The organism is Streptomyces sp. NPDC033178, from assembly GCF_055577685.1.
Map to the genome: position 1 here is coordinate 471063 of NZ_JBVIPT010000004.1, position 113278 is coordinate 584340.

Consider the following 113278-nt stretch of genomic DNA (forward strand, 5'->3'; position numbering starts at 1 on the left):
ACTGCGCGACCAGCCACAACGGACCCGCAGCCAGCATCCGACCCGGCGCCCCGCCAATACCGAGTCACGCTCGTGTGATCCCCGGCCACACCGAGCAGAACGGCGGCTTCCGCACCTGGGGCGAGCCCCGCCATGACAAGGGCTTCGGCGCCGCACTCGGCAAGAGAGTGGCGGAGAGCCCAGCCCTCAACCGCGTCGGGCCCATCACCCGCGGCCCCCGCCATCGCCGTACGGTAAGGCCCGGTATCGAACCGGGTCGTGACGGCGAACGAAGGAACCCCCGCGAAGACCCCCCGCCGCAAGGCGTCGGCCCCCGTACCGAACGCGGTCCGCACACCGAACCCGGTGACGGTCACCTCACCGCTCATGGCGACCACCCTCTTCAGGGCGGGCCGCCTGGTCGGCCTGGGCGGCACGCAGATAGTCGGTGAGCCGCCGCAGCGAGGTGAACCCGGCGATGTCCTCGTAGGTGGGCTCCACGACCAACCCGAACCGCTCCTCCACCACGTGCAGCAGCCACACCAACCCAAGGGAGTCCAGGATCAGTTCGGTGTCCTCACCGAGTTCGTCGGGCACGCCGGGGAAGATCTTGCGGTCCGCCAGCAGCTCGCGGACGGTGTCGGTGGTGAGGGGGGAGAGCGCGGGCTCCCCCTCGCGTGCGTCGCTCGCCGTGGCCCCCGTGCTCATGCCTTCGCACCGCGTCGGACGATCTCGGCGACGAGGGAGCCGAGGGTCAGGGAGGCCAGGGGTTCGATGTCGGTGTCCGGTATCTCCACACCGAACCGCGACTCCAGCCGCAACGTGAGCTCGATCAGACTCAACGAGTCCAGATCCAGCCCGCCGACGGTCACCGGACTTTCGTCCGTGATGCCGTCACGGCTCATCAGGATGTTCATCTCGTCGATGACGGTGCCCAGAACGAACTCACGGATCTCGTCTTCCAGGACAGACGTACTCATGATCAGAATCTCCAGTGAGGGGTAGAGCGCCCCAAAGGGGCGCGGGGAACTGCGCAACAAGCCACAACGGGGCCGTCAGCCGGCAAACGACCGCTCACACCCGCCTCACCCGACGGCGCGTTCACGCAGCAACGCGGGCTGGCGCACCAACTTTCCGTTGGACGTACGAGGCAACGCGTCCAACAGCCGGACCACCCGCGGCAACTTGTAGTCGGCGAGCCGCTCCCGGCACCACCGCAGCAACTCCTCGGAGGAAGCCACAGAACCCGTCACGACATACGCCTCGGTCACGTCCCCGTGAACCACGACCGCCTGCTCAACCGCAGGATGCCCCCGCAGCACGTTCTCGACCTCGGTGAGATCCACCTTGAGGCCGCCGATCACGACAAGGGAGTCGGCACGGCCGTGCACCCGCACCGCCCCGGTGCCGTCCACCGAGGCCCGGTCCCGCGTGCGCAGCCAGCCGTCCGCGTACTGCGTACCGCCGGAGTCGAAGAGGTACGGCGACTCGTCGAGGGCGACGTCCAGTTCGCCCCGCCGCACCCGTACGACCACGCCCGGTGCGGCCGGGCCGACCGACGGCCGCAGCGTGCCGCCGACGTCCATGGCGACCACACCGCTCTCGGTGGTGCCGTAGGACTCGCCGACCGGCACCCCGTAGCGCTCGGCGAACCGGGCGGCGACGTCCGGCGGCATCAGTTCGCCGCCCGACACCGCGACCCGCAGGTCGGGCAGTTCGGGTGGATCGACGGCGGCGGCGAGCAGTTCGTAGTGCATCGGCACCCCGAACAGGGCGGTGACCCGGTGGTCCACCGCGGTCCGCAGGAGGTCGCGGGCCGAGACGCGGGGCGCGAAGACGACGGAGACACCGGCCGCCAGGGAGTGCAGCAGCCCGGCGACGAGGCCGAAACTGTGCGCCGTCGAACTGAGCAGCAGTACCCGGTCGCCCTCGCCCGGCATCCCGGTGATCCCGGCGAAGCGGTCCACCTCGGCGGCGAGCGACGCGGCGGTCCTGCCGATCACCTTGGGCCGCCCGGTGGAGCCGGAGCTGAACTGGACCAGCCGGTGCCCGGTGTCGGCCGGCCGGCCCGTTCCGCGGCACTCGGTGACGACCTCGTACTCGGGCCGGAAGCCGAACGTCGCCTGGACGTTGGAGCCCGCCCGGACCATGAACTGTGGCCGGCAGGACGCGCAGAGCGCGGCCACCTCGGCCGGTTTGAGCCGGAAGTCGAAGAGCATCACCTGGGCGCCCAGCCGCCACAGCGCGAGCAGCACCTCGACCTGGGTGAAGCTGGGCGGAGTCCGCAGACCGACGGTGCTGCCCGGACCGATGCCGAATCCGGCGAACACGGCGGCCTGCTCGGCCACCCGTTCCCGTAACTCGCCCCGGGTGACCGTCTCCTGTTGATGTGTCAGATACGGCAGAGCGTCGTCCCGCGCGTCGAACAGCCGCCGGACGAGGGAACCCATCCCGTCGACGTCCACTGGGCCATCGGACAGGCCGTCTCTCAGCGGGTCCCTCAGTGGGTCTCTCAGGCCGCCGCCCATCAGACCTCCTTGCAGAACTCGCCGATGGGCAGGCCCACATGGCGCTTGTCCGTGGCCAGATAGCCGAGCAGTTCGTCGCCGGTCCGCAGTTCGGTGACGTTGAGGACCTTCCCGCCCGGTCCGAGCACCCGTACGTGCCAGTCGTCCTGCACGGTCAGACTGACCAGTCGGCCGTCCTCGGCCTGGGTACGGATCTCCAGGAGCGGCCGGGACTCCAGCTTGGCGCGGCCGACCACGACCCGCCGGGTGCGGCCGTCGGCGCCGACCCCCAGCAGGACGCTGCCGGAGCCCACCTCGCTGAGGTAGCTGGTGCGGTTGTCGGGCCCGAGCGTGTACGAGTGCAGGGCACCGGCGTTGACCCGGAACGGCCTGGTCGGCATGTACGGCAGCGGGTGGGTCTCGCTGCAGCAGAGCACGAACCCGGAGGAGTACGAGCCGACGAGGATGCCCTCGTCCTCCTCGAAGTGCGAGCAGGTGTCCACGCAGACCCGGTCGCCGAGCCCCACGTGCCGGATGCTCTCCACGGTCAGTGTGGACAGCTCCAGTTGGGGTGTCGTGGCCTCCAACAGCCGTGCCAGCGCGAACACTTCGTCGGCGCTGCGGGGCGTGAACAGGATGCCGTCCGAGCCGCGTTCGAGGACGTCGAAGACGATGGCCGCCTCCTCCAGGCCGTCGACGACGGTCACCAGCTTGCCCTCGGCGGACTCGGCCGCGGCGAGCACGATCTCCAGCGGGATCTTGGTCGGGTCGGCGAAGTGGATGACGGTGTACGGCAACGCCATGGCGCCCGCGCAGGACAGCGTCAGGGTGCGGTCGTCCCGTACGTCGACGAACCCGGCGGCGGGCGTGCCACCGGTGTCGCCGGTTCTGCCGGTGCCGCCCGCGCCACCGGCGGCACGGTTGTCCGCGGCGAGGGCGTCCAGCTCCTCCTGGGTGCCGAACTTCCGCAGCAGGAGGTCGATTCCGGCGGCGGTTCCCGTGGCGGTTCCGGTGGCGGTTCCGGTGCCGGCCGGGGAACTGCTCTTCCCGGAGGGGAGGTTGGCGTCCTTCGCGCCTCCGGCGCCCTTCACCTCCTTGTCGCCGGGCTTGGCTCCGGGCCTGTCCCCGGGCTTCTTCGCGGCGGCCGTGCCCGGCGCCCCGGTCATCAGCACCCGTGTGACCGTCGGCGGCAGCGTCCCGAGCAACTCGGCGTCGGTGGCCACGACTCCGGCCATCCGGCTGTGGACGGCGGCGTCCACCACTGCCTGGAGCTGCGGACGGGGGACCTCACGGAGATCGATCCATGCGAACCTCATGCGACTCCTGCCACGATCGTCGAGTAGTTAGACATGCCCATGTCATTCGAGAGGGTGGTGCCGCCGCCGTGCACGACCGCGGAGAGCCGGGACACCAGCGCGGCGGGCGAGGGGGACGAGAAGATCCGGCGGCCGATGGCAAGTCCCTGGCAGCCGGTGGCCATCACGGCGGCCCCGTACTCGACCAGGTCGGAGCCGTCCGGCGGACCGCCGGCCGCGAGCACCGGAATGGGGCTGTTGGCCACCACCTCCGCCATCCGGTCGATCGGCAGGGCGACGGAGGTCTTCACCATGTCCGCGCCCAGGTCGGCGGCGACGTTGGCCAGATGGGCGAGGAGGGCGGGGTCGCGCGGGTCCTCGATGCGGGGGCCGCGGGGGTAGACCATCGCGATCAGCGGCATGCCCCACGCGTCGCAGGAACGGGCCACCGCCCCCAGGTCGGCGAGCTGCTGGGACTCGGTGTCCGAGCCGATGTTCACGTGGACGCTGACCGCGTCCGCGCCGAGCCGCAGCGCCTCCTCGACATCGGCGACCAGCACCTTGGCGTGGACGTCGGCGGAGCGGGCGGTGCTGGCGCTCAGGTGCACCACCAGGGCGCAGCTCCTGAGGACGTCCGGGGCGAAGGCGCGGGCACGCCCCTTGTGGACGATGATCCCGTCGGCCCCGCCTGTCACCAGTGCGCGCAGCAGGTCGTCCCACTTGTCGGCGGGGACGATCGGGCCGTCCGAGACGCTGTGGTCGAGCGGTACGAGCAGGTGCCGGTCGTCACCCGCGAGCGAAAGTCTTCTCAAGCGTAATAGCTTGCCAGTTTTCAGCATGGGTAATGCGCCTTCCCAGCCCGGAGGCCGCATTTAAGAAAGCCGAACCGCGACATCCTGTTGCGGTCTCCATGTCCGAAAAACGATGGTCGTAGAACTTTCAAGTTCAGTCGGCATCAGCATTCACGCGTAATCGACCGTTGGCAAGGCGTGATCACCGGAAAATTTTTATGCGCGTTCGGGAATGAATATTGACAGTGATTTGACAGGTATGGCGGGGTTGACGCCGCGGGAGGGTGCTGTTCGTGGGGTGTTGGGCGGCAAATGCCGAGGTGGCGGGTGTGATGCGCTCTATGCGCATTGAGGAGGTCTGCCCCCGCGCATGGCCGCATCGGACGCTTTCCTACCGATGTCACGTGTAAATGCCAGGCAATTCCCGCGGGCAGCTTTTCTTTCGGGCTTCCTTGTCGAAATTGAATTTCCGGGCCTAGGGTGTCAGGCGCGCTCCGGAACGTGTTACATGCGAGGCCGTCCCCCCATCTGCACCCGGACCGTACGGACCGGGCGTACCGGAAGTGACTTCCCCATGCCTGATTTACCGTCCAAGACCGCTCCCGAGGCTGTTCCCGAGACCGCCGGCCCAAGACCGGCCGCGTCCCCACCGCCGACGGCGAAGACCACCGAGACGTCCGCCGGGAAGACCGAGGCCCCACGGGTCGCCGTCGCCAGCCTGGTCGGCACCACGATCGAGTACTACGACTTCGCGGTGTACGGCACCGCGAGCGCACTCGTCCTCGGCCCCGCCTTCTTCCCCTCGGGCAACGCCACCGTCTCCTCCCTGGCCGCGTTCCTCACGTTCGCCGCGGCCTTCCTCTCCCGCCCCCTGGGCGTCGTCCTGTTCGGCACGATCGGTGACCGGCTGGGCCGCCGAAGGGCCCTGGTCGCCTCGCTCCTGCTGATGGGCGTGGCCACGGTCGGCGTAGGGCTGCTGCCCACGTACGAGACCGCCGGACTCCTCGCCCCCGTACTGCTGGTGACGCTCCGTCTGCTGCAGGGCGTCAGCATGGGCGGTGAGTGGGGCGGGGCGGTGCTGCTCGCCGCGGAACACGCACCGCCCGGCCGCCGCGCGCTGTACGCGTCCATCCCGCAGGCCGGCCCCTCGCTCGGCTTCCTGCTGTCCACGGCGGTCATCCTGCCCACCCTGAACATCGTGGGCCGGGACGGCTTCGTCGACTGGGCCTGGCGGATCCCGTTCCTGCTCAGCACCGTCCTCGTCGTGGTCGGCCTGTGGGTACGTACGACGGTCTCCGAGTCGCCGGTGTTCGACGCGACGGCGAACCGCACACCCCCGACGCAACCCGCACCCGCGCTCACACCCCCGACGGCATCCCGCTTCCCGCTGGTCACGCTGCTCAAGCGGTACCCCGGCCGGGTGCTGCTCGGCACGGGTGCGGCGATCGGCGGCTCGGCCGTCTACTACCTGACGATCGTCTACAGCATCTCGTACGGGCCGAAGGAACTCGGCATCCCCCAGAACACGATGCTGACGGCGGCGAGCGTGGGCGCGGCGGCCGGAATCGCCATCACCCTCCCGGTCGCCAGGCTGTCCGACCGGATCGGCCGGCGCCCGGTGATGCTGACCGGAGCCGTCGGCTGCGTGGTGTGGGCGGTGCCCATGTACGCCTCGCTGAGTTCGCGCGACGGGCTGGTGATCACCGGCGCCTACACGGTCGGCCTGATATTCCTGGCGCTGATGTTCTCCCCGGTGGCGGCCTTCCTCCCGGAGCTGTTCCCCGCCCGGCTGCGCTACACCGGCGCCTCCGCGGCCTTCATCCTCGCCAACACCCTCGGCGGCGGCTTCGCCCCACTCGTCGCCACCTGGCTGAACAGCCACTGGGAGTCACCGCTGGTCCTCGGCTTCTACACCGGCACCCTCTGCCTGCTGAGCCTCCTGTGCCTGCTGGCACTCCCGGAGACCCGCGACCAGGAGTTCGACATCTGACGGGGCTCCGATCACGGGAACGGACCGGTGAGATCCAGGACGGCTCACCGGTCCGGCACGCTCACAAGTCCGGCATGTTCACCCGTCCCGGCGGCGCAGCAGCTCCCGTGCCTTCGTCAGTGCGCTGTCGCGGCCCTGCTCGAACTCCTCCTCGGTGAAGACCGGGGTGCGGTGGTGCGGTGGGATTCCGGGCCCGTCGAAGGTGGTGCCGTCGGCCGTACGGAACTCCTCGTTGGGCAGCGCGAAGCTCCAGCCGTTCGGCAGGGTGCGGTCCATGGTGTCGGAGAAGACGCCCTGGGTGTTCTGCCCGATCCGCACGGGCTCCGGGCTGCGGGCCATCAGCGCCTGGGTGAAGGTCTCGGCCGCGCTGACCGCCAGCGGGCCGGTGAGGACCGCGACCGGTCCGGCGAAGCGGGGCCCGTGGTGCGGCCGTACCGTGATCGGCTGCCCGGGCGTGAACCGGGTCGGGTCCCGGGGGTCGTTGCGGGCGTACTTGGTGTACGCGGTGTACGGACGGTCCGTCAGCCGGGAGACGACGCGCAGCGCCAGCGGGTCGGCTCCGCCGCCGTTCAGCCGCACGTCCAGGATCAGCCCGGGCAGCTTCTTCCACGGAATCCTGTCCAGGGCCGCGTCCAGTTCCGCCTCCCACTTCGCGTACGACTCCTCGTCGGTGTAGCCCACGAAACGGGTGATGCGCAGATAGCCGGGGCCCTCCGGGAGGCGGGCGAACGACAGTGCTCCGCCCGCGTACTGCCGCAGCGGCACTCCGACCGCCTTCGCCACCGCCGTGTCGATCCGGGCGAGGTCCTCGGTGCCGTGCGGCGGTGTGTCGGGGCGCAGGCCTCCGAACTCCCGGTCCTTCCCGTCCGACAGCGAGGTGTGCGCGTCGTGCAGGGGCTCGATCATCTCCCGCAGGACGGCGAAGAGTTCGTCGTCGGTCGTGTCCTTGTCCACGCGGGGCCGGTAGCGGTCGCGGACGGCCTGCCAGTCGATGTGCTTGGCGGCGAAGAACGGGTAGTTCTCGGCGTAGGTCCGCCAGAAGACGTCGAAGACCGCACGCGGATCGGCGGCGGGCTTCTTCGCGCACCGGTCGGGGAGCGCGGCGATCCGGTGCAGCGTACGGGTCCCCGCGCTGGAGGCGATCCGCAGCCGAGCGGTGTTGTCGCCCCGCGGCGTGACGGTGACGTCGACCGCCCCGCCGTACACGGGGAAGCGGCGACTGCCGTCCGGAGCCGCGTGCCCCTGTTGCTCGCCCTTCATGGTGCCCGGCAGACAGCTGACGGCGGTGGTGTCGTACGTCGTCAGACGGCGGCCGCTCACGGCGACCGCCGTGCCGTAGCCGTCCATCTGCCAGACACCCTCCAGCGACGGTGCGGCCCTCCCGGCGGTGGCGCTCGCGGGCGTGGCGACACCGGTCAGGGTGAGCACGGCGGAAGCCGCGAGTGTGACGGTCAGGATGCGTGAGTGCATGGTCGGTTCTACCCCCGGTTCGTACGAATCGACGCTGCGCGGCCACGACGGAGGCGCGGGGACAGCGCACACGGCCGCCCCGCCCCGCCTCGTCCTTGAGTCCCGCCGCTCTGCTGTTCCCAGGATGTCGGCGGGGCCCGGACCGCACGATGGGGCTGGCCTGCGGACCGGCGGTGGGGCTGGCCCCAGCACACGGCGGGCGGTGACAGGGTGCCGGGCATGACCGATGTGCGGGAAGTGATCTGCCGCCCCTTCGGAAGACGTGTCCCGACGGGAGGATTTACGGGAGCGACCGAGGGTCCGCCGCGATGAGGTCCGCCGCGAAGGGGACCGCGGAGGGCGGCGTGTTTCTGGCGGCCCGTTTCTGGAGCACACCGACTACAACCCGTACGGCTTCGGCACTGATGTCGTCCTCGGCGGCGGGCCGCTGGCGGTGACGCCCCACGCCGGCCCGGGCAGGTTCGTGGTGCAGCCGGTCCCGGTGGAGCGGCTTGCCGTCAAGGAGGTGCGGCGTGTCCGGGGCGGCGACGGCGACACCGTCCCCGGCGGGTGGCACATCGCCGAACTCGACGAGGCGGGCACCCCCGTGCGTCTCGCGGCGGCCCCGGCCGACCTGACCCGCATCCTCCGAGCGCCGGCCTCCGGGAGAACCCCGCGATCACCGCGCACCCCGACGCGTGACCATCTCCGACGCGTCAGGCGGGAGTCTCGGGCGTCTCGTTCGCGGCGCGGCGGTACTCGGCGTTGATGCGCTGCGCCTCCTCCAGCTGGTCCTCAAGGATGACGATGCGGCAGGCGGCCTCGACAGGGGTTCCCTGGTCGACGAGTTCGCGGGCGCGCGCGGCGATCCGTAGCTGGTAGCGGGAGTACCGCCGGTGTCCGCCTTCGGAGCGGAGCGGAGTGATCAGCCGTGCCTCGCCGATGGCCCGGAGGAAACCCGGGGTGGTGCCGAGCATCTCGGCTGCCCGGCCCATCGTGTACGCGGGGTAGTCGTCGTCGTCCAGACGACCGCTGAGCGGAGTATCTGCTGTCATGTCACCTCGTTGACCAACGCGTCGAGGGGCCCCGGCGCCGAACGGCACCAGGGCCCCGAAGGAAATTGAACACCATCTGTCGGCGCTACTGCTGCGCCGACCTTCTGTTTCCGCAGTCCGGCCCTGGAGGCGGGCGGGTGTGCGGGGATCGCGAATGCGTGACCGTGGACCACCTTCCAATCCGGGGTCTTGCGTCACCCGGCCGGACGATGTCCTGGCCGGGCGATCCTGATGGCGTCTGCTCCTTCTCTCTCGACCTTGTCTATGAGAGAAACCTTAATCACGGCGCAGGTCAATGTCTACTCCGGCGAGGATAGATTTTGGTTCGCTTGAGGCGTAGGTATCCTGTGGCCCAGGGTTACGGCCGGTAGCACCCGGTGACGTCGGATGCAGGCGGGCGGGGCCGGGCGGGTGAGGTCGGACGAGCCGCTGAATAGACTCGGCTTCCATGACGAACCCCGACCGGCTCCTCGTGGACATCTCCGCCCTCGTGGAGACCGGGCAGAGCAATCAGATGTCGCTGACCGTGGTGGTCGGCGGTGCCGTCATCACCGGCCGGCTCGCTCCCGAGGCCGTGTGGCGGGAGCGGGTGTCGGAGGTCCTGAACGACTCGGACCGCCTGGGCCCGTTCTCCGCGGTCTTCGGCGCCGAGCCGGCGGCGGGCGGCGGCCCCGAGGGCGGCGACCGCGGCGCCCACGACGAGCCACCCGCGTATCTGCACTTCCACCTCGCCCGGATCCTGCAGGGCAACATCGGGATTCCCGAGACGGGCGGGATGTACCGCGTCGCGATCGAGGACGTCAGCGCCTGGACCGTGGGCGACGTCAGCTACTCCGACCACTGAGCTCCCGTACCGGAGCGCTCCGGACAGAGCGATGAGGGCCCTGCCGACGCGCGTCGGCAGGGCCCTCATCGCTCTGTCCCGGCGTCAGCCGGGGAGTACGTCCTGGTGTCGTCGGCTCCCGCCGGTCGTCACAGGCCCAGCGGAGCCGGGGCCGGGGCCGGGGCGGGGCTGCCGAGCAGCGCCGACGCGGTCTGGAGCGGGGTGGCGGCGACCGGGGCGGGCTCGGGCGCGGGGCCGGCCTGGCAGGTGAAGCCGAGCCGGGTCATGGCCCGTACGACCTCTCCGCTGGTGAAGTCACGGCGGTCCTGCCGGGTGATGACCTCGCCCACCTGCTTGACGGGGTAGTGGCGGCGGCCGATGATCACGGACTCGCCCGTGATGGCCTCGGGCTTGACGCCCTTCATCGAGTCCAGGACCCCGCTCTTGTCGAGGTCGAACGGGAACCGGGCGATGACGCAGCGCATGATGCCTCACAGGGAAGGGAGGGGTGGGGAGGGGGAGAGGAGAGAAGAGGGGGACCGGGCCGCCCGGGGGTGGCCCGGCGGGAGAGCGCGAGAACGCCGGGCGACGCCCGGCACGCTCTCCGGACTGCCCGCCGGGAGTGCGTACCGGGCGTCGCCCGGCCGCTCTTCCGGCGAGCGACGGGAATGCTGTGCCAGGGCCTAGGCCGCCGCACCGGCGGCGGACGGTCGCTGCGGCGTGCGGCGGGCCTCGCCGATGGAGCGGCCCTTGCCGCCGGTACGGCCGCGGCGGCCCCGGGACGAGGTGGAGGCGCCGCGCCGCGGGCGGTCGGCGACCGGGGCGGTGATGACGACCGGCACGCCCGAGGGGGCCTGGGCGCCCGTGATGCGGTTCAACTCCGCCTCGCCCGAACGCACTTGAGTGGTCTGCGGAGTGATGCCCGCGGCGGCCATCAGCCGGCTCATCTCACGGCGCTGGTTGGGGGTCACCAGCGTGACGACGCTGCCGGACTCGCCCGCGCGGGCCGTACGGCCTCCGCGGTGCAGGTAGTCCTTGTGGTCGCTGGGCGGGTCTACGTTCACGACCAGGTCGAGGTTGTCGACGTGGATGCCGCGGGCCGCGACGTTGGTCGCCACCAGCACCGTGACGTGCCCGGTCTTGAACTGGGTCAGGGTCCGCGTGCGCTGCGGCTGGGACTTGCCGCCGTGCAGGGCCGCGGCCCGGACGCCGCTGTTCAGCAGGTGCTCGGTCAGCCGGTCCACCGCGTGCTTGGTGTCCAGGAACATGAGGACCCGGCCTTCGCGCGCCGCGATCTCCGTGGTCGTCCGGTGCTTGTCCGCGCCGTGCACGTGGAGGACGTGGTGCTCCATCGTGGTGACCGCGCCCTGGGACGGGTCGACGGAGTGGACCACCGGGTCGGAGAGGTAGCGGCGCACCAGCAGGTCGACGTTGCGGTCGAGCGTGGCCGAGAACAGCATCCGCTGGCCCTCGGGCCGCACCTGGTTGAGCAGTTCGGTGACCTGGGGCATGAAGCCCATGTCGGCCATCTGGTCGGCCTCGTCGAGGACGGTGATGGCGACCTGGCCCAGCCGGCAGTCCCCGCGCTCGATGAGGTCCTTGAGCCGGCCCGGCGTCGCGACGACGACCTCGGCACCGGCACGCAGCGCACCGGCCTGCCGGCCGATCGGCATCCCGCCGACCACGGTGGCGAGCCGCAGCGACACGGAGCGGGCGTACGGGGTGAGCGCGTCGGTGACCTGCTGGGCCAGCTCGCGGGTGGGTACGAGGACGAGGGCCAGCGGCTGCCTCGGCTCGGCGCGCAGACCCGCCGTACGGGCGAGAAGTGCGAGACCGAACGCGAGGGTCTTGCCGGAGCCGGTGCGGCCACGGCCCAGTACGTCACGGCCCGCGAGGGAGTTCGGCAGGGTCGCCGCCTGGATCGGGAACGGCACGGTCACGCCCTCCCGGCCGAGCGCGGCCAGCAGCTGCGCCGGCATGTCGAGTTCGGCGAACGCCTCGACGGCGGGCAGCGCGGGGGTGGTCGTCACCGGCAGCGCGAACTCGCCCTGCGGCGCGGACCGTTGACGGCTGTAGCCCTCGGAGCGGCGCGAGCCACCGGAGTAGCCGCCGCCCCTTCCGGAGCCCGAGCCGCCCGTGCGGGTGGATCCTCCCGAACGGGTGCGGGAGAAGCGGTCGTTCGTGCGTGTGCGGTTCATGCGGAACCTTCCTTGATGAGGCACGTATCAAGGAATTCCCGCAGCAAATGAGCAGCGCAGAGAATTGCAAGAACGAGCCGGAGAGAATGGGGGGCCGAATCGGATCGGCGGGGAATGCTCGCGGGATACGTCGCTGAAGTGCGAGGCGATATTCCGGCGGTGTGGCCGGGTATTCCGTGTGGGAGGGTCCGGCAGTATGTCAACCGGAGCGTCGGTCCGAGCATTCCCGAGGAGCGGGATGGAGCGGGTTTTCTGGAAAGCAGCGAGCTGGGGCCCGCACCCCAAGGTGCGGGCCCCAGCTGCGAAGTACGCGTCAGCGTCAGGCGGGAACGATGTTCTCGGCCGTCGGGCCCTTCTGGCCCTGGGCGATGTCGAAGGTGACCTTCTGGCCCTCCTGCAGCTCGCGGAAGCCCTGGGCGGCGATGTTCGAGTAGTGGGCGAAGACGTCGGCGCCGCCGCCGTCCTGCTCGATGAAGCCGAAGCCCTTTTCCGCGTTGAACCACTTCACGGTGCCTGCAGCCATGTCAAATCTCCTTCGGGGGTGCGTCGGAATCCACAACTTGTGAAATCCGAGTCGCTATGATGATCGCCCCGTCTTCAAGATTTCGGGAACCACAACTGCAACTGAGATCGAGAGTAGCACGCTGCGGTCGGGCGTGTGCGGAGGATAATTCTGCTCTGTCTGTCGAGGAAGGAATGTTCATCGCGCGTCGTGTTCATTTCTTACTTCGCGGGCACAGATATTGACGCGCGAGGGGCGCCGGGCCGTGAAGGGCCCGACGCCCCAGGTGTCGGTCGACGTCGGCCGATGTCGACCCGCGTCGGCCGGTCAGAGTACGTCCGCCGGGTGGATCAGCGCAGCGAGCCGAGCCGGTCGAGGCGCTCGTTGACGCCGTTGCGGAGCTCGCCGAGCGTCGTGCCGGGCGGCGCCACCTTGGGCGTGACGGTCGGCGGCTGGGTCTCGTCCGCGCAGGTCGTGCCCTTGGCCGGGACCTTCAGGTCCACCAGGTAGCCCGTGACCGCGTCCGTCGCGCAGGCGCTCCGTCCGAAAGCGGTGTGTCCCTCCGCCTTGAACGTGAGCAGCGAGGCGTTGTCGAGCTGCCGGGACAGCGCCACCGCGTCCTGGTAGGGGGTGTCCGGGTCGCCGGTGGTGCCGAGGACGAGGATCGGCTTGGATCCCTTGGCACGGTAGGAGCCGTCGTAGCGGCTGACGCGCTCGCCGGGCCACTGGGTGCAGGCCGTGGCGTGCTGGTGGTCGTAGGTCGGCGGGCCGAAGGCCATGGCCGGGCCGAGCAGCGGTGCCGCCTTGGCGTAGGCCGTGACGTTCCGCTTCAGCAGGGCCTGGTCACGCGGGTAGTCCCGGTCGACGCACTCGACGACCACGTTCGGAACCAGGAAGTCGAAGCTGCCCGGGGACGGCGGACGCAGCAGGAACGAGGTGTTGTCGCGCTGCTGGGCCTTGCGCAGGGCCTCGCCGAACGCGGGCCAGATGACCTTGCCCTCGTTGATGTTGAACATCAGCCGGTAGACGAGGGTGTAGCCGTTGGCCAGTCCGCCGCTCGCGGTCGGCACCGGGTTGGCGTCCAGGTCGCGCTTGAGCTTCTCGAACGCCGCCCGGGGGTCGCCGTCACCGAACCCGCAGGTGGCCTGGTCGGTCTTGCACCAGTCGAGGAAGCGGCTCATCGCGCCGTCCAGGGCCAGGTACTGGGGCTTGTCGTAGGAGTACGGCTGGTTGGCGTAGTGCACCGGGTCGTACGCCCCGTCGAGCGCCAGGGCGCGCACGCGCTTCGGGAACAGGGCGGCGTAGACCGTACCGATGTACGTGCCGAACGACCGCCCGTAGTAGGTGAGTTGCTCCTCGCCCAGGGCCTGGCGCAGCAGGTCGATGTCACGGGCGACGTACTCGGTGCCGACGAACGGCAGCAGGTCGGCCGACTTGTCCGTGCACGCCTGGTTGAACTCGGCGGCCTCGCGCAGGGCCGGGCCGAAGGCGTCGGGGCCCGGGGCGCCCTTCGCGTCGGTGACGGCCTTGGTGTACCGCGTGTCGTCCCAGCATTCGAGCGCCGAGCTGCGGGCGACACCCCGTACGTCGTATCCGAAGACGTCGAACGAGTCGCGCAGGGCGGCCGGCAGGTCGTCGTAGTTGCCGCGGACGAAGTCCACGCCGGAGTTGCCCGGTCCGCCGGGCTGCATGAAGAGCGTGCCCTTGCGCTTCGTCTGGTCGGCGGCTTTCTTGCGGATCACCGCCAGGGTGATCTTGCGGCCCTCGGGCGCCCGGTAGTCCAGCGGCACGGCGGCGTTCGCGCACTCGAAGCCGCCCTGGCAGTCGGTCCAGGAGAGGGACGGCACCGGCGGAGGAGGCAGCGGGACCGTCGAGGCGGTCGCCGTCGTCGGGTCCGTCTGGGCGGCCATCGCCTGGGCCCCCGACCCGGCGACGACGAGTGCGGTCACCGCGGCCGCGGCGATCCTCAGGCGCGTGAGCCCCTTCCGCGCCCCGGCGCCGGACTCGCGTCTCGGCCGACGCGTCGAGCGGCCGTCCCGGCCGGGCAAGACATGATCGTGCGTTGTCACTGCGTGGTTCCCCTCGGGCTGGTGTGACAGCAAGAACCCACTGGTCAATGTGAGTTCGGAGAATTTCTAGCTCACCCGCACAGGGAATGGCCAGAAAAGCCGACCATGTTGCCGCCGTTCAGCCGGATCTCCACAACCGGCGGTGGCTGCGCCGGTACGGGACGGCACCCGGGCGCCGGTCGCGTCGGGCGCACCGGCCCCGGACACGACAGCGGTACCGGCCCCGGATGCGGCAGGCTGAGGGGGTGAGCAGCTCCCTCTTCATCAAGATCTGTGGCCTCAAGACCGAGCGGGACGTCGACACGGCCGTCGAGGCGGGTGCCGACGCCATCGGCTTCGTCTTCTCGGCCAGCCCGCGCCGCATCGACGCGGCCACGGCGGCGCGGCTGTGCGCCCGTGTGCCGGAGAACGTCCTGACGGTCGGTGTCTTCCGCGACGAGCCCCTGCGGGACGTACGGTCCCTGGCCACCGACTCGGGCATCCGGGCCGTCCAACTGCACGGGCCCGAGGACCGCGGCTACTACGACGACCTCGCGGCGGGCGGTTGGACGCTGATCCGCGCCGCGGCCTTCGGCGAACCCGCCCCGCGCCTCGGGGACATGGGCGAGGACATCCTCCTCCTCGACGCCCCCGTGCCGGGCTCCGGCGTCGCCTGGGACTGGTCGAGGAAACCCCTCGCCGGGCCGGGTGAGAAGTGGCTCCTCGCCGGCGGTCTCACCCCGGACAACGTGCGCGCGGCCGTCGACACCACCTCACCCTGGGGCGTCGACGTCTCCAGCGGCGTGGAGCGAAGCCGAGGAGTCAAGGACTTCACCCTCATCACCGAGTTCGTCCGGGCCGCCCGCAACCGACCCTGACGCACACGCCCCGCAACCGGCCTTCACACGCGCGGCCCGCAACTGGTCCTGTGCCGCGCGGCCTGCAGCCGGTTCTGTGCTGCGTGGTCCGCAACTGGTTCTGTGCTGCGCGGTCCTCAACCGGCCATGAGCTGCGCGGCCTGTAGCCGGTCTTGAACCGCGCGGTCCTCAACTGGTTCTGAGCTGCGTGGCCCGCAGCCGGTCCTGAACCGCGTGGCCTGCAACTCGGCCTGTGCTGCGCGGTCCTCAACCGGCCATGAGCTGCGCGCCCCGCAGCCGGTCGTGTGCCGCGCGTTCCGCAACCGGCCCTGTGCCGCGCGGCCCGCAACAGGTCCCAAACCGCGCGGCTCGCAGCCGGTTCTGACTCGTGCCACCCGCGACCGGCCTTGAACCGCGCCGCGCGCGACCCGACCCGCGCCGCGCGCGACCGGTCCCGACCCGCGGCGCGCCCAACCGGTCCCGGCTCGCGCCGCCGTGCCCGCGTCAGCCCTGCTTGGGGGCGGCCTGCTGGACCACCTCGAAGGTCCACAGCGTCGAGTCCGTCGCGGCGGGCTTCGGACGCTCGCCGCCGGCGGCGGCCCCGTCGCGGTGTGCGGCCTGGCCGCGCCCGGACATCCAGTTCTGGAAGTCCTCCTCGGCGCGCCAGCGCGTGTAGACGAGGTAGGCGTCGGTGCCCTCCACCGGACGCAGCAGCTCGAACCACTCGAACCCGTCCGAGCTGTCCACCGTCCCGGCGCGAGAGGCGAACCGCTTCTCCAGCGTCTCGCGCTGGTCTTCGGGAACCGTGAGTACGTTGATCTTGACGATGCTCATGCTCCCATTCTCCAGCAGCCGGCACGGCGGCCGATGGCGGGCCGCGCCCAACCCGGCGCGCAACCCCAACACTGACGCATCGTCAGAAATAAATCGGATGTCTTGACAACCTGATGACAACCCGCCCCGTCTCTATGGCGAGTCGTTGGGCGTACGGGTGAGGCGCCGGGGTTTCCGGCGTCGCGGGACGACTCCTGTCCGATGGTCCAAGTGTCAGGAGTTCAGGTGGAGTTACGTGCGAGACCCTTACGTTCCGTCGTGGCGGCAGGGGCGGTTTCGACCGTCCTTCTGCTGGCCGGTGTCCCGGGCGGGACGGCTCAGGCCGCGCCCGCGGGTGACCCGGCCGACGGGCGTTCCGGGGCGGTGGCCGAGGGCGCGAGCGGCGCCGGCAAGGCCAAGAAGGTGAGGACGGTGACGCTGGTCACCGGCGACCGGGTCCGGGTGGACGGCGCCGGCCAGGTCACCGGGGTGGAGCGGGCCAAGGGCCGGGAGCGGGTTCCCTTCTCGGTCCGGGTGGTCGACGGACACACCCAAGTGGTGCCGGGCGACGCACAGTTGCTGCTCGCGCAGGGCAAGCTGGACACCCGGCTGTTCGACGTGACCCAGTTGCTGGCGGACGGCTACGACGACGCCGGCCGGTCCGACCTGCCGCTGATCGTCACGTTCCGGGGCAAGAAGGCGCCCTCGATGACCCCGTTCACCGGGGCCGGGGCGAAGATCGGCCGGGCGCTTCCGGTCGTCAACGGCAAGTCGATGCGTGCCGTGAAGAAGCGCGGCGCCGAGTTCTGGGACGCCGTGACCGCCACCGGCGGCAAGGGTGACGGAACGACGGAGTTCACCGAATCGACCGCCGTCGAGAAGGTGTGGCTGGACGGCAGGCGCAAGGCGAGCCTCGACAAGAGCGTCCCGCAGATCGGCGCGCCGACGGCCTGGGCCGCCGGTTACGACGGCACCGGCGTCAAGGTCGCCGTCCTGGACACCGGGATCGACACCACCCACGCCGACCTGGCGAGCCAGGTGATCGAGGAGCAGGACTTCTCCGGCTCCTCCGGCACCGGCGACAAGTTTGGCCACGGCACGCACGTGGCGTCCATCACGGCCGGTACGGGTGCTGGTTCTCCCGCGGGGTCCGGCGGCAAGTACAAGGGCGTCGCCCCGGGTGCGAAGCTCCTGAACGGCAAGGTCCTGGACGACACCGGCTTCGGCTCGGACTCCGGGATCATCGCGGGCATGGAGTGGGCGGTGGCGCAGGGCGCCGAGGTCGTCAACCTCAGCCTCGGCGGCACGGACACGCCCGGCATCGACCCGCTGGAGGAGACGGTCAACCGGCTCTCCGCCGAGAGCGACGCGCTCTTCGTCATCGCCGCCGGCAACGACGGGGAGTTCGGCGAGCGGACGGTCGGCTCGCCGGGCAGCGCCGAGGCGGCGCTCACCGTGGGCGCGGTCGACAAGGCCGACGGGCTCGCCGGCTTCTCCAGCCGTGGCCCGCTCGTCGGCGACGGCGGGGTCAAGCCCGACCTGACCGCACCCGGTGCCGCCATCACGGCGGCCGCTGCCGCCGGCAGCTTCCTGGAGGAGCAGTACCCCTCCGACGTACCCGGGTATCTCACCCTCGACGGCACCTCCATGGCGACCCCGCACGTCGCGGGCGCCGCCGCCATCCTGGCCCAGCAGCACCCGGACTGGACCGGCGAGCGCCTCAAGGCGGTCCTCACCGGCTCCGCGAAGCCGGGTGCGTACAGCTCCTTCCAGCAGGGCACCGGCCGTACCGACCTGGTCCGGGCGCTGGAGCAGAGCGTCGTCAGTGAGCAGCAGTCGATCGGCTTCGGCACCCAGCAGTGGCCGCACGGCGACGACACCCCGGTGACCAAGCAGGTGACGTACCGCAACCTCGGTACGGAGCCGGTCACCCTGGATCTGTCCGTCGACGCCTACTCGGTGGACGGCAAGCCCGCCGCCGAAGGCATGTTCGCCGTGTCGCCGGGGCAGCTGACCGTTCCGGCGGGCGGCGAGGCGAGCGCCTCCGTCACCGCCGACACCCGCGCCGGCAGCGCCGACGGCTCCTTCGGCGGCTCGGTGGCCGCCGTCTCGGCCGACGGCAAGCTCCAGGTGCGTACCGCTGTCGGGGTGGAGCGCGAGGTCGAGTCGTACGACCTGACGGTCAGGCACCTCGACGAGAACGGCGAGCCGGTCGGCGACGCCGCCACCCAACTCAGCGCCATCCACAGCGATTTCTACGCCGACCTCGCCGACGAGCAGGACGGCGAGCTCACCGTACGGGTGCCCAAGGGCGTCTACACCCTGAGCGGCGTGATCCATCCCTCGTACGACGCCGCCACGCACGCCGTGCTGGTGCAGCCGATGCTGAACGTGGACAAGGACACCACCGTCGCCGTCGACGCCCGGCAGGCGCGGCCGGTGGACATCACCGTGCCCGACGCGGCGGCGAAGAACACCGAGGCCACGGTCGTCTACACCTACGACCGGGGCGGTGAACTGAGCCCGGGCAACTTCCAGTTCCTGGTACCGACCTTCCAGGGCACGCGGTTCGGGCAGCTCGGACCCGACGAGTCCGCGGGCGACATGTCCGCCGTGTTCGCCGGCGACTGGACCCGCACGGACGACGCGGGCCGGCCGGTCGCCTACCACCTGGCCTGGAACCGCGCCGGCCGGCTGGACGGCTTCACCGCCGACATCCGGCAGGATCAGCTGGCCAAGGTCGACGTCCAGGTGGGCGTGCCCGTCGAGGGCAGGGGCGTCCAGTTCGAGGCGTCCGCGCACACACCGGACGGGGACCTGGTCCTCAGCTACGACGACCTGCGCGCCGACCTGCCGCTGAGCACCACGGAGTACGTCCTCGACAACGAGGTCAAGTGGTCCTTCCGCTCGTGGCAGATGTTCGGCGAGGGCCGCGACAGGGTCTCGGAGAGCTTCCTGATGCGGATGCCGAGGACCTGGCAGGCCGGACGGAACTACACCGAGCGGTTCAACGTCGGCGTCTTCGGCCCGACCATGCCCGCCGCGGGTGACCTCGGACCGGAGCGGGGACTCCCCGGAGTCGTGCGGTACGGGAACGTCATCAGGGCCTTCACACCGCTGTTCGGCGACGGCTCCGGCCACTGGGGCCTCAGCGACTACACCTCGGTGACGAGCTCGCTCCAGGCGGACGGCAAGGAGATACCCGACGACTACGGCTACTCGCCGATCGACCTCACCGAGTACACCGTCCCCGCCAAGGACAGCGCGTACAAACTGACCGTGGACGCCTCACGTGATCCCGCGGTGTTCCCGGTCAGCACCCGTGTCCGGACGGAGTGGACCTTCCGCTCCGCCACCACCCCCGAGGACGGCACGACCGCGCTCCCGCTGTCGGTCGTCCGCTTCTCCCCCGAACTGAGCCTGTCCAGCACGGCGAAGGCGGGCAAGCGGTTCGACGTCCCCTTCACCGTCGAGGGCGCGGCCACCGGGCAGCGTCCCGCCAGGCTCGCCTTCGAGGTCTCGTACGACGAGGGCACCACCTGGCAGCCCACCAAGGCCGTCGGCGGCACCCACCTCTCCCTGAAGCACCCGGCGAAGGCGGCCTCGGTCTCCCTCCGGGCCAAACTGACGGACCGCGCCGGCAACACCCTCCTCCAGACGATCGAGCGCGCCTACAACACCACCCAGTAACCCCGCAACCGTCTGGATCCCGCACCCGGCCCCGCCCGGGGCGGTGCCACCACCGCCCCGGGCGAGACTGTTCCGGCACATACATCTATCTGGTACATGGACTACGCTTGGTACATGTCCATGAAGCGCACCAATGTCTATGCCGACCCCGAGGACCTGGCCATCATCAAGGAGGCCGCCAGGCGTCGGGGGATAAGCGAGGCCGAGATCATCCGTCACGGGATTCACCTCGCGGCGATGGCGAACCGGGTCTGGGACGAGCCGCTGTTCTCGCGCACCTTCGAGGGATCGGGTCGTACGCCGTCCAAGGACGAGGTCCGTGACGCGGTCGCCGACGCGGTCCGACGCGAGACCGAGCCCGGAACCGCCGCGTGATCATCGTCATCGCCGACACGTCCGGCCTGATGGCGGCGCTGGACTCGGCCCACCCGGAACACGGCGCGGCCAATGAGGCGATCACGGCGGCCGGTCTCCTGGTCATGTCGCCGCTCCTGCTGGCGGAACTCGATCACGTGGCCACGCGTGAGCTCGGCAGGGAGGCCGCCCTCGGCGCGGTCGACGACCTGCGGCGCTGGATGAGCCGAGGCCGTGTCGTCATGCCTGAGATCACGGAGCACCATCTGGCAGCCGCCCAGTCGGTCCGCGCTCGCTACAACGCCCTGGACCTCGACCTGGCCGACGCCGTGAACGTGGCGTTGGCCGTCGACTACGACACCGACGCGATCCTCACCCTCGACCGGCGTGACTTCCGGGCCGTACGCCCTTTGAGCCGGCACAAGGCATTCCGGGTGCTCCCCGACGACCTGCCACTTTGACGGGAGCGGCCGGGCCGGGCCCATGCCGCCGGAGTGCCTGGGGCCGGTGAAGTGCTTGAGGCTGCGGCGACTGCGTCACGGAGGAACAGGACCAGCACTTCACGGCCCCCGTCTGGATCAGCGAGTTCGGCGTCGGCGGCCGTGAGGAGACGCGCGCCGAGCCGCGTGCCTGGTTCGAGAGCTTCGTGGACCAACTGATCCGTACCGACGCCGACTTCGCGTACTGGCCGCTCGTCGGCCGGCACGAGAACCGCCGGGGCAACGGCTGGGCCCTGCTGCACTGGGACTCGGCGGGCCATCGCATGGGCGTGAACGACGCCTGGCGGCTGCGCGCGAACTCCTCGAAGTCGAGCCCGACCTCGACCGCGCCGCCGGTGTCGGAGACGTCCTGTTCGTCCGGCGTCCGGATCACAGGCCCCCTCCGCCCGGCACCGCAGCGGCGCGCGGTGAGAAGACGGCCCGTTACGACACGACCCTGGTGGGCAGCCCCATCCGGAGCGCGACTACACCGCCTCCTGCCGGGGAGCCGTCCGCGCGGCACTTACCGCGTCCGTCGTGAATGCCGGTTCGTCCGTCGACGCAGGGTGAAGGCGCAGGCAAGCATCCCGAGGCCCCAGGCGATCAAGAGGGCACCCCACAGCGGCATGGTCACCTCGGGGATGAGAAGGCGGATCTCGACCCTCGAACGGTTCTCGAAGATGAAGACCAGAGCGATCGCGCTGATCAGCACGAACGGCGCGAGACGCCGGACACCGGGCCGTGAGAAGAACGGTGTATGCGCCTTGTGGTCTGTACCGGTCTCACCCATGGGGCCGCCTCTCCATCACGCACCCCTGCATCCAGCCTCCTCCCCCACGACGCACCCCGCCACCGAAGGGCCGTGCGGGGCGCCAACTCCTCGTGCCGAGCCGGATGCGGTACGTGTCGGCTGCGCTCGCGGCGCACCGCAGCACTCAGCACAGGCGTTCGGCCTGGTCGTACTCGGCGGCCTTGAAAGTGGGCCAGTACGTGATCTGAGGCCGGCTTCGCTCGATCATTGCCAGCAGCGACTCTCCGTGGAGGATGCGCACTCCGATCTCCGCCCCATCAAGGCCCGCAAGGTTGTCGACCACGTAGACGTAATAGTGCTCGGGGTTCGCCTTGGCGGCCGTCACCTGCCGATGCTCCAGCGGCAGCGGTTCACTACGCGCCGACCGGCTGAATGCCTTGACCTCGATCATGCGAGGCGAACTGTCGACGTCGTACGGGAGCCCCGAGGCACGGACATCCTTCGGGTCACGGCCGGCGGCCCGCTCCAGGGCCATCACATGCGCGATCGCAGCCAGCTCCGTCTCCTTGTTTCCCATGACACCGCCTGGTCGGTCGCCCCCATCGTGTCGGGAGGACGCTCCGCCTGGGAAGCTGCGGATATTGGCTGCTGGTTGCGGCACTGATCTGGTCTGGGCGAACGGCCGGGCGTCGACCGCGTCGGGCTCTGTTGCTTTCACCGTGGTTCCCCGCTGTTCCCGCTCGATCTGGTGCGGTTGTGGTGCGGGGTTGGCGGGCTAGATTTGACGGTCCCTTACCGCCTTGAGTGCCGGGTGCTGCGCGTGGTCAGGGCCTGACCGCGAACACCATGCCGATGTCGCCGGCCCGCTGCACCGAGTCCTGCTCGGTGCTGACTTTGAAGCCGTGTGTGAGGAGGACCTCGCAGACCGTGTCGCGGTTCCGCTGCCAGCCCTCCACCTCGACGACGGCCTGGCGGACCAGCGGCCAATGCCGTTCCTCGATACCTCTGAGCACCTCGAGCTCGGCGCCTTCCACATCGACCTTGAGCAGGTCGATGTGGTCGATGCCCTGCTCGTCGAGCACCGATGACAGGGGCCTGACCCTCACCCGGTGCGTCTCAAGCCGCCGCAGCACCCGCAGCTTGCGGCTGATGAGAAGAGTGAGGACGGGGGCGGGTACGCGGCGCAGGACCGGTCCCAGACCGCCCTGGCGGATCATTTCGACAACGCTGGCGGTGACCCGGCGCCGCTCATCCTCGATGTTCCCCTGATCCCGCGAGGAGGACGAGAAGATCGTGGCGGCCGGAATGTAGCTGAAATCGAGCTCGTCGTCACGGGACGCCAGGCCGTAAGGGAGCGCGGTCAGACGTCCGTTGAAGAACTCGCGAGCATTGCGTTCGAGTGTCGCGTGGAGTGGCGGCATCGGCTCGAAGGCGTAGATTCGCACGTCCCCGTCCAGCCGCTCATAGACGGCGGCCGAGAACACACCGATGTTGGCACCCACGTCGAGTACCGTCGCGCCCGGCGTGCACTCGATACCGTGGGTGAAGTAGCCGTCCACCTCCTCGCGGAGGAAGGACGCCTCCCAACGATTTATGCTGTGCAGTTCAATCGCCCTCATGGTCATGACAAGGTGATGTATCAGGGTTGGAGCCAACAATCCAGCCCGCACCCTGCGCCTCGGGCGTTCGTCAGGATCAGCGGGATCCGGACGACACACCGCCACGCGGCGCCCCCTGTGTTCTCGCGAGCGACCGCGCAACCGCGCAACCGTCCAGCCGGCCGGACAGTCCCCCGTGCCATCCGACCGGCCATCGGTTGTACGAGCGGGACGCTATCGGCCGGTGATCGGGCGGGTCTTGGACGAATTTGACCTCGTGGAGAGAGCGAGGGCGCCTTCCACCCGGCGGGCGGCCACCATCTGTCCGGGGGTGGTGCCGGCGATGGCGCGGAACTCGCGGTTGAGGTGGGCCTGGTCGTAGAAGCCGCAGGCCGTCGAGATCTCGGTGAGGCTCGCGGCTCCGCGGTTGAGCATCGCGACGGCGTGGCGGAAGCGCAGCACCCGGGCGGACGCCTTCGGTGCCAGCCCGATCTGCTGGGTGAACCGCCGGATCAAGTACCCCTGGCTCCACCCCACTTCCGCGGCGATCCGGGAGATGGGGATCGCCCCCGCGCTGCCGGAGAGGAGCTGCCAGGCATGGCGGACCTCGGGCGAGGGGTCCGGGCCGTCGCCGAGCCGCGTCAGCAACGCCGCGTCCAGCAGGTCGAACCTGGCCGCCCAGTCCGGGGTGGACGCCAGCCGCTCCACCAGCACCCGGGCCTCGGGCCCCAGAACGTCCCGGATCTCGATGGCCAGGTTCGTCAACTCGCTCATCGGCATGCCGAACAGCCGGTAGGCGCCCAGCGGTGTGAACTCGACCCGGATCGCCTCCTGGCCGCCGGGATGCACACAGATGGCGGGCCGGTCCTCCAGCCCCACCACCAGCGACCCGATGCTCCCGCTGTCCCCGTCCGGTACGCCCAACCGCCGGAGCTGGGAAAACGGCTCCGCGAGGCTGATCAACAGGGTCGCACGACCGCTCGGCACCAACCGTGCCTCGTACGGCGAGGTCATCGCTTCCCAGTAGCCAACGTAACTGCGCAGGAAGGGCCGCAACCCCGGATGCCAGGGCCGCGTGACCCGCCACAGACCACCGATCCGCGCGACATCGACCGCACCCGTACGCAGCGTGCCGCTCCGTGCACCTTGAAGCACCGAAGGCTCCCCTCACCCCGAGGGACCGCCCTGAGCAAACCCGCCTGGCAGCTCCGCAGTACCTCGTCCGCTGTCCGGTGTAGCAGCCGATCGTTCCGCGTGTTTCACAGTACCCATGTCGCCGCACCGAACTCACGCGCTACAAAGTGAAGCTGAGGTGTTGAGGTGTTGAGATGTCGGGACGTCGAGATGTTGGGACGTTGGGACGTCTGGATGCTGAGATATCGGACGGTGGCACGCGCTAGGCGTCGGGCAGCGACGCCGCCAGGTGTTCCCACGCCGCGTGCACGTCCTCCCCGACCATCCCGAACTGCGTGACGACCGCGACGCAGCGCCCGGCCTCGTCGTCGAGTTCGAGCGCCGAGGTCGGGCCGTGCGCCGCCGTGGAGCGGACGAGGTGGCAGGCCCGGACGCCCGTGAGGTCGATCTCCACCGAGCTGTCCCCGACCGCCGCGAACACCCGCCCGCCGACGGTCCGGTCGGTGACGTGCACACGGCCGCCGCACGCCTGCATGGCCGCCGGGGCGAACACCGCGACGCCGATCGGCAGTCCGACGGAGCAGACGTGGTCGAGGACGGCAGGTACGACGCCGACCTCGATCTCCCGGTGCTCGCCGCCGTAGCGGTGGAACGCCCCGCGCCGGGCGATCCCGCCGTCCGCGAGAACCGCGTCGAGCTGCGCGAGCTGGTCGCCGTTCTCCCACTCCGGTACGTATTCCGGTACGCGCTTCGGCACGTACTCCGGTACGTCGGGGGCCGCGGACGGTCCGGCGACCCGCGCTCTGGCGTGGACCGTGGGCGTGAGCCCGACCAGCAGCCGGTCCCCCTCGGAGAGCAGCCGGCCCTGGTGGACGGTCCGGCCCGCCGCGTCGAGCAGACGCAGGGCGACCGAGCCGGTGCCCTCGTCCCGCGCGACCACCGCCGCATCGACCCCGTCGGCGTCGATGCGCAACGCGATCGACTCCGGCCGCACGGCGAACGCCTCGCCTCGCAGGCTCGGGACCGCGTAGCTGCCGGCCTGGTCGATCCGGGCGACCGGCCCGCCGGTGACCGCCTGCACGTACTGGAAGAGCGTCAGGCACCGCGCCAGCTCCGGCATCCGCGCGTCGATCAGCCGTGCGGTGCCGTTCCGCCTGCCGCAGCAGCCCTCGAACGCGCACCCACTGTCGTGGTTCGCCATGCTCAGTACACGTCCCGTACGTAGCGCTTCGCCCGGCGCAGATCCGCGAGGTACTCCGCCGCGTCGTCGTCCCCGCGTCCGCGCTGCTCGGCGATGACGCCCAGCAGTGCCGCCTCGACGTCCTTCGCCATCCTGGAGGCGTCGCCGCAGACGTAGACGTGCGCGCCCTCCTCCAGCCACCCGTACAGCTCGCGCGACCGCTCCCGCATCCGTGTCTGCACGTACACCTTCTCGGCCTGGTCGCGCGAGAACGCGAGGTCCAGTTCGGTGAGCACGCCGTCCTTCCGCAGCCGGGTCAGCTCGTCCTCGTACACGAAGTCCGTCTCGCGGTGCCTGTCGCCGAAGAACAGCCAGTTGCGGCCGGTGGCGCCCCGCGCGGCGCGCTCGTGCAGGAAGCCGCGGAAGGGCGCGACGCCCGTGCCGGGGCCGATCATGACCATCGGGGCGTCGTCGTCCACCGGCACACCGAACGAGGCGTTCGGCTGCACGAACACCCTGACGGCCGCGTCCTCGCCGACCCGGTCCGCGAGGTACGTCGACGCGACGCCCTCGTACGCCCGGTTCCCGGTGCCGTACCGGACGGACGCGACGGTCAGGTGGATACGGTCCGCGTGGGCGAGCGGGCTCGACGAGATCGAGTACTGCCGTGCCTGCAACGGGCGCAGTAGTGGCAGGAGTTCGGCCAGGGCCGGTACGGCGGTCGGCCCGGCGTCCCGGACCAGGTCCAGGACGTCCCGGCCCCGGAGCCAGGAGTCGAGGTCGGAGCGGTCGCCGTGCGCGACGACCGCGGCCAGTTCGCCGGAGGGCGCGCGCTCCACGAGGTCGGCGATCAACTCCTTCGACGGCGTACGGATTTCGAGATCGGTGCGCAGCGACTCGGCCGCCTCCTCGTCGCCGCTCGCACCGAGGTGCTCCAGGAGCGCGCCGACCAGCGCGTCGTCATTGACCGGTACGACGGCGAGCGCGTCCCCGGCCTCGTATGTGATGCCGCTGTCCCCGAGGTCGAACTCGTAGTGGCGGATCTCCTTCGCGCTGCGCGGGGAGGACAGCAACCTGTTCACCACGAGCCGGGAACGGTACGGGGTGCGCCTGTTCCAGGGTGAGCGGGTGCGGGGGGCCACCGGGGATTCGCCGACCGACGCGGTGGCCATCGATGTCGCGCCCGTCTCCGCCACGAGCCTTTCCAGAACCGCCGCCGTCCACTCCGCCGCCGGCTCCTCGAAGTCGACGTCGCAGTCGACGCGTTCGTGCAGCCGCCCGGCCCCGAGCTGCTCCAGGCGGGTGTCGATGAGCTTCGCCGCCTGGCAGAAGTCGTCGTAGCCGCGGTCGCCGAGCCCGAGGACCGCGTACCGCAGACCTTCCAGCCTCGGGGCCGTGTCGGACTGGAGCGCCTCCCAGAACAGCCCCGCGTTGTCGGGCAGTTCGCCCTCGCCGTACGTCGAGATGACGACCAGCACATGGGACATCGCGGCGAGTCGCTCGGGTGTGACGGCGTCGAGCGCGGTGGCGGTGGAGCCGAGGCCGCGGGCGCGGGCCCCGGCGACCAGTTCGTCGGCGAGGAACTCCGCGTTGCCGGTCTGCGTGCCGAACAGCACGTCGACCGTGGCCGTGGGGGTGTCGCCCGCCCGGCCGTCCTCGCGGCGTCCGGCGGCCGCGACACCGGCGATGAACCCGGCGAGCCAGGCCTCCTGTTCGGCGGAGAACGGCGCGTCGGCCGGGATCAGGGACCCGGTCGGGGGCATCAGCGTCACGTGGTCACCGTCTCGGTCGGGGCCTGCGGGGCGCGGCGCGTGGCGATGTCGTCGAGGGCCGCCGTCGCGAGCAACTCGTCGAAGCGGGCGGCACGCACCCGGCCGGCGTTCTTCGTGGTCTGGTGGACGATCCAGCCGTACGTGCCGGGTGCGTCCACGCTGAGGTTGTTGCGCTGCTTCAGCGCGCGCTTGTAGTCGTCGAGGCGCTTGCTCGCGATGAGCGTGGCCAGCTCGTCGTCGTCGAACCGCTCCAGCGTGCCGCGCAGGTACTTCACCACCCGCTGCTTCACGAAGAAGTCCTCGGTGAGGACGAGGTTGCGGACGGCTTCGGCGACCCGGGGGTCGTCGGCGCCGGTCGCGCCCGGCACCCGTTGCAGCGCGAGGTCCTGTGCGACACCGAGCACCGTGTACGACGACAGCAGCGAGAACATGTCGTCGCTGCCCTGGTCGCCGAACGCCGGGGCACGGCCGCCCAGTACGGTACGGCGGTCGCGGTAGTCGACCTTGAACGCCCGCAGCTTGTCGGTGGCGATCGAGGTCGCCAGCTCGTCGAGCAACTCGCCGCGGGTCGCCGCGGCGAGGATCTCGCCGGCGTCCTGGTACAGCAGCAGCGCGCGGGGCATCCCGCAGTACACGTACTGCCGTTCGGCCTCCCAGTTCTCCAACAGCCGTTCCGCGAGCGGGGAGCCGGTGGCCTCCACATGCCAGGCCAGCAGCAGTCGTACGGCCTCCTCGTGGAAGGCGCCGTGGCCGGTGTCGGTCACCGGGAGCACGAGCAGCGAGTCGGCGCTCACCCGGCCGCCGAGCTCGCCCGACGGGTCGTACTGGTAGAGGAAACCGCCGCTCATGCCGTTGCCGAGGCCCTTGCCGAAGCCGCCGAGGTTGAGGACCGTACCGCCGGTCATGTACTCGCAGCCGAAGTCGCCGAGGCCCTCGACGACGGCCGTCGCGCCCGAGTTGCGCACGGCGAACCGGTCACCGGCCTCCCCCTGCACGAACGTCCGCCCGCCGGTCGCGCCGAACAGCGCGAAGTTCCCGACGAGCACGTTCCCGCCGCGCTCGGTGCTCCCGCCGCCCGGGGCGCGGACGACGATCCGGCCGCCGCTCTGGCTCTTGCCGACGCCGTCGTTGGCGGTGCCGGTGTGTTCGAGGGTGATGCCGTCGTTGCAGAACACGCCGTACGACTGACCGGCGGACCCGGCGGTACGGATCCGTACGGCGTCGTCGACGAGGCGGCGACGGCCGCGGTCGTCGGTGGTGACCGCGGGCCCGTCAACGGCGAGTTGGTGATTCTCGTGGTTGAGCAGCCGCTCCACGTCGATGGAGAGCTGCCCGCCGACCGACTTGTCGCTGTTGCCGAGGCGGATGCCGTCCACGAGCAGGGACGGCTCGCGCCGCTCGACGAGCGCCGCACGCACCCGATCGATGAGGGAGTCGTCCGTGCTGAAGTCCTTCTCCAGGTACTCCGGGTCCTCGACGGCCTTCTCGGGTACGCCCGCGAGCAGGCGCCGGACGTCGAGGCGCCCCACGCTCGCCGGGTGGTCGAGGAGTTGCAGCAGATCCGTACGCCCCCGGGCCTCGCGCAGCGACCGCAGGCCGAGCCGGGCGAGGATCTGCCGGACGTCGTGCGCGATGTTGAGGAGGTACTGGGCGAGTGCGCGCGGATCGCCCTCGAAGGCCTCGGAGTTGGTGGTGAGCCCGGCGGGACACTTCACGTTGCAGTTCTTCGCCATGACGCAGCCGAGCATCATGAGCGCGGTCGTACCGAACTCGAAGCTGTCGCCGCCGAGCAGCGCCGACGTGACGACATCGCCGCCCGTCTGGTGCGCGCCGGAACAGCGCAGGACGACCTTCTGCCGCAGCCCGTTCGCGACGAGCGCCTGGTGCACCTCGGCGACGCCGATCTCCGCCGAACGCCCTGCGTACTTGAGGCTGGTGACGGCCGCGGCGCCCGTACCGCCGGTGTTCCCGGCGACGTTGATGACATCCGCGCCCGCCTTGGCGACACCGACCGCGATGGTGCCGATGCCCTCCGAGGACACCAGCTTCACTATCACTCGTACCCGCGCGGCCTTGCAGTCGTGGATGAGCTGCGCGAGGTCCTCGATGGAGTACGTGTCGTGGTGCGGGGGAGGGGAGATGAGCTCGATGCCGGGGGTGCCGCCGCGCGCCGCCGCGATGTCGACCGTGACCTTCGGCGCGGGCAACTGACCGCCCTCGCCCGGCTTCGCGCCCTGCCCGATCTTGATCTCCAGCTCCTCCAGCATCGGGTCGGCGAGGTAGCCCGCCCAGATGCCGAAACGGCCGGACGCGAACTGCTTGATCCGGGAGCCGCGGATGGTGCCGTACCGGGTGTGGTGCTCGCCGCCCTCGCCGCTGTTCGACATCGCGCCGACCATGTTCGTACCGTGCGCGACGGCCTCGTGCGCGGTCGCCACGAGCGCGCCGTGGCTCATCGCGCCGGAGGCGAGCGCGCGGGTGATCTCGTGCGCGGGCTGTACGTCGGCGAGCCGGACGCTGTCGGGGGCGCCGCGGAGGAGGGCGAGGAGGCGGGCGGCGGTGCCGGTGGCGGTGACGAGGACGCCGTCCGCAGCCGCCTGGAGCGTCTCGACCTCGCCCGGGTGCGCGAGGGCGAGGCCGTCGGCGAGAGCGGTGTGGCGCTCGGCGTCACCGTCCAGGCTCAGCCGGACAGTCACTGTTCCAGGGGACCGGTCCACGACGGTCGTGACCACGCCCCGAACCGTGACGCTCGCGTTGCCGGTCGTGGAGAACCGGCCCAGCTCACGGGCGAAGTCCTCCGGGGTGCGCAGCCCGGTGACGTCCGCGGGCAGCGCGAGCACGTCACGCAGCGCGGCCGGTCGGCGCGACCGCTCCTCGTGCGTGGTCCGCAGGAAGGCGCGGTACCCGGGGGTGATCCGGAACGCGTCGATCTTGGCTTCGCTGAGGGCGTCGTACCCGGTGTTGCGGTACGCGGCGTCGGTGATGCCGAACGCGTCGTCGAGCTGGCCGAGCGTGAGCAGGCGCAGGGCATCCGAGTCACCTTGCCTGTCCTGCCGGCTTGGCCCGTCCTGCCCGTCTGTCCCGTTCTGCCGGCCTTGCCCGCCCTGTTCGTCTCGCTCTCCCCGCCCGCCCTGTCGGCCGAACTCCGGCCGCTCCTCGGTCATGTCGCCGAAGCCGCGTACGGCAGTGACGCCGAAGGAGTGCCCGGCCCCGTCCGACCGCTCCTTGAACAGTCCGAGCAGCGGAATCTGCTGCTCGGTCTCCACGGCTCGGGCCCGCTCGTGCCACTCGGTCGCGGCCTGAGCGATCCGCGCGAACCCGACCCCGCCGACCGGCGCATCCATGTGCGGGAAGGCCCGCGCGAACACGTCGTCGCGGGTGTCGAGGTAGTTCGGTTCGAAGAACGCGCCGCCGATGTAGCTCTCGGCGGTGCACAGCCCGACGCGGCCCATGGTCTTGGCGAGTGCCTTCTCGGCCGCCTTGCGGAACCTCGCCAACGCCCGGTCGGTCTCGGTGACTTCGCCCGCGGGGGCCGGAGCGCTCGGGTGCTTCTCCTCCGCCCGCAGCCGCGCGCTGAGGCTGTAGACGGCCGCGGCGCCGAAGCCGAGCGCGGTGGCGACATGATGCGACGACGGCAGCTGCCCGCTCTCCGCGACGATCGAGACGCGCAGCCGCAGCCCGGTCTCGATGAGCCGCTGGTTCACGGCCGCGACGGCGAGGATCACCGGCAGCGGCGCGCGCGTGGAGGAGATCCCCCGGTCGGTGAGGACCGCGATGCCGCCCCCTTCCGCGGCGAACCGTTCGACGTCGCCGCAGAGCCGCTCCAGCGCCGCCCGGAGCGCGTCGGCGTTCGCGGTCTCGTCCCCGCCCACCGGCTCGTAGAGCATGTCGAACCGTTCGAGCGGAACGATCCGCTGATCCCGCAGCCGCACCATGTCGAGGTGCCCGAGCACGGGCGAGGACACGACGAGCTGCCGACCGCCGACGCTCCCCGTGCCATCGGGCCTGGGCCCGAGCGCGACCCGCATGCTCATGCCGTCGGCCTCGCGGATGCTGTCCAGCGGCGGGTTCGTGACCTGGGCGAACCGCTGCGAGAAGTACTTCGCCATGCCGCCCTCGGTGTCGCTGAGCGCGTTGATGGCGTTGCCGTACCCCATCGCGGAGATCCGCTCCGACCCGTTGGCGAGCATCGGGTCGAGCATGAACCGGAAGCTCTCCTGGTTCAGCGCGTAGGCCACGTACCGGCCGGCGAGGGTCAGGTCGCCGTCGTAGCCGAGGGTGGTCGTGCCGCGGTAGTAGTCGGGGGCGGGCAGGTCGTCGAGGTTCACCCGGGCCGCATCGAGGAGTTCGGAGTACGGCCGACGCGCGGCGAGTGCGTCGAGCACCTCGCGCGTACGCATCCGCCGCCCGGTGCGGTGATCGACGACGAGCATGCCACCGGCCTCGATACGCCCCCGGTGCACGACCTCCTCATCGGGGAAGGCGACCTGCCCGGCCTCCGACGCCACCATGAGGTACTCGGCGGTCTCGACGGTACGGAGCGGACGCAGGCCGAGCCGGTCGAGGCGGGCGCCGATGACGTCCCCGTCGCTGAAGATGACGGCGGCGGGCCCGTCGTTCTTCTCCTCGTAGAGGGAGAAGTACTCCAGCATGTCCCGGACGCCGACGGGCAGGGTGCGGTCGTTCTCCCAGGCGGGCGGCATGAGCGACACGACGGCCTCGACGAGGTCGAGCCCGTCGTCGAACACCCGGCTCTGCAGGGTCTGGTCGAGCCGGCTGGAGTCGGACTGCCCTGGCGGCCGCACGATGCTCCGGGTCCGGGCACGCGCGAGGGCCTCGTCGCTGAGCCGGTTCTTCCGGTCGGTGTTCAGCTCGCCGTTGTGCGCCATGAGGCGGAACGGCTGCGCCATGGTCGGATGCGGCTCGGTGTTGGTGGAGAACCGGGTGTGGAAGTACAGCGACCGCACGGAGTGCCGCGGATCGACGAGGTCCCTGAAGTACCCGATGACCTCACCGGAGTTGAGCCGCCCCTTGAGCACCTGGGTCCGCGCGCTCAGCGACAGCGGGTACAGCCCGGCGTAGGTGTCGTCGGCGTAGGCGACGGCTTCGACGGCGAGCAGGGCGCGGTGGGCGGCGGTGTCGACGTCGGCACGCGCCCAGTGGCCGGGCGCCCGGAACACCCACTGCACGATGGGGAGTTGGTGCCGCTCGGCGGCGGGCCGGGCGACGCCGTGGTCCACGGGTACGTCCCGTACCAGCAGTACGTCGAAGCCCTGCTCGGCGATGCTGCGGCCGACGAGTTCGACGGCGGCGGCGCGGCGCCCGGCGTCGGTCGGCACGAAGCAGTTGGCGACGCCGAAGTGCCCGGCACTCAGCTCCTCGCCGGTGATCGCGCCGAAGAACTCCACCGACAGGTCGACGCTCACGCCCCCGCCGTCGCCGACACCCTCGGCGGATGTGCCGCCACGGTGCGGGATGGCGCGGAGCGCTTCGTCGCCCTTGCGGATGACGTCGTGGCTCGGCACCCCGTCGAGGCGGGTGATGAAGCCGACGCCGCAGGCGCTGTGTTCGCGGGCAGGGTCGTACAGACCGAAGGTGGGGCGCTTCAAGTGCGGGTCCTCTGAGCGGGTTCCGGCTGGGGGTGCCTCCCAGGCCCTTGATGCACTGGGGGAGGACGGCCAGGCTGCGTCGGTGAAGCGCTCGCCGCGGGCGGACCGGTGTGACGGCCGGTGCCCTGAGTGGTGCGAATGGGTACGGTAAGGCTTACCTAACTTCCACCGCAAGTGGGTGCCCTGCTCGGCCGCGGAGCGAGTCTCACCTGGGAGGCCGCGACACGCAGTGGTTTCGCGGTCGCGGGGTTCCACAGCACGACCTGGCCGTCGGCGACACCGAAGGCGACATACGGCTTCTCGGCCTTCAGGATCCCGCCCTTCTCGGTCAGTTTCTCCGCCGGCACGGTGGGGACGACGCACGTCCATTCGGGGCTGACGCCGAAGTACGGAGGAGGTTCGGTTCCCCGGACGACCGCCTGTTTCAGCCCTTCGGCGGCTGCCTTCGGTGAGTCCAGGGCTGCGGAGGCGGTCGTGGCCAGGGCCAGGACGACACCGAAGGCCGCCGTGGCCCCGGCGGTGATGCTGCGAGGGCGGATGAAGTGGAAGTAGCGCGTGATGCCCCAGCCGGCCGCGATGAACAGGACGGCTCCGAGGGACGGCCAGAGGAGTTTCACGGCGGCGGCCAGTTGCCAGATGCCGCTGACGCTCGTCTCCGCGGGAGCCAAGGAGAGCTCGTCCGCGTAGATGTCGTGCAGGAACCGGCTGGTGAGGGGAAGCGCCGCCACTGCCAGGGTGGCGATCAACGGCAGTACGCCGGCGATCAGCGCCTGCCACTTCCACCGGCGGCCGAGCAGCATCAGACCGGCCGAGTAGTAGACGACACCGGTCATCGCCACGGCCTGCGCGGTTGTGACTCCGGACTTCACTCCCGGTATGTCCAGGGTGAAGACCAGGGCCGGCGCGGTCATCGCGAGAACGGCCGACGCGGAGCGCAGCCGGGTGCGCGCCAGGGGCAGCGTGAGCGCTGTCCATCCGGCGACACCCGCGCAGGAGAGGGCCAGCGACCAACAGACCGCGACTCCCACCGGAGCCGCGTTCCGGGCCAGCACGAGGAAGAAGGCCGCGGCGAACAGCGGTCCCAGGATGAAGACCAAGGCCCGGTTGAGAGCGTCTTCTCCGTGCTGCACAGTGTCCGGGCGCCCGCGGCCGTCGAGCGGCCGCAGATCGACATCGTCACGCACTGTCGTCCCGCGAACCAGATGAACCAGATCAAGGACGGCGGCGGACCGGTCGCCGTGGACCCTCAGCCCGACGTCGAACAGTCCCGTCCGCACCGCCGAGCGGTAGAGGGCCCTGCGCAGCCACCAGACGGGCTTCGACCAACCGGGCGTGTGCGGCGGCGCGGTGGCCCATACCCGGGCCTCCGTCGAATGCGACTGCCACTCGGGCTGTATCGCGCGGTCGGATTCCTCGCGCAGGAGCATACGGTCGTAGACGATGGCCTGCGTCGCCCGGCGTACGGCGGCCAGCTGCCAGGAAGCCTCTCGGTCCGCACGCCAGGGTGAACCGGTGACGGGCACGTCGACCCAGAGAAAGCGGGAGTTCGCCGAATCGGAGCGGAAGGCCCGCCGGGCCGCTCGCCGTTCCTTCGGTGAGGGTGTCCGGCAGGGCCACGCCACCTCGCGGAAGTGCTGCTCGACCCGCTCCCATTTGGCCGGACCTCCCTGAATCTCGACCAAGGTGACCACGATGCAGTCGGGACTCCTCGGAGCCATCAACAACCTTTCTACTGGGCGACGTTGAGGGAAGCCCCGTTCGTGCCGTCCAAGGTCTCCCGGGAGGGCGCGAGGTCGGGTTCGGGAATACGCCAGACGATGCGGACCTGCTCGTCGAGGGGGAGTGAGGGGCCGCCGACGTGGACACGGTCGATCAGATAGAGGATGGCCAGCCGGAATGCCTCCGGGGTGATGTCGTCCACCGTCTTCACCGTCGCCCGGCTCAGTGCGTTCACCTGGCGGACGACGCGGTGGTCGATTTCGAGAGGGCCGAGTTCGGCGACGATCTCCGGTTCGAGCCCGCCGTCCTCACGCATGGCGAGGATCGAGCGCTGCATCAGGTCGGGCTCGGCTTCCGTCCGGTCGAGGATGCGGGCGAGTACGTATCCATGGAGTAGGTCCGCTTCGATGCTGGCGTGCTCCTCGGGCTCCTCGCCCGTGCAACTCGGGCATCCCGCGCACTCGGTGGGGTCGATGAGATCGTCCTCCGGCCCTGCGTCGGCCTCACGGGTGGAGAGGAAGCACGAGGTCACCCACATGATCTCGGCCGGGCTCAGCTCCAGGTCCTCGGCAGTGGCCAGGTCCGGGTCGAGACCGTCCTGCAGGCTCTCCGGGATCTGAACCTCGGAGCTCATGAAGGACCCCAGACTGACGTGGAAGGGATCCCAGCCGTGGGCGCTGAGCAGCAGGGTCGCCATCGCGTCTCCTGGGCGCTTCCAGAAGATGAGGTCCTCGTCGTAGCCGTTGACGAAGTGCAGCACGTGGTCCGCCGGATCGAAGTCGACTCCGGATATCTCGCCCAGGTGAGTGAGGACTGCCTGTCGGCCTCGGTAGCGTCCGACATAGCGGCGGGCATGGGCGACGAAGGGCGCCATGGTCGCGTCGTTCAGCACCGCGTTGGGGCTGACGCCGATGTGGCGGGGCGGATTCAGGGGGCCGGACCGGCGGAGTTGTCGGGTGGCGTTCGCCCAATGCAGTCTCCTGGTGTCCGGATCGAAGACCACGCAGTAGACGGGGATGTTCCCGTCCGCCCAGGTGTCGCCGTGCTGGTCGACAGGCACCGCGTAGCCGTTGCCGCGACGGAACGAGACTCCACCTTTGACCTGGACCTTGATGATATCGCTCGTCACGTAGCCGTTGTCCGTGAAGGTGACGAAGAAATCCTCACCGAAGTCGTTCTGCCCGGATATCTCTTCGACGATGTGGTCGTGCTCTTCGAGCAGGGTGCGCACCGCGTTCACGGCGGCCTGTCCCACGCGCCGCCCCTTCGGGATCTTCGGCATGCCGCCCTCTCAGGATGCTCTTCGCCCGCCCCGGGCCGATTCCGGGACGATGTGGTGCTCCATCACCCTGCACCACGCCACTGACATCGGCCCTTGGAGGCGGTCATCGTGCGGGAGTTGAGACAGCGGCGCCGGACGCGGCGGTCGTCAGGGCCGTACCGGCTCGCCCGGCGTCGCGCGCAGGTGTGCCATGCCGGTGTCGAGCGCTGCCTTGAGGTGGGTCGAGTCGCCTGTGGACATCATGATGGTCACGCCTCCCTGGATGCCGGCCAGCAGGGCCGCGGCCGTGCGGTCCGCGTCGAGGGCCGGTGAGACCAGGCCCTTCGTCTGGAGGGCGCGGATGCCGCGGGCGAGCTGCTGCTGCCACTGGCGCATGAGCTCGGTCACGATCGCCCGTGCTCCGGGGCGGGATCGTCCGACCTGCAGGAACAGTGCTCCCAAGGGGCAGTGGTCGCCCTGGAGTTCATAGCGTTCCACCACCAACTCCCGCCACTGCTGCCAGGACTCCCACGAGTCTAGGCGTCCCAGGTGTGGCTGCTGGTCCTCCAGTACGCGGTCCGCCTCGAACCGGGCCACCGCCAGCAGCAGTTCGTCCTTGCCGTCGGGGAAGTAGTGGAACAGCTGGCTCTTGCTCGTGCCGGTGCGGCCGCGGATGTCGTCGAGCGTGGCGAAGGCGACACCTTGCTCACGCAGCACCTCGGCCGCCCCCTCGACGATGCGGGCCCGTGTGGCGCGGCCCTTCGCGGTCGGCGCGGCGGCGTCGGCACGCCGGACGCCGTCGCGCACGCCGCGGTCTGGCTGGCCGGCGACGAAGCGGCCTTCGTGCACGGAACCGTGGTCGACGTCGACGGAGGCAGGACGGGCGTCGCCGTCATCGCGGCGTAGGAGAGCGCGCGGCCGGAGCCTCCCCGCGCCCGCCGGTGCGCCACCGTGAGACGTCAGCGCACCGGGAAGCCGAAGGAGTGGCCCTGCTCCTTGAGCCGGGGGAGGATCCGGCGCAGGGCCTCGACGGTCTGGGAGCGGTCGCCTCCCGCGTCGTGGAAGAGGAGCGTCGGCCCGTTCGGCACCTCCCGCTCGACGGTGGCGACGATGGCGTCCGTGCCCGGCCGCTCGAAGTCCTTGCTGTCCACGTTCCAGCCCAGGGGGCGCATGCCGCGGGAGGCGGCGAGCTTGCGGCTGTACGGGGTGAACGCCCCGCCGGGCGCCCGGTAGTACATCGGGCGTACGCCCCCGGAAGCCTCGGTGATCATGCGTTCGGCGTCGAGGATCTGCTTCGACTGGTAGGCCCGGGAGTTCTTGTCCATGGTGGTGTCGTGCGACACCGAGTGGTCGCACAGCCGGTGCCCGGCGGCGACCACCTTCTTCACGAGGTCCGGGTGGGCCTGCGCCTGCGTCCCCACCATGCAGAACGTGGCCTTCACCCCGTACTCCCGCAGTACGTCGAGCATTTGAGGGGTCCACACGGGGTCGGGCCCGTCGTCGATGGTGATGTTGACGCCGCGCGCCCCCTTGTCCGAGGCGTGCGCGATGGTCACCGCGACCGGCTTGACGGCACCGCCCGGCCCGGCCGACGCGGCCCCCTTCGGCGAGGAGCCGCCCACGGCACCGGCCTGCGCGGACCACGCCGAGGCACCCCCGGCGGCCAACGCCACCCCGAGCGCCGCGCCGAGCACCTTGCCGTACCACCCTCGCCCGCCGCCGTGCCGTGCCATGTCCGCCCCGCTTTCACGCAGTTCCTCGCCGGTTCCCTGGTCGACGTCGACGCGCGACCACCAGGGAGGACGGCGAACCGCGGCCACCGGATGCGCCCGTTACCGATCAAGGACAATCCCGGAGTGGTTCCCGGACAACCGAGCCACGGCGGGCGAGATTGAGCCGCTGGGGCCTGTCTGGCCCTGTCCCGCCGGCGGAACCGTTTCAGCGGGTGCCCGTGTCCTCCTCCGAGGGAGGTGGTTCCACGTCGCGGAGCCACCTGTGAAGGGGGCTGGTTATGTGGGAGGCACGTGAGGGGCCACGATTAGGCGTTCGGGCTGTCGCAGGGGTCATCGGCCTGGCGATGGTGTACGTGATCGGGGTGTTCGCCTTCGGCGGCGCGGGATGGATCACCGCCCCGTTCCGCGGTGAGGCGGACGAGCGCGACAACACTGTCCGCTCGGGCGAGTTCCGGCAGACCACGTACCAGGAGCTCTTCGATCTGTGCGAGGCCGTGCAGAACGCCGAAGGAACGATCCAGGTGCTCAAGCAGGAGCGGAAGGCCGCTTCGGAGACCCGCAGGACGCGGATCGACCAGTCGGTCACCGCGCTGAAGGCCACGCGGGTCGAGTCGGTCGACGACTACAACGCGAAGGCCGCCCAGGAGAACCGCGCGCCCTTCCGTGACAAGGACCTGCCGTACCAGCTGAATGTCGAAGCCGAGCGCACGACGTGCACCAACTGATCCCCGTCTCGTCCAAGGGAAGAGGGCAGCACCGCATGAAGAAGTTCGTACGCACGGCCCTGGCCCCCGTCGTCGCGCTCGTCGTGGGCCTCGCCCTGACGTCCTGCACCGACTCCAGCCAGGACAAGGAGAACAAGGCCAAGCAGAAGGGCTACGACCACCTGGTGGCCCAGCAGCCGGCGGGCCGCATGGAGTACTCGCCGACCCGCGAAGCGATCAACCAGTGGGTCAAGACGTGGGGGAAGCGCGGCAAGCTCTCGTACGTCTACATCCAGAACGCCAAAGGCGAGTACGGGTACTTCGTCATGAAGGGCCTGCCGGTGCCGCGCTGCAAGATGCTCACCCCGACGGAGAAGGTGGAGCACTCCGACAGCGGCGTCGCGGTTCTCGCGCAGCCCGGCATGGACGGTACGTACACGACGGGGTCCACCTGCAACGCGTACTACGGTTTCGACGCCACGACGGGCGCGTACATGGAGTTCACGGTCGGCACGAACCAGTCGTTCTTCCTGTTCGACAAGCCCATGACGATGCCGGAGTACGCCAGCGCCAAGCAGCTGGGGCCGACCTCGGTGAAGGACGTAAAGAAGTAACCCCGGGCGATCGGGGGCCGGTTGGAAGAACTCCGGCCCCCGTGTCCCGTCCAGCGGAAGCTGCTGCTCCTGCTGCCCGGACCACCGCTCAGCCGCAGCGCGCTCTTCTGCTGCCAATCGCTCCACGAGAGGTTCCACGCGCCGAAGCCGTTGCCGGGCGCGACCACGCCCTTGGTGTCCTTGCCGGTGATCTCGAACGGGTCGCCGGGCCGCACCTGCCCGTAGAACCAGGCCGCGTTCGCGTCGCTCATCCCTATGCATCCGGAACTCTGGTTGGAGTTGCCGAAGTGGCGGGCGTTCCACGGCGCGGCGTGCGCGTACATGCCCGACCAGGTCAGCCGCATCGAGTGCTCGACCATCTTGTCGTAGGCGTCGCCCAGACCCACCGGCTCGGAGTTCATGTTGATCGTGCCCTCCTTGGCCATGAGCACGGCCGTTCCGTGCCAGGAACGCTTGCCACCGCCGGGCGTGCCGCCGGACACCGGTATGCGCCGGACCGTCCTGCCGTCGCGCACGAGGACGAGTTGGTGGCGGTCGAGGTCGACCTTGGCGATCTGCCGGGCGCCGATGGTGAAGCTGGTCGTGTAGTCGCGTACGAACCAGCCGCCGGCCGCGCTGACCTACCCGAGGCCCGCAACTCGCTGCTGGAGACCGCCCAGGACACGGCGGTCACCTCGTTCCGTGACCACGTACAGCAGACGGGCTTCGCCCTGCCCGTGCAGAAGGAGGGACTGGAGGAGGTCCTGCGCGACATCGCCCGCAAGGGCAAGCCCCACCCCTGGGTGGTGTTCGCCGAGTACGGTTCGATCCGCGCCTCCTCGGGCGAGAACCCGGTGTCCACCGTCATCACCCCCGAACTGCGCCGCGCCGCGCGGGCCGACCCCCACGGCAGCTTCGAGCGGGTCGTCAAGGACGGCGTCCCCTAGCTGCACGGCGGAACGATCCACGCCGGGAACCGGCCGGGGGCGGTGCCGTCTTCGCCGTCGAGATACCGCTTCACGTGGAGGAGACCGGGGGATGAGGGGTGCGCGGAGGCGCCGACGCGTGCTGGCCTCCGCCGTTGCGGCCGCCGTACCGCTGCTCGGTGGCTGCGGCATCCAGGAGACCGACGTCATCGCGGCGGGCGGCCCCGCCAGCGTCCAGGCCTTCTTCGACCGCGAGTTGGAGATGCTGCTCTTCTTCCGTGCCCCCGACGGCGGGCTGAGCCCCGTGATCAGGAGTACCGGGCCCTCGGCCGGGTTCGGCGGCCAGTACGACGAGTCGGGCTCCGGGGGTCAGAACTCCAGTGACCAGAACTCCGGAGACGCGAACTCCGGAGACCGGAACTCCGGTGCCATGGCGGGACCGGTGTCGACGGAGAAGGTCGTCCTGGCGCTGCTCGCCGGGCCGCAGAAAGTGGACCGGGCCGCAGGCCTGGGCACCGACCTCCCCAGGACCCGCCCCGGCGGAACCGTGAAGGTCGGACCCGCCTCGGCGGGCAGGGTCACGACCCGTCTGCCCCTCGCCCTGAACGGCCTGAGCAGCACGGCTCTACGCCAGCTGACCTGCACGATCGCCTACAGCCAGGACGCCGACGGCCAGGTCGTCGTGGAGCTGACGGGTCAGGACGGGGCATCGAGATCCGGCACGTGCGGACTCGCCCCCGGCAGCACCGAGAACAACGGCGACACCGGGAACACGGGGAACGCCCCCGCGGAGACCGAAACCCGGGCGCGGCCCACGCCACCTGCCTCGCCCGGCACGACCGGCACCCCCGCCACGACCGGCTGAGACCGCGTCACAGGGGGGAGCCCGATCGGGGCCGGCCCGAGGCTCAGTGGTCGTCGGTGATGGTGGTCGCGATGCCGTTGCTGATCTCGACCTCGGCGGAGAAGCCCTTCTTGGCGGCCGCCTCCAGCTGGGCCTCGGTGCACTCGACGCCGCCCTCACCGCCCGGCCCGGTGTTCACGGCGTCGCAGATGTCGTCGTAGCCCATGATCTTGGTGTCGTCGGCGACGAGGAACTGCTGCTCGGTGCCCTTCATGTCGGAGACGGTGTACTTGCCCGGCGCCAGGTAGGAGACGTTGCCGAACCAGGTTCCGTTGACGCCCTTGCCCTTGTTGACGCCCTCGACGACCGACTCGTCGCGGCCGGAGGACGAGTCGGAGTCCGACCCGGAGGAGCCGGAGGAGTCCGAACCGGAACCGGCGTCCTGCTGGGCGGCGCGGCGCTCGGTCACCAGGGTCGCGGCGCCGTTCTTCATCTCCACGTCGGCGTTCACGGCACCCTTCTTGAGGGCCGCCTCCAGCTGGTCCAGGTCGCACGGCGCGTCCACCTTGGAGCCGGCCTCGCCGCATATGGTGCCGACGCCGTAGACCTCGGTGTCGTCGGCCACCCAGAACTGCTGGTCCTCCTTGCCCGGTACGGACACGATGTACTTGCCCGGGGCGAGATAGGTGACCTTGCCGTTATTGAACGAGCCGCTGACGCCCTTGGCGTTCTTGGAGTCGGACGCCTTGTCCGCGGCTGCCACCGGGCTTGCGGAGCCCGTCGGGCTCTTGCCGGACGAGCTGTCGTCCGTGCCGTTCTGGCATGCCGTCAGCAGCAGTCCGGCGGTGAGTGCGGCGGTGGCGACGATGGCCTGGCGCAGGCGGCGGTTCATCACGGGAGGTTCCTTCCGGGGGCGGGATGGCGGAGAGCCGGTGGCGTATCCGCCGTTTCCCGCTCTGTGATCACTATGAGGTCTCCCGGACCCCACAGGTCACGCCTGTCCTCGCTTCAGAACAGCGCGGTCACACAGCCGTGACACAGCAACACGTCTGCTGCGTATGCCAGTTGGCACTCCTGGTGGCGGCTGTCGGTGGGGGCCGTTGGCGGCGGGTGGGCAGCCGGGGTTTCCGCGTGGGGCGTCGAGTGGGCAGCCAGGTGGCGATGGCGGCCGCCAGTTCGTCGCGATCGGTGAAGACGTGTCCGTTCATGCCCATGGCCTGCGCGGCCCGTACGTTCTCCTCGCGGTCGTCGACGAAGAGGAAGTCGGCCGGGGCGGCCCGCATGGCAATGACGCAGTGATGGAAGGCGGCCGGGGACGGCTTCGCCGCCTTGATCTTCCCGGAGAAGGCCACGTGGTCCAGGGTGTGCAGCCAGGGCTGCGCGGTGAGGAAGGCGTCCGCGTGGTCCGAGGGGATGTTGGACAGCAGGGCGACCTCGGCGACGGCACGGAGGGACTGGGCGTAGGCGACCATCCGGTTGTCCACGCGTGACCAGCTGTCGATGTCGGAGAGGCGCAGTTCCTCGATCGTGTCGGCGGACAGGGACAGGGACAGGGACAGGGACAGGGACAGGGACAGGGACAGGGACGGGGAGAGGGGCGGGGACGAGGACCGGGACGGGGAGAGGGGCGGGGACGAGGACCGGGACGGCGGCGGGGACAGGGATCGCAGTACGGCGGTCCAGTACTCGGGCGCGGACTGCTGACCGGCGTCGTACGGCGGGCGGCAGGCCCAGTAGGCCGCGGTGAAGGCGGCGGTGGGTGTGTGACAGCGGGCGGCCATCTTTGCCAGGGCGCCCGGGCGTTGGTGGCGGGCTATGACCCCGAAGAGGTCGAACAGCACGATGCGTCGGTCGGTGGGCACGGTGAGGGTTCCTCCAGGTTCTGACGGCCGGGGCGGGAGGAGAAGCCTGTGCGGCACGGAGTGAGCCGTGCCGCACAGGCGGTCAGCGGCTGCCGTGTGCCATCTCGCGCGTGCGGCGCGTGCGTTCGGAATCGGTACGCAGGATCCCGGCGGCCACGGCGGTGATCGCACACAGCAGGATCAGCAGTACGAAGGTGTGGTTCAGGGCGGTGAAGTGGGTCAGCCAGCCGATGACGGCGGGGCCGGCGAGCATGCCGACGTAGCCGAGCCCGGCGACGCGGGAGACATTGGCCCCCGCGGCGGAGGGGTCGGTGTGACCGGCCGCGCTGAACAACTGCGGGACACAGCCCGACAGCCCCAGACCGAACAGCGCCCACCCCGCGAACGCGGCCCAGATCCACGGGGAGACGGTCACGATCGCGATGCCGAGGGCAGCCGTCGCCGCGCCGTATCGCAGGATCGCCATGGACCCGAACCGTGCGACGAGGCGGTCGGCGAGCAGCCGGCCGACGGTCATGGTCGCCGCGAACGTGCCGTACGCGAAGGCGGCGGTGCTCGCGGGTGCACCGAGGACGTCCTTCAGGTGCAGCGCGCTCCAGTCGTTGGCGGCTCCCTCGCACAGCATGACCATCAGGGCCAGGGTGGCGAGGATCCAGATGCGGCCGCTGGTGCCGCGGCGCGCGGCGGCCGATGCCTGCCCGGCCCGACCCGCAGAGTTGGCCTCCTTCGCATAGTCCGCCTCCCATACGACGTCGGTGTCGGCGGCGGAGCCGTCCTCCCGTGCAGGGCCGGTGCCGGCAGCGGCAGGTGCGGCCGGCAGCAGCGCACGTGCCGACACCAGGGCGATCACGATGCCCAGGGCTCCCACGGCGGCCATGCCCGCGGCCGGGCTCAGCCCGGCGCTCACCGCCGCCGCTCCGACGAGCGCGGCGACGACGCCCCCGACCGAGAACGTGGCGTGGAAGGCCGACATGACGGGCCGTCCGTACGCCTTCTCCACGTGCACGGCGTGGGCGTTCATGCTCACGTCCAGGCAGCCGTTGCAGAACCCGAAGACCAGCAGGGCACCTGCCAGCGTCCACGGCTCCCGGGGAAGGCCGGGCAGCACCAGGGCCGCGCTGCACAGCACGCCGGTGGCGGGGACGACGACGCGCGCCCCGAGAAAGTCGGTCAGACGCCCGGCCACCTGCATACCGATGAAGGCACCCAGCCCCAGCAGCACCAGCAGCCCCCCGAGCGTCGCGTGGCTGATACCCACGCGCTCCTCGACGGCGGGGATGTTCACCACCCAGATGCCCATCAGGGTGCCGCAGAGGCTGAAGTAGACGAAGGTCGCGACTCGGGCGGCCCGAAGCGGATGATTCATGAAAGCCACCGTAACGAACATCAGGTGTGATCGAATACTGTCACTTCGCACACATTGAATGTTCGTTTCGGGTGGTGTTCAATCGCGGCATGAGCAACGCAGACCGGCACGGGGTGATCGCGCAGGCCGTCAGGGAGTCGGGCAGGGTCGCGGTCCAGGAACTCGCCGAACTGACCGGCGCCTCCGAGATGACCATCCGGCGCGATCTCGACGTGCTTGCCGCGCAAGGCGTCCTGGAGCGCGTCCGTGGCGGCGCGCGCACCCTGCTGCTCAGGGGGCAGGAGCCGCCTTTCGCGCTGCGTGTCCACGAGGGCGTCGATGCCAAGCGCCGCATCGCGGCCGAGGTGTCCTCGCTCGTCGCCGACGGGGAGACCGTCCTCCTCGACAGCGGCACCACCTGCCTGGAGATCGCCCACCTGCTGCGCCGGCGGCCGGTCACGGTGATGCCCCTGTCCCTGCAGGCCATCCACGTACTGGGCGAGGGCCCGGGCCCGGCCACGCTCATGGTCCCCGGCGGGCAGCCGCGCGCGGCCGAGGGAGCCCTCACCGGCCCCCTCACCCTCGCGTCCCTGGCGGCACTGCGCTTCGACACCGCCGTCATGGGCTGCTGCGGTCTGAGCGCGGCCGACGGCCTGACCGCCTACGACCTCGACGACGCGGCGGTGAAGAAGGCCGCCATCGCCTCCGCGCGCCGCATCATCGTCGCCACCGACGGCAGCAAGCTCGGCCACACCGCCTACGCCCACGTCGGCCCCGCCACACTCCTGCACACCCTCGTCACCGACACCACGGCCCCCGCCGACGAGGTCACCGCGCTCGAAGGCGCAGGCGTCGTCGTCAAGGCCGTCTGACGGGACGTACGGCGAGTCCGCTCGCGAATCGCCGGGTCTGCGGTCGCAGAGTCACGTGGAGGTCGTCGTGGCCGACGGCCGCGAACAGATCGGCCATGTCGTCGTCGCGCTGAAAGCTGTTCCCTTGCTCGCTTCGGGTGGGTTCGTCCGGAGTGCGGGGACGGTCGGATCTTCCGGTCCTGGGTCTGGTGTGCGGTGCGGGTTCGGGGGTATTCGGGCCCAGTATCCGTGTTGCTCAGGACGAGGGTGGCGGTGTGGCTCAGTGGTGCACGAAGTGGAATATCAACCGCGGGTCAGCCGCCCGATCCTGGCTGCCCTGGCCCTGGACGGCAGCGAGCCGATCGCTGCGGCCCGGCATTCTGCCCGTCGTTTCATGACCGAGGTGCAGGCCGTTCACGGGCTCCCGGTGTCGGAGCGTGCGATGGGCATGGTCGAGCTGGTGGTCAGCGAGCTGGTGACCAACGCCTACAAATACGCGCCCGGGCCGTGTCTGCTGGACCTGGAGATTGTCGACGGTGCCGTGGAGATCAGCGTGTGGGACACCGATCCGACGCTGCCGGCGGCATGCCCGGCCGATCCGGGGCGGGTCGGGCAGCATGGCCTGGAGATCGCGATGGCGGTGTGCCGCAGTTACGAGGTGCGGCGCGAGCCGGTGGGCAAGCGCGTCAAGGCCGCGGTCGTGCTGGCCGACGATCCCGGCGGGAATCCGGTGGGCCGCCTGATGTGAAGGGCAGGGCAACCCCACCGGCCCAGGTCGGCAGTGCACCGCCGCGCTGTCGATTTCCCTACCGGGACGGGGAGTGCTTGTGACCGGGGTCCAACCGGAAGTCGGGACAGTCGTGGTTCTGACATGCGCCCGGGCCCCAGACGGGGACGAATACGCCGAGGGTCTTGTGGCGGTGGATTGCGGCCGGCACGGATTTCTTGCAGGCCGGACACACGTACGCTTCGGGCTTGCGCTTCATTTTGACCATATTTTTACGATATGCCCGTTCTGATCCGTCCGGAAGTGCCCTGCCTCCTCGCCGCCCTGAGCGCGGGCGGGATTCAGCGTCCCGATCCGGTGAACCGGTTGAGGGCTCAGGGTCATCCACCACAGGGGGTGAGCCGGACTGCTCAGTGGTCCCGGAGGCGCCTCCCTGTTCGTCGGCCTGTTCCACAGCGCTTGTCGGGGCGGGCCTTCTGAGGCTGAGCACCACGGAACCTGCCAGGACGATGACGATGACTGCGAGGCTGATCGGTGAGGGGATTTCCGGGATGCCGGGGCTGATCATCTTGTGGGACGCCTGGAGGATGAGCTTGACGCCGATGAAGGCGAGAATGATCGCGAGGCCCTTGTTCAGGTAGTGGAAGCGGTCCAGGAGGCCGGCGAGCATGAAGTAGAGGGCCCGCAGGCCGAGGATGGCGAACGCGTTGCTGGTGTAGACGATGAAGGCGTCATCGCTGACCGCGAGGACGGCCGGGACACTGTCGACGGCGAAGATCAGGTCGGCGGCCTCGATCGCGGCGACCACTGCGAGCAGCGGGGTCGCCATCCGTTTGCCGGCCTCTTTGACGAAGAACTTCGCCCCGGCGTACTCGTCCCGCACCGGGATGATCTTGCGGAGCATCCTTACGGCAAAGCTCTTGCCGGGGTCGAAGCTCTCCTGCTCGTCCTTGAGGAGTTTGTAGGTGCTGTAGAAGAGGACCGCCGCGAAGGCGAACAGCACCGCGGTGAAGCGGCTGACCACGGCCACGCCGAGGGAGAGGAAGATCCCGCGGAAGACGAGTGCGCCGATGACGCCGAAGAACAGCACGCGGTGCTGGTAGGCGCGGGGCACCTTGAAGTACGCGAAGATCACGGCGAAGACGAAGAGGTTGTCGACCGACAGGCTCTTCTCGAGCAGCCAGGCTGTCGTGTACTCGGTGCCGGCCGTGGTGCCGAGGACGAGGAAGACGACCGCGCCGAAGACCAGGGCGAGGCTCACCCACAGGCCGCTCCAGGCGGCGGCCTCCTTGAAGCGGATGACGTGCGCGGTGCGGTGGGCCAGCAGGTCCACCGCCAGCGACACGACCACCGTCGCGGCGAACGCCCCCCACAGCCAGAGCGGGACCTCAAGCACGCCGAACACCTTCACCATGGCCCGCGCGAAATACGCCGACCCCTATACAGGAGTGTCCGGCATTGCGCCCCCGGGGGCATGCGGAGCTGGTGAGGCGGGCCGGAAGCATGACGTGGTTGGAGGCGGTGGGTCCGCACTGTGTGATCGTCGCGAGGCGTACGCGCCGGAGAGCAGATTCCGTCTGCTCTCCGAACACAGGGGAATGGTCCTGCGCCGCATCGCTCACCTCGCCGACTCCTGCGCGCCCCCCCCCACGAGCCGCTGGCCGGCACCCTCGACGTGGTGCGGATGTTCAGGTGCGTCGGCAGGGCTTGGACGTGGGTCCTGTCACTGGCTGCTCTGTGGTCTGGAGGGCTGGAGGAGCTGGTCGACGGGTGCGTAGTCGTCGGTGAGCGGTCGGGCGTCGCCGATCCAGGAGGCGAGGTCGTCGCCGGTGGAGGTCTTCCAGCCGGTCTGCCGGGAGTTGAGCGCTTCCTGGGCCGCGCGCAGGTCGACCGGCCGGTCGGAGGCGAGCACCACCAGATTGCCGCCCTCGGGGGCGGCGGCCGGGGCGAGGCCGATATCGGCGGGTTCGCCGACGACGGCCACATGCTCGAAGGTCTCGCCGAGGGTGGCCACTTCGGCACGTGCGAAGTCCATGTCGCCGTGGTCGATGAGGTTGGCGACGTACAGGCCGTCCTCGTCGAGCACCCGCCGTACGTCCGTCATCGCCTCCACCGTGGTGAGGTGCCACGGCACGCTGACGCCCCCGAAGGCGTCACCGACGACGAGGTCACGACTGCCCGCGTCCAGCCGCCGCAGACCGAGCCTGCCGTCCTCGGCTCGTACGTCGATACCGGCTCCGGGTCCCAGACCGAGTTGCTCGCGGTTGATACGTACGACCCCGCTGTCGATCTCGGACACGAGGCTGCGCGTCCCGGGACGGGTGGCCGCGAGGTAACGGGGAAAGGTGAGCCCGCCGCCGCCCAGGTGGTGGGCGGCAAGTGGCTCATCCTCGGGAAAGGCGGCATCGACCACCGAAGCGATGGCGCGCACGTACGCGAACTCCAGGAACGTCGGGTCGTCGAGGTCGACGTAGGAGTGCCGCAGGCCGTCCAGAACGAGTGTGCGCCCGCTGCTGCGATCGGGGTCCGCGACGACCCGGGCGCAGTGGTACTTGGTCTCCGTGTCGCAAGCACCGGGCGCGGCCGTGGTGGCGAGGCCGCCGGCCACGACCACGAGGGTGAGGGCAGGGGTGCCGCTCCACCCGCGCGTGCGCCACTCGACCAGCGCCGCGCCGGCCACCAGCAGTGTTCCGAGGCCGATCAGAATGCCGCTGACCGACAACCGCGACACGAGGACGAAGCCGGTGAGGACGGTGCCGAAGATGGCGCCGACGGTACCGACGCCGGACAGCCGGCCGACCACCGTCCCGGTCTCGGCGAGGCTGGTGAGACGTAACTTCGTCACGATCGGCGTCACCGCGGAAAGCAGCGCCCCCGGCACGAGGATGGTCAGCGCCGCGATGAGCAGGAGCATCGCCGGTGCCCACTCCGCGGAGGTGCGCAGCACGGCGGGGGTGAGCGCCACGACCGCTCCCGACACCCCGAGCGAGGGGCCTATGAGCCGACGCGGATCGACCTGGTCGGCGACGAGCCCACCCAGCCACGACCCGAGGGCGATCGCCGTGAGGGCGATACCGATCACCATCGTGCTGGTCTCAAGGGTGAGCCCGAGATAGGGAGCCAACAGCCGCAGAGCGACGATCTCCACCACAAGAACCGCCGCCGAGGACCCGAACACAAGCGCGGCAGCGGCCCGGGGGCCCAGGCCCTGACTGCGAGGCGGCCCCTCGGCAACGGACGAGGACGACGATCCGGTCACGAACGACATCCTCGCACGCGCCTCATCGACCGAACGGCTTGGTGGAACGGCAGACAACAACTGGGCCGGTCGGACGGGCAGATCAGCGCAGTCCGGCGAAGAGGTCGTTCTCGGGGACGGTCGCGCCGGTGGCGTCCTGGACACGTACGAAGGTCTCCGTGCCCATCAGCTCGCCGAACCTCTCCTTGCCCATCCTGAGGAAGAAGATGTTCTCGCCCTGGCTGGCGTGCGCGGCCAGTGCGTCGAACTTCTGACCGCTGAAGGCGAGGGTGTCCACCCACGTGGTGATCTCATCGTCGGGGAGGCCGATCTCGGCCAGCGCGGCGGCCTCGGCGGGATCCGGCTCCGGCATGTCCGGATGGAACTCGCGCATGATCTCGCCGAACCGCCGCATGCCCGAGCGGGGCATCGTCGTCCAGTACACCTTCGGTGTCAGCGCGGTCATCTCCAGCGCCGCCATCGTGATGCGGTGGGCCTGGATGTGGTCGGGGTGGCCGTAGAAGCCGTTCTCGTCGTAGGTGACGACCACATCGGGTCGGTAGTGCCGCATGAGTTCCGCGAGCCGGGCGGCGCCTTCCTGCACGGGGGTCTGCCAGAAGGATCCGGGGGCGTCGTTGCTCGGCCAGCCCATCATCCCGGAGTCGGCGTAGTCCAGTGTCTCCAGGTCGCTGATCTTCAGGACGTCGCAGCTCTCCTGAAGTTCCTGACGACGCATCGAGGCGACGGCCGCCGGATCGTGGCCGGGATCGCCCGGCTTGACACCCCCCGGTCCGTCACCGCAACCGCCGTCGGTACACGTCACGAGAACCGTGCGGATACCTTCCGCGGCGTACCGCGCGAGGACCCCTCCGGTTCCCGTGGCCTCGTCGTCGGGGTGGGCGTGCACGGCCATGAGCGTCAAGGGTCGGTCAGTCATGAAGCAGTCCTCCTGCAGAAATACGCAACGGTCCAAGTAGCGCGGCGGGCGTCCCGCGATCCCGGGGGCCGGACCCTCGCGGGCGGACGACCTTGTGGTCTCCGTGCTCCCCGCCCGTGCGGCGCCGGTCCCTCGGTCGATGCAACCCGGCCGACCGGGCCGCCTGTTCCCGACGCGGCCGCTCGACCTCGACCCAGGGCACGCGGAGGGCAAGAGGGCACGGGCCTCTCGAATTGGTCTAGACCATACAGAAACCCCCAAGCCGCTGACCTGGGCGGCGAAATCTGGAGCGGGTGACGAGAATCGAACTCGCACTCTCGGCTTGGGGAGCTGCGGCTATTTGGGGCTGGTTCGGGCGTCGACCCGGGCGAAAGCCTGCGGTGTGGCCTCGTGGGGCTTGGCTGCTTTCTCCGCGGTTCCCGCCATATCTGGTGCGCTTGTGGTGCGTTCGTCGCCCTGGCGCTGGAGGCCTGCAGATCCACACGTGTCGTGGCGTCCCCCCGCCGGAGAAGGACCTGCGCCGGTCGGAACGGCAGACTGCGCAGAGTCGGCTCCAGGACCTTGAACAGAGCATCGGCATCAGGGCTGTAGGCGTACACGACGGCTTCGCCCTGTCTCCGTCAGACGGAGCTGCGCGGCACCGTCACCACGTGCTTGCCCACGACGCCGCCGCGCTCGAACGCCTGGTGCGCCGTGGCGATGTCCGCGAGCGGGTACACGCTGTCGACCACCGGGCGCAGCGAGCCCGACGTGACGAGGTCGGCCACGTCGCGCAGCACGGAGGTTTCGGGGTTGGCGCTGAAGGTGCGGATGCGGCGGGAGCCGTGCACGCTCGACGCGGCGATCGCGCCCAGGGCCGATGCGGACAGTCCGACGGTGACCATCCGGCCGCCCTTGGCCAACCGGCTCCGGTAGCAGTTCAGTTCCGAGCCGACAGTGTCCACGATGACATCGAAGGGGCCGATCTGGTCCGAGGTGGTGGAGCCGTAGTCCAGGACCTCGTCGGCACCGAGGTCGGTAAGGAGCCCGGCGTGCCGGTCGCGGGCCAGCGCGGTCACATGGCCGCCCATGGCGTGCGCCAGTTGGACGGCGGCCGTGCCGACTCCGCCGGCCGCGCCCCGCACGAGGACCCGTTCCCCGTCCGCGAGGCGCACGCTGTCGCGCAGCGCGATCAGCGCCGTGGCGCCCGCGACCACCAGGGAGGCCGCCTCGACCGACGAGAGGTCCGCCGGGGCGTGCGCGACACGGTTCGCGGAGACCACGACGTACTCGGCCGCCCCGGCGACGGAGTGCCGCTGCCGGGGATGCACCATGCCCCACACCCGGTCCCCGACCCGGTAGCTCTCGACACCGGCGCCGGTCGCGGCGACGGTGCCCGCGAAGTCCAGTCCCACACCGATCGGGAAGCGGCGTCCCGACATCATCTTCAACTCGCCCGAGCGGACGATCACGTCGTGTCCGTTCACGCTGGTCGCCCCGACCGACACCAGCACCTCACCCGCGCCGGGAGCGGGACGATCCACGTCATTGATCCGCAGTACGTCCGCAGTGCCGAAACTCATGATCTGAACGACCTTCATGTCGCTGTCCTTCCGTGACCGGCTGTGGTGTGTCCGATGCTGGACCCCGCACCCGGCATCACGGTCGTTCTCCTTTTCCTGGGTCCGGCAGACCCACCCTCGCGGGCCGCGCCGGCCGCATACTGGCGCCGTGACCGACTCCTCCCACGCCATGAGCGACGATCCCCGACGCGAACTCGCCGACTTCCTGCGTGCCCGCCGAACTCGGCTGCGCCCGCAGGACGTCGGCCTGGAGCCCGGCCCGCGGAGGCGCGTCGCCGGGCTGCGGCGGGAGGAACTGGCGCTACTGGCCGGGGTGAGTTCGGACTACTACCAGCGCATGGAGCAGGGACGCGACGTACGGCCCTCCGAACAGGTCCTCGACGCCGTCGCCCGCGCCCTCAACTTCTCCGCCGAGGAGACCCGCCACCTGCACAGCCTCGCGGTCGCCGCGCGTACCCCGGCCCACCTGCCGCGTTCGTACGAGCCGGAGGAGGTACCGGACACCACGCTACGACTGCTGCGTACGATGCCCTCGCCCGCTCTGGTCGTCGGCCGTTTCCTGGACGTGCTGGCCTGGAACCCGCTCGGCGGTGCCCTGCTGGGGGAGTTCACCCGGCAGCCGCAGAGGGAGCGGAACCTGCTGGCGCTGTTCCTGCACGCCGAGGCCGACCGGGCGTGCCCGAACCGGGCGGCCACCGTCGCGGAGCTGATCGGGATGCTGCGGACGCAGGTCGCCGCCGATCCCGGCCATCCGCGCGCGGTCGAGCTGGTGGGTGAACTCGCGGTCCGCAGCGACGAGTTCGCGGCGCTGTGGGCCCTCCACGACGTCGAGGAACCGACCCGCGGCCAGATGCGCCTCGACCACCCCCAGGTCGGCGAACTGAACCTGGACTGGGACGCCTACCCGATACCGGGCAACCCCGGCCCCGTGCTCATGGTCTGCACCGCCGCCGAGGACAGCCCCGACGCCGAAAGACTCCAACTGCTCGCCGACCGGCTGGGCGCCCCTTGACCCAGACCGGCCGCCCCAGGCGTGAGCGCTTCGTGGCACCGCTGTCGACCGTGATTGTCCGCTCTTACGGGCACGCTGTGGGCACGGTGTAACCAGCAGCCAGACCGTGCAGCGCGCAACGCCTGCACCGACCGGACCGCATCATCTCTGGTCCTGATCTGGAGGGTCCGTCGCGACTGCTCACACCGGAGCTGGCAGGTGGACCCGTAAATGTTGGTGGCATATTCTTCTATGTACATCACCAACATTGCGGGGAGGTGCGGTATGTCCGTGACCCAGATCGACATCGACGACGACGCCCTGGAGCGCGTCATGGCGCTGGCTCACGTTCGGACCAAGAAGGAGGCGGTCAATCTCGCCTTGAACTTCTACGCCGAGCAGCAGGAGCGTGCGGCGCGCATAAGCCGTCACTTCGAGCGTGCGCGTGAGTGGGGTGCCGTCGAGGATGCCGAGAGGCTGCACCGAGCGGAGAAGGGCAGCCGGTGATCTACCTGCTCGACACGTCCGGCCTGGTCCGGTTGCTCCGCGATCCGAAGCTGCAATCGGCCTGGTATGACGCGATCGATGCCGGGGCGGTCGCGTCCTGCTATGTGCAGCGCGCCGAGTTCCTGAACAGCGCCCGAGACCGTCACGAGTACGACGAGATCGCGGAGATGTTCTCCGACCTCTATCCCGACGTTGCGGTGCCGAAGAATGCAGGGCGTTGGATCAGCGCGGTGCAACACCGTATGGCACAGGCCGGGGAGCATCGCAGTGCCTCGGCAGTGGACCTCATCATTGCCGCTACCGCCGCCCACCACGGCTTGGCTGTCCTCCACGACGATGCCGACTACGGCACTATTGCCCGGCACGCATCCGACCTGACCGAGCACAACATCGACGACATCGTCTGAGAGATTTCCGCCGTGCCTGCGTCGGTCGAGGGTGGCGGGCCATGTTGTTGTGCCGGAGGACACAGAGCATCGCCTGAGTGCCGCCCGGTCCGTCGGTTTCCGTTGTGGCGTGCTCGTCGAAGTCCTGCCTGCTGGGCAGGAGTTGGGCAATCGGTGGTGCTGCGGCGTCCGTAAACGCCATCCGTCTCTCCGAGGGGACGGGCAAGCTGAGGGCTCACGGACGTGGCCGATGGGCTGACACAGCGAAACCGCAGGTCGGCGGCACCTTTGGGGTCGGAAACGGTGAGCCTGCCATGGCCACCGAGAACTCGTGCCCACCACGTGCCCGATCTTCGTGCATCTACAGACAGGTCTCCGCCGGTAAACCTCCGACAATAAACAAGCCCCAGGCCACTGACCTGGGGCTTTCGATAAGAGCGGGTGACGAGAATCGAACTCGCACTCTCAGCTTGGGAAGCTGATGTTCTACCACTAAACTACACCCGCGTAAGACGCCGGTTCGGACGGTTTGGACCGGGGTCGGAAACGCGGAATCACCATACCTCATGCCAGGCCCCCGGCGCTGAAGCCGTGGGGCCCGGTGCTGTTTCGGGGGGTGGACGGGGCTGCGGGGCGCGGGAGTTGGGGCGTACGGTGGAGGGGTTGAAGAGGGGCTGCGCGGGATCGGAGTGCCGCCTGGAGGGTCGTCCTCTTCGTCCCGTAATGTGGCGCTTCCTCGTCAGTCAGACGCCGCTCCTGGGGAAGGGACTCTGAGGACTTGATGGAACGCAGCACCGTCGTCCGTTGTGCCGAAGGGCACGTGTTCAGCACCGCCTCGCTTCCGATGCAGCAGGCCGATCGGCTCGGCCCCGGCCGGCTGATCCGTTGCCCACGCTGTGCCCGGCTCCGCAATGTCGTACCCGTGGAGTTCGAGAAGCGCTGAGTCCTGAGCGCTGAGCACACGAAAGCGAGCAGCGCGCGTACGCAGTGCCGGGTACCGCGCGTTCGCCCCGTTCCCGATCGCCCGGGTTCGCCACGATCACCGGATTGTGGTGGGCCCGGGCGCTCTGCGTATCCTCGGGACGTGCTTCTCTCTGACAAGGACATCCGGGCCGAGATCGACGCCGGGCGCGTACGGATCGATCCCTACGACGAATCCATGGTGCAGCCGTCGAGCGTCGACGTGCGGCTCGACCGCTACTTCCGGGTGTTCGAGAATCACCGTTACCCCCATATTGATCCGTCCATCGAGCAGGCGGATCTCACTCGGCTCGTCGAGCCCGAGGGCGACGAGCCGTTCATCCTGCATCCCGGGGAGTTCGTCCTCGCGTCGACGTACGAGGTCATCACGCTTCCCGATGATCTGGCGTCCCGGCTCGAAGGCAAGAGTTCGCTCGGGCGGCTCGGGCTCGTCACGCACTCCACCGCCGGGTTCATCGACCCCGGCTTCTCCGGGCACGTGACCCTTGAGCTGTCCAACCTCGCGACCCTCCCCATCAAGCTCTGGCCGGGCATGAAGATCGGGCAGCTGTGTCTGTTCCAGCTCAGCTCGTCGGCCGAGTTCCCCTACGGCAGCGACCGGTACGGGTCCCGCTACCAGGGGCAGCGCGGACCGACCGCCTCCCGCTCCTTCCTCAACTTCCATCGGACCCAGGTGTGAGCGGCGGAGACATGGGCGGAGACGTGCGCGAGAACCTCAGCTACGAACGTTTCGGCCTCGCCGTCCGCGAGCTCGCCCAGACCATCGCCGACGACGGGTACGAGCCCGACATCGTGCTCAGCATCGCCCGTGGCGGTGTCTTCGTCGCCGGCGGGCTCGCCTACGCCCTCGACTGCAAGAACATCCACCTTGTGAACGTGGAGTTCTACACGGGGGTGGGGACCACGCTGGACATGCCCGTCATGCTCGCGCCCGTTCCCAACACCATCGACTTCTCCGACAAGAAGGTGCTGATCACGGACGACGTCGCCGACACCGGCAAGACGTTGAAGCTCGTGTACGACTTCTGCGTCGACGCCGTTGCGGAGGTACGGTCCGCCGTCATCTACGAGAAGTCGCAGTCGCTCGTGAAGTGCGAGTACGTGTGGAAGCGCACGGATGAGTGGATCAACTTTCCGTGGAGTGTGTTGCCGCCTGTGGTGAAGAGGGCCGGGCAGGTTCTCGACGCGTAGCGCTCCGCTGGGGTGCCCGCTATTGGCTGCGGGTGCGCTGTGGCTTGTCGCGCAGTTCCCCGCGCCCCCTAAGGGGGCGCGCCTTCATGTGCCGCTCAGGGCTTGTCGCCCTGGGCGGTTTTTTCCTGCCGTTAAAAAAACGCTTGCGTTTCGCTAGTGGTCCCCGTAGCGTTTGTGTACGAAACCGTTTCGTATCGATCGAGGGGAGGGGCAGGTCATGGCCGTGAGCAGTCCGGTGTTCATCGCCCTCGCGCTCTCCCTGGTCTCCGCGCTCTGTTACGCGGCGGCCGCCGTGGTCCAGGAGCGGACCGCGGCCGGTACGGCCGATCTGCGGGGCACGCTCGCCCGCGGTTCGTGGTGGGGGGCCGTCGGGCTCAACGCCTCCGGCGCGCTGCTGCACGTGGTGGCGTTGCGGTACGGGCCCCTGACCCTCGTGCAGCCGCTCGGTGCGCTGACCCTCGTGGTTGCGGTGCCCCTCGGCTCGCTCGCAGCCCGCCGCCGGACCTCTGGTACGCAGTGGCGAGGCATGGGCCTGACCCTCGTCGGGCTCGCCGCGCTGCTGGCCGCCACCGCGGCGGGCAACGCGCCCGACGACACCCTGGGGACCGGTGAGGTGCTTGGGGTGGCGCTCGTCGCCTTCGCCGTCATCGCGGTGCTCGTCCGCTTCGCCTCCGGCAGCTCCGCCCTCGGCGGTCTCGCCTTTGCCGCGGCCTCCGGTATCGCCTCCGGGGTCGGCTCCACGCTGGCGCAGAAGCTCGCCGTCGGGCCGACGCTGTCGTGGAGTGTGGCAGTGGTCGCGGTGCTCACCGTCGCGTTCGCCTCGGGCGGGCTGCTGCTCTCCCAGAAGGCGTACCGCAGTGGCCTCGGCGGTCCGCTGGCCCTGCTGACCCTCGTCAACCCGGTCGCCGCGGCCGTCATCGGCATCAGCCTGCTCGGGGAGGGCTTCCAGTACGGCACGGCCGGCACCCTGATCGCCCTCGCCGGCGCCGTGGCGGCCGCCCGGGGCGTGGTCCTCCTCAGTCGTCCTCAGCCGCGATACGACCTGCCCGGCGGCCGACCTGCCTCCGCCCCCGCCTCCGCCCCTGCCCCTGCCCCTGCCCTCGATCTCACCCCTGCCCTCGATCTCACGCCTGCCACCACTCCCGCCCCCGCCCCCGCCCGCGCCCGGTTCCTCCGCGCCCGGCTCCCGTCCGCCCCGCGCGTACGGCCCGTCGTCGTCGAGCTCACCGGCACGAGCCGGACCGTCTGAGAAGGAGATCACCAGACATGACCATGACCGCCACCACGGCCACAGCCGCGACCATGGCGAAGCCCCTTCCGCTGCGGCCCCGGACGACCGTGCGCGCCGCGGGACTCGTGGACGTACCGGCCGTGGCCCGCCTGATCGCGCCGGCCGATACCGGAGTCGTCCCGCACGTCCCGCATGTCCCGCATCATCCGGACGCCGCACCGGTGGACTGGGACCAGGCCCGCCGTGCCATGCGGCTGATGCTGGCCCACCACGTCCTGGAGGACGGTCAGGTGTGGGTGGCCGAGCGCGAGGACGGCACGCTGCTCGCGGCCGCCGTCTGGCTGCCGCCCAGCTCCGGTGCCGAGCCGCCCGACCAGCGCTTCAGCAGCCTGCTCTCCCGTGAGCTCGCCCTCGGACCTGAGGAGCGCCCGTTCCCGCCGGCCGGCCTCAAGAAGGCAGCGTCCGACGAGTCCCACTGGAAGGTGGCCGTCGTCGGCGCGCTGGACGACACCAGCGCCTGGGACCACACCGTCGCCGCCGACCTGCTGGCACCGGGGCTGCGTGCCGTCGACGAGGAGGGCGGCACCGCCGTCGCGGTCACGCTCTCCGCCCGTCACGGGGACCAGTTGCGGCCGCTCGGGTTCCGCCGGCCGCGCGCGGTCTGCCTCACGCCGGGTGGGAGTGTGTGGATGACGACCCGTCAACCTGCGCGCACAGTACGGGAATCCGTTGCACCAGGTTGTTTCCGAAGCCTCCCCGGTTCCAGGGCTGCGTGACCGGCTGGGTGTTGCCCGCGGCGTCCGTGGCCCGAGCCGTCAGGACATGGGTGCCGGGGGTCGCCGTCCAGGGTGCCTGCCAGTGGCGCCAGGACCAGGCGTGGCCCGGGCGGTCGTCCGGCGGGTCGAGTTCCGCCTCCTGCCAGGAGCCGCCGTCGTCCGTGCTGACCTCGACCTTCGTCACCGGGGCGTGGCCCGACCAGGCGCGGCCCTCCAGCCGCAGTGGACCGGGGCGTACGACCCTCGTGCGGGACATGAAGTCCGGGAAGCCGGGCGGGACCATCAGCGCGCGCGGGGCGATGCGGGTCACCGGGTCGCCGGGCTCGTCGGGGGACTGGCGGTAGCGGTACGCCACCGACTGCTGGAAGCCGGTGAACGGGGTGTCCGTCAGCGTGATGTCCCGCAGCCACTTCACATGCGCCATGCCGTACCAGCCGGGGACCACCAGACGCAGCGGATACCCGTGCTGCGGTGGCAGCGGGGCGCCGTTCATCTCGTACGCCACCAGGACCTCCCGGTCGGCGGCCGTGGCGTCCGCGAGCGTCAGGCTGCGGCGGTAGTCCTGCTCGACGCCGCGTTCCACGCCGTGGTCGGCTCCCGTGAAGACCGCCTCGACGGCGTCCGGCCCGACTCCGGCCTCGGCGAGCAGCGTCCGCAGGGGTACGCCGGTCCAGTCCGCCGTGCCGACCGCCTCGACCAGCCAGGGCTGGCTCACGGGGCGTGGGGTGAGGCGGGCCCTGCCGTTGCCCGCGCACTCCATGGTCACGCGATGGGTGACGGGCGGGAGGGAGTACAGGGCGGACAGGTCCAGGACCAGGGGCTCCCGGACCAGGCCGCCCACCGTGAGCGTCCAGGTGTCGGCCTCGGCGGGCGGCACGTGGGGGATGTCGTAGTGGACCAGTACGTAGTGCAGGCCGGGCGGGGTCACGTCGTGGCGCAGCGCCTCCAGGAGGAGGCCGTGGTTGCGGGCCGCGAGAGCCAGCTCCTCGTGGCTGATGTCCTCGTCGGGTCCGGCCACGCGGCCCGGTGTGCTGACGTCGGCCAGTGAGCGCGCCGCACCGATGCGGCCGAGACCGCGGCCGTTGCCGCGACCGCCCCCGCCGCTCACGCCGCCCCCGCCGCTCACGCCGCCCCCGCCGCTCACGCCGCCACCACCGCTCACGCCGCCCCCGCCGCTCACGCTGCCACCGCCACCGCCACCACCGCGGCCGCCACCACCGCGGCCGTCGCCGTCGCCCTCGTGACCGTGTCCCTGCCGTCCGCTGCCGCCGTCCATGGCTCCATGGTGCTCCCCTCGCCCGGCCCGGGCACCCCGCTCGCGATTGCCAGTCACGGCGAGCGGCGAGACCCTTGACATATCGGCCCTGGGGCGGATGAAACGTGCGATCGCGGACGGACCGTACCTACCGGGCCTCGCGAGGAGAGCGATCGTCATGGGCGGCACCACCGGCACGACAGGCACCAGCAGCGGCGGCACGGGTGGGATGGACGGTACGACCCTGGAGGCGATGCGGACCGGACTGCGCGGCCCGGTCATCGCTCCCGAGGACGCGGCGTACGACGAGTCCCGGTCGATCTACAACGCGATGATCGACCGGCGGCCGGCCGCGTTCGTGCGGTGCGCGGACGCCGGGGACGTGATGAACGCCGTCGACTTCGTCCGTGACCACGGGCTCGAACTCGCCGTGCGCGGCGGCGGACACAGCGGCCCGGGACTGTGCCTGGTGGACGACGGCGTCACCCTCGACCTGTCACCGATGCGCTGGGTACGGGTCGATCCGGTCGCGAAGACCGCGCAGGTCGGCGGCGGCAGCCTGCTCGGCGACCTGGACCACGCGGCGCACGCCTTCGGCCTCGCCACCCCCGCCGGGATCATGTCGACGACGGGCGTCGGCGGACTGACCCTCGGCGGCGGACACGGTCACCTCACCCGCAAGTACGGGCTGACGGTGGACAACCTGATCTCCGCGGACGTCGTCCTCGCCGACGGCAGCTTCGTCACGGCGAGCGAGAATTCGTACTCGGACCTCTTCTGGGCGCTGCGCGGCGGAGGCGGGAACTTCGGAATCGTCACGTCCTTCACCTACCGGCTGCACCCGGTACACACCGTGGGCGTCGGCATCACGTTGTGGCCGGTGGACCACACGCGTGAAGTGCTGCGCTGGTACCGCGAGTTCCTGCCGCAGGCGCCCGAGGACCTGAACGGCTTCTACACGGTGCTCGCCGTGCCGCCCGGGCCGCCGTTCCCGGAGGAGCTCCACGGGCACAGGATGTGCGGTGTCGTGTGGTGCTGGACCGGTGACCTGGCCCTGCTGGACGAGACGCTCGCGGTGGTGAACGACGCGGGCCGGCCGACCTTCCACTTCACGACCCCGATGCCGTACCCGGCGCTGCAGAGCATGTTCGACGAGCTGATCCCCAAGGGCCTGCAGTGGTACTGGCGTGGCGACTTCTTCGACCGGATCACCGACGAGGCCGCCGACATCCATCTCAAGTACGGCGAGAACCTCCCCACCGACCTGTCGCTGATGCACCTCTACCCGGTCGACGGAGCCGCCGCCCGGGTCGGCTCCTACGACACGGCGTGGGCCTACCGCGACGCCCACTGGTCGGGCGTCTTCGCCGGCGTCGACCCGAACCCGGACAACGCCGAACTCATCAGGCAGTGGTGCACGGACTACCAGGAGGAGCTGCACCCGTACTCGATGGGCGGTGCGTACGTGAACTTCATCGGGCCGGGTGAGGGCCAGGAGCGGGTCAGGGCCACCTACCGTGACCACTACGACCGGCTCGCGGAGGTGAAGCGGACCTACGACCCGCACAACCTCTTCCACGCCAACCAGAACATCGAGCCGGCGCACTGGCCCCAGGGCGACGCCTAGGGCCCGTCGGACAGGCCCTAGAACGTACCGAGCTTGATGATCGACAGCAGGGCGATCAGCTGGATCGCCGACGCTCCCAGGGCCTTGGGCCACGGCAGGTCGTGCGACTTCTTGACCATCAGTGTGAAGAGCACGCCCGCCCCGACCCAGGTCGCCCAGCCCAGCAGCTGCACGAACGGCGCGTCGCCGCCCGCGAACATCGCGACGACCAGTCGCGGCGCGTCCGTGAGGGACATGATCAGCATGGAGAGGCCGACCGTGGGCTGCCAGGCGCCGTCGCCGCCGAGCTGGCGGGCGAGGGTGTGCGTGACCACGCCCAGGATGAACGCGCTGAGGACGATCGCGATCGACGTCGTCAGGACGATGGGCACCGCGTTCGACAGGGTGGCGTTTATGACGTCCGCGCGGGCGCCGTCGAAGCCGAAGACCGCCAGCAGGCCGTAAAGGAACGTCACGATGAGGGCAGGGCCCCACATCGTGTAGTCGCGCATCTGCAGGAAGGTCTGGTTCGGGCGCATGACGACGCCGGTCAGCAGTTCCTTCCAGTGCAGCCGCGGGCCCACCGGGGGCGCGGTCGTCTGGCCCGCGCGATACGTCCCGCCCGGGTTGTACGGGTCCTCGCCGATGGAGAACGCGGTGGTGTGACCCGGCTGGTTCGCCGCGTACGGGTCCGGGCCCTGACCGTGATGGTCGTGGTCGCCGAAGTACTCCGGCTCACCGTGCCCGTTCCCCTGGGGCCACTGCTGCGGCCCGTTGCCACCGCCACCGCCGCCATTGCCGTACCGCTGCTGATGCTGCTGCGGGTACGGCTGGGGCGCGGGGGGATAGCCGTACGACGGGCCGCCCTGGGGGGCCTGCTGTCCGTAAGGCTGCTGCCGCGCCTGTTGCTGCGGGTGCGCCTGCTGCGTGCGGTTGTCCCGGCCGCGTCCGATCCTGAATCCAGCCACGTAATCGAACGTACCTGGTCCCGCACAGTGACGTGCCGGGCCCGGGGCAACGGGCCCGGCTTTGCTGCCGAGCTGTGACATCCCCTAAGGGACTTCCCAGGGGACCGGCGAGGGTTCTCCGGGGAGATTCTCGGGGACTTTTCAGTGGCTGCTCAGGGTTTGGCCGTACGCGAGCCCGCCGGCCACGGCCGGGAGGCCGAGCTTGGCGGGCGTGACCGTGTAGGAGCCGTCGGCGCTCGCGTGGGGGAGCACCCACACACCGCCGGACCTCGTGTTCTCGCCGGGGGAGCCGACCGCGATGTCCGCCCTGCCGTCGTGGTCGTAGTCACCGGCCGCGACGGCGGCACCGAAGGCGTCGCCCGCCTCCGCGACGCCGGGGACGCGCGGGGTGTCCTGCTGGTACGCGACGGAGTGGCCCTCCCCGTACGCGTCGACCAGGCCGGTCTCCCCGCCGAACAGGAGGGTCGCGGCGCCCGCGCCCGCCCGGGTGCCGATCGCCTCGCCGGGGGCGCCCGCGACCAGGTCGTCGCGGCCGTCGCCGTTCACGTCCGCGACGGCCAGGGAGGCGCCGAAGCGGTCGCCGGTCTCGGCGACGCCCGGCACGCCGACCGTGTTCTGGTCGAGGGTCTGCGCGCGGTGTCCGAAGGAGCCGTCCGGGCCGCTGCCGTAGTGGACGTGGATGCCGCCGCCCTTCGCGTACTCCTCCGGGCCGCACGGGTCGTCGATGTTCTCGTCGGCGATCTCGCGGCACTCGCCGAGGGCCAGGTCGTCGTTGCCGTCCCCGTCGAAGTCACCGGCGGCGAGGGCCGAGACACCGGCGTTGTCGGTGTTCCAGGTGTTGGCCATGCCCTGCTCCGCCGCGTCCCAGGCCCACAGCCGTACGTGCGACTGGGTGAAGGGGGCGTCGACCGTCCAGTACGCCAGGGCCAGGTCCGCCGTGCCGTCGGAGGTGAAGTCGCCGGTGGCGAGGATCGGGGCGCGGCCGCCCATGGGAGCGTCGAGGACGGTGGTAAGGCTGCCGTCGGCGGTGCGCAGCACGACTCTGTCCCGGCCGCCGATCACGATGTCCCTGCTGCCGTCCCCGGTCAGGTCGGCCGCCGCGACCGACCCGCCGTACGCCGCCGAGGCCGCCGGGCCGGTCAGGACCGTGGACCCGTGGCCCGGGCCGCCCTTCGCGCCGCCCACGACGGTGACCATGCCCGCGTCCACGCCACGGTCGGTGACGTCCTCGCCGGGGGCGCCGACGAGCAGCTCCGCGATGCCGTCGCCGTTGAGGTCCTCCAGAACCACGGAGGCGCCGAACCGGTCGCCCGTCTCCGGAGAGCCGGGCACTTCGGCCGTGGACTGGCTGACCCGGATGCTGCCGTGGGAGCCCAGCCCCTTCGGACCGCCCCACACGACGTTGACGTAACCGGCCTTCGCCTTGCCGCCGACGGCCGCGTCGGGGACGCCGACGGCGAGGTCCGCGTAGCCGTCGCCGTTGAAGTCGCTTGTGGTGGGGGAGGGTTGGGCCGCGACCGCGGCGGGCGCGAGTGTCAGGCCCGCGGTGACCGCCGCGGCGACGGTGGCGGCGATTGCGTACGTCCGTATGTGCACGGGGGCTCCAGGGTGGTGACCGGGGACTGTGGTTCACCTGTGTGACACCTGGAGGCCGCCAGGGGTTGTGGCCCCGTACGCGTTCGTTGCCGCGTGCGCGATTCTCGGGCCGTCAGGCCCAGAACTCGCTCTCCTTCTCCATGTCCTCCTGGCATTCGTCGATGTCGGTGAACTTGTCCCCCACGATCCGGAAGACGAGGCAGCCGTTCTGCTCGATCCGCTTGCCGTTGCGCTCGGCCGTGTAGCGGTGCACGGAGACCGCGTGGCCCCGGCCGTCGACGAGCACATGGCTCAGGTCGACGCTGAAGGTCCCGCCCGTCTCCTCGAAGAGCCGGCCGTACAGGCCGATGATCGAGTCCTGCCCTTTGTAGTCGCCGGACAGCTGGTGACTGCCGGGGACGTGGTGCGTACAGTCCGACGCCATCAGACCGCGCAGGGTGTCCATGTCACCCCGCGTGAAAGCCTCATATCCCTTGCGGACGAGCGTTGCGTTCGGGTGTTCAGCCATCGTGATCGCCGCCTTTCCTTTGCCTGGCGTCTTATGGCCGACGTCTTGATTATCCGCGCTATTCGGCCTTCGTGCCGAGTTCGCACCACACGTACTTGCCCGCCGTGCCGTTGACCTGGAACCAGCCCCAGTCGTCGGCGTACGCGCGCACGATCCGCAGGCCGCGGCCCGTCTCGTCGTCCTGGGGCTTCGTGGTCGGCGGCGCGGGATCCGTGTCCCACGCGCCCAGCCGGAACGAGTTCCCCGACCGTCTGAGCTTCAGGGCGGCGGGGCCCTCGGTGTGCCGGATGGCGTTCCCGAGGAGCTCGGAGGCGAGTAGCTCCGCCGGTTCGACGAGGGCGGGGAGGTGGTGGCTGGTGAGGATGTCGCGGAGGGCGCGGCGGCAGATGCCTACGGCTCGGGGGTCGTGGGGGATGTAGAGGGTGTACTCCCAGGGGGTGGGCATGGGCATGCGGTCTCCTGGTGGGGAGTGGTGGGGGGTTGTCGGGGCGGTGGCTCTGTCTGGCCCGGCATGGCGTGGCGTGGCATGACGGGGGGATGCACTTCCGCTCCGAGGAGTGTTCGTTGCGTCACTTACAGTAGGGGTGGTGTATCACCCCGGTCAAGGTGAACTGGAATACTCGTAGTCCCAACTGCCGGGAAGGAAGGGCCGTATGCCTGCAAGAAGCATCGTCACCGCGCGCCAGCAACGGCTCGGCGCGGAGCTGCGAAAGCTCCGGGAGCGGGCGGGGCTGACCGCGAGGGAGGCGGCCCAGGCGTCGGGCATCGCCGAGAGCAAGATCTCGATGACGGAGGCGGGCCGCGTCGGGGTGAGCGCGGAGCGGGTGCGGCATCTGGCCGACCAGTACGCGTGTGATGACGCCGCGCTTGTGGAGGCGCTGGTGGGCATGGCGGCCGAGCGAGGGAGCGGCTGGTGGGAAGGCTGTCGGGGGAAGGTGCCTGCCGGGTACCTGAACGTGGCCGAACTGGAGCATCACGCGGCCGAGTTGAGGACGTTCCAGACCGTGCACATGCCCGGGCTGTTGCAGACGGAGGAGCAGATGCGGGGCATCTTCGCCTCGTCGGTGCCGTTGCTCTCCGAAGAGCAACGCGAAGCGCGGGTGCGCTATCGGCTGCGGCGCCAGGAGGTCCTGGGCGAGGTCGCCTACGAAGCCGTGATTCACGAAGCCGCGCTGCGGATCCGAGCCGCAGACAGCAAGGTTGCCAGGAACCAGTTGCTGCACGTCCTGGAGCAGTCGGAAAGACCTCAAGTGACCGTGCGCGTTGTGCCGTTCGACGTGGACGGCTTTGCCGGGATCAGTGCTCCGCTGGTGTACGCGAGTGGCCCCGTTCCGCAGTTGGACACCGTCCTGGTGGACACCAAGCACGGGGGTGCCTACCTGGACGCGGAGGCTCAGCTCAACCGCTATCGGGCGATGCTTCGCACGATCGAGAAGGTGGCCCTGGGCGTCGTAGAGTCAAGGGACTTCATCCACCACCTCCTTCAGCGGATGTGAAAGGCCTCAACATGGCACAGGAAGCCTGGCAGAAGTCCTCCTTCTCCGGCGGGGGTGACAGCGACGACTGTGTGGAACTCGCCGCACGCCAAGACACCCTTCTCCTCCGTGAAAGCGACGAGCCCGACACGGTCATAGCTGCCACCGGGGTCGGGCTCGCCGCCCTCATACGGCACCTTCGCCCGTAGGGGCAGTGGGCAGCGCTCCCTCCAACTCCCTCGCCACCGCAAGGGTGTTGGCGAGGCGGGCGCGCTCGTCGTCCCCCAGCGGGACCCCGCCGACCTCGGTCAGCAGGGCGCGGGCCCGGGACGGGTCGTCGAGGCGTAGGGCGAGTTCCGCGCGGTAGACGAGGGTCTCGACCAGCTCGACAGGGTGGGCGGAGGCGCGCTCGCGGGTCAGGGTCGCATCCAGGATGCGGGCGGCCTGGTGGGCGTCGCCCTTGGAGTCGCCGAGGACGATGGCGTTCTCCAGGACCTTGGTGAGCCTGCCCGTGGGGTACGAGGACTCGTCCGGTACGTCCTTGTCCTCCGTCGCCGGGAAGAAGCGGATCCAGTTGCCGCCCGGGTCGACGACGCTGAAGCCGGACTGCTTGCCGGTGTTCTTGCGCCGGCGGGGGCTGGTCATCCGGGGGATGCCGGACACGAGGACCTTGCCGAAGGCGGCCCGCATGGCCTCGGCGAAGGCCTGGTGGATGGCCCCGGTGTCGGGGACGATCACCACGCACGAGCCGTACGACTGCTCGGGGTCGAAGCCCTCGATCCCGGCGAAGTGCAGTTGGAGGTCCTCGCGTTGGACGCTGACGTAGGGGTTCGGGCGGGTCTGCCGATAGGTCGTGGTGAAGCCCAACTTGCCGTAGAACTCGGTGATCTCGTCGATCGACCGGCAGGGCAGCAGGGGGATGGTGACCTCGTTGGCCATGCGGCTCCCTCGGGCAGTCGCGGTAGTCAAACTTGATGACTCCCCGAGGGTAACCGCGGCGCGGCCGGTGTGGACGGTCGGTCCACGGCCAATCCGTGGTCAATCCGCGATTAATCCGCCAGCTCGGCCCAGAAGTTGGTGAGAGCGGTCTGGCCCAGGCTCGCGAGGGTGAGGACCTGGGAGCCGGTGCCCGTCGGGCCCGACGAGGTGCCCGGCAGGAGGTGGAGGCGCTGTGGTGTCGACGGAGCCGCGGCGAGCAGTTCGGCGCGGCCGTCGCGGGTGTAGTCACGGAGGCTCACCGAGTAGCCGAACGCGGCCCGCTCGCCGGGTTCTCCCTCGATGCCCGCGGTGTTGTAGTCGTAGGCACGGGCGTTCTTGCCGGTGAGGCCGGACGCGCTGCCGCGCAGGACGGTGACCGCGCCGGCCGCCATCCGGGGCGGCGGGCCGCCCGCCTTGACGGACATGCCCGTGTCGGCGGACGTCTCCGCGGCGATGATCTCGCCCGGGGTGCCCACGGCGAGGTCGGGGTAGCCGTCGCCGTTGGTGTCGGCGGCCGAGACGTCGCCGCCGAAGTCGTCGCCGGTCTCCGGGGTGCCGGGTACGCCGGACGTGGCCTGGGTGAGGGTCCTCACCGAGCCGCTGGGGCCCGTCGAGGTGCCGGGCAGGACGTACACCGCGCCGCCGGTGCCCGCGCGTTCGGCACCGATCGCCAGGTCGCCGTATCCGTTCTTGTCGAAGTCGGCGATCGCAGCGCCGCTGGACACGAGGGTCGTGGAGGACGGGAGCTTGACAGTCTTGGTCCGCTTCGGGGAGCCGGAGCCTCCCTTGTAGAACCAGACGGTGTCCCTGAACGCCCCGACGGCCGTGTCCCATTCACTGCCGAGGACCGCGAAGTCGACGGTTCCGTCCTTGGTGACCTTTCCGGCGACCACCGTCTCCGGAGTGATCTCCTCGCCGCCGCGCGGGTCGAAGTCGGTCACCTTGCCGTGGGAGCCGGACGTGGTGAACGGGCCGCGCATGAACAGGATGTTCTCGGAGTCGACGGCGACCACGTCCGGCCTGCCGTCCGCGTCGAAGTCGCCGACCGCGATGTCCTTGGCGAAGCTGCGGTCCTCGTAGAGGGGGTTCATGTACGAACTGCCGCGGGTGAGACCGGACTTGGAGCCCCACAGCACGGTGAACGCGCCGGAGCGGCCGTCGTTGGTCTCGCCGATCGCGGTGGCGACGACGTCCGCGTACCCGTCCTTGTTCAGGTCGGCCGTGGTTACGTCCGTACCGAAGTAGTCGTTCGACTCCGACGCGCCGGGGATGCCCGGGCTGTTCTGGGTGACGACCGTGCGTCTGGAGGGGTCCAGCCCCTTGGCCGTGCCCCATATGACGACGACCGCGCCGGCGTTCTGCGCCTCGCCGACCTTGGCACCGCGATCACCTACGGCGAGGTCGCGGTAGCCGTCGCCGTTGAAGTCGTCGACGTACTTGGCGGCGGCCGCGGAGGCCGGAGCGGCCAGGGCGAGCGGGGACAGGCCGGAGACGAGCATGGCGGCGGCCAGGAGGCAGGTGCGCTTTCGCAAGAGGACTCCAAAAGTGGGCGGTTGACTCAAAGGAGACCATTGGAGATAGGGGAACGGTTGTACGGAGGTTTGGTGAATTTCTGTGGCTGGTGATTTCGGTGTGGCCAAGGGGGCGTACACACGCAAACCGGGCCCGGCACCTGGGAGGTGCCGGGCCCGGTACGACGGTGAGCGAGCGCTCAGGGTCAGTTGGTGAGGCCGGCGCCGAACGCGCCGTACGTGTACGGGCGGGCGAACGCGCCGGGGCCGAAGCCGCGGTCGCCGTTCGGGGAGATGCCGGTGCCGTCGGAGAGCATCGCGGTGACCGCGCCGACGCCCTCGCCCTCGAAGCTCGCGGAGACCGTGTAGTCGGCCTTGCCGTCGGCCGTGACGTCGGTGAGGAGGACGTCGGAGCCGAAGTAGTCCATGGCTTCCGCGCTGCCCGGGACGCCCGAGGACGCCTGGGAGAGGGTGCGGCCGCCCGTCTCGGAGACGCCGTCCGCCGAGCCCTGGAGGAGGACCGTGGAGCCGGTGTCCTCGATCGTCTCGATGTCCTCGAAGATGACGCCGATGGCCAGTTCGCCGTAGCCGTCGCCGTTCACGTCACCGATGGAGAGCGCGCTGCCGAAGCCGTCGCGCTCCTCGTCCGCGCCGGGCACGCCCGGGGAGTCCTGGGTGAGTTCGGCCATGGGCGCGTCGCCGTTGACCGGGCCGCCCGCCGAACCGCGGACGACCGTCACCCGGCCGCCGAGGCTGCCGGAGTGGTCGTCCTCCGCGGTGAAGACGTTGCCGAGGGCGATCTCGCCGTAGCCGTCCCCGTCGATGTCGCCGATCGCGATGGACGTGCCGCCGCCGAGGCCGCGCGGCACGGAGGTCTCCAGGCCGGCGGACGTGCCGAGATACGCGACCCCCTTGGACCAGCTGTTGGGACCGTCCCCGGTCAGCTCGGTCCGGTACGTCAGCACGAGGTCGGCCTTCCCGTCGCCGTTCGTGTCACCGGCCTTGATCGCGTCGGCACCGTACGGGGTGGTCTCGGGCAGCGCGATCCGCTGGGCGGCGCCGGTCGTGCCCGAGCGGGTGAAGCCGCCCTTGACGACGTACGCGTGCGAGGCGGTGGTGCCCGCGGCCAGGTCGGCCTTGCCGTCGCCGTCGAAGTCGCCCGCCGTCAGGACGCGGCCGAACTCGTCGTGCGTGCCGGCCGCCGGGTCCTTCACCGTCGTACCGCCCGCGACACCGCTCGCGCCGCCCCACAGGACGGCGACCGTGCCGCCGTCGACATCGCTGTCGACGTCCTCGCCGGACGCGCCGACCGCGAGGTCCGCGTAGCCGTCACCGTCGAAGTCGGCGACCGCGAGCGCCGAACCGAAGGTGTCCTCGGCCTCCGGTGTACCGGGCACACCGGCCGAACTCTGGTCGATCACCGTGTGGTTGGCCGGGTCCAGGCCGGTCGCGCTGCCGTAGACGACGGCCACGTACCCGGCCATGCCCTGGTCGCCGACCTTGGCGTACGGCGCGGCGAAGGCCACGTCACCGAAGCCGTCGCCGTTGAAGTCGCCCTTCAGGCCCGAGGGGGCGGCGGAGGCGGTGACGGGGAGGGCGATCAGGAGCCCGGTCGTGAGGGCGGTGGTGAGCGTCGTGGCCAGGAGGAGCGTGCGCTTGCGCAAGGGAGGTCTCCGGTAGTGGGGACGACGGGCCCCGCACCTGTGTGGTGCGGGGCCCGTCGGATGGTGAAAGAGGGACGGGACGTGCTCGGTCGGCGAACTCAGTCGGCGAAGTTGACGCCGAACGACGGCGTGCCGGTCGTCGACACACCCGCGCTGCTCGGCGAGACGGACCGCGAGCCGGACGTGGTGATCTTCGTGCCGTTCGACGGCAGGTACAGCACCGCGCCGTTGCCCGCGTTCTCGTACGAGCCGACCAGCAGGTCGGCCCGGCCGTCGCCGTTGACGTCGTCGAGCTTCGCGTCCGCGCCGAGCGCGTCGTTCTTCTCGTCGCTGCCGGGCACACCCGCCGTGCTCTGCGCGAAGTACTGGGTGCCGGAAGCGGTGTCGATGCCGTTCGCCGAGCCGTACAGGACGGTGACCGCACCCGTGTCCGTGATGGAGTTCAGGTCCTCGCCGGCGGAGCTGACCACGATGTCCTGATAGCCGTCGCCGTTGATGTCGCCGAGGTCCAGCTCGTAGCCGAAGAAGTCGTTCTTCTCCGAGGTGCCGGGGACGTTGCCGGTGTTCTGGGTGATGCCCGTGGTCGCGCCCGGTCCTTCGGCGGTGCCGTAGGTGATGTTCACCTTGCCGCCGAAGGCCGAGTCCGGGACCGTCGTGCCGTCGGTCGTCGTGTTGCTCCAGTACGCGCCGGAGACGATGTCGCCGAAACCGTCGCCGTTGACGTCGCCGATCGCGGTGATCGCGCCCGGCTTCACGATCTGCGCCGAGGACATGGCGAGGCCGCTCGCGGCGCCGGGCACGAAGTAGTTCCTGGCCCAGCCGTAGTCGGTCTCCGTCTCGAAGCCGTCGACGACCAGGTCGGTCTTCTTGTCGCCGTTGACGTCGCCCGCGGTGAGGTTGATCGGGCCACGGGCGTCGCCGCCCGACTGGATCGGGGGCTTGAGCGTGTACCGGCCGCCCACGGCGGTACCGGACGCGCTGATGCCGCCCTTGTAGACGTAGACCGTGCTGGAGGAGTTGCCGACGGCCAGGTCGGCCGTGCCGTCGCCGTCGAAGTCGCCGGCGGCGAGGTTCTTGCCCCAGTAGTCGTGCGAGGAGACGGCCGGGTCGGCGATGGTGACGCCCTTGCCGGTCAGACCGCTCGCGGAGCCCCACAGGACGGCGAGAGTGCCGCCGTTGGTGTCGCTGCCGACCTTCTCCCGCGGGGCGGACACGGCGAGGTCGTCGTATCCGTCGCCGTTGAAATCGGCGTACGCGGTCTCCGCGCTGAAGCCGTCCCCGGCCTCGGCGGTGCCGGGGACCCCGGCGCTGTCCTGGCTGAGCGTGGACCGCTTGGCGGAGGACACTCCGGTGGCGGTGCCGTAGAGGGTGACGAGTTGGCCCGCGGTCGCGCGGCCGTTCACGTAGGCGCCCGCGGCCGAGAAGGCCACGTCGCCGACGCCGTCGCCGTTGAAGTCGGCGTGCGGCACGGTCGTCGAGTCGGCGGCCGTGGCCGTCATCGCCGAGAAGGTGAGCAGACCCCCCGTCAGCGCGGCAACGGACGCCGTCGCGAGGGTGAGTCGCAGATGCTTGTGCATGCGGGATTCTCCTGCTGCATGCGGGGGCGCCTGGCGGGCGCCCGCAGCCAATGGGGTGCGTACCGCTCGCATTTGCCCGGAGTTCTCCTGGGCTTTACGGGCGGTTGGCGATCACAAGACCCATGAGGAGGGGGCAGGGTTGTACGGGAGGCGGGAGTTTTTGAGGACGACTTCTGAGGTCAGAGGCCTAATTGGGGCATACAGGGGCTCTTGCGGCGGCCTTGGCTTTTAGGGGCGCGGGGCTGTGACATTGTGCGGCTCCGCCGCGTGGGCGCGACCAGCCACATCCGGCCCGCAGCCAACACACGACCGCCGCAGTGGTTCCCGTCCGCTCACTTCAACCGCAGCGGCACTCCAAGCTCCCCCGGCGTAAGGAGCTGCACCTTCCCCGCGTCGAACCCCTCATCGGCCCCCCGCAACACCAGGAACGCCCCCGCCCGCTTCTCCCACAACGGCCCGAACGCCACCGCATCGTCATGCCCGTCGCCGTCGACATCCAGCAACGGCGGCTGATAGCCGAACTCGTTCCACTTGTACGGGTTGGGCGTCCCCGGCAACCCGTCGGTCAGGGGATCGACGGCCTGCTCGCCATCCGCGGACGGCACCCCCGACGCCCCACCCGGCAACAACGTCACCTTCCCGTCGTGGCCCCGATAGCCCGGCGTGTTCACGACGACATCCGGCTTCCCGTCACCGTTGACGTCCCCGACGGCAGGCGACGACCCGAAGTCGATCCGCCGCTTCTCCCCGCCCTCGCCCTCGATGACGGACTCCGAACGCCCGCTGCCGAGCCCGGACTTGGCCCCGTACAGGATGGTCAGCGCACCGCCCTCCGCGGGCATGTCCGCCGGCGCCACGGCGAGCTGCGTGGGCAGCAGCAGATCGTCGACGCCGTCGCCGTCCGCGTCACCGGCGGCGGGCGTACGCGGCCCCTCGAAGGTGCCCACCGCCTTGCTGATGCGCGGTTCGAGCGCGGGGTCGCGTACGAGTCCGTCCGCGCCGCCCTCGTAGTAGCCGACCATGTGCAGGCCCTCGGGCGCGCTCTCGTCCTCCTCCGCGTCGAAGTCGTACGTGAACACCACCTCCGCCTTCCCGTCGGCGTCGAAGTCGCCGGTGGTGGCCGATTCGGGCGTCGCGTACCCCTGCTGGTCGAGGTCCAGGACAGCCTGCCGCTTCGGGGTGCCGGTGCGGTCGAAGGGGCCGTACAGCAGCAGCCCGTCGGTGCCCGGCCCGGTTCCGTTGGGGTCGCCCGTACCGCCGTGTCCGCCGTCGAGCAGGTCGACGGAACCGTCCCCGTCGAAGTCGGCGGCGGCTCGCGGCTGGAAGCCGTCGGGCAGGGCCAGTTCAGCGGCCTTGCCCAGACCGCGGGCGCCGCCGAAGAGGGCGAGGGTCCCGAGCGGGGCGCCGGCCTTCCCGCGGCCCACGACCAGGTCGGTGAAGCCGTCGCCGTCGAGGTCGGTGCGCAGCGGGCGCGAGACGAAGCCCGCGCCCTTCTCGCCCGTCTTCCGGCTCGCCGGAGTCCGTTGTGCGGAGGCAGGGTTGAGGCCGTCGGGGGAGCCGTAGACGACCGTCAGCGTCTCGGCGTACCGCTTCTTGTCCTTGGACTCCGAGTACACGACGGTCGCGAAGTCGTCGTGGCCGTCGCCGTTGAAGTCCCCGGGGTCCGGGTTGTCGGACGGCTTTCCGACGGCGGGCCTCTTCTGCCCGCTGCCGGGCCGGTCCGCGGAGCCGTCACCCCCGCACCCCACGGCGAGGCTCGCGACCAGGGCGACGGCCACCGCCGCAGGACCGGTCCTCGAACGGTGTCGCATCAGCTCTCCATGCCCAGGAACTCCGAGGTGGAGAAGGTGAGTTCGGGCTCCCGTGCGAGCAGGCCCTGCTTCGTGCCCGGGTACACGGCGATCGTGTCCTTCGTGTCCCCGCGATACGTGCGCACGACCAGCTCGGCCCGCCCGTCCCCGTCGAGGTCGGCCACTTTGAGCACGCGGGTGGTCCCCCGGGCCGGCGGCGGCACGGTCACCATCCCGGCCCTGGACAGACCCGTCGTACGGCCCTTGAGGACCCGCAACTCCGAACCGCTGGAGACGAGTTCGCTCATCCCGTCGCCGTCGAAGTCCCCGGAGTCCAGGACGGTACCGGCGACGTCGAGTTCACCGCGCAGGGTGCCCGGAACGTCGTACCGCAGGGCGGTCCCCTTCATCGAACCGATCGCCGCGTCGAGCCCCTTGCCCTTCCCGAACCGGCCGAACGCCACGTCGACACCGGTCGGGAGGGCGACCTCGGTACCGGCGGGCCCGGCCGGTCCGCCCGGGACGAGGTAGGACGTGGACGCGGAGGCGGCGGAACCCTCGGCGGTACGGACGAGCAGGTCGTCGTAACCGTCGCCGTCGACATCCACGGCCGGTGGTGTCGGCACGTTCCCCGGCGAGGCGAGCGGCACACCGGCCGCCTTCGGGGCGCCCTTGCGGGTGAACGGCCCGCGCAGATAGCTGAGCCGGCCGTCGGAGGCGTGCACGACGAGGTCCTCGGCCTTGTCGCTGTTGAAGTCCCCGCACACCGGCTGGTCCGGCCAGTCGTTGCCGAAACGTGCCTGCGGGGGAATCGCCAGCTTGACCGCCTTGCCGGCCAGGCCCCGGGCCGAGCCGAAGAGGATCTGCAGCGGGACCGGTGGCCGGCCCTGCCCGTCGAACGGCGGGTCGGTCGAGACGACGAGATCCGTGTACCCGTCCCGGTCGAGGTCGCAGCTCGCCTCGGCGTCGAAGACCGCGGGCAACTGCCCCTTGGTGGCGGCCGCGTTGCGGGTTGCGCTCAGCAACTGCCGGGCGCCGGGGGCGAGTCCGCGCGCCGATCCGTAGACGACGCCGATTCCGGCGTCGTCGCCGTGGCTGTCGCGTTTCACGAGATCGTTGAGGACGAGGTCCGGGTGCCCGTCCCCGTTGAAGTCGTCGGCCGCCTCGCTGCCCTTGCCGAGCGGCACGGGGAGCTGAGCAGGGGCCTTGGCGACGGTGAGGGGTTCACGCTTTCCCGCCGAGTGCCCGTCGCCGCTGTCGGCGGTCGGGCCGCATCCGACGGCGAGGCCGCCGCCGAGGACGCATCCGGTCAGGGCCGCCACAATCCGCGTACCAACTCTTCGCCCACGCACCGTGAACCTCATCCGACCCGGAAACAACAACGCCGGTCATCATGCACTTGTTCGAGCCGAGGGTAAATGGTGGTAACACGTTGAGGTGTTCGTGCTGAATTCGTGACCTTCAGGCATGCGGAATGCAGCCTTCCGGATGGTCGTGCTGATCCGCCCTGAATTGAGTGCGCTGCGGCCCGAAGGGGCAAATTGTCCACATGCCTGAATTGGTGGCATTGCCGAGTTTCCTTCGAAGGTCTTCGGAGATCCGTGAAGGGTGAAACATCGGGGCGCGGGCCGGTCGTGTGTCGCCTGTCACGGTTGTAGGGATTCGGGTAAAGGTCTGGCAACGACCCGGAGTCGGGCGCGCCGATGTAATGGCTTGCAGAAATGGGCGGCGCCAAAGAACATTTCCTGTCGGTGCCGTCGGCACCCTATTTTTTTGCCAACTCGCCTTCCGTAGGAGACAGCTCATGGCCGACGAGATGGTCCGTCTCGCCCAGCGGTTCGTGAACACCACGTACAACAACGGCGCGACACTCGGCATATCCAAACTGGACGAGAACGGGGTCACCGGCTGGCCCGTGATGTACGCCCTGACCAGAGCGCTCCAGTACGAGATGGGCATCACCGCCCTGTCGGACTCCTTCGGCCCGACCACGCTGGCCACGATCGGCTCGAAGTACGGCAAGCTGGACGAGACGACGGTCCCCTCGGCGAATTTCGCCCGCATCATCCAGTCCGCCCTTTACTGCAAGGGCTATGACGGCGGCGAGATCGACGGCAAGTACAACGACCGCGTCAAGGCAGCCGTCGAGAAGCTCAACCAGAACATGGGTGTGAGCGCCACGTACCCCGGCAGCTCCCTGTGGCCGAAAGTCGTCAAGGGCCTGTTCAACATGGACGCCTACGTCACCATCGGCGGCGGATCGGACACCATCCGGTCCATCCAGCAGTGGCTGAACGGCCGTTACATCCTCCGCAAGGACTTCTACGTCATCCCCTGCGACGGCTACCACTCCCGTGACGTCGCGAAGTCGATGCTGTTCGCGATCCAGTACGAGCTGGGGATGGCCGACGGCACCGCGAACGGCGTTTTCGGGCCCGGCACCCAGTCGGGTCTGAAGTCCCACACGGTCTCCAACGGCACGACCGGTGTATGGGCACAGCTGTTCACCGCGGCCATGATCCTCAACAAGCGCAATGTGCCCTTCGGGAACTTCACCTCGACGGTGCAGTCCGGAGTGGAGAGCTTTCAGTCGTTCGTGAAACTCCCGGTCACCGGCAACGGCGACTTCCCGACATGGGCCTCGCTGCTCGTCTCCTACGGCGACCAGTCCCGCCCGGGCACGGCGTGCGACGGCGTCACGATGATCACGCCGCCGCGTGCGCAGGCCCTGAAGGCCGCCGGCTACCAGTACATCGGCCGGTATCTCTTCAACCCGTCGACCACGAGCCTGCCGGAGAAGCAGATCCAGCCCGGCGAGCTCGCCACGATCAAGGAGGCCGGGCTGCGCTGCTTCCCGATCTTCCAGACGTGGAGCCGCTCGGCCGACTACTTCAGCTACAACCAGGGCACCAGCGACGCGTTCAAGGCGATCGACTGGGCGCAGTACCACGGCTTCAAGCCGGGCACGATCATCTACTTCGCCGTCGACTACGACGCGATGGACGGCGAGGTCACCGAGTACATCGTTCCGCACTTCCGCGGCGTGATGCGGACCATCGGCGAGAACTCCAGTTACGGCGTGGGTGTCTACGGACCGCGCAACGTCTGCCAGCGCATCGCGGACGCCGGGTACTCGGCGACGAGCTTCGTGTCGGACATGTCGAGCGGCTTCTCCGGGAACCTCGGCTACCCGATGCCGACGAACTGGGCGTTCGACCAGATCGCCACCATCACCGTCGGCTCGGGCACCGGCTCCATCGAGATCGACAAGAACATCGCCTCGGGCCGCGACACCGGCCAGGGCGACTTCGACCCGGGCGGCTACACCGACGGCGTGGACGTCGACCTCGACAAGGACGCCTACCAGGCCCCGATGCTGACGGACGTCAAGACCTACCTGGAGTCGATCGGCGTCCCGGAGACCGGCGGCGACGGCTGGACCGACTCGGACTGGGCCACGCTCGGCGGCATCTCCACCACCAAGGCGTACGAACTCGTGCTGAGCGCGGACTGGCTGTTCACGTCGCTGGCGCGGCAGCTCAAGCTCCGCAAGGCGCTGATCCAGGCTCCCGTCCTGTGGGAGCTGCGCAAGATGAACCCCCTGGACGTCGCCGCCGACGAGGCGGTCAAGGCCGGTCTGGACGACGACTGCAGCACCGGCTGGGGCCAGATCTTCGCCTGGGTGACCATCGACGCCCGCAACTACTGCATGCAGCAGGGCATCATCAACGGCAGCCCGCTGACCGACGACGACATCCCGGGGGTGTGGAAGGACCTCAACGAGGACCCGACCTACAACATCCGGTCGGTCGCCTATCTGACGGTCTACAACGCGCACCAGCTGAACAAGCCCCGCCCGAGCCTGACCACCAGCCTCGCCGACACCCAGGCCCTGCTGGCCCGGTACAACGGGACCGGCGACGACGCCGCCCAGTACGGCCGCGAACTCATCGGTCTCTACAACGTTCTCGAGAGCTACAACCAGCTGTCCCGCAGCAAGTGACCCCGATCATGGGCGTGAATACTGGGCACATGCGGAAGTCCTTGCCGGCCGTGCTGGGCGTGAACCTGTTGCTGGGAGTCCCCGGTGTCGTTCCGGTGTGGCTGCTGTCGTACTTCGCGGTCAACTGGCCGCTCAAGGCGCTCGGCTGGACCGTCGGCGAGCCCACGGAGAACGACGGCATGCTGCCCTGGCTGCTGGTCGGCGGGCCGGTGCTGCTGCTGTTCGGCCTGGTCTGGTGGCTCGCCAACCGCCCGCTGCGGCGCAGGTCGGCCCTGGAACCCCGCGTGTACTGGCCGGTCAGTGTCCTGATGACCCTTGTGCCGTCGTTCGCGCTCATGATCGTTCTATGAGAGAGGGATGAAACACGTGCAGAACGACATGCAGAACGACATGACGAGGCGTGCCGTGGTGAAGAGCGCCACGGTGATCGGTGCCGCGGCCGCCCTGGGCTCCGTCGTACCGGGCACGGCTGTTGCCGCGCCGAAGGAGACCGCGAAGAGCGGGCCGCCGAGCGCGCCCAAGAAGCTCCCGACGTCCGCGAACGGATGGCCCCTTGAGAAGGAGGCGAACCACGTCTCCACGGTGTGGACACGTCCGGTCGCCGGTACGGGACTTGAGGTCGACGTCCGCATCGGGGACGTGGAGCTGATCCTCGTCCACGTGATCCGCCGCTTCCACTACGAGGTCGAGCAGGTCAGCCGCATCGACCTGGCGGGCTGGCAGGGGATCGGCAAGCTGCGCAAGGCCCTTCCGGAGTCGAACCTCGCCTCCGGCACCGCGGTACGCATCCGGCCGGGCGCCAGTGCGAAGGGCGGGCTCTTCCCCCTCCAGGAGCTGACGCTGCGTGACATCCTCGCCGACTGCGAGGGAGTGGTGCGCTGGGGCGGTGACGACGACGAGGTGAACGAGTCGCTGTTCTACATCGACGCCGGACCGGACGACGTACGCGTGACGAAGGTCGCCGACAAGCTGCGCGGCTGGGACGCGACGCCCGGCGAGGGCGCCGGCATCACGGTGAACGTCCAGTCCCCGTCCCGGCGCGACCGCGCGGAGCGGCTGGCCCGCGCCCAGCGCGAGGACTGAACCGGCCTCATGCGGTGAGGGGTGTTTCCCGCACTGGCCGCCGAGCATGCTCGGCGGCCAGTGTCATGTCGTGCCGTATCGGGTGGTTCGGCCGCCCCGCCCGTCAGGAGCTGTTGCTGTTCGACCGGGTGAAGAACTCGATCTCCGCGATGGACACCTGCTTCTTGGCGTCGGTGGCGTAGGCCGACTTCACGGTGAAGCGCACCGAGGAGACCGCCCCGACCCGGAACTTGCGCCGCTGGCCGCCGGCGCTCTGGTCCAGGTTGATGATCCGGGTGGTCTTCTTGCCGTCGGCGGTGGTGATCAGGGCCTCGACGCGGTGCGGGAGGGCCGACTGCGAGAGCTTGTCCGGCTGGGTCGACACACCGGAGGTGATGACCAGGTCCAGCAGCCGGGTCGGCTGGGCGAACCGGGCCTCCAGCCACTGCCCCTCACCGGTCCCCGAGACACCCGGCCCCCACCAGGTGTTGCTGAGCTTGTCGAAGGCGCGTTGCGCCGGGTGACCGGGATAGGAGCGCGACGCCTTCACACTGTCCGGGCCCACCGCGGCGCGCTTGGCGAAGTGGTCGCGGGTCGCGTCCACCCCGGCGCCGATGTTGAGCACGAGGGTGATGATCAGGGCGAGTACGAGGCCGCCGACGACCCAGTTCATGACGGCGCCGAAACCGCGGCGCAGCCGGGGGCGGTCGCCGGCCCACGGGGTCTGCACGACGCCGAAGCCCGGTATCCGGCGCCACCAGGGCTGCCGGCCCGGGGCCGCCGGCCCGCCGCCGGACATCGGCATGGCGCAGCGGCCGCAGTAGTGCCGGTCGGGGAGGTTGGGGGTGGCGCACCAGGGACAGGGGGTGCCGCCCTGCGGGCCGAACTCCGGTCCAGGAGCACGGACTTGGGGGCGGTTCGCGACCGGGCGGCCGGGCAGCACGGGTGCGACGGCGGGGGACGCGGGCGCGCGGGGTTCCGGGTCGCTCACCGGGATGAGGAGGGACCTGGCCCGTTCGGCGGTGGAGTCGGAGGAGTCGGTGGACCCGGAGAAACCTGTGGAGTGGGCGGAGTGGGTGGAGTCGGGGGACGGGTGGTGGCCCCGGCCCCCGGTGGTCGGCACCGGCTCGGTGTCGGCGTCGTCGTCGGGGTGGATGTCCGGATGAGTGCCCCGGCGGGTATCGGGGCCGGTGTCCGGGCGGGCGTTGTCCCTCGCGCCGGGGGAGAGGTCGGGGGAACCGTAGGAGGCCGGAGCGGCGGGGGAGTTGGTGTCCCACTCCTGGAGTCCCGCCGACCCCGCACCGGTGGACGCCGCGGGGGCGGAGTCCGGCGCGGCAGCCGAGGGGTCGTGCCGCGGCAGAGGGGCTGGTGCAGCGCCGGAGCCCGCGGGCGCGGCGTACGGCTGCTGCGTCCCGGGACGTCCGGAACCGCCTGCGCCGTCGGACTGGTGTGTCCCGGCACTCCCCGAGCTGTCCGTGCCGTACGGCTGCTGTGTCCCGGCACGCCTGGAACCGTCCCCGCCGTCGGACTGCCGTGTCCCGGCACTCCCCGAGCTGTCCGCGCCGTCCGACTGCCGGGACCAGGCCGCCCGTTCGGAGTCGGGCGCGGTGTCCGTGTGTCGTGCACCGGACCAAGCGGCGGCGGCCTCGCCGTCACCGGGCCGGCCCGCGGGGTGGGCGGCGTTCTCGTCGCCCGGCCGGGGACCGGGGTTCCGTGCCAGGCGGACGCCGGTCCCCGGAGCGGCGGAGCCGGCGTCCGGCCACCCGGCCCCGTCCTCTCCCTGTCGGCCGCTGCCCGGTCCGGGCGCTGCCGCGACGGCCGGGTCGTGGCCCGTACGGGCCGTACCCGTTCCGGCCCCGGGGTGTGCGAACGCGTCCCATCCCGGCTGGTCGCCGGACCCGCCGGACCCGCCGGACCCGCCGGCACCCCCGGCCGCGGAGTCCCGCGCCGGTGCGGCGGCCTCCGCGCGTACGGGGTCCCGGCGGGCCGCGTCGGCCCGGTCCGGGCCCCCGGACCAGCCGAGTACCGCACCGCAGGAGTCGCAGAAGGACTGGCCGGGCTCCGCCCGGGTGCCGCATTCGGCGCAACTGCGGGCGGGCTCCCGTCCTGTGCCGGAGTTCTGGCTGGTCATCTCTCGGGAGTCCTTTCGGCGGCGGTCACCTGGACCGTGTAGGGCATGTGGGCGGGGCGGGCGGCTGCCACGAGGCTGTCGAGGCGGTGCTCGTCGGCCCGGGTCGGGTCGGGCAGGCGGAGCGTGACGTGCAGACGCGGGCTGCGGTCGCCGGGCACCGGGCCGAGGGGCCGGGCGTTCCAGGCGGCGCCGCCGCTCTCGGTGATCTCCGGGGGCACACCGAAGACCAGGCGTATCGCCTCGGACAGACCGCGGCTGGTGCCCCGTACCCGGTGCAGATACGCGGCGGCGGCGACGGCCGCGCGCAGCCGGTCGTCGGGCTCGGTGCCGTCGGTCTCCGCGCCGACCCAGCCCGCCAGCCACCGGGTGAAGTCCACCGGGGCCAGGGCCGGGGTGAAGTAGGAGTCCAGGCAGTCCAGGACGGCCAGGATCGGCGCGAGCACGTCGTCGAGCCCGCCGACGAACCGCTGTGCCAGGTCGTCGTCGGCGAACACGGCGGGCAGCATCATCCCGATGGGCGCGGACGAGCCCAGCCCGTCGACGGAGCCCCTCATGGGTGGCCGCCTCTCGATACGGCGCCGCGCCCCTTCGGGGGCGTAGCCCTCACGGCCGGTCCCCGATCACGCGCACCCGGTGGTCGAAGGAGAAGACCAGGGACGGGGGCTGGAGGTCGATGCGGTTGGTCGCCTCGCCGCGTTTGCCGGTCAGGGGGTCCGCCGGGTGGAGCTGGACCTCGTCGACCAGTTCGACGCCGGGTACGCGCTGGAGCACGGCGAAGACCTCGCCGGACTGCACGGGACGGCCGAAGGGCCAGCCACGGCCGTCGGCACCGCCGGTCAGCGGGTCGAGGTGCCGGTAGAGGGCGTCGTGCGCCTGGCGGCGGACCCGGTCCGTGTCGGTGCCGCGGAACGCGTGCACTGTGGCGACCACCGTGACGCCCTGGTAGAAGGGCGGGCCCACCGCCAACCGCGTACCGATCAGGCGGCGTTCGTCCAGGTAGTGGGTGATGCGGCGCAACAGCGCGTCGCCGGGCACCAGTTGCTCGAAGCGCAGCCGGCCGCCGGGGTCGGGTACGGCCTGGGGAACCACCAACACCCGTACCGCGTACGCCCCGTGCTCGCCCTCGTCGCCCTCCAGGCAGGTGATCCGGGCGGTCTCGGGGGCGGCCCGGCGGGCGAGCTCCTCGTAGTCGCGCAGGGTCACCGCCCGCTCCTGGGCGCGCAGGGTGATGGGCGCCCTGGTCTTCGCCTCCTCCACCGTCTCGCCGTCGACCCCGCCGCGCGCGGCCTCCCGGTTGACGACCTCGGAGACGTACGGGACGGACGTGCGCAGCACCTGGACGGCGCCTCGGGCGACGTTCCCGGTCTTTCCGCCGCCGGTGCGGTAGCGCAGGGCGCGGATGACGGCGCCCTTGGGTGCCACCGCCCCGTACTGGCGCAGGGTGCCGTCGGGTTCCCGTACCGCCGGGCCGAAGGCGATGTCACCGGTGGCGGCGTCCAGGGTGATGTGCCGGTCGTGCGGGGTGGAGGCGGCGAAGGACGGGACTACTTCCCAGTCGGTCCAGCCGTCGTGCTCGGCGGTCTGCAGCAGCACCGGAGGGGTGTCGCCGACCACGGGGGCGTGGGCGAGGCGCAGCCGCTGGCCGGGCAGGCCGGTGGACTCGCCGAGCGCCTCGTCGTACACCGTCTCGGCGTGTACGGCCGTGGTGGTGCCGCCGAGGGTGAACGCGTCCACGGAGCGGACGGTCGGGGAGGTGGTGTAGAAGGGCTGGTCGGGCAGCGGTTCGGTGACCCGGCAGCGCAGCCAGCCGGCCTCCTGCCCGCCGGTGCGGGACAGCGTGTGCCCGCCGGGGATGTGCAGGACCACCTCGCCGGGCCGGTTCAGGCCGCCGGTGCCGTCCCGGTCGACCTCGCACTCGGTCCAGCCGTCCTCGGTCCACGCCTCCCAGACCAGCGGCGGCTGCCGCGGGTCCACACCGACACCGTCGACGCGGCTGTCCAGCTCCATCCCGACCGCGCAGTGCGGCACGGCGGCACTGAGCCCGAGCAGCATGCAGTCGCCGGGCCGCGGGGCCTCGGAGAAGCACATGACGTCCTTGCCCTCGGCGAGGTCGGCGGTCCGGTCGGCGACCGGCTCACCGCTCTTCTGGACCACGAGATGCCGCAACTCGCAGGGCACGACGGTCAGTTCGTGCTCGGTGGCGAAGACCGCGGCCTCCTCGCTCTCGGTGCGGGTGGTGGCGACCTCGGTGCCCACCGGCAGGAGGATCGGCTCCTCCTGCGGCGCGGAGAGCCAGAACGTGACGTCCGTACGGGCCGCGGAGGGCGGGAACAGCGTGATGCCCACCAGATCCAGGAACGCCAGGTGGTTCTTCTCCGGCACCCGGTTGAGCCGGTAGACGATCTGGTCGGCCATGTGGGCGACCGTCTCCACCAGGGTGACGCCCGGGTCGGAGACGTTGTGGTCGGTCCACTCCGGGGCGCGCTGCTGGATGTAGCGCTTGGCGTCGTCGACGAACTGCTGGAAGCGGCGGTCGTCGAGGTTCGGGGAGGGCAGGGCCATCAGCGGTCGCTTTCGGGAGCCGGGTCGGGCTCGTCGTGGGAGGGGATGACGTAGAACGGGAAGACCAGGCTGCGCGGGTTGTTGGTGCCGCGGATCGAGTAGCGGACGTCGATGAAGAGCACGCCCTGCTCGGTCTCGCGGCCGGCGGTCACCTCGACGTCGCTCACCTCGATGCGCGGCTCCCAGCGGTCGAGGCTCGTGTAGACCTCGTGTTGGATGCGGCCGGCGGTGGCCTCGTTGACCGGGGCGAACACCAGGTCGTGGATGGCGCAGCCGAACTCCGGGCGCATCGGCCGCTCGCCCGGCGCGGTGGCCAGTACGAGCCGGATGGCCTCCTCGATCTCGCGCTCCCCGCTGACCAGGGCGATGCCCCCGGTGGGGCCGATGCGCAGCGGGAAGGCCCAGCCCGATCCGACGAACTGCTCGGCCATCAGTGGGCCACCCGCCTTCTCCTCGTGGTCTCGGTGCTGCTTCTTGTGCTGTGGTGCTGCTTCGCGGTGTTCTGCTTCGCACGGTCGCGATTGCGGTTGTGCTTCCGGTTCCGCTCGCGGTTTCGGTGTACGTCTCGGTCGTCACGGGATCGGGTACGGCTTCTTGTTGACCGTCACGAGGCCCATGAGGTCGACGTTGACGGCCCGGATGCCCACCTGGCCGACGGAGCTGACCTGGACGGTCCCGACCGCCTTGAGGCTGAGGGCACCCACCGCGTCCACCGCCACGGCCCCGCCGAGCGACTTGACGTTGACGTTCCTGCCCTGGATGTTGAGCAGCCCGCCGCTCTTGATGGTCAACCTGCGCCGCGCGCTCAGCGTCAGGTCCGTGCCGGCCTCCACCGACACCGATCTGCTGCCCGTGATGCTGACCGTGCCCTTGCTGTCCACGGTGATCTCGGTCTTGGTGCGGTCGAGGTTGATGGTCAGACGGCCGTCACCACTGGCGACGCGTACGCCCTGTTTACGGGTGCCGGTGGTCTGGCTGAGCAGGTCGACACGGTTGCCCTGCCGGTCGGACAGGGTGTGCCGGATCGCCTTCTTCCGCAGCCCGTCGTGCAGCGGGACGTCCGTGACGGGAGTCGGCTTGTCCTTGCCGTTGTAGAGGCCGCCGATGACGAAGGGGTGGTCGAGCGCGCCCCGGTCGAAGGCGACGAGGACCTCGTCGTCCACGTCCAGCGGGAAGATCCCGCCGCCGCCCTTGCCGCCCCACTGCGTCACCCGGGTCCAGTCGCTCTCGTACTGGTCGTCCAGCCAGGGGAACTGGAGCTTGACCCGCCCCTGTTTGTCCGGGTCCTGGACGTTGGTGACGATCGCGTTGGCCACGCCGGGCATCCGGGGCTCGGCGGACGGACCGCCCCCGGAGGCAAGCCCGTACAGCGAGCGCCACTGGCGTCCGCTGAAGGTCACCCAGCTCTCGTAGTGCTGCCCGTCGCCGAAGACGTGCCGTACGGACGTGGCGGTGTACTTGCCCTGGAAGGGGTCCCCGACATCGGACAGCGTGACCGGAACGCCGGGCCGCAGCTTGGGGTTGCCGCGCACGGCGACCTCCAGTTCGGCGAACGAGGAGGTCACGTCGTCGGAGAGGGACTCCGCGGCGAACTTGACCTCGGCCTGCTTGTCGTAGGGCGTGCCGGTCTCGACGAGCGTGGAGGTCTTGAACTTCTTGGCGGCCTCGCCCGGAGCGGTGCCGATACTCACACCGGGGTTCTTGGTCGCGAGCGACATCGAGGTGAGCTTCTTCTTCGTGGTGATGTCCCAGCCGCGCGCCTGGACCTTGCCGACCTGGTCGGCGGCGGTGACGGCGGCCCGCAGCCGCAGGATGTCCCGGCGGGCCTGGAGGACGAAGGGGCTCTTGTCCCCGTCCGTACCGACCGCGGGCGCCCCGGAGGCCGGTTTGGGCTTGGCGAACTCGAACTTCCCCTTGGCGTTCACCGACATGACCATGCCGTTCTCGTCGGCGAGCCGGGAGAGGAAGTCCCAGTCGGTGACGTTGGCCTGGCTGATGAACTCGTACACGGTCTTCGTCGAACCGATCACACCGAGCTGGAGACCGTCCTCCTTGGCCAGCTTGCGGGCGATGTCGGAGGCGCTCTGGTTCTTGTACGCGGCCACCCGGCGCCGGCGCACCAGGCGGTGCCCGGCGTCGTAGCCGCGCACGACGGTGAAGGTGCCGGTGCCGTCGTAGTCCGCCTCCAGACCGGTGACCTCGCCGGTCAGCAGCGGATCGGCGGCACCCTTGCCGTCGGCGATCGGGGTGAGCACGACCTTGCTGCCGAACCTGATGCCCAGCTTGGAGAGGATCTCCCGGTCCGGGTCCCGGAAGGTGAGCCGGAACGCGGCGGGCACCCCGGCGCCCTGGTCGACCCAGCCGTCGACGAGCATCGGGGCGTAGTCGGGCGGGAGCGGTTTGCCGTCGATGGTGACCTGGATGAGCGTGGAGTACGCGGGCTGGACCATCAGGAACGCACCTCCTCGGCCGAGGGCATCAGGAGCTGTGTGCCCGACGGCAGATCGGCCGGGTTGTCGATGCCGTTGACCTCGGCGATGGCGCGCCACGCGGCGGCGTCGCCGTACTCGCGCCAGGCCAGCGACTGCAGCGAGTCGCCCGCGACGACGCGGTGCACGCGCTGCGCGGTGAGCGCGCCCGAGGTCGGGTTCTGCCCCTTGGCCTTGCTGGGTATCTCGTGCAGCGTCACCTGGCAGGTGGCCCGGATCGGCACACCCGTCGTGCCGAACAGCGAGTAGGTCGCCTCCACGGAACTCACGTACGCCGTGAAGCGGGCCGTGGAGAACGAGCCCCACTGGAACACCACCCAGGGCGGCGAGGGCTGCTTCGCGGCGATACTTTTCGCCGTCACCTCGCAGCAGGCCATCAGGGACTCCACCTTCTTCAGCACCGAGTTGCTGTTCGGATCGAGGGACGAGTCCAGGAAGATCTCGACCGTCATCTCGCGGGGCTCGGGACCCATGAACTCCGGGACGTTGCCGTCGCGTACGGCCGCGGTGGGCGTCGTCTTCCACTGGGCGCGGCGGCTCAGCGTCAGCTGCGCCGGGTTGAAGTCGAGCTTGAACGTCTTGATCAGAGCGCCCGGGGTGGTGCTGGTGCCGACCGGCGGCTCGTGGATCGCCAGCGTGGCGCGTACCAGGCTCTTGCCTGCGCCCTTGCTTCCCTTTGCCATGTGGTGCCGCCCCCTCAGTCCGTGAACCCGTGGTGGGTGATTTCCAGGACCTCCGTGGCGACGGCCGGGCTGGCCGGGTCCAGGGAGGGGCCCTGCCAGCTGACCGGCAGTACGTCGATCAGCCCCCAGCGGGCCACCTCCGAACCGTCCGCCCGCAACGCGGCGATCTGCGCGGTCGGCCGCTTGACCCCGGTCGTCACGGAGGAGATCCAGGCCGCGACCTTGGTGGTGTCCGGGGTCAGCGGGCGGGTCAGCCGGATGTTGGAGAACGTGACACGCGACGGAAGCTGCCACACGAACCCGTTGTTGCCGCCCTCCTGGTGCTGCTCGATCTCCACCGCGGACGAGAGCCCTTCGCACCCGTTGAAGTAACCGAGGCTCTCGCCGTCGATGGTCAGGGTGAAGAAGATGGTGGAGCCCGGGTCGAGATCGCGGGACATCGGGGGCGGCCTTTCTGCGGACGTCGGTCGTGCGGGGTGGTGCGGGGCGGTGCGGGTCGTGCTCGTCGGTGTCGGGCGCCGGGTGGGTGCCGGATGGGTGCCTGGTGGCCGCCGGTCAGCGGCGGGGGTCGCGGAGCTTGCCGATCCGCTCCCGGTCCAGCCGCAGTTCGGTGCGGACCAGCCGGGTGATCCGGCCGATCAGCCTGTGCGTCAGCTCGTCGAGCTGGAAGTCGGTCAGGGAACGGGGGTCGAACTGGCCCTTGGCGACCGGGGTGTACCCGGGCAGGGGTTCGTCGGCGTCGTGCGTGTGCGGCGGGTCACTGGCGGAGCCGGACCCGGACGAGCCGCGCGAAGAGGTCCCGTGTGCCGAGACCGCCGACACGGCCGTGGTGGTCCTGGCGGGCGCCGGCTGGGGCGGACCGCCTGTGTCCCGTTGTACGGGGATGGGGGCGGGGGCAGGTGCGTGGGTTGTGGTGGAGGCATGGCGCTGGACAACAGGCTTGGTGGAAAGGGCACTTGCCTGCGGTGACGCCTGCGAGGTCGTCGGCCTGGGGGTTACTAGGGGCGCGGCCGTGCCGGAACCGGACTTGGCGGCCGAGAGGAGTGGCACGGCACGGCCGACGGGAGTGCTGGGGGCCACGGCCCGCTGCACCGCGGGCCCGGTGCCAGGGGACGAGGTCCGGCGCAGCGGGACGGCTACGGGGGTTGCCCGGCGTGGACCTGCGGGGGTTGCCGCGGGTGTCGGGGCGGGGGCGAGGGCGCGAGCGGGGGTCAGGCTGCGGAAGGGAGCGCCTGCGGCGGGCATGGACGCGGGCTCGGGCGCGGATGCGCGCTGAATTGTCGGGGCGGGCACCGGGCTGCCCGCGCCGGAGGGCATCGTCGTGGCGCGTTGCACGGCGGGGGCGTTGGCGGCCGGGGTCCGCAGGGGTACGGCCGGCGGGCGGTGGGGTGGTGACGCCTGTACGGGAGTGGGAGCGCCGTGGATCGGGGTGGCCGACGGTCCGGGGGTACGGCCCGGTGCCTTCCCCTGCCGCGCTGTCACCGCACGCTGGACGGCGGGCGGCCCGGCAACACCCGAACTGCCCGGAGAGGTAAGCCCGGAGAGGGGTTCCGCGTTCGGGGGCGGGGCGGAGAGGGGTGCACCGAGCAGGGGGCGCTGGCGGGGGGTGGGTGTGGGGGTGGGTGTGGGGGTGGCCGGGGCGACAGGGAGTGCCGGGCTCGCTGGTGCGGTCGGACTCGCGCCGGATCGGGTCGCCGTGGCGCGTTGCACGGCGGGGGTGCCCGCGGCCGTGCCGGTCGGCGGAGCCGAAGGGTTCGAGGCCGGAGGGGTGGTCGAGGCGACGGGGGGCCGGGTCGTCGGCCCCGGGAGTCCGGTCGCCGAACCGGTGGTGGGCACGTTCCCCGAGGTCGGCGCACCGAGGCCCAGGCGCCGGGCCGGGCCGGAGGCACTCCGCTGCACCGGGCGCGGGCCCGCACCCGACGACGTGTTGGGAGAAACCGGCTCGGCAGCGGGGGTCGCAGAGGCGGTGGGGCCACCCCGACTGGGGCCGGAGGCAGGTGAGTTCGCGGCGGGGGCTTTCCCTGCCGTGGAGGCCGGGGCCATCGGGCTGCCGGGGCCAGAGGTTCGGCCGTCGGCATGGGCTGTCGTGGCGGTGGCGGCGGCCGCCCTGTCGGCAGGGTTCCCGGCTGCCGGACCGACCGGGTGAGTTGCCGGACCGCCGAGGCCGCGGCCGGCCGTCGGACGGACAGGGCCGGGTGCCGGGTTGGCGGGGTGGGGCACCGTACCGGCGGAGCCGGTTGTGGCCGGCATGGCGGCCGTGCTGCCGGAACTGGTGGCCGCCCGTTGGATGTTGGCTGCCGCTCCGTTGGAACCGGTCGTCGCCCGTTGGACGTTGACGGCCGCGCTGCCGGAGGCGGCTGCTGTGCCTCCGGTGTCGGCGACCGCGTTCTTGGGGCTGGTTGCTGTTCCGGCGGAGGGGGTTGGCGTTCCGCTGGAACTGGTGGTCGCCCGTTGGGTGTTGACGGCCGCGCTGCCGGAGGCGGCTGTTGTGCCTTTGGTGTCGGCGACCGCGTTCTTGGGGCTGGTTGCTGTTCCGGCGGAGGGGGTTGGCGTTCCGCTGGAACTGGTAGTCGCCTGTTGGGCGTTGGCGGGCGCGCCACCCGAGGCGGCTGCTGTGCCTTCGGTGTCGGCGACCGCGTTCCTGGGGCCGTTTGCCGTTCCGGCGGAGGGGGTTGGCGCTCCGCCGGAACTGGTGCTCGCCCGTTGGACGTTGACGGCCGCGCCACCCGAGGCGCCTGCCGTGCCTCCGGAGTATGCCGCCGCGCCCCTGGGGCCGGTTGTCGTTCCGGCAGCGGAGGTTGGCGTGCCGCTGGCGCCGGAGGGAGCCCGCTGGACGCCGGTCGCCGCGTCGCCGTGTCGCGTCGCGGTGCTGCTCGGCCCGGGCACCGCGCTGCGCGGGTTGTCAGCCCTGCCGCTCGGACCGTCCGCCGTGCGGCCGGTGCCGGTTGCCGTTCGGCTGGGGAACTCCCCGGTCCCGCTGGAGCCGGTGGTCGTCCCGGCGGGGCGGGTCGGCATGCTGCTGGAGTCGGCCGCCGCCCTCTGGACACGGACCGCCGAGTCGTCGGCACCGGCGGCCGTCGTGGCAGGACCGGCGGCCGTCGTGGCAGGACCGATGGCCGTCGTGGCGGGACCGATGGCCGTCGTGGCGGGACCGATGGCCGTCGTGGCGGGACCGATGGTCCTCGCGGTGGGCTCGGACGTCGTGCCGTCGGGGCCGGCCGCCGCTCGCTGGACGTTGACCACGGCGTGGCCGGGACCGGCGGGTGCGGGGCCAGGACCCGCGGTTGGCCTGCTGGGACCGGTCGTTGTTCCGGCCTGGTCCGGGGCCGCGCCACGGTGAGCGGCCACCGCTCGCTGGACACCGACCACCGCCTGGCCGGGCCCGGTGGTGGGCGTGGCGTCAGGGACGGCCGCCGCCGCGCTGCTCGCCGTACCGGCGGAGGAGGTCGCCGCCCCGGTGCCGACGCTGCTTGGACGGGTGCCGGTGTGGGGTGTCGTACCGCTGGAACTGGTTGCCTTGTCGGCCGGGTTGGCCGCCGGTCCACCCGGGCGAGTCGTCCGGGCGCCGTGATCGGCCGTCGTACGGACAGGCCCGGGCGCCGGGTTGCCGGGACCGGCCGAACCGGTGGAACCGGCCGTCGCCCGTTGGACGTTGACGGCCGCGCCGCCGGAGCGGGGCGCCGAGCCACCGGGACCGCTCGCCGTACCGCCGACTCCGGCGGACCGGCTGCTGGAGCCGTCCGCCATGCCGCCACCGGACGCCGGGCCGCTACCCGGACCGTTCGGAGTCGGGTTGTCGGAGGAGGCCGTTGTGCCGACCGGGCCGACCGGGCCGACCGCTGAGGGTCGTCCGCCGTGGGCCGCCGCCCCCACAGAGGGTGCGCCCGCGGCTTCCCGTCGGGCAACGGGCAGCGCCCGTCGTTCCACGGCAGGCGTGGCGGGCGCACTGGTCAACGGGTTCGGCCGGTGGGACCGGGGCATCACCGGTGTCACCCGGGGGCCCACCGGGCGCGACGCCGTGACCTGACGCGGGGCACGCTGTACCGGTACCGGTACAGCGTCGTCGCGTACGTCGCCCGGGGCCTCGGGCTCGTCGGACCGCACCGGCAGCAGGGTGTGCGAGGGCGGTTCGAGTCCGGGGACGGGCCTCGCCGACGTGGTGAGCGCGTTCCTGACCAGCCCGCCCGGCGCCCCCTCCAGGACGGCATGGGACAAGGTTCCGGTGAAGGAGGGGTTCTGCCAGGTGCCCAGCCGCCCGCCGAACCCGGAGTCCGCGACACCGGTCCGCCCGACAGCGGCCCGCTGGATCGGCGGCAACCCCGCCCACCCGGCCACGGAAGCCGACCCGCCCCCCATGGCCGTACCGGCATCCGCGCCGGTACGAGACGCACCGGCATCCGTACGGGACACATCCGCACCCGCACCTGCACCCGTACGGGACACCCCCGCACCCGTACGAGAGGAACCGCCCTCATTCGAGGAACTGTCCTCCCCGGAACCCGAGTTCGCGGCGGATGCCGCCGTGCCGACGCCCCTCAGTCGGTCGAAGAACCCCACCCCTCAGCCCTCCGCCCCGCCCCGCGTCACCAGGGACGCGATCTGTTCCGTAAAGCGCCGGCGGTCCTGGTGTTCGAGATCCAGGATCTCCTCCAGGCTCCAGTGGAAGTGGTAGGCGACGTACGCGATCTCCTCGTGCAGCCGGTCGGTCGCGTACGTCACGATTCCCCCAGGCGGCTCCCGCCGAGTTCGACCTCGAAGGGTTCCGAGCAGTGGGGGCACTCCACGGCGGCGCGGGTGTGGCCCTCGGCGTTGACCTGACGGTAGAAGTCCTGCAGGAACGCGAGGTCGGAGGCGAACATGTTCTCCACCACCCCGTCGTGCACCGACGGCAGCGTGCCGAGGCTGGTGATGACCCGGCCCAGCAGGACCACCGACAGATACGCCGGGTTCTCCTGGACACGCACGTCCCGCAGCGGAATCAGCTCGTCCCGGGCCGTGGCGAGGCGCATCACGCCGTCGCGGTGGACCGTGCCCGACGCGTCGACGTACCCCCGCGGCAGCTCGAACGGGAACTCCGTCCGCAGCTGCTGCGGTACCGACACGGGGGCGGGAGCGGGCGCCGGGGCCGGCGCAGCGGTCTGCTCCGGCCCCGCCATCGGCCCCGGCGCCGGTGGTGCGTCCACGACCGGGCCCGCGCCCGCCCTGGCAGCCGTACGCCGCATTACTCGATGACCAGTTCTTCGAAGACGATGGTCACGGTCTCGGTGAGCGCGGAGGCCTCGCCGGCCTTCAGCGCGCTGGCGTCGATCTTGCTGCACCAGGCGTTGCGCATGTTGTACCGCTTCACCGGATTGTTCTGGTAATCCATCATGATGATGGACGCGTTCTTGCGGGCCGTGCTCATCTGGCCGGCGATCGAGTCGTTGATCCACGTCGTGAACGCCGGGGACTGGGTCATTCCGCGCACCACGGTGCACTGCCCGTCCTTCTGCACACCCGGCATCAGACTGACCTCGGGCCTGCCCTGCGCCGAGTTCGACAGGTGTTTGATGACGTCCTGTTCGATGCTGAGGCCGTTGACCTCCGCGAGGTACTCGACCATCACGCCGTCGATCTGCAGACCGAAATTATGTGAGGTAAGGGCGTCACCCGGGCTGAGACTCATCTGTTCTCTGTCCTTCTGAGGGTTCTTGGCAATGGCGTACGGGGCGGCGTACGAGCAGACGTACCGGCCGGCGGCGTACGAGGAGGCTTGCTAGGGCTGGGGGCGCAGGCGGGACGGGCCTACTCCTCCAACTCCCCGCTGCCGCTGGAGAACTGGGCCAGCCGGAAGATCACGAACTCGGCGGGCTTGACGGGGGCGATGCCGATCTCGCAGATCACCCGGCCGACGTCCACCGACTCCGGGGGGTTCGTCTCCTCGTCGCACTTGACGTAGAACGCCTCCTCCGGCCGCTGGCCGAAGAGGGCGCCGCTGCGCCACTCGTTGACGAGGAACGCCGAGACGTTGCGCCGGATCCTGGCCCACAGGTTGTGGTCGTTCGGCTCGAACACCACCCACTGGGTGCCGAGCAGGATCGACTCCTCCAGGTAGTTGAAGTACCGGCGGATGTTGAGGTAGCGCCAGGCCGGGTCGGAGGACATGGTGCGGGCGCCCCAGACGCGGATGCCGCGGCCCGGGAAGGCGCGGATGCAGTTGACGCCGATGGGGTTGAGCAGGTCCTGCTCGCCGCGGGTGATCTGGAGCTCCAGGTCCACCGCTCCCCGTACGACCTCGTTGGCGGGCGCCTTGTGCACACCGCGCTCGAAGTCGTTGCGGGCCCAGATGCCGGAGACGTGACCGCTCGGCGGGATCACCCGGGACTGGCCGGTCGCCGGGTCGAAGACCTTGACCCAGGGGTAGTACAGGGCCGCGTACTTGGAGTCGTAGCCAGCGGTCTCCTGGCGCCAGACCCGGATCTGACGGGCGTTCAGGCCCGGCGGCGGGTCGATGACGGCGACCCGGTCGCCCATCAGCTCGCAGTGCGCGATGAGGCCGAGCTGGACGGCCTTCACGGCCTCCAGGTCGATCGCGCCGCGCTGGTAGGCGGCCATCAGGTCGGGGACGGCGACCATGGAGATCTCGTCCACGGCCTCCAGACCGCCGAAGCCGGTGCGGTCGGCGGAGTCGCCGAGGTAGTGCGCCGGGCCGGGGTGGGAGTCGCTCGCCTTGGAGGGGGTGACGGGGGCGGGGGCGGCGGGGGCCGCCAGGGCCACGGTCTGGTTCTCGGGGCGCGCGAGCTGCGCGGCGGGCGCCGACTCCTGCACGGTGATGAGCTTGGAGCGCTCCTTCACCTGCGTGACGACGTAGTTGCGGCCGCCCTTCTTGGCGGTCACGTCGAAGGACTCGACGGGCTTGTCGCCCTCCTTGACGATCAGCTTGAAGCGCTCGGCGGGGCCCTCGCCCTCGGCGTCGGCGACCTCGACGCTGAGCGAACCGCCCGCGACGGCGGTCACGCTGAAGGTGCCGAGCTGCTTCGGCTCGCCCGCGGGGAGCGCGGCCGGGGCGGCGGAGCCGCCGACGGAGGCCGGGGCGCCGTTTCCTGCCGCGCCCTCGGCGGTGCCGCCGACGCGGACGACGTACGCGGCGCTGCCGCCGTTGTTGAAGAACCCGTACACCGAGTGCGCGAGGTAGTAACCGTCGGTGAAGTCACCAAAGGCCGCGACGTACTGGGACCAGTTGGTCACCAGGGTCGGCTCGTTCAGCGGCCCGGTCGGCGCGAGTCCGACGAAGGCCGCAACCGACGTGCCCACTCCCTCGATGGGACGCGAGCCGCTGGCCACCTCCTCGACGTATACGCCGGGCGACAGGTAGGACGGCATGCTCTGCTCTCCTCGGGGTACGAGACAGGACGCCTCTCACCCTCACGCGCGAAGCGCGTCCTCCGAAACGTCCTCCGGGGCCTGTTCGAGGGCAGAACTGTTGCCCGGACGGGCAGGCCGTCGCCGGAACCTGCCCGCGGAGCCGGGCGCGCTGCCCGTGAGACTGCCCCCAAGGCCCTCCCCGTACACGGCAGTTGCACGTAAGGCTGGTGGACCAGCCGTGGAGGGGAGCGCCGTGCGCGCACAGGAAGAACGCACCGACAAGGCCGGTGGTCGGGACAGCGCCGCCAGGCCCGCGCCGACGCGCACACCCGCCGACCGGCTCCTGGTCCTGCAGCGCGCCGCGGGCAACGCGGCCGTCGCACGGGCCGTCGGGCAGCAGCGCCACGAGCACGACGCGAACTGCGGCCACGGCCCGTCGGTCCAGCGCTCCGCGGTGCACCAGGTGCTGCGTTCCTCCGGCCGGCCGCTGGACACACCGCTGAGGACCGAGATGGAGAGCCGCTTCGGCGGCGTCGACTTCAGCGGCGTACGCGTCCACTCGGACCCGGTCGCCCAGCGGTCCGCCACGGAGATCGGCGCGAGGGCGTACACCTCCGGCAGCCATGTGGTGCTCGGCCCGGGCGGCACGGACAAGCTCACCCTCGCCCACGAGCTGAAGCACGTCCTCCAGCAGAGCCAGGGATCCGTCCCCGGCACCGACAACGGCAACGGGCTGCGGGTCAGCAACCCCGGCGACCACGCGGAGCAGGAGGCGGAGGCCACCGCCCGGCAGGTGATGTCGGCCCCAGTGCAGCGCGTGGCCGAGGACGAGCCGTCGGCCACCGCCTCGGAACCGTTCGTCGGCGACGCCGTACAGCGAGCCTATGTCGGCTATCCGTACGTGCAGTACGGCGGTCTCTACCAGGGCGCGGGGACCTTCATGAGGGCGGAACTGCACCCGGGGCAGATCGCCAAGGGATCGTCCCCAAAGGTGAAGCCCTCGTGGTGGCCGACGGGCAGCGGCGCCACCGCGAAGTGGTTCTCCAAGAACATGGTCCAGGGCCACCTGCTCAACGAGATCGTCGGCGGTCCCGGAAACACCATGAGCAACCTCACCCCGCTGACCAAGTCCGGCAACTCCCGCCACCACTCCATGGCCGAATACAACGTGAAGAAGGAAATCCGCAACGGCAACATCGTCGAGTACGAGGTGCAGGCGCACTACGGCAACGTGTCCGGAGCGGCACTCGGCGCGACCGGTTCCGTCGCGGCGGACATCGACGCCTACTACTCGACGATGATCCCGGAGCGACTGACGGCGGAAGCCACCGTGTACGACCCGCAGGGCAATTTCCTCTACGGGGAATCCTGGGTCGTCCACAACGAGAAGCACTGATCGCCGACGTGAGCCTGTGGACTTCCCTGGAGCCCGCGTCCGCGACCGTGGACCCGGGTGGCAGCACCCGCGTACGTCTGCGTCTGCGCAATACCGGTGACGTGGTCGACGAGTACCGCTTCGAGCCCGTCGGTGACATCTCTCCCTGGACGACCGTCGAGCCGCAGACGCTCCGGCTGTATCCCGGGACGACGGGCACGGTGGAGCTGACCTTTGCGCCGCCGCGTTCGCCGGATGCGACGGCGGGGCCGAATCCGTATGCGGTGCGGATCACGCCGACCGAGCATCCGGAGGCGGTGACCGTTCCGGAGGGCAATCTGACGATCACGCCCTTCACGGAGGTGCGGGCGGAACTCGTGCCGCCCACCGTCAAGGGGCGTTTCCGTGGGCGGCCGAAGCTGGCTGTCGACAATCTCGGCAACACGAAGCTCACCGCTTCGGTGAGCGGGAGTGACAACGGCGATCAGTTGTCGTACGACCTTCATCCGAGCAATGTGCAGATCGAGCCGGGGCGTGCGGCCTTTGTGAAGGCGACGTTGAAGCCGCGGCAGGTCATCTGGTTCGGGTCGAAGGAGGAGCGGCCGTACAAGCTGGCCGTGCAGCGGTCGGGGGTCGCGCCGCTGGATGTCGAGGGTACGTATGTGCAGCGGGGTTTCCTGCCGCGCTGGCTGGCCACCTTCCTGGGTGTTTTCATGGCGCTGGCGATCACCTTCGTGATGCTGTGGATCGCCTACAAGCCGCAGGTCCGCAGTGAGGCCAAGGAGAGGCTCGACGAGGCCGGTGTCAGCACGCTGGCGCCCTCGGCCTCGCCGAAACCGGTCGCCCCCTCGGCGCCGCCGTCGGCCTCGGCACCGGTCGCGTCCGCCCCGGCGGACAACGGCGGAGGCGGGGACGCGCCCGCGCCCGCGCCGACCAAGGAGAAGCCCAAGAGCCTGCTGCCCGCGAACAACGTCGTCCTGAAGAACCTGTCCACCAAGCTGTGTGCCGACATCCCCGGCGAGGGCGTGGGCAAGAGGGACGGCCGGGTCCAGCAGTTCTCCTGCGATCCGACCGCCGCCGACAACCAGCTCTGGAACCTGGAGGTGAAGGTCGGTAAGGGCGGCCCCGGCGGCACGGACCTCTTCCAGATCCGCAACGTCAAGGACAAGTTGTGCATGGATCTGCCGAACTACGGGGCGGCTCCCATTCACACGAAAGTCACGGAGTTCACCTGTGACGGCACGAACAGCGACAACCAGTTGTGGTGGCTTGCGAAGCAGGAGAGCGGCGCCTACTGGATCCGCAACTTCAAGAGCGACAACAAGTGCCTCGAAGTCGCGGGCAGCGACGACGTTCGTGACGAAGTAACCCTGATGATCTTCAACTGCACCGTCACCGATGACCAGGAGTGGCAGATCATCCAACCCGACGAGGACTGATCGTGAGCCTTTGGACCTCCCTGGAGCCGGCGTCCGCGACCGTGGACCCGGGTGGCAGTACGACCGTACGGCTCCGCCTGCGCAATACCGGTGACGTGGTCGACGAGTACCGATTCGAGGCGGTCGGCGATGTCGCGCCTTGGACGGTCGTGGAGCCGCAGACCCTGCGGCTCTACCCCGGCACCACCGGGACGGTGGAGCTGTCGTTTGCGCCGCCGCGTTCGCCGGATGCGACGGCGGGGCCGAATCCGTATGCGGTGCGGATCACGCCGACCGAGCATCCGGAGGCGGTGACCGTCCCGGAGGGCAATCTGACGATCACGCCCTTCACGGAGGTGCGGGCGGAACTCGTGCCGCCCACCGTCAAGGGGCGTTTCCGTGGCCGGCCGAAGCTGGCTGTCGACAATCTCGGGAACACGAAGCTCACCGCTTCGGTGAGCGGGAGCGACAACGGCGATCAGTTGTCGTACGACCTTCATCCGAGCAATGTGCAGATCGAGCCGGGGCGGGCCGCCTTTGTGAAGGCGACGTTGAAGCCGCGGCAGGTCATCTGGTTCGGGTCGAAGGAGGAGCGGCCGTACAAGCTGGCCGTGCAGCGGTCGGGGGTCGCGCCGCTGGATGTCGAGGGTACGTATGTGCAGCGGGGTTTCCTGCCGCGCTGGCTGGCCACCTTCCTGGGTGTTTTCATGGCGCTCGCGATCACCTTCGTGATGCTGTGGATCGCCTACAAGCCGCAGGTCCGCAGTGAGGCCAAGGAGAGGCTCGACGAGGCCGGTGTCAGCACGCTGGCGCCCAGCCCCTCGGCGACACCGCCTCCGCCGCCCACTCCCACCGCGCCCGCCTCGACACCCCCGCCCGCGGCACAGTCGCCGGCCGCCGGAGGCGGCGGGGGCGGGGGCGGGGCGGGAGGCGGTTCCGAGGAGGAGAAGAAGGCTCCGGAGAAGACCGCGGCCACCGCCGTCCAGGCACTGGCCGCGGACGACCCGGGCGGGCGGCACATCTGCTACCGGGCCTTTGTGACGGGCAAGGGTTGGACGGACGCGGTGTGCGACGGACAAACGGCCGGCACGGAGGGCGAGGGCAAGCCGATCAAGGCCCTCAACGTCGCGGTGTCCGGCACCAAGCGCACGGGCAGCGCCGCCTTCGTCCACTTCCCGGGGTCGACCGACGGCAAGGGCCACTACAACGGGAAGCCGTGGTCGTTCGCGCCCGAGGGCATCGACAACTACTTCGGCAGCACCAAGCAGGGCGCCCCGAACATGCTGGGCTTCACCATCAACGTCGACGACGGCGGCGGCGCCGTCTGCCAGACCACCCACATCCACAACGAGGGCTGGCACGGCATGGGCTGCGACAAGCCCGGCGAAGGGGAGGGCTACATCTTCGGTGGCACCCTCAGCAACGACCTCTGGCTCGAAGCCGTGAAGTTCACCGTGTGAGGGTGACCCGCACCGGCCCCGGGAGGAGCGGCAGTTACCAGCCGCCCTCTCCCGGCACCAGCCTGCCCGCCTTGCGGTACTCCCGCCGGGCGCCCTCCACCAGATCGTCCGTCGTCACCGGACCACCGCGCCCCGCGGCCGCGTAGGCCGCCGTGACGACCGCGCTGCGGATCGAGCCGCCGGCCATCTCGAAGTCGCGGGCGACCGCCGCCGGTTCGACGTCCTCGGCGCACGGGACGTGGGCGAGGCTGTGCCGCCACAGGGCCCGGCGCTGCTCGGCGTCCGGGAACGGGAAGTCGACCACCAGGTCGAGGCGCCGGGTGAACGCCTCGTCGATGTTGGCCCGCAGGTTGGTGGTGAGCAGGGCGATGCCGTCGAAGGACTCCAGGCGCTGGAGGAGATACGCGCTCTCCATGTTGGCGTGCTTGTCGTGGGAGTCCCTGACCTCCGAGCGCTTGCCGAACACGGCGTCCGCCTCGTCGAAGAGCAGCACGGCGTCGGTGCGGTCGGCCTCGGTGAAGATCCGTTCGAGGTTCTTCTCGGTCTCGCCCACGTACTTGTCGACGATCGAGGAGAGCTGGACGACATAGAGGTCCAGCCCGAGTTCGGCGGCGACGACCTCGGCGGACAGCGTCTTGCCGGTGCCGGACTCGCCCGCGAAGAGCCCGAGGACACCGTGGCCCCGCCCGCCTCCGGCACTGAGCCGCCAGTCGCCGAGGACCTGGTCGCGGTGGCGGGCGCGCAGGGCGAGTTCGTGCAGCTGGGCGAGGGCCCTGTCCGGCAGGACGAGGTCGTCCCAGCCGACGTCGGGCCGGATCCGGCGGGCGTGCCGCTCAAGCCCGGACGCGGACTGCTGCCGCGCGGCGAGCCGCAGATGGGCGGCGGTCACCGGGGTGCCGTCGAACATCGCGAGGTCCCGGGCCGCGCGGGCCGCCCGCTCGATACGGTCGCCGCCGAGCCGGTACGGGGCGACGGTGGCGGCCAGGTCGAAACCCGGACCGTCCGCCCCGGCACCGAGCGCGGCCGACCAGGTGTCCACGGCGCCCGCATGAGGCCGCGGCGCGTCGAGGACCAGCGGATCGCGGTCGCACCACTGGGGGTCGTACGGCCCGGCCCCGACGAGCACCACGGGTACGCCGGCCTCCGTCAGGGCCCGCAGCAGCGGACCCGGCCTCTCCGGCAGGGGTGACACGACGATCGCCCGGTCGCGCAGGCGGGCCTCGCGGAGAACCCGGGGGAGGACGTCGGAGAGGAGTTCGGGGAGGGGCTCCCCGGCTGCCGCGGGCGTGAAGTGCAGGGCCCCGACACCCGCCGCGCGCAGGGCGGCCGCGGCGCACACCAGCCCGTCGCCCTCGCGGTGCTCGCGGAGATAGACGGTGCGGGGGCCGACGGCCAGCCGGGCGGCCAGCCGGGCGGTGAACTCGTCGTGGGAGGGCGAGGGCAGAGGCAGAGGCAGGGACGAGGGTGAGTCGAGCGGGTGGAGGCTGCCGGCGAGTGCCGCGTCCGGGGTGTCGTCGCCGAGCAGATGGGCGACGAGCCGGTCCGGCACGCGCAACGAACGGCTGAGGAAGGGGCGTTCGGGTTCCTCGACGGTCAGCAGCCCGAGCGCGGCCAGCGGCGCCGAGGGGTGGAACCGGGCCCGCGCCTCGGCGAGGTGCGCCGGCAGCCCGCACAGGTCGAGCGCCAGCCCGGCGGTGGCCCGGCGCCTGCTGACGTCGTCGTTGAGGTACCCGTACAGCGGCTCGAAGGAGCGGTCCAGGTCCGGCGCGAGGGCGATGAGCAGGATCCGGGTGTCCAGCTCGGTCAGCCCGAGACGCACCGCGAGCCGCTCCAGCCGGGTGGCCGGGGCGGACTCCGAGCGTTCGGAGACAGACGTGCCTTGGGATACAGACGCTTCCTCGGCGACGGCCGTGTCCTCGGAGCCGGTCGTGTCCTCGAATCCGGCCGCGTTCTCGAACACGTCGGCGTACGGCACCGCCGTGGGCCCCAGCAGATGCCGTACGGCCTCGTCGGAGAGGTACAGCCCCCGCAGCGGATCGTCCGCCGTGGGGTCGACGGCGCTGCGGCTCACGACCAACTCGGCGACCCGGTCGCGCAGTCGGGCGAGGCGGACGAGGAGCGCGTCGGACGTGGAGGCGGCGTACGTGGTCACTGCCGCGGTTCTCCCTTGTCCGACGCGGGTGCCGGCTGCCGTGACCGGTGGCTGCGCTCGGGCGAGTCGTCCGGCGTGCCGTCCATGCCGCGGACGCGGACCACGCCCTCCGTGACCGGGGGACCGACGTCGTACTCGGGGTAGGCCGGGAAGGGCGCGGTGACCACGAGGTCGAGGGACGGCTTGAGTTCGCCGCCCAGGGCCGACCAGATCTCGGCCAGGGAACGGGACTCGGTGTGCAGCCCCGCCACCGTGAGCGGGACGGACAGGCCCAGCGCGCCCAGCGCTCCCGGGAGTTCGTCGGCCGCCAGGAGTTCGTGCGGCAGCATCGTGGCCAGTACCGCGGAGAGCAGCCGGTGTTCGTCCTGGGGCTGTTTGGTCCAGGCGGTGACCAGGTACGACAGCCGGAACCAGCGGGGTGGCTGGCGGCGGCGTACGACGATGTCGCGTTCGTCGCGGACGGAGACCTGGCCGCGCTGGCGCCGGGAGACGTCCTCCCGGATGTCGTACAAGTAGGCGTTGACGGCTGGCGCGTTGCGCCGGGCCGCCCAGTCGCGGGTCGGGGCCTCGAAGGAGACCTCGATGCCGGAACCGGCGAGCGCACCACCCCCGAGCAGCCGCTTGAGGACCTCGTCCACCTCGTGGATCACCGTCGTGCTCCCGCCCTGCTGTGCCTGTGCCGTGTCGCCGCCGGAAGCCGGAAGCCCGACCGACCCGTGCCGACACCGGTACCGCTGTCGTGACCGATCGTGCCCTACCGATCGTGCCCCGCGGAGCCTCCGGCTCCGCAGGCATGCCGGGGACGGCCACCGGGCAGACAGGATTGCCCAACTGTCCACATTCGATTGCCCGTTCGGTCAGATGTAGCCTTCCCGAAGGGCATGGGCCACGGCGTGCGCCCGGTTGCGCAGATGCAGCCGGGTGGTGAGCCCGTGCATCACGTTCTTGACGGTCCGTTCGGAGTAGGACAGCTTGCTGGCGATCTCCCCGGTGTCGAGCCCCTCGGCGACCAGCCTCAGTACGTCCACCTCACGAGGTGCGAGTCCCGAGAGGGGAGCGCCGGGATGGCCGGTCGCGGTGCGGTGCAGCGACCTCACCTGGCTGATCAGCCGGCCGAGCAGATCGGCGGGCAGATCGCCGTCGCCGCGGGAGGCCGCGAGGACGGCCTGCACCAGCCGGTGCGCGGTGGCCTCGTGGCGCCACACGATGGCCCCGGCGCCGGAGTCGATGGCGTCGAGGAGTTCGCTCTCGCGGATCGCGCTCACCACGAGGACGGCACGGGCGCCCTCGCTGCGCACGAGTCTGCGCAGCCGGGAGAGCGTGGCCTCGTCCAGCGTGTCGTTGACCAGCAGGGCGACGGTGTCCGGGCCGGTCTCGGTCTCCTCACGGAGGTCGATCACCGGGTGCTGCCGCAGCTGGCCGAGCACTCCCTCCCGGGAGATCGGGTCCCACGCGTGTACCGACACCGGTATGCGGGGCTCGGATCCGTCCGTGCCGGGAGCCGTGGTCCCGAATGAGCTGCGCAACCGTATCCCCTATGTCCGCGGGCCCGTCACCACTGTGGGGTCCGTGACAGGCGTGCACACACCACACTTCTGTGACGCGTGTGGTCGGCGCAATCGTGGAGCACCACGAGACACACCACGAGATCGGCGGCACCGCGTTCCCGGCCCGTGGGTCATGTCACGCAACGAGGGTCCCGCCCCTTGCCGTCCCACACAGCGGAACGCACCACGGCCACGAGGGAGGCAGGGATGTCCGTAGCGCTGCGCGAACGCCGGGAGGAACTGGAGCTGGTGGCCGCCGAGGCCGAGCGCGCCCGGTCCGGAGCCGGCCGTCTCGTCCTGCTGCGCGGCGCCACCGGCACCGGCCGTACCGCGCTCCTGGAGGCCGCCGCCGAGCAGGCGGAGGCGGCCGGCATGCGCGTCCTGCGGGCCCGCTGCTCGCCGGACCAGACCTCCGTGCCGTTCGGCGCCGTCTTCCAACTCCTCGCACACGGACCCGGGTTCGACTCGGCCGCGGGGGAGGAGCCGGACCCGCCCGGCACCCCGCCCCACCGGGGCAGGTCCGCGCGGCTGTGGCGTCTGCTGCGCTCGTACGCGGACGACACGCCGCTCCTCGTGGCCGTGGACGACGTGCACCTCGCCGACGAGGCCTCGCGCCGCTGGCTGGTCGAGGCGGTGCGGCGGATCGACCGATTACCCGTCCTGCTGGTGGTGACCGAGCGCAGCCAGTACGACATCGATCCGCCGGCCGACGGGCTGGTGCACACGCTCTCCCCCGCCCTCGTCCGCACCCGCACGCTGGCCCCGCTGAGCGCCGGCTCCGCGGCGGAGCTGGTCCGTTCTGCCCTCGGCCGTCCCGCCCCGGCCGAGTGGGTGGACGACTGCGTACGGGCGGGCGCGGGCAGTCCGCTGCTGCTGCGTGCCCTGCTGGACGACCTCGGGGGCACTGCCCCGGAGGACGCCCCGGCGGCCCTGCCCGACAACTGCGCGGCGCTCTACCCCGGCTCCTACGCGGCCGCCGTGTCCTGGTGGCTGGACAGCGCCGGGCCCACGACCACCGAGGTCGCCCGAGCGCTCGCCGCTCTGGACGACGACGAGGACGACGAGGACGACGAGGAGAAGGACGGGGACGGAGGCGGGAACGGGAAGGGAGGCGGGAACGGGAACGGCGAGAGCGGCCGGGGCGGCCACACGGACGTCGACGCCGAGCTGCTCGCCAGGACGGCCGGCGCCGACCCCGCCCGCGTACCGGGCTGGCTCACCGCGATGACCGGCCTCGGGCTGCTGCGCCCCGGCCCCGGCGGACGGCCCCGCTATGCCCATCCGCTGTTGCGCGACGCGGTGCTGAGCAGCTGGTCGGGCGCTCTGCGGCAGGCGGCGCACCACCGGGCGGCCGAGGAGATGCTGCGCCGCGGTGACCGCGCCGAGGCGGTGGCCAGGCAGTTGCTGCGGTCCGCCCCGGTCGGTGAGGCGTGGGCGACGGGTGTCCTGCTGGACGCCGCGGACCTGGCCGTCCGGGACGACCGCAGCGACGATGCCCTGGCGTTCCTGCGCCGCGCCCTCGACGAGCCGATGCCGGACGCCCGCCGGAGCGTGGTCCTCACCGAACTGGGCTCGCTGGAGTACGCCACCGTACGGTCGACGGCCGGGATACCGCGGCTCGCCGAGGCGATGCGGCTGCCGGGGCTGCCGCGCGACCGGGTGCGCGCGGCGGTGGCGCTGGGCACGGCGCTGGCCCGGCAGGGCGAGGCGCGCACCGCGATCGACGTGCTGCGCGGTCTGGAGGACGAGCATCTGACGGGCCATCCGGACCTGGTCCGCACGGTGCAGACCGCCTCGGCGCTGCTGTCCGACCACGACCCGGGGACACGGCGTGAGGTGTACCGCTGGCTGCGCGAGACCGCCGAGCGCTCGCCGCGGCTGGTCGGCACGGCCGGGCAGGCGCTGCTCGTGCGGTACGAGTCGACGGCCGGTCTGACCTCGGCGGATTCGGCGATGCGCCGGATCCGCGCCCTGCTGGCGCAGCCGGCCGACCCGCTCGCGGAGGGGTTTCTGCTGGGCACGGCCGCCGCGGTCGCCCAGTGGGCCGACCAGCTCGACGAGGCCGAACGGCTCGTACGACGCGGCCTGGCCGGGCAGCGCCCGTCCCTGCTGCACCCGATGCACCTGGCGCTGCTGAACGTACGGGTCGACATCGCCGCCGCCCGTGGCGCGTACGCCGAACTGCTCGCCGATCCAGGGGCGTTGAGCCCCGTCGTGGGCCGACCGGATCCCGCCAACGCGCAGGCCCACGCGCTGATCGCGCTCGTCGAGACGGGCCGTACGGAGGAGGCCACCCGTCTCGCGGACGGCTTCGACCTCCAGAACCCGTACGACTCCTGGGAGTTGAACCGTTTCCTGTACGCGCGCGGTGTCCTGCGCGCGGCCACCGGCGATCCGGCGGGCGCGCTCGGCGACTTCCTGGAGTGCGGGCGCCACCAGTCGGCGCGGGACGTGGTGAGCCCGGTGGTCACCCCCTGGCGGACCGCGTCGGCGGAGTGCCACCTGGCGCTCGGCCGGCCCCGCCAGGCGCTGGCCCTGGCCGAGGAGGAACTCCGCCTCGCCACGGTGTGGAACACGCCCCGTGTCCTTGGCCGGGCCCTGCGGGTCCTCGGCACCGCGACCGGCGGCCGCCGCGGCCTCGATCTCACGGAACGGGCGGTACGGATCCTGCGGCAGGGAGCCGACGCGGCGCCGGGCGGGACACCCGGGGCGACCCGAGAGGCGACATCCGACGGTGACGAGGTCGCGGCCCCGGGCGGGGAGCCGGTCGACACGGAGTTGATTCCGGCGCTGATCGCACAGGGGCGCCGGCTCACCGCCGCCGGGGAGCGGACACGGGCCCGCGAGGCGCTCCGGGAGGCGGCCGAACGCGCCGAACGGCTGGGCGCGGTCCGGATGCGGGCGTCCGCGGAGGCGGCCCTGCGCGAGGGCGGCGCCCGCCGCGCGGCGACGGCACGGACGGGGTCCGGCTCGCTCACCGCCAGCGAGCGCCGGATCGCGGAACTCGCCGCGCAGAGCCGTACGAACATGGAGATAGCGGAGCTGCTGCATCTGGCCCGACGTACCGTCGAGACCCATCTGACCAGTGCCTACCGCAAGTTGGGCATCCGCCGCAGAGCGGAACTCAGCGCCGCGCTCACGGACGCCGGGTCCCGCTCCGGCCCGTCCGGCCCCGGCCCTGACCGGGACCGGGACCGGCACCGGGACCCGTGAGGCACCCAGGCGTAGGGCCTGTCAAAGACCCCAGGCGGCCGCCGTACGGGGGGCCTTCCAGCGCGCACGCCTTGACCTGAACCAAAGTTGAGGTTCTACGTTCTCTGCATGGACACCGCGAACGCCACGAACCCCGCCCTCTCCGCCCTCTCCGCCCAGGACACCGACGAGCGACGGATCCGCGAGCTCGTCGCGCGCAGCCAGGAGGCCCAGACCGATCCGGAGGTGCTCCCGGCCCTGCACACCTCCGACCTCGTGCTCACCAACCTCGCGGGGCGGCGTGTCTTCGGACGGGAGGCCTTCCAGTCGGCCATGGCCACTGCGCTCGCCTCCCCGCTCATGGACGTCAGGACCACGCTGGAGGTCGACGACATCCGCTTCGTACGGCCCGACGTCGCCATCGTGAGCCTGACCAAGACCATCCACGACGAACGGCCGGACACGCAGGGCCCGTCCGACTTCCCGGCGCGCGGCGCGATGACGTACGTCATGACCCGCCACGAGGACGACGACTGGCGCATCGCGCTGGCACAGACGACACCGATCGCCTGAGCCCGGCACGACAACACCCCATGTCCCGGGGCTGAACCAGGACATGGGGTGCTTCGTTACGGGGGTGAGGCTCTCAGGCCACCGGCCGGTTCACCGGCTGGGGCTCCGGTCACTTCACCGGCTGCGGCTCCGGTGCGCTCTCCGACTCGGCCTCGCCCGCCGGGGGTTCGTCGTCGAGCGGGGTCTTCACGGAGTCGAGCAGCAGCTGGGCCACGTCGACGACCGTGATGGACTCCTTCGCCTTGCCATCGTTCTTCTTGCCGTTGACCGAGTCGGTCAGCATGACCAGGCAGAACGGGCAGGCGGTGGAGACGATGTCCGGGTTCAGCGAAAGGGCTTCATCCACACGCTCGTTGTTGATGCGCTTGCCGATCCGCTCCTCCATCCACATCCGCGCGCCACCGGCGCCGCAGCAGAAGCCGCGCTCCTTGTGGCGGTGCATCTCCTGCTGGCGCAGGCCCGGGACGGCCGACATGATCTCGCGCGGGGGCGTGTAGATCTTGTTGTGACGGCCCAGGTAGCAGGGGTCGTGGTAGGTGATGAGGCCCTCGACCGGGGTCACCGGGATCAGCTTGCCCTCGTCGATGAGGTGCTGGAGCAGCTGGGTGTGGTGGATGACCTCGTAGTCGCCGCCGAGCTGCGGGTACTCGTTGCCGAGGGTGTTGAGGCAGTGCGGGCAGGTCGCGACGATCTTCTTCGCGGACTTGGGCTTCTTCGACTCGGCGGTGAAGTTGCCCTCGTCGTCCATCTCCTCGCCGAACGCCATGTTCAGCGCGGAGACGTTCTCCATGCCGAGCTCCTGGAAGAGGGGCTCGTTGCCCAGGCGGCGGGCGGAGTCACCGGTGCACTTCTCGTCGCCGCCCATGATCGCGAACTTGACGCCCGCGATGTGCAGCAGCTCGGCGAAGGCCTTGGTGGTCTTCTTGGCGCGGTCCTCAAGGGCGCCCGCACAGCCGACCCAGTACAGGTAGTCGACCTCGGACAGGTCCTCGATGTCCTTGCCGACGACCGGGATCTCGAAGTCGACCTCCTTGGTCCACTCCAGGCGCTGCTTCTTCGCCAGACCCCAGGGGTTGCCCTTCTTCTCCAGGTTCTTGAGCATCGTGCCCGCCTCGGACGGGAACGCGCTCTCGATCATCACCTGGTAGCGGCGCATGTCAACGATGTGGTCGACGTGCTCGATGTCGACGGGGCACTGCTCGACACAGGCGCCGCAGGTGGTGCAGGACCACAGCACGTCGGGGTCGATGACGCCGTTCTCTTCGAGGGTCCCGATGAGGGGCCGCTCGGCCTCGGCGAGGGCCGCGGCGGGCACGTCCTTGAGCTGCTCCGCGGTCGCCTTCTCGTTGCCCTCCATGTCCTTGCCGCCACCGGCGAGCAGGTAGGGGGCCTTGGCGTGGGCGTGGTCCCGCAGCGACATGATCAGCAGCTTCGGGGAGAGCGGCTTCCCGGTGTTCCAGGCGGGGCACTGCGACTGACAGCGCCCGCACTCGGTGCACGTGGAGAAGTCGAGGATGCCCTTCCAGGAGAACTGCTCGACCTGGGAGACACCGAAGACGTCGTCGTCGCCCGGGTCGGTGAAGTCGATCGGCTCGCCGCCCGAGGTCATCGGCAGCAGGGCGCCCAGCGCGGTGCCGCCCTCGGCGTTCCGCTTGAACCAGATGTTCGGGAACCCGAGGAAGCGGTGCCAGGCGACACCCATGTTGGTGTTCAGCGCGACGGTGATCATCCAGATCAGCGAGGTGCCGATCTTGATCATCGCGACGAGGTAGACGAGGTTCTGGAGCACGCCGAGGGAGAGCCCCTTGAAGGCGAGGACCAGGGGGTACGAGGCGAAGTACGCGGCCTCGTAGTGCTCGACGTGGTGGATCGCGCCCTCAAGACCGCGCAGGGTGTAGATGGCGAGGCCGATGGTGAGGATGACGTACTCGACGAAGTACGCCTGCCAGGCCTTGGAGCCCGCGAAACGGGACTTGCGGCCGGCCCGGGAGGGCAGGTTCAGCAGCCGGATCGCGATGAGCACGACGATGCCGACGATCGTCATCACGCCGATGAACTCGGTGTACATCTCGAACGGCAGGAAGCCGCCGATGACCGGCAGCGTCCAGTCCGCTTCGAAGAGCTGGCCGTAGGCCTGCGCGAGGGTCGGCGGCAGCGTCAGGAAGCCGATCGCGACGAACCAGTGGGCGAAGCCGACGATGCCCCAGCGGTTCATCCGGGTGTGACCCAGGAATTCCTTCACCAGGGTGATCGTGCGAGCCTTGGGGTTGTCGGTGCGGCTGCCCGCCGGCACCGGCTGGCCCAGCTTCACGAACCGGTAGATCTGCGCGACGGCTCGGGCGATGAGCGCAACGCCGACCACGGTCAGGACCAGCGACACGATGATCGCGGCGAGTTGCATTTCGGGACTCCTCGGGCCTGCGAGGTTCTCTTCGGGGTGGGTCTCCCGGTTCCCCGAAGATTGATTACTAAGCGGTAACTTATGCAGTCCTCTGAGACTACCCACTCCTGTGTCCGCACTGTAGTCAGGGGTGCGGTGATCTGCGTCGCTGAGGCTTGCCTGAGTGAACCAGGTGTCGTGCCGACCTTCGCCCGGCGTCCCAGCCCCGCGTCCCAGCCCCGCGGGGGCGTGCCCCTTTAGGGGCGCGGGGAACTGCGCGGCCAGCACCAGCAGGCCCGCACCCAGCAGCCGACCCGCAGGTCAGATCCTAATTGCGCGTAAGGGCAAGATAAGAGTTGAGCCCCCAAGACTCACCTCTGTTGACCGAGCGGTGAGCGTCGTGCACACTTGAGCCTGTTCCACTCAAGTCATTGCTGGAGGAATTGAAATGGCACGTGCGGTCGGCATCGACCTGGGCACGACTAACTCCGTCGTCAGCGTTCTGGAGGGCGGTGAGCCCACCGTCATCACCAACGCCGAGGGCGCCAGGACCACGCCGTCCGTCGTCGCCTTCGCCAAGAACGGTGAGGTGCTCGTCGGAGAGGTCGCCAAGCGCCAGGCGGTCACGAACGTGGACCGGACCATCCGCTCTGTGAAGCGTCACATGGGCACGGACTGGTCCATCGAGCTCGACGGGAAGAACTTCAACCCGCAGCAGATGAGCGCCTTCATCCTGCAGAAGCTGAAGCGCGACGCCGAGGCGTACCTGGGCGAGAAGGTCGCGGACGCGGTCATCACCGTCCCGGCGTACTTCAACGACTCCGAGCGTCAGGCGACGAAGGAGGCCGGCGAGATCGCGGGCCTGAACGTCCTGCGCATCGTGAACGAGCCCACCGCGGCGGCTCTCGCGTACGGCCTCGACAAGGACGACCAGACGATCCTCGTCTTCGACCTCGGTGGCGGCACCTTCGACGTGTCGCTCCTGGAGATCGGCGACGGCGTCGTCGAGGTGAAGGCCACGAACGGCGACAACCACCTCGGTGGTGACGACTGGGACCAGCGCGTCATGGACTACCTGGTCAAGCAGTTCTCCGCGGGCCACGGCGTGGACCTGGGCAAGGACAAGATGGCCCTCCAGCGCCTCCGCGAGGCCGCCGAGAAGGCCAAGATCGAGCTGTCCAGCTCCACCGAGACCTCGATCAACCTGCCCTACATCACCGCGTCCGCCGAGGGCCCGCTGCACCTGGACGAGAAGCTCACGCGCGCCCAGTTCCAGCAGCTGACGGCCGACCTCCTCGAGCGCTGCAAGACGCCGTTCCACAACGTCATCAAGGACGCCGGCATCCAGCTCAGCGAGATCGACCACGTCGTTCTCGTCGGTGGCTCCACCCGTATGCCCGCCGTCGCCGAGCTCGTCAAGGAGCTGACCGGCGGCCAGGACGCCAACAAGGGCGTGAACCCGGACGAGGTCGTCGCCATCGGCGCCGCCCTCCAGGCCGGTGTCCTCAAGGGCGAGGTCAAGGACGTCCTGCTCCTCGACGTGACCCCGCTGTCCCTCGGTATCGAGACCAAGGGAGGGATCATGACCAAGCTCATCGAGCGCAACACCACGATCCCGACCAAGCGGTCCGAGATCTTCACGACGGCCGAGGACAACCAGCCGTCCGTGCAGATCCAGGTCTACCAGGGCGAGCGCGAGATCGCGGCGTACAACAAGAAGCTCGGGATGTTCGAGCTCACCGGTCTGCCGCCGGCCCCCCGCGGGGTCCCGCAGATCGAGGTCGCCTTCGACATCGACGCCAACGGCATCATGCACGTGACCGCGAAGGACCTGGGCACGGGCAAGGAGCAGAAGATGACCGTCACCGGCGGCTCCTCGCTGCCGAAGGACGAGGTCGACCGGATGCGCCAGGAGGCCGAGCAGTACGCGGACGAGGACCACCGTCGCCGCGAGGCCGCCGAGTCCCGCAACCAGGGCGAGCAGCTCGTCTACCAGACGGAGAAGTTCCTCAAGGACAACGAGGACAAGGTCCCCGGTGACGTCAAGACCGAGGTCGAGACGAGCATCGAGGAGCTGAAGACCGCGCTCAAGGGCGAGGACACCACCGAGATCCGTACGGCCACCGAGAAGGTCGCCGCCGTCTCCCAGAAGCTCGGCCAGGCGATGTACGCGGACGCCCAGGCCGCGCAGGGTGCCGCCGGCGCCGAGGCCCCGGGTGCCGACGAGGGTGCGGGTGCCAAGGCCGCCGACGACGACGTCGTGGACGCCGAGATCGTCGACGAGGACCGTGACCGCAAGGACGGTGCCGCGTGACAGAGGAGACCCCGGGCTTCGACGAGCAGCCCGACGTCCCCTCCGGCGCCACCCCTGAAGACGCCGAGCCGAAGCCTGCCCCCTCCGTGGAGGAGGGGGCGGCCCAGGCCGGGGACGCGGCAGCAGCAGCACAGATCGCGGGCCTCACCGCCCAGCTGGACCAGGTACGCACGGCGCTCGGCGAGCGCACGGCGGACGTCCAGCGGCTCCAGGCCGAGTACCAGAACTACCGCCGCCGGGTCGAGCGCGACCGGATCGCGGTCAAGGAGATCGCCATCGCGAACCTCCTGACCGAGCTCCTGCCCGTGCTCGACGACATCGGCCGCGCGCGGGACCACGGCGAACTGGTCGGCGGCTTCAAGTCGGTGGCCGAGTCGCTGGAGACCGTCGCGGCGAAGATGGGTCTGCAGCAGTTCGGCAAGGAGGGCGAGCCCTTCGACCCGACGATCCACGAAGCCCTGATGCACAGCTACGCACCGGACGTCACCGAGACGACGTGCGTGGCGATTCTGCAGCCGGGGTATCGCTTCGGCGAGCGCACCATCCGCCCCGCGCGGGTGGCCGTCGCCGAGCCGCAGCCGGGTGCGCAGACGGTCAAGGGCGACGAGACGGACGGGACGCAGGCGGCCGACGACAAGGAGAGCGGTGGCCCGGACGAGGGCTGACGTGAAACAGGGCGTACGCGCGCCCGTATGCAGCACGAACACCAAGCGCGTACGTGACAGTGACGTGCGGAAGGAGGGGCGTCGAGGATGAGCACCAAGGACTTCATCGAGAAGGACTACTACAAGGTCCTCGGCGTCCCCAAGGACGCCACCGAGGCCGAGATCAAGAAGGCGTACCGGAAGCTCGCCCGCGAGTACCACCCGGACGCCAACAAGGGGAACGCGAAGGCCGAGGACCGCTTCAAGGAGATCTCCGAGGCGAACGACATCCTCGGGGACCCCAAGAAGCGCAAGGAGTACGACGAGGCGCGCGCCCTCTTCGGCAACGGCGGGTTCAGGCCGGGACCGGGCGCCGGAGGCGGCAACTTCAACTTCGACCTGGGCGACCTCTTCGGAGGCGGCCCGGGTCAGGGCGGAGCGGGCGGCCAGGGCGGTGCCGGCGGCTTCGGCGGCGGTATCGGTGACGTCTTCGGCGGGCTGTTCAACCGCGGTGGTGCCACCACCGGCACGCGTACGCAGCCGCGGCGCGGCCAGGACATCGACACCGAGGTCACGCTCAGCTTTACGGAGGCGGTGGACGGGGCGACCGTTCCCCTCCGCATGACCTCGCAGTCCCCCTGCAAGGCCTGTTCGGGCACCGGCGACAAGAACGGCACACCGCGCGTGTGCCCGACCTGCGTCGGCACCGGCCAGGTGGCGCGCGGCTCGGGCGGCGGCTTCTCGCTGACCGACCCGTGCCCCGACTGCAAGGGCCGCGGCCTGATCGCGGAGCACGCGTGCCTGGTCTGCAACGGCTCGGGGCGCGCCAAGTCGTCCCGCACCATGCAGGTCCGTATCCCGGCCGGGGTGTCGGACAACCAGCGCATCCGGCTCCGCGGCAAGGGCGCCCCGGGCGAGCGGGGCGGACCGGCGGGCGACCTCTACGTCACCGTGCACGTCGACGCGCACCCGGTCTTCGGCCGCAAGGGCGACAACCTCACCGTCACCGTCCCCGTCACCTTCACGGAGGCGGCGCTCGGCGGCGAGGTCCGCGTGCCCACGCTCGGGGGACCCCCGGTCACCCTGAAGCTGCCCCCGGGCACACCCAACGGCCGTACTATGCGCGCCCGTGGCAAGGGCGCGGTCCGCAAGGACGGCACCCGCGGGGACCTGTTGGTCACCGTCGAGGTGAGTGTCCCCACGGACGTGACGGGGAAGGCTCGTGACGCGCTCGAGGCGTATCGCGAGGCCACCGCGGACGAGGACCCGCGGGCGGAGCTGTTCCAGGCCGCGAAGGGAGCATGAGGACACCATGGACGCAACCGGACGCCGTCGACAGAGTTCTTATTCCGCATATGAGCTGACGGAAGAAACACCGGTGTACGTCATCTCGGTGGCCGCCCAGCTCTCCGGCCTGCACCCGCAGACCCTCCGCCAGTACGACCGCCTCGGCCTGGTCTCCCCGGACCGCACGGCCGGGCGCGGCCGCCGCTACTCGGCCCGTGACATCGAACTGCTGCGCACCGTCCAGCAGTTGTCGCAGGACGAGGGCATCAACCTCGCCGGCATCAAGCGCATCATCGAGCTGGAGAACCAGGTCGCCGCGCTCCAGTCCCGCGTCGCGGAGATGGAAGCGGCCCTGGACGGCGCGGCGGCCGCGATGCAGCAGCGCGAGGCCGCCGTCCACGCCTCGTACCGCCGCGACCTGGTCCCGTACCAGGAGGTCCAGCAGACGAGCGCGCTGGTGGTGTGGCGCCCTAAGCGACAGCAGTCGGACTGACGCTTCGTCAAGTACGTGGAGGGGCCCGGAGGTTCGACCGAACCGCCGGGCCCCTCCACGTACTGCGATCATGTACGGAATCTGCTGATCGCTGGGAATCACTGGGGGAATGGAGCTTTCCCATGGCCATGGTGGGCCTGTTCTGGATCGCCGAGGGCGATGTGTATGTGGGGGCGAAACCGTCCGGGCGCGCCCCGGGGGTGCGGCTGACGCCGGAGGGGGTCGTGTCGCTCGGTGACGGCAGTTCGGACCTGTGGCCGTGGGACGAGGTGCGTGGGCTGACCGTCGAGGACGTCCCGTTGAAGACCCTCAAGCGTCGGATCAGCGTGATGGTGGACATGGTGCTGACCGTGACCAGCTTCGGCGAGACCGATGCGCCGCCGATGATGAGCGTCCTCGTCGAAACGGCCGACGGGACAACCGACTTGACCGTGTACGCGGCGGCGTCCAGCTACTCCCAGGCGGAGTACGAACTTTCGGTGTCCCTCCTCTCCCACCTGACGGCGGGCGAGGCCACCCTGCGCGCGACGCTGGCCGCCATGGCGCAGTGGGGCCGGGCGCAGGAGGAAGGGTCGCCCCGGGCGGCGGAGCGGGAGGGGTTGCTGCGGGAGTGGGTCGGGGTCGGCAGCGTCTCTGATCAGCTTAGGGAAACGTAGTCAGGCCTAGTGCCTGGTACGTGTTCCCACCGAGGAGGGGAGGCGTGGGCGTGCAGGTGGAAACCCGCACCCAGGACTGCCCCTCGCGGACGATGTGAGCTGATCGTCGTCACGCCCTGGTTCCGGAGGGCTGCACGAGGCAGCCGAGTCGGGTCCGTGTGAGCGTGTCCCTCCGGACGCTGGCCCGCCTGAGCGGGGGAGGGTGTCCGGCGTCGCCTGGGCGTCGGACATGCTGCTTTCGTCGGGCCGGTCTTGGATCTGTCCCGACTGGTCTTTGGCGTGATGACTGCCTGGGCTTCGAGTTTGTCGACCACGTTGCGGATCACCATGGCGCCGTTGGTGCGGTCCATGACGGTTTTCGCCTGGTGGGTGAGTCCGCGTGCGGCGATGCGCCGCCAGGCACCCTGGTCACGGTCGCCCTGCCAGCCGCACGAGCGGCAGACGGCCCATTTCCAGCCCGGCACGGTCGGCCGGTCGGGGGCCTTGCGGTGGCGCAGCGGAACCAGACACTGCGGGCAGTGCTTCGAGGTGTTGCGGGCCGGAACCGTCACCACGGCGATGCCCGCCTCGGCGGACAGATGCCGCATCCGGTCCACGATCTGCCCACGCACCGCCTGTGACATGCGGGTGTTGTGGTTGCGGCCCATGCCCCGGGCTTCCATCGACCGCAGATCCTCGACGTAAATGACGGTGGCCCCGGCGGCGATCGCCTGGTCCACCGCCCAGCGGGCGGCAGACCAGGACAGGGCGTCGTTCAGGTTCGAGCGGCGGGTCGAGACGCGCCGGATCTCATCGGTGAGAACCTGGCGCTTGTTCGTGAGGGCATGGCGTTCCGCACCGCTGATGAGCCGGTCGTACTGGTCGGCCTTGGTGTGCAGGGACTCGCCCTGGCGGCGCAGTCGGTGCTGCCTGGCGAGGACACCGCAGGAGCGGAACATGCCGCCACTGCCGAGCGTGATGATCCGTCCGTCGTCGTGGAGCCGGGTGGCACCCGTGCTGAGCAGGGTGTTCAGCCCCCAGTCCACGCCAAGAGCCACTGTGTGGCCGGTGCGCTGCGCCTTCGGGACGGGGTGGGTGTAGGCGAGATCCGCCCGTACTTCGCCCTGGTATATGCGGAGGGTGGGCAGGTGCAGGACCGCGTTCGCGGGGATCGTCGACGGCAGCGCGATCGGGCAGGCGACCCATGTCCAGTCCGCGTACGACTGCGGGTCGGGGCGGGTGGGCAGCTGCAAGCGCAAGAGCGCCCGGCCCGGCTCGTCGGCGCGTTCGATGGTGGCCTGCTGCCCGTCGCAGGCGGACAGCAGAAGCATTCGGGCAACGCGAGGCTCCCCTTCCAGCTCGAAGAC

At 70.7% G+C, this 113278-nt stretch carries 95 protein-coding genes, 1 tRNA gene and 6 pseudogenes (2 of these 102 only partly in view); 41 read left to right on the top strand and 61 right to left on the bottom strand.

Going from position 1 to position 113278, the window contains the following annotated elements; translation table 11 throughout:
• The 6 genes from ACZ5VQ_RS12840 to ACZ5VQ_RS12865 form a co-directional block, all read right to left on the bottom strand.
• Window positions 1–368, bottom strand: the beginning of a protein-coding gene (locus ACZ5VQ_RS12840) for a beta-ketoacyl-[acyl-carrier-protein] synthase family protein (RefSeq protein ID WP_469104894.1). 913 nt of this gene lie to the left of the window's left edge; only the first 368 of its 1281 coding nucleotides appear in the window; the start codon lies at window positions 366–368; its stop codon lies beyond the left edge, outside the window.
• A complete protein-coding gene (locus ACZ5VQ_RS12845; protein ID WP_469104895.1) occupies window positions 358–687 on the bottom strand; it encodes an acyl carrier protein in 330 nt (109 codons plus the stop codon). Before ACZ5VQ_RS12845 ends, ACZ5VQ_RS12840 begins: the two co-directional genes overlap by 11 nt.
• The gene (locus ACZ5VQ_RS12850; RefSeq protein WP_234048347.1) at window positions 684–959 is read right to left on the bottom strand and encodes an acyl carrier protein; all 276 of its coding nucleotides are present in this window, start codon (window positions 957–959) and stop codon (window positions 684–686) included. The genes ACZ5VQ_RS12845 and ACZ5VQ_RS12850 overlap by 4 nt, the downstream gene beginning before the upstream one ends.
• A gap of 105 nt (window positions 960–1064) precedes the next feature.
• On the bottom strand, window positions 1065–2429 hold the full coding sequence (locus ACZ5VQ_RS12855) for a class I adenylate-forming enzyme family protein (RefSeq protein ID WP_469105022.1): 1365 nt from the start codon (window positions 2427–2429) through the stop codon (window positions 1065–1067).
• Between the two features lie 77 nt (window positions 2430–2506).
• Window positions 2507–3802, bottom strand: coding sequence for a 3-dehydroquinate synthase II family protein (locus ACZ5VQ_RS12860; RefSeq protein WP_469104896.1), 1296 nt, complete (start codon window positions 3800–3802; stop codon window positions 2507–2509).
• Window positions 3799–4620 carry a 2-amino-3,7-dideoxy-D-threo-hept-6-ulosonate synthase gene (locus ACZ5VQ_RS12865; protein ID WP_469104897.1) on the bottom strand — a complete coding sequence of 274 codons (822 nt, stop codon included), beginning with the start codon at window positions 4618–4620 and terminating at the stop codon, window positions 3799–3801. The genes ACZ5VQ_RS12860 and ACZ5VQ_RS12865 overlap by 4 nt, the downstream gene beginning before the upstream one ends.
• A gap of 526 nt (window positions 4621–5146) precedes the next feature.
• Here ACZ5VQ_RS12865 and ACZ5VQ_RS12870 point away from each other — a divergent pair.
• Window positions 5147–6562, top strand: a complete 1416-nt coding sequence (locus ACZ5VQ_RS12870) for an MFS transporter (protein WP_469104898.1) — start codon at window positions 5147–5149, stop codon at window positions 6560–6562.
• A gap of 78 nt (window positions 6563–6640) precedes the next feature.
• Here ACZ5VQ_RS12870 and ACZ5VQ_RS12875 read toward each other — a convergent pair whose 3' ends face one another.
• A complete protein-coding gene (locus tag ACZ5VQ_RS12875; RefSeq protein WP_469104899.1) occupies window positions 6641–8032 on the bottom strand; it encodes a S41 family peptidase in 1392 nt (463 codons plus the stop codon).
• A gap of 361 nt (window positions 8033–8393) precedes the next feature.
• Between ACZ5VQ_RS12875 and ACZ5VQ_RS12880 the strand changes: the two are divergent.
• Window positions 8394–8780 (top strand): annotated as a pseudogene (locus tag ACZ5VQ_RS12880) (hypothetical protein); the annotation flags it as partial.
• On the opposite strand, the gene ACZ5VQ_RS12885 reads toward ACZ5VQ_RS12880, so the two are convergent.
• A complete protein-coding gene (locus ACZ5VQ_RS12885) occupies window positions 8728–9066 on the bottom strand; it encodes a MerR family transcriptional regulator (RefSeq protein WP_055618087.1) in 339 nt (112 codons plus the stop codon). The pseudogene ACZ5VQ_RS12880 and the gene ACZ5VQ_RS12885 sit on opposite strands and share 53 nt — an antisense overlap.
• A 448-nt stretch (window positions 9067–9514) precedes the next feature.
• Here ACZ5VQ_RS12885 and ACZ5VQ_RS12890 point away from each other — a divergent pair, with 448 nt between their 5' ends.
• Complete coding sequence (locus ACZ5VQ_RS12890) at window positions 9515–9910, top strand: hypothetical protein (protein WP_469104900.1); 396 nt, start codon at window positions 9515–9517, stop codon at window positions 9908–9910.
• A 128-nt stretch (window positions 9911–10038) separates the two neighbouring features.
• Here the strand turns inward: ACZ5VQ_RS12890 and ACZ5VQ_RS12895 are convergent, their stop codons facing one another.
• From ACZ5VQ_RS12895 to ACZ5VQ_RS12910, 4 genes are all read right to left on the bottom strand, one after another.
• Window positions 10039–10374, bottom strand: a complete 336-nt coding sequence (locus tag ACZ5VQ_RS12895; RefSeq protein WP_189843973.1) for an SCO5918 family protein — start codon at window positions 10372–10374, stop codon at window positions 10039–10041.
• Window positions 10375–10572: 198 nt separating this feature from the next.
• Complete coding sequence (locus tag ACZ5VQ_RS12900) at window positions 10573–12087, bottom strand: DEAD/DEAH box helicase (RefSeq protein WP_469104901.1); 1515 nt, start codon at window positions 12085–12087, stop codon at window positions 10573–10575.
• A 319-nt stretch (window positions 12088–12406) separates the two neighbouring features.
• Window positions 12407–12610, bottom strand: a complete 204-nt coding sequence (locus ACZ5VQ_RS12905) for a cold-shock protein (RefSeq protein WP_055611897.1) — start codon at window positions 12608–12610, stop codon at window positions 12407–12409.
• A 329-nt stretch (window positions 12611–12939) separates the two neighbouring features.
• On the bottom strand, window positions 12940–14499 hold the full coding sequence (locus tag ACZ5VQ_RS12910; protein ID WP_469105023.1) for an alpha/beta hydrolase: 1560 nt from the start codon (window positions 14497–14499) through the stop codon (window positions 12940–12942).
• A gap of 386 nt (window positions 14500–14885) precedes the next feature.
• On the opposite strand from ACZ5VQ_RS12910, the gene ACZ5VQ_RS12915 reads away from it, so the two are divergent.
• The gene (locus tag ACZ5VQ_RS12915) at window positions 14886–15515 is read left to right on the top strand and encodes a phosphoribosylanthranilate isomerase (RefSeq protein WP_469104902.1); all 630 of its coding nucleotides are present in this window, start codon (window positions 14886–14888) and stop codon (window positions 15513–15515) included.
• Window positions 15516–15998: 483 nt separating this feature from the next.
• Here the strand turns inward: ACZ5VQ_RS12915 and ACZ5VQ_RS12920 are convergent, their stop codons facing one another.
• Window positions 15999–16328 carry an antibiotic biosynthesis monooxygenase family protein gene (locus ACZ5VQ_RS12920; protein WP_469104903.1) on the bottom strand — a complete coding sequence of 110 codons (330 nt, stop codon included), beginning with the start codon at window positions 16326–16328 and terminating at the stop codon, window positions 15999–16001.
• Window positions 16329–16586: 258 nt separating this feature from the next.
• On the opposite strand from ACZ5VQ_RS12920, the gene ACZ5VQ_RS12925 reads away from it, so the two are divergent.
• From ACZ5VQ_RS12925 to ACZ5VQ_RS12940, 4 genes and pseudogenes are all read left to right on the top strand, one after another.
• On the top strand, window positions 16587–19997 hold the full coding sequence (locus ACZ5VQ_RS12925) for a S8 family serine peptidase (protein ID WP_469104904.1): 3411 nt from the start codon (window positions 16587–16589) through the stop codon (window positions 19995–19997).
• Window positions 19998–20111: 114 nt separating this feature from the next.
• A complete protein-coding gene (locus ACZ5VQ_RS12930) occupies window positions 20112–20372 on the top strand; it encodes a ribbon-helix-helix domain-containing protein (protein ID WP_469104905.1) in 261 nt (86 codons plus the stop codon).
• Window positions 20369–20812 carry a PIN domain-containing protein gene (locus ACZ5VQ_RS12935; RefSeq protein WP_469104906.1) on the top strand — a complete coding sequence of 148 codons (444 nt, stop codon included), beginning with the start codon at window positions 20369–20371 and terminating at the stop codon, window positions 20810–20812. Before ACZ5VQ_RS12930 ends, ACZ5VQ_RS12935 begins: the two co-directional genes overlap by 4 nt.
• 74 nt (window positions 20813–20886) lie before the next feature.
• Window positions 20887–21147: pseudogene (locus ACZ5VQ_RS12940) on the top strand (glycoside hydrolase); the annotation flags it as partial.
• A gap of 206 nt (window positions 21148–21353) precedes the next feature.
• On the opposite strand, the gene ACZ5VQ_RS12945 reads toward ACZ5VQ_RS12940, so the two are convergent.
• The 10 genes from ACZ5VQ_RS12945 to ACZ5VQ_RS12990 all read right to left on the bottom strand — a co-directional run bounded on the left by ACZ5VQ_RS12945 (window position 21354) and on the right by ACZ5VQ_RS12990 (window position 36661).
• On the bottom strand, window positions 21354–21620 hold the full coding sequence (locus ACZ5VQ_RS12945) for a hypothetical protein (RefSeq protein WP_469104907.1): 267 nt from the start codon (window positions 21618–21620) through the stop codon (window positions 21354–21356).
• A gap of 145 nt (window positions 21621–21765) precedes the next feature.
• A complete protein-coding gene (locus ACZ5VQ_RS12950) occupies window positions 21766–22158 on the bottom strand; it encodes a protein NO VEIN domain-containing protein (RefSeq protein WP_469104908.1) in 393 nt (130 codons plus the stop codon).
• Between the two features lie 247 nt (window positions 22159–22405).
• Window positions 22406–23251: an FkbM family methyltransferase gene (locus ACZ5VQ_RS12955; RefSeq protein ID WP_469104909.1), complete on the bottom strand. Its 846-nt coding sequence runs from the start codon at window positions 23249–23251 to the stop codon at window positions 22406–22408.
• A 162-nt stretch (window positions 23252–23413) separates the two neighbouring features.
• Window positions 23414–24334, bottom strand: coding sequence for a helix-turn-helix domain-containing protein (locus ACZ5VQ_RS12960; RefSeq protein WP_469104910.1), 921 nt, complete (start codon window positions 24332–24334; stop codon window positions 23414–23416).
• A gap of 241 nt (window positions 24335–24575) precedes the next feature.
• Window positions 24576–25514 (bottom strand): hypothetical protein, encoded by a 939-nt coding sequence (locus ACZ5VQ_RS12965; RefSeq protein ID WP_469104911.1) that lies wholly within the window; start codon window positions 25512–25514, stop codon window positions 24576–24578.
• 2 nt (window positions 25515–25516) lie between these two features.
• Window positions 25517–27256 (bottom strand): diflavin oxidoreductase, encoded by a 1740-nt coding sequence (locus ACZ5VQ_RS12970; protein ID WP_469105024.1) that lies wholly within the window; start codon window positions 27254–27256, stop codon window positions 25517–25519.
• A gap of 5 nt (window positions 27257–27261) precedes the next feature.
• Window positions 27262–32874 carry a glutamate synthase-related protein gene (locus tag ACZ5VQ_RS12975; RefSeq protein ID WP_469104912.1) on the bottom strand — a complete coding sequence of 1871 codons (5613 nt, stop codon included), beginning with the start codon at window positions 32872–32874 and terminating at the stop codon, window positions 27262–27264.
• Window positions 32875–33032: 158 nt separating this feature from the next.
• A complete protein-coding gene (locus ACZ5VQ_RS12980) occupies window positions 33033–34556 on the bottom strand; it encodes a hypothetical protein (protein ID WP_469104913.1) in 1524 nt (507 codons plus the stop codon).
• Between the two features lie 47 nt (window positions 34557–34603).
• Window positions 34604–35875 carry a DUF4365 domain-containing protein gene (locus tag ACZ5VQ_RS12985; RefSeq protein WP_469104914.1) on the bottom strand — a complete coding sequence of 424 codons (1272 nt, stop codon included), beginning with the start codon at window positions 35873–35875 and terminating at the stop codon, window positions 34604–34606.
• Window positions 35876–36022: 147 nt separating this feature from the next.
• Window positions 36023–36661, bottom strand: a complete 639-nt coding sequence (locus ACZ5VQ_RS12990) for a TetR/AcrR family transcriptional regulator (protein WP_469104915.1) — start codon at window positions 36659–36661, stop codon at window positions 36023–36025.
• On the opposite strand from ACZ5VQ_RS12990, the pseudogene ACZ5VQ_RS12995 reads away from it, so the two are divergent.
• Window positions 36629–36760 (top strand): annotated as a pseudogene (locus tag ACZ5VQ_RS12995) (SDR family oxidoreductase); the annotation flags it as partial. The gene ACZ5VQ_RS12990 and the pseudogene ACZ5VQ_RS12995 overlap by 33 nt on opposite strands.
• A 53-nt stretch (window positions 36761–36813) precedes the next feature.
• Here ACZ5VQ_RS12995 and ACZ5VQ_RS13000 read toward each other — a convergent pair.
• Entirely contained in the window at window positions 36814–37587 is a 774-nt protein-coding gene (locus tag ACZ5VQ_RS13000) for a polysaccharide deacetylase family protein (RefSeq protein WP_469105025.1), read from the bottom strand.
• Between the two features lie 344 nt (window positions 37588–37931).
• Here ACZ5VQ_RS13000 and ACZ5VQ_RS13005 point away from each other — a divergent pair, with 344 nt between their 5' ends.
• Both ACZ5VQ_RS13005 and ACZ5VQ_RS13010 read left to right on the top strand, forming a co-directional pair.
• Complete coding sequence (locus ACZ5VQ_RS13005) at window positions 37932–38312, top strand: hypothetical protein (RefSeq protein ID WP_469104916.1); 381 nt, start codon at window positions 37932–37934, stop codon at window positions 38310–38312.
• Between the two features lie 35 nt (window positions 38313–38347).
• Window positions 38348–38905, top strand: coding sequence for a hypothetical protein (locus ACZ5VQ_RS13010; protein ID WP_362071692.1), 558 nt, complete (start codon window positions 38348–38350; stop codon window positions 38903–38905).
• A 92-nt stretch (window positions 38906–38997) separates the two neighbouring features.
• On the opposite strand, the pseudogene ACZ5VQ_RS13015 reads toward ACZ5VQ_RS13010, so the two are convergent.
• A pseudogene (locus tag ACZ5VQ_RS13015) lies at window positions 38998–39519 on the bottom strand (L,D-transpeptidase); the annotation flags it as partial.
• Window positions 39520–39531: 12 nt separating this feature from the next.
• Between ACZ5VQ_RS13015 and ACZ5VQ_RS13020 the strand changes: the two are divergent.
• Window positions 39532–39828, top strand: a pseudogene (locus ACZ5VQ_RS13020) (two-component sensor histidine kinase); the annotation flags it as partial.
• A 94-nt stretch (window positions 39829–39922) separates the two neighbouring features.
• Window positions 39923–40675 carry a hypothetical protein gene (locus ACZ5VQ_RS13025; protein ID WP_469104917.1) on the top strand — a complete coding sequence of 251 codons (753 nt, stop codon included), beginning with the start codon at window positions 39923–39925 and terminating at the stop codon, window positions 40673–40675.
• Between the two features lie 43 nt (window positions 40676–40718).
• On the opposite strand, the gene ACZ5VQ_RS13030 is transcribed toward ACZ5VQ_RS13025, so the two are convergent.
• The 3 genes from ACZ5VQ_RS13030 to ACZ5VQ_RS13040 form a co-directional block, all read right to left on the bottom strand.
• Complete coding sequence (locus ACZ5VQ_RS13030) at window positions 40719–41546, bottom strand: hypothetical protein (RefSeq protein ID WP_469105026.1); 828 nt, start codon at window positions 41544–41546, stop codon at window positions 40719–40721.
• A 130-nt stretch (window positions 41547–41676) separates the two neighbouring features.
• Window positions 41677–42516, bottom strand: a complete 840-nt coding sequence (locus tag ACZ5VQ_RS13035; RefSeq protein WP_469104918.1) for an HAD-IA family hydrolase — start codon at window positions 42514–42516, stop codon at window positions 41677–41679.
• Window positions 42517–42598: 82 nt separating this feature from the next.
• On the bottom strand, window positions 42599–43882 hold the full coding sequence (locus ACZ5VQ_RS13040; protein ID WP_469104919.1) for an MFS transporter: 1284 nt from the start codon (window positions 43880–43882) through the stop codon (window positions 42599–42601).
• A gap of 89 nt (window positions 43883–43971) precedes the next feature.
• On the opposite strand from ACZ5VQ_RS13040, the gene ACZ5VQ_RS13045 reads away from it, so the two are divergent.
• Both ACZ5VQ_RS13045 and ACZ5VQ_RS13050 read left to right on the top strand, forming a co-directional pair.
• On the top strand, window positions 43972–44733 hold the full coding sequence (locus ACZ5VQ_RS13045; RefSeq protein ID WP_469104920.1) for a DeoR/GlpR family DNA-binding transcription regulator: 762 nt from the start codon (window positions 43972–43974) through the stop codon (window positions 44731–44733).
• Window positions 44734–44998: 265 nt separating this feature from the next.
• Window positions 44999–45460, top strand: coding sequence for an ATP-binding protein (locus ACZ5VQ_RS13050; protein WP_469105027.1), 462 nt, complete (start codon window positions 44999–45001; stop codon window positions 45458–45460).
• 441 nt (window positions 45461–45901) lie between these two features.
• On the opposite strand, the pseudogene ACZ5VQ_RS13055 reads toward ACZ5VQ_RS13050, so the two are convergent.
• From ACZ5VQ_RS13055 to ACZ5VQ_RS13070, 4 genes and pseudogenes are all read right to left on the bottom strand, one after another.
• Window positions 45902–46835, bottom strand: a pseudogene (locus ACZ5VQ_RS13055) (TerC family protein); the annotation flags it as partial.
• Between the two features lie 327 nt (window positions 46836–47162).
• Complete coding sequence (locus tag ACZ5VQ_RS13060) at window positions 47163–48698, bottom strand: fused MFS/spermidine synthase (RefSeq protein WP_469104921.1); 1536 nt, start codon at window positions 48696–48698, stop codon at window positions 47163–47165.
• An 82-nt stretch (window positions 48699–48780) separates the two neighbouring features.
• The gene (locus ACZ5VQ_RS13065; RefSeq protein ID WP_469104922.1) at window positions 48781–49614 is read right to left on the bottom strand and encodes a PIG-L family deacetylase; all 834 of its coding nucleotides are present in this window, start codon (window positions 49612–49614) and stop codon (window positions 48781–48783) included.
• A 620-nt stretch (window positions 49615–50234) separates the two neighbouring features.
• Window positions 50235–51194, bottom strand: a complete 960-nt coding sequence (locus ACZ5VQ_RS13070; protein ID WP_469104923.1) for an NADP-dependent oxidoreductase — start codon at window positions 51192–51194, stop codon at window positions 50235–50237.
• 151 nt (window positions 51195–51345) lie between these two features.
• On the opposite strand from ACZ5VQ_RS13070, the gene ACZ5VQ_RS13075 reads away from it, so the two are divergent.
• The 3 genes from ACZ5VQ_RS13075 (at window position 51346) to ACZ5VQ_RS13085 (ending at window position 53081) form a co-directional block, all read left to right on the top strand.
• The gene (locus ACZ5VQ_RS13075) at window positions 51346–52188 is read left to right on the top strand and encodes a helix-turn-helix transcriptional regulator (RefSeq protein ID WP_469105028.1); all 843 of its coding nucleotides are present in this window, start codon (window positions 51346–51348) and stop codon (window positions 52186–52188) included.
• Between the two features lie 264 nt (window positions 52189–52452).
• The gene (locus ACZ5VQ_RS13080; protein WP_469104924.1) at window positions 52453–52674 is read left to right on the top strand and encodes a type II toxin-antitoxin system VapB family antitoxin; all 222 of its coding nucleotides are present in this window, start codon (window positions 52453–52455) and stop codon (window positions 52672–52674) included.
• A complete protein-coding gene (locus ACZ5VQ_RS13085) occupies window positions 52671–53081 on the top strand; it encodes a PIN domain-containing protein (RefSeq protein WP_469104925.1) in 411 nt (136 codons plus the stop codon). The genes ACZ5VQ_RS13080 and ACZ5VQ_RS13085 overlap by 4 nt, the downstream gene beginning before the upstream one ends.
• Window positions 53082–53496: 415 nt before the next feature.
• Here ACZ5VQ_RS13085 and ACZ5VQ_RS13090 read toward each other — a convergent pair.
• Window positions 53497–53567 (bottom strand) — tRNA-Gly (locus tag ACZ5VQ_RS13090).
• 577 nt (window positions 53568–54144) lie between these two features.
• Here ACZ5VQ_RS13090 and dcd point away from each other — a divergent pair.
• From dcd to ACZ5VQ_RS13110, 4 genes are all read left to right on the top strand, one after another.
• On the top strand, window positions 54145–54720 hold the full coding sequence (dcd, locus tag ACZ5VQ_RS13095; protein WP_143640041.1) for a dCTP deaminase: 576 nt from the start codon (window positions 54145–54147) through the stop codon (window positions 54718–54720).
• A gap of 11 nt (window positions 54721–54731) precedes the next feature.
• On the top strand, window positions 54732–55232 hold the full coding sequence (locus ACZ5VQ_RS13100; protein WP_469104926.1) for a phosphoribosyltransferase: 501 nt from the start codon (window positions 54732–54734) through the stop codon (window positions 55230–55232).
• Window positions 55233–55449: 217 nt separating this feature from the next.
• Window positions 55450–56481 carry a DMT family protein gene (locus tag ACZ5VQ_RS13105; protein ID WP_469104927.1) on the top strand — a complete coding sequence of 344 codons (1032 nt, stop codon included), beginning with the start codon at window positions 55450–55452 and terminating at the stop codon, window positions 56479–56481.
• A 17-nt stretch (window positions 56482–56498) separates the two neighbouring features.
• The gene (locus ACZ5VQ_RS13110; protein ID WP_469104928.1) at window positions 56499–57239 is read left to right on the top strand and encodes a hypothetical protein; all 741 of its coding nucleotides are present in this window, start codon (window positions 56499–56501) and stop codon (window positions 57237–57239) included.
• On the opposite strand, the gene ACZ5VQ_RS13115 is transcribed toward ACZ5VQ_RS13110, so the two are convergent.
• A complete protein-coding gene (locus ACZ5VQ_RS13115; RefSeq protein WP_469104929.1) occupies window positions 57130–58515 on the bottom strand; it encodes a sulfite oxidase in 1386 nt (461 codons plus the stop codon). The two genes, ACZ5VQ_RS13110 and ACZ5VQ_RS13115, sit on opposite strands and share 110 nt — an antisense overlap.
• A gap of 208 nt (window positions 58516–58723) precedes the next feature.
• Here ACZ5VQ_RS13115 and ACZ5VQ_RS13120 point away from each other — a divergent pair, with 208 nt between their 5' ends.
• Window positions 58724–60121, top strand: a complete 1398-nt coding sequence (locus ACZ5VQ_RS13120) for an FAD-binding oxidoreductase (protein WP_469105029.1) — start codon at window positions 58724–58726, stop codon at window positions 60119–60121.
• A gap of 17 nt (window positions 60122–60138) precedes the next feature.
• Here ACZ5VQ_RS13120 and ACZ5VQ_RS13125 read toward each other — a convergent pair whose 3' ends face one another.
• The 4 genes from ACZ5VQ_RS13125 to ACZ5VQ_RS13140 all read right to left on the bottom strand — a co-directional run bounded on the left by ACZ5VQ_RS13125 (window position 60139) and on the right by ACZ5VQ_RS13140 (window position 63623).
• The gene (locus ACZ5VQ_RS13125) at window positions 60139–61149 is read right to left on the bottom strand and encodes a Yip1 family protein (protein ID WP_469104930.1); all 1011 of its coding nucleotides are present in this window, start codon (window positions 61147–61149) and stop codon (window positions 60139–60141) included.
• Between the two features lie 60 nt (window positions 61150–61209).
• A complete protein-coding gene (locus ACZ5VQ_RS13130) occupies window positions 61210–62664 on the bottom strand; it encodes an integrin-like protein (RefSeq protein ID WP_469104931.1) in 1455 nt (484 codons plus the stop codon).
• Between the two features lie 112 nt (window positions 62665–62776).
• Window positions 62777–63172 carry a nuclear transport factor 2 family protein gene (locus ACZ5VQ_RS13135; protein WP_469104932.1) on the bottom strand — a complete coding sequence of 132 codons (396 nt, stop codon included), beginning with the start codon at window positions 63170–63172 and terminating at the stop codon, window positions 62777–62779.
• Between the two features lie 58 nt (window positions 63173–63230).
• Complete coding sequence (locus ACZ5VQ_RS13140) at window positions 63231–63623, bottom strand: ATP-binding protein (RefSeq protein ID WP_469104933.1); 393 nt, start codon at window positions 63621–63623, stop codon at window positions 63231–63233.
• A gap of 202 nt (window positions 63624–63825) precedes the next feature.
• Here ACZ5VQ_RS13140 and ACZ5VQ_RS13145 point away from each other — a divergent pair, with 202 nt between their 5' ends.
• Together ACZ5VQ_RS13145 and ACZ5VQ_RS13150 are read left to right on the top strand one after the other, a co-directional pair.
• Window positions 63826–64668, top strand: a complete 843-nt coding sequence (locus tag ACZ5VQ_RS13145; protein WP_469104934.1) for a helix-turn-helix domain-containing protein — start codon at window positions 63826–63828, stop codon at window positions 64666–64668.
• An 11-nt stretch (window positions 64669–64679) separates the two neighbouring features.
• Entirely contained in the window at window positions 64680–64856 is a 177-nt protein-coding gene (locus ACZ5VQ_RS13150; RefSeq protein ID WP_469104935.1) for a DUF397 domain-containing protein, read from the top strand.
• On the opposite strand, the gene ACZ5VQ_RS13155 is transcribed toward ACZ5VQ_RS13150, so the two are convergent.
• The 6 genes from ACZ5VQ_RS13155 to ACZ5VQ_RS13180 form a co-directional block, all read right to left on the bottom strand.
• On the bottom strand, window positions 64834–65586 hold the full coding sequence (locus tag ACZ5VQ_RS13155; protein ID WP_469104936.1) for a VOC family protein: 753 nt from the start codon (window positions 65584–65586) through the stop codon (window positions 64834–64836). The genes ACZ5VQ_RS13150 and ACZ5VQ_RS13155 overlap by 23 nt on opposite strands.
• A gap of 110 nt (window positions 65587–65696) precedes the next feature.
• Window positions 65697–67157, bottom strand: a complete 1461-nt coding sequence (locus tag ACZ5VQ_RS13160) for an FG-GAP-like repeat-containing protein (RefSeq protein WP_469104937.1) — start codon at window positions 67155–67157, stop codon at window positions 65697–65699.
• Window positions 67158–67342: 185 nt separating this feature from the next.
• Window positions 67343–68800, bottom strand: a complete 1458-nt coding sequence (locus tag ACZ5VQ_RS13165) for a VCBS repeat-containing protein (RefSeq protein WP_469104938.1) — start codon at window positions 68798–68800, stop codon at window positions 67343–67345.
• A 98-nt stretch (window positions 68801–68898) separates the two neighbouring features.
• Window positions 68899–70377 carry a VCBS repeat-containing protein gene (locus tag ACZ5VQ_RS13170; protein WP_469104939.1) on the bottom strand — a complete coding sequence of 493 codons (1479 nt, stop codon included), beginning with the start codon at window positions 70375–70377 and terminating at the stop codon, window positions 68899–68901.
• Between the two features lie 332 nt (window positions 70378–70709).
• Window positions 70710–72188, bottom strand: a complete 1479-nt coding sequence (locus ACZ5VQ_RS13175) for an FG-GAP and VCBS repeat-containing protein (RefSeq protein WP_469104940.1) — start codon at window positions 72186–72188, stop codon at window positions 70710–70712.
• Window positions 72188–73480 carry an FG-GAP repeat domain-containing protein gene (locus tag ACZ5VQ_RS13180; RefSeq protein WP_469105030.1) on the bottom strand — a complete coding sequence of 431 codons (1293 nt, stop codon included), beginning with the start codon at window positions 73478–73480 and terminating at the stop codon, window positions 72188–72190. The genes ACZ5VQ_RS13175 and ACZ5VQ_RS13180 overlap by 1 nt, the downstream gene beginning before the upstream one ends.
• A 491-nt stretch (window positions 73481–73971) precedes the next feature.
• Between ACZ5VQ_RS13180 and ACZ5VQ_RS13185 the strand changes: the two genes are divergently transcribed.
• Genes ACZ5VQ_RS13185 through ACZ5VQ_RS13195 form a run of 3 tightly spaced genes read left to right on the top strand, consistent with a single transcriptional unit; the run spans window position 73972 to window position 77253 of the window.
• Entirely contained in the window at window positions 73972–76170 is a 2199-nt protein-coding gene (locus ACZ5VQ_RS13185; RefSeq protein ID WP_469104941.1) for a glycoside hydrolase domain-containing protein, read from the top strand.
• 29 nt (window positions 76171–76199) lie between these two features.
• On the top strand, window positions 76200–76520 hold the full coding sequence (locus ACZ5VQ_RS13190) for a hypothetical protein (RefSeq protein ID WP_143640073.1): 321 nt from the start codon (window positions 76200–76202) through the stop codon (window positions 76518–76520).
• Between the two features lie 7 nt (window positions 76521–76527).
• On the top strand, window positions 76528–77253 hold the full coding sequence (locus tag ACZ5VQ_RS13195; RefSeq protein WP_469104942.1) for a twin-arginine translocation signal domain-containing protein: 726 nt from the start codon (window positions 76528–76530) through the stop codon (window positions 77251–77253).
• Window positions 77254–77356: 103 nt separating this feature from the next.
• On the opposite strand, the gene ACZ5VQ_RS13200 is transcribed toward ACZ5VQ_RS13195, so the two are convergent.
• The 8 genes from ACZ5VQ_RS13200 to ACZ5VQ_RS13235 form a co-directional block, all read right to left on the bottom strand.
• Window positions 77357–79363 (bottom strand): NADase-type glycan-binding domain-containing protein, encoded by a 2007-nt coding sequence (locus tag ACZ5VQ_RS13200; protein ID WP_469104943.1) that lies wholly within the window; start codon window positions 79361–79363, stop codon window positions 77357–77359.
• Window positions 79360–79917, bottom strand: coding sequence for a phage tail protein (locus tag ACZ5VQ_RS13205; protein WP_469104944.1), 558 nt, complete (start codon window positions 79915–79917; stop codon window positions 79360–79362). The genes ACZ5VQ_RS13200 and ACZ5VQ_RS13205 overlap by 4 nt, the downstream gene beginning before the upstream one ends.
• A gap of 49 nt (window positions 79918–79966) precedes the next feature.
• The gene (locus tag ACZ5VQ_RS13210) at window positions 79967–81925 is read right to left on the bottom strand and encodes a putative baseplate assembly protein (protein WP_469104945.1); all 1959 of its coding nucleotides are present in this window, start codon (window positions 81923–81925) and stop codon (window positions 79967–79969) included.
• Window positions 81925–82356, bottom strand: coding sequence for a GPW/gp25 family protein (locus ACZ5VQ_RS13215; RefSeq protein WP_143640485.1), 432 nt, complete (start codon window positions 82354–82356; stop codon window positions 81925–81927). The genes ACZ5VQ_RS13210 and ACZ5VQ_RS13215 overlap by 1 nt, the downstream gene beginning before the upstream one ends.
• 141 nt (window positions 82357–82497) lie before the next feature.
• On the bottom strand, window positions 82498–84375 hold the full coding sequence (locus ACZ5VQ_RS13220) for a VgrG-related protein (RefSeq protein WP_469104946.1): 1878 nt from the start codon (window positions 84373–84375) through the stop codon (window positions 82498–82500).
• On the bottom strand, window positions 84375–85097 hold the full coding sequence (locus ACZ5VQ_RS13225; RefSeq protein ID WP_362071765.1) for a CIS tube protein: 723 nt from the start codon (window positions 85095–85097) through the stop codon (window positions 84375–84377). The genes ACZ5VQ_RS13220 and ACZ5VQ_RS13225 overlap by 1 nt, the downstream gene beginning before the upstream one ends.
• A 14-nt stretch (window positions 85098–85111) precedes the next feature.
• Window positions 85112–85537 (bottom strand): phage tail protein, encoded by a 426-nt coding sequence (locus tag ACZ5VQ_RS13230; RefSeq protein WP_143640083.1) that lies wholly within the window; start codon window positions 85535–85537, stop codon window positions 85112–85114.
• 115 nt (window positions 85538–85652) lie between these two features.
• Complete coding sequence (locus ACZ5VQ_RS13235; RefSeq protein ID WP_469104947.1) at window positions 85653–85919, bottom strand: hypothetical protein; 267 nt, start codon at window positions 85917–85919, stop codon at window positions 85653–85655.
• Between the two features lie 1417 nt (window positions 85920–87336).
• Between ACZ5VQ_RS13235 and ACZ5VQ_RS13240 the strand changes: the two genes are divergently transcribed.
• Genes ACZ5VQ_RS13240 through ACZ5VQ_RS13250 form a run of 3 tightly spaced genes read left to right on the top strand, consistent with a single transcriptional unit; the run spans window position 87337 to window position 89124 of the window.
• Window positions 87337–88437, top strand: coding sequence for a ribosomal eL19 family protein (locus ACZ5VQ_RS13240; protein WP_469104948.1), 1101 nt, complete (start codon window positions 87337–87339; stop codon window positions 88435–88437).
• A 54-nt stretch (window positions 88438–88491) separates the two neighbouring features.
• Window positions 88492–88668 (top strand): hypothetical protein, encoded by a 177-nt coding sequence (locus ACZ5VQ_RS13245; protein WP_469104949.1) that lies wholly within the window; start codon window positions 88492–88494, stop codon window positions 88666–88668.
• A 54-nt stretch (window positions 88669–88722) separates the two neighbouring features.
• Entirely contained in the window at window positions 88723–89124 is a 402-nt protein-coding gene (locus tag ACZ5VQ_RS13250) for a hypothetical protein (protein WP_469104950.1), read from the top strand.
• A 533-nt stretch (window positions 89125–89657) separates the two neighbouring features.
• On the opposite strand, the gene ACZ5VQ_RS13255 is transcribed toward ACZ5VQ_RS13250, so the two are convergent.
• The 4 genes from ACZ5VQ_RS13255 to ACZ5VQ_RS13270 form a co-directional block, all read right to left on the bottom strand.
• The gene (locus ACZ5VQ_RS13255) at window positions 89658–89816 is read right to left on the bottom strand and encodes a DUF6760 family protein (RefSeq protein ID WP_186001281.1); all 159 of its coding nucleotides are present in this window, start codon (window positions 89814–89816) and stop codon (window positions 89658–89660) included.
• The gene (locus ACZ5VQ_RS13260) at window positions 89813–90319 is read right to left on the bottom strand and encodes a hypothetical protein (RefSeq protein WP_307523355.1); all 507 of its coding nucleotides are present in this window, start codon (window positions 90317–90319) and stop codon (window positions 89813–89815) included. Before ACZ5VQ_RS13260 ends, ACZ5VQ_RS13255 begins: the two co-directional genes overlap by 4 nt.
• Window positions 90319–90762 carry a phage tail protein gene (locus ACZ5VQ_RS13265; protein WP_143640089.1) on the bottom strand — a complete coding sequence of 148 codons (444 nt, stop codon included), beginning with the start codon at window positions 90760–90762 and terminating at the stop codon, window positions 90319–90321. The genes ACZ5VQ_RS13260 and ACZ5VQ_RS13265 overlap by 1 nt, the downstream gene beginning before the upstream one ends.
• Window positions 90763–90881: 119 nt before the next feature.
• Window positions 90882–92459, bottom strand: a complete 1578-nt coding sequence (locus ACZ5VQ_RS13270) for a phage tail sheath subtilisin-like domain-containing protein (RefSeq protein WP_469104951.1) — start codon at window positions 92457–92459, stop codon at window positions 90882–90884.
• A 235-nt stretch (window positions 92460–92694) separates the two neighbouring features.
• Between ACZ5VQ_RS13270 and ACZ5VQ_RS13275 the strand changes: the two genes are divergently transcribed.
• The 3 genes from ACZ5VQ_RS13275 to ACZ5VQ_RS13285 are packed head-to-tail and all read left to right on the top strand — an operon-like array spanning window position 92695 to window position 96694.
• Window positions 92695–93837 (top strand): eCIS core domain-containing protein, encoded by a 1143-nt coding sequence (locus ACZ5VQ_RS13275; protein WP_469104952.1) that lies wholly within the window; start codon window positions 92695–92697, stop codon window positions 93835–93837.
• Between the two features lie 8 nt (window positions 93838–93845).
• On the top strand, window positions 93846–95255 hold the full coding sequence (locus tag ACZ5VQ_RS13280; RefSeq protein WP_469104953.1) for an RICIN domain-containing protein: 1410 nt from the start codon (window positions 93846–93848) through the stop codon (window positions 95253–95255).
• Between the two features lie 2 nt (window positions 95256–95257).
• A complete protein-coding gene (locus tag ACZ5VQ_RS13285; protein ID WP_469104954.1) occupies window positions 95258–96694 on the top strand; it encodes a hydrolase in 1437 nt (478 codons plus the stop codon).
• Between the two features lie 34 nt (window positions 96695–96728).
• Here ACZ5VQ_RS13285 and ACZ5VQ_RS13290 read toward each other — a convergent pair whose 3' ends face one another.
• The 3 genes from ACZ5VQ_RS13290 to ACZ5VQ_RS13300 all read right to left on the bottom strand — a co-directional run bounded on the left by ACZ5VQ_RS13290 (window position 96729) and on the right by ACZ5VQ_RS13300 (window position 100372).
• A complete protein-coding gene (locus ACZ5VQ_RS13290; RefSeq protein WP_469104955.1) occupies window positions 96729–98846 on the bottom strand; it encodes an ATP-binding protein in 2118 nt (705 codons plus the stop codon).
• Complete coding sequence (locus tag ACZ5VQ_RS13295) at window positions 98843–99496, bottom strand: Pvc16 family protein (protein ID WP_469104956.1); 654 nt, start codon at window positions 99494–99496, stop codon at window positions 98843–98845. The genes ACZ5VQ_RS13290 and ACZ5VQ_RS13295 overlap by 4 nt, the downstream gene beginning before the upstream one ends.
• Before the next feature lie 207 nt (window positions 99497–99703).
• Complete coding sequence (locus tag ACZ5VQ_RS13300) at window positions 99704–100372, bottom strand: helix-turn-helix transcriptional regulator (RefSeq protein ID WP_469104957.1); 669 nt, start codon at window positions 100370–100372, stop codon at window positions 99704–99706.
• A gap of 228 nt (window positions 100373–100600) precedes the next feature.
• On the opposite strand from ACZ5VQ_RS13300, the gene ACZ5VQ_RS13305 reads away from it, so the two are divergent.
• Window positions 100601–103606 carry an AAA family ATPase gene (locus tag ACZ5VQ_RS13305; RefSeq protein ID WP_469104958.1) on the top strand — a complete coding sequence of 1002 codons (3006 nt, stop codon included), beginning with the start codon at window positions 100601–100603 and terminating at the stop codon, window positions 103604–103606.
• Between the two features lie 108 nt (window positions 103607–103714).
• Entirely contained in the window at window positions 103715–104158 is a 444-nt protein-coding gene (locus ACZ5VQ_RS13310; protein WP_469104959.1) for an SgcJ/EcaC family oxidoreductase, read from the top strand.
• 109 nt (window positions 104159–104267) lie between these two features.
• On the opposite strand, the gene ACZ5VQ_RS13315 is transcribed toward ACZ5VQ_RS13310, so the two are convergent.
• On the bottom strand, window positions 104268–106559 hold the full coding sequence (locus ACZ5VQ_RS13315) for a (Fe-S)-binding protein (RefSeq protein ID WP_469104960.1): 2292 nt from the start codon (window positions 106557–106559) through the stop codon (window positions 104268–104270).
• Window positions 106560–106986: 427 nt separating this feature from the next.
• Between ACZ5VQ_RS13315 and dnaK the strand changes: the two genes are divergently transcribed.
• From dnaK to ACZ5VQ_RS13340, 5 genes are all read left to right on the top strand, one after another.
• A complete protein-coding gene (dnaK, locus tag ACZ5VQ_RS13320) occupies window positions 106987–108852 on the top strand; it encodes a molecular chaperone DnaK (protein WP_143640117.1) in 1866 nt (621 codons plus the stop codon).
• Window positions 108849–109517, top strand: a complete 669-nt coding sequence (gene grpE, locus ACZ5VQ_RS13325; RefSeq protein ID WP_469104961.1) for a nucleotide exchange factor GrpE — start codon at window positions 108849–108851, stop codon at window positions 109515–109517. The genes dnaK and grpE overlap by 4 nt, the downstream gene beginning before the upstream one ends.
• A gap of 87 nt (window positions 109518–109604) precedes the next feature.
• Window positions 109605–110801, top strand: coding sequence for a molecular chaperone DnaJ (gene dnaJ, locus ACZ5VQ_RS13330; RefSeq protein ID WP_200397295.1), 1197 nt, complete (start codon window positions 109605–109607; stop codon window positions 110799–110801).
• 7 nt (window positions 110802–110808) lie between these two features.
• A complete protein-coding gene (locus tag ACZ5VQ_RS13335) occupies window positions 110809–111276 on the top strand; it encodes a heat shock protein transcriptional repressor HspR (protein ID WP_055615521.1) in 468 nt (155 codons plus the stop codon).
• Window positions 111277–111398: 122 nt separating this feature from the next.
• On the top strand, window positions 111399–111932 hold the full coding sequence (locus tag ACZ5VQ_RS13340) for a hypothetical protein (RefSeq protein ID WP_469104962.1): 534 nt from the start codon (window positions 111399–111401) through the stop codon (window positions 111930–111932).
• On the opposite strand, the gene ACZ5VQ_RS13345 is transcribed toward ACZ5VQ_RS13340, so the two are convergent.
• Window positions 111914–113278, bottom strand: the 3' portion of a protein-coding gene (locus tag ACZ5VQ_RS13345; protein ID WP_469104963.1) for a zinc ribbon domain-containing protein. The gene runs 555 nt beyond the window's last position; only the last 1365 of its 1920 coding nucleotides appear in the window; its start codon lies off the right edge, out of view; it ends in the stop codon at window positions 111914–111916. The genes ACZ5VQ_RS13340 and ACZ5VQ_RS13345 overlap by 19 nt on opposite strands.

What these genes read in the sequence shown, in the direction of transcription:
- ACZ5VQ_RS13080 (WP_469104924.1), top strand. Translation starts at nt 52,453, where the DNA reads ATGTCCGTGACCCAGATCGACATCGACGACGACGCCCTGGAGCGCGTC.
- ACZ5VQ_RS12900 (WP_469104901.1), bottom strand. Translation starts at nt 12,087, where the DNA reads ATGAACCGCACACGCACGAACGACCGCTTCTCCCGCACCCGTTCGGGA.
- ACZ5VQ_RS12850 (WP_234048347.1), bottom strand. Translation starts at nt 959, where the DNA reads ATGAGTACGTCTGTCCTGGAAGACGAGATCCGTGAGTTCGTTCTGGGC.
- ACZ5VQ_RS13040 (WP_469104919.1), bottom strand. Translation starts at nt 43,882, where the DNA reads ATGAATCATCCGCTTCGGGCCGCCCGAGTCGCGACCTTCGTCTACTTC.
- ACZ5VQ_RS13100 (WP_469104926.1), top strand. Translation starts at nt 54,732, where the DNA reads ATGGGCGGAGACGTGCGCGAGAACCTCAGCTACGAACGTTTCGGCCTC.
- ACZ5VQ_RS12965 (WP_469104911.1), bottom strand. Translation starts at nt 25,514, where the DNA reads ATGGCGAACCACGACAGTGGGTGCGCGTTCGAGGGCTGCTGCGGCAGG.
- ACZ5VQ_RS12930 (WP_469104905.1), top strand. Translation starts at nt 20,112, where the DNA reads ATGTCCATGAAGCGCACCAATGTCTATGCCGACCCCGAGGACCTGGCC.
- ACZ5VQ_RS13205 (WP_469104944.1), bottom strand. Translation starts at nt 79,917, where the DNA reads ATGAGGGGCTCCGTCGACGGGCTGGGCTCGTCCGCGCCCATCGGGATG.
- ACZ5VQ_RS12865 (WP_469104897.1), bottom strand. Translation starts at nt 4,620, where the DNA reads ATGCTGAAAACTGGCAAGCTATTACGCTTGAGAAGACTTTCGCTCGCG.
- ACZ5VQ_RS12910 (WP_469105023.1), bottom strand. Translation starts at nt 14,499, where the DNA reads ATGGCCGCCCAGACGGACCCGACGACGGCGACCGCCTCGACGGTCCCG.
- ACZ5VQ_RS12855 (WP_469105022.1), bottom strand. Translation starts at nt 2,429, where the DNA reads ATGGGTTCCCTCGTCCGGCGGCTGTTCGACGCGCGGGACGACGCTCTG.
- ACZ5VQ_RS12895 (WP_189843973.1), bottom strand. Translation starts at nt 10,374, where the DNA reads ATGCGCTGCGTCATCGCCCGGTTCCCGTTCGACCTCGACAAGAGCGGG.
- ACZ5VQ_RS12985 (WP_469104914.1), bottom strand. Translation starts at nt 35,875, where the DNA reads ATGCCGAAGATCCCGAAGGGGCGGCGCGTGGGACAGGCCGCCGTGAAC.
- ACZ5VQ_RS13225 (WP_362071765.1), bottom strand. Translation starts at nt 85,097, where the DNA reads ATGGCAAAGGGAAGCAAGGGCGCAGGCAAGAGCCTGGTACGCGCCACG.
- ACZ5VQ_RS13065 (WP_469104922.1), bottom strand. Translation starts at nt 49,614, where the DNA reads ATGACTGACCGACCCTTGACGCTCATGGCCGTGCACGCCCACCCCGAC.
- ACZ5VQ_RS13105 (WP_469104927.1), top strand. Translation starts at nt 55,450, where the DNA reads ATGGCCGTGAGCAGTCCGGTGTTCATCGCCCTCGCGCTCTCCCTGGTC.
- dnaK (WP_143640117.1), top strand. Translation starts at nt 106,987, where the DNA reads ATGGCACGTGCGGTCGGCATCGACCTGGGCACGACTAACTCCGTCGTC.
- ACZ5VQ_RS12870 (WP_469104898.1), top strand. Translation starts at nt 5,147, where the DNA reads ATGCCTGATTTACCGTCCAAGACCGCTCCCGAGGCTGTTCCCGAGACC.
- ACZ5VQ_RS13135 (WP_469104932.1), bottom strand. Translation starts at nt 63,172, where the DNA reads ATGGCTGAACACCCGAACGCAACGCTCGTCCGCAAGGGATATGAGGCT.
- ACZ5VQ_RS12915 (WP_469104902.1), top strand. Translation starts at nt 14,886, where the DNA reads ATGCGGCAGGCTGAGGGGGTGAGCAGCTCCCTCTTCATCAAGATCTGT.
- ACZ5VQ_RS13145 (WP_469104934.1), top strand. Translation starts at nt 63,826, where the DNA reads ATGCCTGCAAGAAGCATCGTCACCGCGCGCCAGCAACGGCTCGGCGCG.
- ACZ5VQ_RS13270 (WP_469104951.1), bottom strand. Translation starts at nt 92,459, where the DNA reads ATGCCGTCCTACCTGTCGCCCGGCGTATACGTCGAGGAGGTGGCCAGC.
- ACZ5VQ_RS13120 (WP_469105029.1), top strand. Translation starts at nt 58,724, where the DNA reads ATGGACGGTACGACCCTGGAGGCGATGCGGACCGGACTGCGCGGCCCG.
- ACZ5VQ_RS13010 (WP_362071692.1), top strand. Translation starts at nt 38,348, where the DNA reads ATGAAGAAGTTCGTACGCACGGCCCTGGCCCCCGTCGTCGCGCTCGTC.
- ACZ5VQ_RS13170 (WP_469104939.1), bottom strand. Translation starts at nt 70,377, where the DNA reads ATGCACAAGCATCTGCGACTCACCCTCGCGACGGCGTCCGTTGCCGCG.
- ACZ5VQ_RS12885 (WP_055618087.1), bottom strand. Translation starts at nt 9,066, where the DNA reads ATGACAGCAGATACTCCGCTCAGCGGTCGTCTGGACGACGACGACTAC.
- ACZ5VQ_RS13070 (WP_469104923.1), bottom strand. Translation starts at nt 51,194, where the DNA reads ATGAAGGTCGTTCAGATCATGAGTTTCGGCACTGCGGACGTACTGCGG.
- ACZ5VQ_RS13125 (WP_469104930.1), bottom strand. Translation starts at nt 61,149, where the DNA reads ATGTCACAGCTCGGCAGCAAAGCCGGGCCCGTTGCCCCGGGCCCGGCA.
- ACZ5VQ_RS13315 (WP_469104960.1), bottom strand. Translation starts at nt 106,559, where the DNA reads ATGCAACTCGCCGCGATCATCGTGTCGCTGGTCCTGACCGTGGTCGGC.
- ACZ5VQ_RS13210 (WP_469104945.1), bottom strand. Translation starts at nt 81,925, where the DNA reads ATGGCCCTGCCCTCCCCGAACCTCGACGACCGCCGCTTCCAGCAGTTC.
- ACZ5VQ_RS12945 (WP_469104907.1), bottom strand. Translation starts at nt 21,620, where the DNA reads ATGGGTGAGACCGGTACAGACCACAAGGCGCATACACCGTTCTTCTCA.
- ACZ5VQ_RS13230 (WP_143640083.1), bottom strand. Translation starts at nt 85,537, where the DNA reads ATGTCCCGCGATCTCGACCCGGGCTCCACCATCTTCTTCACCCTGACC.
- ACZ5VQ_RS13185 (WP_469104941.1), top strand. Translation starts at nt 73,972, where the DNA reads ATGGCCGACGAGATGGTCCGTCTCGCCCAGCGGTTCGTGAACACCACG.
- ACZ5VQ_RS12970 (WP_469105024.1), bottom strand. Translation starts at nt 27,256, where the DNA reads ATGCCCCCGACCGGGTCCCTGATCCCGGCCGACGCGCCGTTCTCCGCC.
- ACZ5VQ_RS13190 (WP_143640073.1), top strand. Translation starts at nt 76,200, where the DNA reads ATGCGGAAGTCCTTGCCGGCCGTGCTGGGCGTGAACCTGTTGCTGGGA.
- ACZ5VQ_RS12875 (WP_469104899.1), bottom strand. Translation starts at nt 8,032, where the DNA reads ATGCACTCACGCATCCTGACCGTCACACTCGCGGCTTCCGCCGTGCTC.
- ACZ5VQ_RS13265 (WP_143640089.1), bottom strand. Translation starts at nt 90,762, where the DNA reads ATGAGTCTCAGCCCGGGTGACGCCCTTACCTCACATAATTTCGGTCTG.
- ACZ5VQ_RS13150 (WP_469104935.1), top strand. Translation starts at nt 64,680, where the DNA reads ATGGCACAGGAAGCCTGGCAGAAGTCCTCCTTCTCCGGCGGGGGTGAC.
- ACZ5VQ_RS13140 (WP_469104933.1), bottom strand. Translation starts at nt 63,623, where the DNA reads ATGCCCATGCCCACCCCCTGGGAGTACACCCTCTACATCCCCCACGAC.
- ACZ5VQ_RS12860 (WP_469104896.1), bottom strand. Translation starts at nt 3,802, where the DNA reads ATGAGGTTCGCATGGATCGATCTCCGTGAGGTCCCCCGTCCGCAGCTC.
- ACZ5VQ_RS13025 (WP_469104917.1), top strand. Translation starts at nt 39,923, where the DNA reads ATGAGGGGTGCGCGGAGGCGCCGACGCGTGCTGGCCTCCGCCGTTGCG.
- ACZ5VQ_RS13110 (WP_469104928.1), top strand. Translation starts at nt 56,499, where the DNA reads ATGACCATGACCGCCACCACGGCCACAGCCGCGACCATGGCGAAGCCC.
- ACZ5VQ_RS13310 (WP_469104959.1), top strand. Translation starts at nt 103,715, where the DNA reads ATGGACACCGCGAACGCCACGAACCCCGCCCTCTCCGCCCTCTCCGCC.
- dnaJ (WP_200397295.1), top strand. Translation starts at nt 109,605, where the DNA reads ATGAGCACCAAGGACTTCATCGAGAAGGACTACTACAAGGTCCTCGGC.
- ACZ5VQ_RS13260 (WP_307523355.1), bottom strand. Translation starts at nt 90,319, where the DNA reads ATGCGGCGTACGGCTGCCAGGGCGGGCGCGGGCCCGGTCGTGGACGCA.
- ACZ5VQ_RS12950 (WP_469104908.1), bottom strand. Translation starts at nt 22,158, where the DNA reads ATGGGAAACAAGGAGACGGAGCTGGCTGCGATCGCGCATGTGATGGCC.
- ACZ5VQ_RS13335 (WP_055615521.1), top strand. Translation starts at nt 110,809, where the DNA reads ATGGACGCAACCGGACGCCGTCGACAGAGTTCTTATTCCGCATATGAG.
- ACZ5VQ_RS13045 (WP_469104920.1), top strand. Translation starts at nt 43,972, where the DNA reads ATGAGCAACGCAGACCGGCACGGGGTGATCGCGCAGGCCGTCAGGGAG.
- ACZ5VQ_RS13030 (WP_469105026.1), bottom strand. Translation starts at nt 41,546, where the DNA reads ATGAACCGCCGCCTGCGCCAGGCCATCGTCGCCACCGCCGCACTCACC.
- ACZ5VQ_RS12845 (WP_469104895.1), bottom strand. Translation starts at nt 687, where the DNA reads ATGAGCACGGGGGCCACGGCGAGCGACGCACGCGAGGGGGAGCCCGCG.
- ACZ5VQ_RS13155 (WP_469104936.1), bottom strand. Translation starts at nt 65,586, where the DNA reads ATGGCCAACGAGGTCACCATCCCCCTGCTGCCCTGCCGGTCGATCGAC.
- ACZ5VQ_RS13340 (WP_469104962.1), top strand. Translation starts at nt 111,399, where the DNA reads ATGGCCATGGTGGGCCTGTTCTGGATCGCCGAGGGCGATGTGTATGTG.
- ACZ5VQ_RS12920 (WP_469104903.1), bottom strand. Translation starts at nt 16,328, where the DNA reads ATGAGCATCGTCAAGATCAACGTACTCACGGTTCCCGAAGACCAGCGC.
- ACZ5VQ_RS13215 (WP_143640485.1), bottom strand. Translation starts at nt 82,356, where the DNA reads ATGGCCGAGCAGTTCGTCGGATCGGGCTGGGCCTTCCCGCTGCGCATC.
- ACZ5VQ_RS13115 (WP_469104929.1), bottom strand. Translation starts at nt 58,515, where the DNA reads ATGGACGGCGGCAGCGGACGGCAGGGACACGGTCACGAGGGCGACGGC.
- ACZ5VQ_RS13195 (WP_469104942.1), top strand. Translation starts at nt 76,528, where the DNA reads ATGAAACACGTGCAGAACGACATGCAGAACGACATGACGAGGCGTGCC.
- ACZ5VQ_RS13000 (WP_469105025.1), bottom strand. Translation starts at nt 37,587, where the DNA reads ATGGCACGGCACGGCGGCGGGCGAGGGTGGTACGGCAAGGTGCTCGGC.
- ACZ5VQ_RS12890 (WP_469104900.1), top strand. Translation starts at nt 9,515, where the DNA reads ATGACGAACCCCGACCGGCTCCTCGTGGACATCTCCGCCCTCGTGGAG.
- ACZ5VQ_RS13200 (WP_469104943.1), bottom strand. Translation starts at nt 79,363, where the DNA reads ATGACCAGCCAGAACTCCGGCACAGGACGGGAGCCCGCCCGCAGTTGC.
- ACZ5VQ_RS13175 (WP_469104940.1), bottom strand. Translation starts at nt 72,188, where the DNA reads ATGCGACACCGTTCGAGGACCGGTCCTGCGGCGGTGGCCGTCGCCCTG.
- ACZ5VQ_RS13075 (WP_469105028.1), top strand. Translation starts at nt 51,346, where the DNA reads ATGAGCGACGATCCCCGACGCGAACTCGCCGACTTCCTGCGTGCCCGC.
- ACZ5VQ_RS12905 (WP_055611897.1), bottom strand. Translation starts at nt 12,610, where the DNA reads ATGGCTGCAGGCACCGTGAAGTGGTTCAACGCGGAAAAGGGCTTCGGC.
- ACZ5VQ_RS13305 (WP_469104958.1), top strand. Translation starts at nt 100,601, where the DNA reads ATGTCCGTAGCGCTGCGCGAACGCCGGGAGGAACTGGAGCTGGTGGCC.
- ACZ5VQ_RS13220 (WP_469104946.1), bottom strand. Translation starts at nt 84,375, where the DNA reads ATGGTCCAGCCCGCGTACTCCACGCTCATCCAGGTCACCATCGACGGC.
- ACZ5VQ_RS13005 (WP_469104916.1), top strand. Translation starts at nt 37,932, where the DNA reads ATGGTGTACGTGATCGGGGTGTTCGCCTTCGGCGGCGCGGGATGGATC.